This window comes from Klebsiella quasipneumoniae subsp. quasipneumoniae, from assembly GCF_020525925.1.
Taxonomy (GTDB): domain Bacteria; phylum Pseudomonadota; class Gammaproteobacteria; order Enterobacterales; family Enterobacteriaceae; genus Klebsiella; species Klebsiella quasipneumoniae.
The window spans coordinates 3,335,405-3,450,747 of sequence record NZ_CP084876.1; the positions used below are offsets into that span (position 1 = coordinate 3,335,405).

The window sequence follows — 115,343 nt, forward strand, 5'->3', positions numbered from 1 at the left end:
CACGCCGACTATAACTTCTGCTTTGGCAAAGGGGTCAACACGCCAACGGCCTTCGCGCCGACCGCGGCGCGCATGATGCAGGCGGCGGAAAAAACCGGCCGTGACGTAGGCTCCTATGTGCTGTTCATGGTGATCGCTGACGAAACCGACGAAGCGGCGCGCGCCAAATGGGAGCACTACAAAGCGGGCGCCGATGAAGAAGCGCTGGCGTGGCTCACCGAGCAGAGTCAGAAAGACACCCGCTCCGGCAGCGATACCAACGTGCGCCAGATGGCCGACCCCACCTCGGCGGTCAATATCAACATGGGCACCCTTGTCGGATCCTATGCCAGCGTCGCCCGTATGCTTGATGAAGTCGCGAGCGTGCCCGGCACCGACGGCGTGCTGCTGACCTTTGATGATTTTCTTGCCGGCATCGACGCCTTTGGCGAACGCATTCAGCCGCTGATGCGCTGCCGGGACCATATTGCTCCTGTTACCCGTGAGGTGGCCTGATGATTACCCTTCCCGCTCGCCCGGAATCCCTGACCTTCGCGCCGCAGCAGAGCGCGCTGATTGTTGTCGACATGCAGAACGCCTACGCCAGCCTCGGCGGTTATCTGGATCTCGCCGGATTTGACGTCTCCGCCACCCGGCCGGTTATCGACAATATTAATACCGCCGTCGCCGCCGCCCGCGCCGCGGGCATGCTGATTATCTGGTTCCAGAACGGCTGGGATGACCAGTATGTTGAAGCCGGCGGCCCGGGCTCGCCGAACTACCATAAGTCCAACGCGCTGAAAACGATGCGTCAGCGCCCGGAACTGCAGGGCAAGCTGCTGGCGAAAGGCGGCTGGGATTATCAGCTGGTGGACGAGCTGACGCCGCAGGAAGGCGACATCGTGTTGCCGAAACCGCGCTACAGCGGCTTCTTTAACACTCCGCTCGACAGCATTTTGCGCAGCCGCGGCATCCGTCATCTGGTGTTCACCGGGATCGCCACCAACGTCTGCGTCGAATCGACGCTGCGCGATGGTTTCTTCCTCGAATACTTCGGCGTGGTGCTGGAGGATGCTACCCATCAGGCCGGACCGGCCTTCGCCCAGCAGGCGGCGCTGTTCAATATAGAAACCTTTTTCGGCTGGGTCAGCGACGTCGAGAGCTTCTGCCGCGCGCTGTCCCCTGCCACCCCGCTGTCTTTAGCCCAGGAGAAACGTTATGCCTAAACAGGTGATTATTCCGCCAGGCACCACCACGCCGATTGCCCCCTTTGTTCCGGGGACGCTCGCCGATGGCGTGATCTACGTCTCCGGCACTCTGCCGTTTGATAAGCAAAACAATGTGGTGCACATCGGCGACCCAAAGGCGCAAACCCGCCACGTGCTGGAGACCATCAAGTGCGTTATCGAAACGGCGGGCGGGAGTATGGCGGATGTGACTTTCAACAGCATCTTTATCACCGACTGGACAAATTACGCCGCGATTAACGAGGTTTACGCCGAGTTCTTCCCCGGCGATAAACCCGCGCGCTTCTGCATTCAGTGCGGGCTGGTGAAGCCTGATGCGCTGGTGGAAATCGCCAGCGTCGCCCATATCGGAACCCCGACATGATGAGGCTCAATATTGCTCCGGCCCCATGGCCCGGCGCGCCGGTGGTGGTCCTCAGCGCAGGTCTGGGCGGCGGCGGCGGCTACTGGCTGGCGCAGCGCGCGGCGCTGGAGGAACAGTATCAGCTGGTAAGTTATGACCATAATGGGACCGGGGAGAACGCCGGTCCGCTGCCCGCCGACTACAGCATGGCGACGATGGCCGGGGAGCTGTTCAGCGCTCTGCAGGCGGCGGGGATCGCCCGCTTCGCGCTGGTGGGCCACGCGCTGGGGGCGCTGATTGGCCTGCAGCTGGCGCTCGATCGCCCCGAGGCGGTGAGCGCCCTGGTGCTGGTCAACGGCTGGCTGTCGCTGTCGCCGCACACCCGCCGCTGCTTCCTGGTGCGCGAGCGTCTGCTGCATGCCGGCGGCGCGCAGGCGTGGGTCGAAGCGCAGCCGCTGTTTCTCTACCCGGCGGAATGGATGGCCGCGCGCCTGCCGCGCCTCGAAGCCGAAGATGCGCTTGCCATCAGCCATTTTCAGGGCAAGGAGAACCTGCTGAAGCGGCTGCAGGCCCTGAAGCAGGCTGATTTTTCCCGTCGCGCGGCGGCCATCGCCTGCCCGACGCTGATGGTTAGCGCCGCTGACGACCTGCTGGTCCCGGCCTCCTGCTCCCGCGTGCTGCAGACGGCGATCCCCGGCAGCCAGCGCGTGGAAATGCCGTGGGGCGGGCATGCCTGCAACGTCACCGACGCCGATACCTTTAATACCATTTTACGCGACGGGCTGGCCGCTATGCTGCCGGTCGCCAGGGAGACCCGATGAACGACGCGATAAACCAGACGGCCTGCGAGACGCTGTTTACCCAGGCCCGGACCCACAACGGCTGGCTGGATAAGCCAGTGAGCGATGCGCAGCTGCAGGCAGTCTGGGACCTGATGAAAATGGGGCCGACTTCCGCCAACTGTTCGCCGGCGCGCATCGTGTTCGTGCGCAGCGCGGAAGGCAAAGAGAAGCTCCGCCCGACGCTCTCCAGCGGCAATCTGCAGAAAACCATGCAGGCGCCGGTGACCGCCATCGTGGCGTGGGACAGCGCCTTTTACGACCGGCTACCGACCCTGTTTCCCCACGGCGATGCCCGCAGCTGGTTCACCTCCAGCCCGCAGCTGGCGGAAGAGACGGCGTTTCGCAATAGCTCCCTGCAGGCGGCGTATCTGATTTTCGCCTGCCGGGCGCTGGGACTCGACACCGGGCCGATGTCCGGTTTCGATCGGGAAAAAGTCGATGCAGCGTTTTTCGCCGACAACGGCTGGAAAAGCAACCTGCTGGTGAACATCGGCTATGGCGACCCCGGCAAACTGTATGGCCGCCTGCCGCGTCTGTCCTTTGATGAAGCCTGCCTGCTGGCATAAGGAGTTGGCGATGAAGTTAGCGGACAAAGAGAGTTTTCGTGACGCCATGGCCCGCGTCGGCGCCGCGGTTAACATTATTACCACCGATGGCCCGGCGGGCCGGGCGGGCTTTACCGCCAGCGCGGTCTGCAGCGTGACCGACACCCCGCCGACCCTGTTGGTCTGTCTGAACCGCTCAGCCTCCGTGTGGCCGGTGTTCAGCGAACACCACACGCTGTGCGTCAATACCCTGGCGGCGGGACAGGAGGCGCTGTCAACGCTGTTTGGCGGTAAAACGGCGATGGACGAGCGCTTTGCCGCCGCCGACTGGCAGACCGGCGCCACCGGCTGCCCGCGGCTGGAGGCGGCGCTGGTCAGCTTTGACTGCCGCATCGACCAGCGCGTCAGCGTCGGCACGCACGACATTCTGTTTTGTCACGTCGTGGCCATTACCCGTCACCCGGAACCCCGGGGTCTGATGTGGTTTGACCGCGGCTATCACACGCTTATGCGACCCGCTTGTTAACCTTTAACCCGGGATATCATCATGGCACTCTTCGATTTTCCTCGCTGGAAGCTGACCTCCCCCGCCGCCGAATCCGGCGTTGTCGCGCCCGATGAACGCTTATCGGCCGGGCAAACGCTGGTGATGGGCGTGCAGCACGCCGTTGCGATGTTCGGCGCGACGGTGCTGATGCCGTTGTTGATGGGGCTCGACCCAAACCTGTCCATACTGATGTCGGGGGTCGGCACCCTGCTGTTCTTTGTCGTCACCGGCGGACGGGTGCCGAGCTATCTCGGCTCCAGCGCCGCCTTTGTCGGGGTGGTGATCGCCATTACCGGCTTTAACGGCCGGGGACTCAACCCTCACCTCAGCGTCGCCCTTGGCGGGATCATCGCCTGCGGGCTGGTCTATACCCTGATCGGTCTGGTGGTGATGAAGATCGGCACCCGCTGGATCGAGCGCCTGATGCCGCCGGTGGTGACCGGGGCGGTGGTGATGGCTATCGGCCTGAACCTGGCGCCGATTGCCGTGCGCAGCGTCTCCGCCAGCGCCTTCGACAGCTGGATGGCGGTGTTAACCGTGCTCTGTATCGGCATAGTCGCGGTATTTACCCGCGGGATGCTGCAGCGTCTGCTGATCCTGGTCGGCCTGATCGTCGCCTGCGCGCTGTACGCCCTGCTGGCTAACGGCTTTGGCCTCGGCAAACCGCTGGACTTCTCTCCCCTCACCCAGGCGGCGTGGTTCGGGCTGCCGCACTTTACCACCCCATCCTTTAACGGCCAGGCGATGATGTTGATTGCCCCGGTCGCGGTGATCCTGGTGGCCGAGAACCTCGGCCACCTGAAGGCCGTCGCCGGGATGACCGGGCGCAATATGGATCCGTACATGGGGCGCGCCTTCGTCGGCGATGGTCTGGCGACCATGCTCTCCGGCTCGGTCGGCGGCAGCGGGGTCACGACCTATGCGGAGAACATCGGCGTCATGGCGGTGACCAAGGTCTACTCGACGCTGGTGTTTGTCGCCGCGGCGCTGATTGCCATGCTGCTGGGCTTCTCGCCGAAATTCGGCGCATTAATCCACACCATTCCCGGGCCGGTGATCGGCGGCGCCTCGATCGTGGTCTTTGGCCTGATCGCCGTCGCCGGGGCGCGGATCTGGGTGCAAAACCGCGTCGACCTCAGCCAGAACAGCAATCTGATCATGGTGTCTGTGACCCTGGTGCTGGGCGCCGGCGATTTCGCGCTGTCGCTGGGCGGCTTTACGCTGGGCGGGATTGGTACCGCCACCTTCGGGGCGATCCTGCTGCACGCGCTGCTTCATCGCGGGACGCGTGAGGCGAAGGAGGCTAGGGTAACGCCGGTTTAAGCCACATTAGCGCGGCGTTGGCGCAGGGAGCGGGTGGGCCGGATAAGGCATTTATACCGCCATCCGGCCTGCCGGGAACGTCTCAGCGATGTTGAGGCCGTCAGCACCGGCAGTTTCAGCAACAATGGTGAATAAATTAACGACAGGTCGTATGAACGTAGGCCGGGTAAGGCGCAGCCGCCACCCGGCGAAATAACGGTACAACCGAATATTTCCCTGCTCGCGCTGCGCTTAGCAGGGCTACAACTTCTATGTTAATGCCGGGCAGATGGCGCTCCCGGTTAATTTTCTGCGTTATGTCTGGCTTGGCGCAGGGAGCGCACAGGGGGCGGCCAGTCGCCGCCGCCCCCTGTACCCCCGGGCTCCGGCCAGCAAAATCGCCGCTACGCGGTCCCTTCGACTTATCCCTGCAGGCTTCGGGTCGGGCCGAGGCAGCGTCCGTGCAAAACACGGCCCTCAGCCCGCATCCATGCGGGCTGCCCCGGCCTTCCGTGAACGTCTCAGCGATTTTGAGGCCGTCAGCACCGGCAGTTTCAGCAACAATGGTGAATAAATTAACGGCAGGTCGTACGAACGTAGGCCGGGTAAGGCGCAACCGCCATCCGGCATAAAAGCGACGCCGTGCCTGATGCCATCGCCCGGCGGCGCTGCGCTTGCGCGGGCCTGGGTGATGTGTGCCTGTAGGCCGGATAAGGCAGTTATGCCGCCATCCGGCATCGCCACGGGTACTGAGCCTGACCTCACGGCGGCGCTGCGCTGGCGTGGGCCGACTGACCGTCAGGGCTGGATAATTTGATACGGTTATCGGTTTGCAACGGTTTCGCCCCGGCAAAACGGTTGTTCTGTGTTATTTCCGGGCAGATGGCGCTCCCGATAGGTCTTCTGCGTTATGCCTCTCCTGGCGCAGGGAGCGCACAGGGGGCGGCCAGTCGCCGCCGCCCCCTGTACCCCCGGGCTCCGGCCAGCAAAATCGCCACTGCGTGGTCCCTTCGACTTATCCCTGCAGGCTTCGGGTCGGGCCGAGGCAGCGTCCGTGCAAAACACGGCCCTCAGCCCGCATCCATGCGGGCTGCCCCGGCCTTCCGGGAACGTCTCAGCGATTTTGAGGCCGCCAACAACGGCAGTTTCAGCAGCCCCTACGCCAGCGGTGAGTTGGGGTTGTAGGCCGGGTAAGGCGCAGCCGCCACCCGGTATAAACGCAACTCCGTGCCTGATTCCATCGCCCGGCGGCGCCGTTGCTTGCCGGGCCTACAGACAATCAGAGCCGGACGAGTAGGCCAGCCAGGATAAGCGCCGCTGTAGGATCAGAAGCGTAAAATTACGGCTCGCGACGATCGGCCAGATCCGGGAGCGGTTGCGCATCGTTATTCGTTGACATCTGCGGCGGCGGTTTGCGCTTCCACTTCAGCTCGCTCACCAGCACGCCCGCGAGGATAAAGACGCAGCCGAGGAGGGCCAGCAGCGGCAGACGCTCACCGGCCAACCGGCCAAAAATACCGGCCCACACCGGTTCGCCGGTATAGATCAGCGTGGCCCGCGTCGGCGAGACGCTGCGCTGCGCCCAGTTCATGGTCACCTGAATGATCGCGCTGAAAATGCCCAGCCCCAGCGCCACGCCGAGCAGCGCCGGCGTCAACGGCGGCACTGACTCACCGGCCGGCTTCATGGCGGCGAAAGCCACCAGCGACGCGGTCGCCAGCTGCACCACCGTCACCCGCCGAACATCCACTTTCCCGGCCCAGGCGCTGATAAGGATAATCTCCGCGGCAATCGCCAGCGCGCTCGCCAGCGTGATCATCTCCCCCACGCCAAGCGCCAGCAGATTGTTTTCCGGCCCGGCCAGCAGGATCAAACCGATAAAGGCCAGCACAATCCCCACGCAGGACATCACCCCCGGCATACGACCCAGGCACAGCCACTGCAGCAGCGGCACCAGCGGCACATACATCGCCGTGATAAAGGCAGACTTACTGCTGGAGATCGACTGCAGTCCCCAGGTCTGCAGCCCATACCCCAGCGCAATCGCCACGCCAATCGCCACCCCCGCCTTCACCTCCAGCCATGTCATACCGCGCAGGGTGCGCAGCGAGAGCAGACCCACCGCCAGCGCGGCGGTCGCGAAACGCAGGCCGACAAAAAACAGCGGCCCGCTGAGGCTGACCGCATACTGCACGGCAAGGAAGGTCCCTCCCCAGAACATGGTGATCATGATAAGGAGCGCTTCCTGGCGGCTAACGGAGAATTTTAACGAAGACATAAAACAGCCATGACGATTAACGGGCGACCAGTGTGCAATCGGCCCGGCGGGAGCGCAACCTCCGACAGTTAAAAAAAAACCGCCGGCTGATGCCGGCGGCGAGGGCGATGCGGTTGGGTCGGGGAGATTAACACCGCATCAAAGAGAACAGTGCGAGTCGCGCGTTAACTCTCACGACTACCGTGACTGTTTTTACCCCCTTTTTTACCAGCCTCTGAGGCGCGCTGAGGGTCATTTTTAAAATTCCCCCCGCTATGCTGGCCACCTTTACGTCCTGCTTCTGATGCTCTTTCACGGTCTTCAGCAAAGTTGCCAGAACCGCCACGATGGTTTGCCATTACTGACCTCCATTAGGTTAGACATCATAGTGCATTACGCGGGAGCGGCGACGCCGCTGTCCTGCCGCGTATCTATAAGGTTAGTGAATGACTGCCGCTGACGATGGCAAATGTCACATTCAGAAACAAAGCCTGGCGAAAAAAATCCCCTCGCGCCGCGTGATGGCGCTAACCTCCTCTGCTGACGAAGAAAAAATAGTTAGCGAAAATGTATCCTGATGCTACATCCTCGCCGCACCGGCCAGAATGGCGGAGGCATCGCTTCCCGCTTCTCCGCCGCTCAGGCCGCGCTGCGCAAGGAAAAGTAAATAATGCTTTGTCATTTTGTTATAAATCAAATAAATGCCCGTTGGATTTGCACTCTTCGGCAGAGGCTTTATCTTTAAAGGTACCAGCTATTTGGCTGGCTTATAATGCAACCGAGGAGTGATGGAAATGGCTAAAATTCTGGTGCTTTATTATTCCATGTATGGACACATTGAAACCATGGCTCATGCCGTCGCCGATGGGGCGAACCGGGTGGACGGCGTTGAGGTGGTTGTGAAGCGTGTGCCGGAAACCATGCAGGCAGAAGCGTTTGCCAAAGCAGGCGGTAAAACGCAAAACGCGCCTGTCGCTACGCCGCAGGAACTGGCTGAGTATGACGCCATCATCTTTGGTACCCCGACTCGTTTCGGCAATATGTCCGGACAAATGCGCACCTTCCTCGATCAGACCGGCGGCCTGTGGGCATCCGGCGCGCTGTATGGCAAGATCGCCAGCGTATTCAGCTCAACCGGCACCGGCGGCGGCCAGGAACAAACCATTACCTCCACCTGGACGACGCTGGCCCACCACGGCATGATCATCGTGCCGATCGGCTACGGCGCCCAGGAGCTGTTCGATATCTCCCAGGTCCGCGGCGGGACGCCTTATGGCGCAACCACTATTGCCGGCGGCGACGGCTCGCGTCAGCCAAGCGAGGAAGAGTTAGCCATCGCCCGCTATCAGGGTGAACATGTCGCCAAACTGGCCGTTAAACTGCACGGCTAATCTTCCGCAGGAGGAGCACTATGCCAACTCAAGAAGCAAAAGCACATCGCGTCGGCGAATGGGCAAGTTTACGTAACACCTCGCCGGAGATCGCCGAGGCGATTTTCGAAGTCGCCCACTATGATGAAAAACTGGCGGAGCAAATCTGGGAGGAAGGCAGCGACGAAGTGCTGGCGCTGGCCTTTGCCAAAACCGATAAAGATGCGCTGTTCTGGGGTGAACAGACGATTGAGCGTAAAAACGTCTAGGACGTTTATCCCTGCCGAGTCTCACCCTAACCTGCTAAAAAACCCGGATTGCTCCGGGTTTTTTCGTTATTTCGCCGCCTCGTTGATCACCTTTTTAAAGGTCTCCAGCGGACAGAAACCCTGGTCATCGACCGGGCAGCCGTTAAGCGCCAGCGTGACCCGCTGCGGCGGGGTCTGCAACGTCAATGGGTCGGCATTACGCAGCTGCTCGGTGCTCTGGTAGACATACTCAATCTTCATCAGATCGCGGTTGCTGCCGCTGTCGTGCCAGCGTTGAAACAGCAGTTTGCCGCCGATAGGCGTGCGCTCATACTGGCCGGGCAGTTGATAGGGCTTAAAGTCCAGCGCCGTCAGCAGCGAGGCAATATTCGAGTCGTGTCCCACCAGCAGCGTGACTTTCGCCTTGCTGGCCCCCTCGCCCACCAGCGCGTTATCGATATAGTTGACCAGCGGCTTGGCCACGTTTTGCGCCACCGCCACCGAAGTAAACAGACTATCCTGATAGCCGTTTTTCAGCTTCGACAGCACCTGCCACTGCTTATCGCTGGTGATCTCCCCCCACGCCACCTGGTCTTTGGGGAAGCCTTCATAATATTGCAGGGTGAAGGCGTCCACCAGCGAGTTGCCCACCTTCAGCGGCCCGGACACCCCCGGCTCCTGCTGATAACCGGCGCTAAAGGTATCTTTACCCTCGCTCAGGGAACAGACCTGCTTCTCTTTGCAGGAGGGCGAGTTGCGGTAATCGATCATCGTCTCCAGCAGCTTGTAACTCTCGGTCAACTGCATCCCCTGGCGCTCTTTTTCCATCGCCTGCAGCGCTTTCTCACGAAACGCCGGGGAGTCGTCGGTGATAACCGGGTTGAAGGTCGGGTCCATGGTGCCCATCTGCGGCTGATGATGCACCGCAATGCCGCAGCCCGGGAACGCGCCGGTGATAAAGAACTGCGCGGTGGCGACGGTGCGCTGCAGGCTGTTAGCGTAGGCGTAAACAGCGTTTTCCGGCGGGCACTCGCCGCTGGTCACCAGCTTCTGCTGCGCCAGCCATTCGCGCATATAGTGGCCCATATACACCTCCAGCACGCCACCCTTGGTGGTCAGCTGGCCGCCCGGCACATCCCATTGCGGCCAGGCTTTGGCGGTGGACTGCTCCAGCACGCTACCGTTATTGGCCAGCGGCGCGCGCAGGTTGTGACGACTCATGATCAGCACCTGCTGCAGCTGATACCCCTCCGGGGCGGCCGTGTCCTGCGCCAGAGCGCCGGCGGATAACATGACCGCGCCGGCTACGGCGGCGGCGAGTAGACGTTTTTTCATCCCTTCATCCTTAGTCATTTATTATCATCGGGTTAATTGTGACGGATTTATGCCATTTTTCCTGGCATTCGCTCGCAAACTTAGACCGCCGCCGAAAATTTCCTCTGCCGACCAAATAGTTTTATAATGAAACAACTAACCCGGAGGCTTTCGTGAAACGTACCCGTCTTGAAAACAGCTGCTGTCCTGTCGCCCGCTCCCTCGACGTTATCGGTGACTGGTGGTCGCTGCTTATCGTCCGCGATGCCCTGCGCGGGGCGTGCCGTTTTAGTGAATTCCAGAAAAACCTCGGCATTGCCAAAAATATGCTCGCCGGACGCCTGAAAATGCTGGTGGATGAAGGCATCCTGCGTCTGCAGCCGGCCTCCGACGGCAGCGCCTGGCAGGAGTACGTCCTGACGGATAAGGGCCGCGCCCTGCAGACCGTGCTGGTCGCCCTTTCCCAGTGGGCGGATGACTATCTGTTCGATCCTGACGAACCGGCAACCCGGCTTATTGACCGCCAGCAGCGCCAGCCCCTGCGTAAACTGGTCCTGCAGGCGGCGGATGGCCGTGAGCTGGCCCCAGCGGATATCACCATCGCCGTTCCGCTGAACGACTAATCGCTGCCCGCGGCAGGCAAAAATAAAAAAAGCCCGGCAAAATGGTTGCATTATTAAACCAAGTATCTCATCCTGAATTTGGTTTAATAATGCAACCTTTTAAGAGGCAATACTCATGTCCCAGTCATCGCACACTGCTTTTATCACCGGCGCTTCCTCAGGTATCGGCGCGATCTATGCCGAACGACTCGCCGCTCGCGGCTACGATCTGATCCTCGCCGCCCGCCGTGAAGATCGGCTGCAGGCGCTCGCCGGGCAGCTGCAGGCGCGCTACGCCATCCGGGCCAGCATCGTCAAGGCCGACCTGAGCGAGGAGCAAGGCATTGAAGCCGTGGAGCAGCGTCTGCAGCACGATCCCGCCATTGACCTGTTCATCAACAACGCCGGCACGGCAAAAATGGCGGGCTTTCTCGCCAGTACGCCGCGCGAGCACCAGGCGATTCATACGCTCAACACCACCGCGCTCCTGCGCCTGAGCTATGCCGCGCTGGCCGCTTTTGCTCCCCGGGGCCGCGGAACGCTGATCAATATTGCCTCTATTCTTGCGCTGCATACGCTGCCGGGCAGCGCGGTCTACAGCGCCAGCAAAGCCTGGGTGTTGAGCTTTACCCGTGGCCTGCAGGATGAGTTTGCCGACAGCGGCGTGCGTATTCAGGCGGTATTGCCGGCGGCGACCGCCACCGATCTGTGGCCGACCTCCGGCGTGGCGCTGGACGCCCTGCCCACCGGTACGGTCATGACCACCGAGGATCTGGTTGACGCCGCCCTCAGAGGACTGGAGATGGGGGAAAAGGTCACCTTACCGCCCGTGCATGACCTGGGATTGTGGGAGGCTTTCGAGCAGACGCGACTGGCGCTGTTTACCAGCGCGCGAACCGGGCAACCAGCGCCGCGATATCGCTAACTCACTCCGGCAGTGGAACCGCCGCCAGGGTACAGATCGCCTCGTGCTCACCGCCGCGGCGATCGGTGATCACCACCTTATCGCCCGCTTTTTTACCTTCACACGGTTTCAGGACCTGCTCCACGATCCGCTCGCGGATCGCCTGACGTTCATTTTCAGCCTGACTGGCGAAGGCCGTCAGCGCCAGCGCCACGCCCAGCAGGCTGAGGGTTTTCTTATACATGTCTTGCTCTCAGATCATTCTAATTCGCGGTCAGCGTAACCCGCTGCTGGCCGCACTTCTGTAAAATCACTTAACGGAGTGTTACGCCCTTTCAGCTGAAACCCAGACTGTCACATTCCTGCGGGAAATATTTTATCACAACCCCTGCGGCGGATATTCCCGCGATGAGGCGTCATCTTTCAGACATATCCCGATGTTATCTTCAACTGAGCCCTGTATCTTTTTCCCTTTCTAAACAGAATTTTAGGTTGGTCTATGTCGGGTCTTATTCTCTTTATCGTCGCGGTGGCGCTGCTGGGCGTCGCCATCTACAGTCTGGTGTCGTACCTCAAAGAACGGCGCGCCAGTCAGTTACCTGTCCATAAAAAGAAGAAATAATACCTTCCGTTCTCCGCCGTTTTCTGCTGATTTCTTTACCATCCTGTACTGTCCCTTACCGATGCCATAACAAAGGCAGGACTGCGGGCCTGCCTTTGTTCGGTTTCTGCGTCAGGCTCTAGGACTCCCAGGCCTGCTCCGCCTTGGCGGCATCGAACTGCGGCGGCGGTTTACGGAAGCGTCGGGTCAGATAAGCCAGATACACCAGACCAAGCGCCGCCCACACCAGACCGAGCGTCAGGGAAGTGGCCTCGAGGTTGATCCACAGCACCCCTACCGTCAACGCCCCGACCATCGGCAGCAGCAGATAGTGCAGTCGATCCTTCCAGGTTTTGTTGTACCCTTTGCGCCGCCAGAAGTGGTTGAACACCGACAGGTTAACGAAGGTGAAGGCCACCAGCGCGCCGAAGTTAATCAACGCGGTGGCGGTCACCAGGTCGAAGAACAGCGCCGACAGCGCGACAATACCCACCATAATCACGTTCAACGCCGGGGTGCGCCATTTCGGATGCACATAGCCGAAAATGCGCTCCGGGAAGACGTTATCGCGGCCCATCACGTACAGCAGCCGGGAGACGCTGGCATGGGACGCCAGGCCGGACGCCAGGGTGTTAACAAAGGTGGTGCAGAGGAAAATTGACTGGAACAGCTTGCCGCCCACGTACAACGCAATCTCCGGCAGCGCGGCGTCCGGGTCTTTAAAGCGATGAATATCCGGGAAAAACAGCTGCATAAAGAACGACGCGACGATGAAAATAATGCCGCCGTACATCGCGGTGAGAAAAATCGCCTTCGGGATCACCCGTGCGGCGTCAGGCGTCTCTTCCGACAGCGTGGTCACCGCGTCGAAGCCGAGAAACGAAAAGCAGACGATGGTCGCCCCGGTAATAATCGGGATCAGATGCGCATTCTGGCTGATAAACGGCTGCAGCGACCAGACGGTCCCTACCCCCTCGCCTTTGTGCAGCCCCTGGACCACCAGAATGACAAACACCACCATAATCGAGATCTGCACCAGCACGAACAGGGTGTTGAAGTTGGCCACCAGGTTAACGCTTTTCAGGTTCGCGGCGGTCAGAATGGCGACAAAGGTCACCACCCACACCCATGGCGGCACTTCCGGGAACAGCGCCGAGAGATAGATCTTCGCCAGCAGGACGTTGATCATCGGCAGGAACAGATAATCCAGCAGCGACGACCAGCCGACCATAAAACCGACGTGCGGACTGATGGATTTTTGCGCGTAGGTGTAGGCAGAGCCGGCTTCCGGGAACTGGCGCACCAGTTTGCCGTAGCTGATGGCGGTGAACAGCACGCCAGCCAGCGCCAGCAAATACGACGCCGGGACGTGGCCGTTGCTGATGCCGGAGACAATGCCGAAGGTATCAAACACCGTCATCGGCGTCAGATAGGCGAGCCCCATCATCACCACTTGCCAGAGTTTGAGGGATTTACGCAGACGCGGTCTGCCCGCCTGAGCGGCGTTATGCGCAGGAAGATTAATTGCCATCGACCATTCCCCCCTTGCGGATAACAGTTTGCGGGCACAACGTTCGCGTGACAAACCTGCTTAGCAAGGGGGTAAGGCATAAATAAAAGGGTAAGACGGACCGGTGAGCGGTTGCTGGCTGGCATCCAATGCGGCCTGAGCGGCCTCCCTCTCCCTGCGGATATTTGAACATCTGCATCATCTCATTTCCTCGTCACACACTGTGTCGTTAACTGAAGCCCCGTTGCCGCCTGCGCTCCTTAACGCGACATCCGGGAAATGGCTGGGCTCCCAGCAAAAAGGACGACCAGGCTCCGCTCAGGCCGTATGATGCTACTCATGACTCAACTCATGCGCCCCTCGCGGGGCGACCATCAGGCGTTTTTCAACATCCACTCAATTTCAGTTTCTGTGATAAGACGCTCAAACTGCAATAATTCATCATGCTTGCAGGCATGGAAAACGTGGCAGAAACGCTCGCCGAGACGCTCACGCAGGTGATCGTTCTGCATAAACTCCCACAGCGCGTCGCTCTGACGGATCGGGAACGGCAGCCCTTCTTGTTCCAGGCCGTTACCTTCCACCTCTTCCTGCAAAGGCAGCTGAGGGTTATCCAGCCCGTGCAGGATACCGGCGAAAATCGCCGCCATCACCAGATACGGGTTGGCGTCCGCTCCCGCCACGCGATACTCCACGCGGTGGTTCTGCCGTTCTCCGCACGGGATCCGCAGCGCCACGGTACGGTTGTTATGGCCCCAGGAAGCCTGCGTCGGGACATACATCCCCGGCTGGAAGCGGCGATACGAGTTCACGTTCGGCGCCAGCAGCGCCATCGAGGCCGGCATCAGATCGATCATCCCGGCCAGCGCGCGTTTGAGCAGCGCGGAGTCTTCCCCGTCGCCGTCCACCAGCACGTTTTCCCCTTTATTGTTCAGCATGCTGATGTGGATATGCATCCCGCTGCCCGCATGCTCTTCATAAGGCTTGGCCATAAAAGTGGCGTGCATCTTATGCTTCTCCGCCATTAAACGCACGAGACGTTTTAACGCCAGCGCATCATCGCAGGCATCCAGCACGTTATCGGTATGGTGGAGATTGATTTCAAACTGGCCCGGCGAGGCTTCGGCCACCGCGCCGTCGGCGGGGATCAGCTGCAGTTTCGCCAGCTCGTCGATGTCGTTGAGCACGTCGGCAAAGTGGTTCAGGTTATCGACCGAGTAGACCTGGCTCTGGGTGTTGCGATCGTCGGTGCCCGGCGCGCACGGCGGCTGCAGGTAGCCTTCGGCATCGCGTTTGCGGTCCAGTAAATAGAACTCCAGCTCTACCGCTACCACGGGGAACAGCCCGCGCTGGCGCAGCTGCTGCCAGAGGCGGTTGAGTACGTTCCGCGGCTCAACGTCAAAGGGAGCGCCATCTTCATCAACCATAGTCAGCTGTACCTGGGCTATCGACTGCGGATCGGCCGCTGAAGGCGTTAAGGTACCGGGCACCGGGATGCAGCTGCGATCCGGCTCGCCCATCTCCTGGCCCAGACCGGCCTCTTCCACGACGTTGCCGAGAATATCCATCGCAAACACCGAGGCCGGAAAATAACAGCCTTTCTCCAGCTTGCTCAGGCCGGCAACGGGGATGCGCTTGCCGCGGAAGCAGCCGTTCAGATCAGTGAGGAGGACATCGACATATTGGGTATCAGGGTAGGTTTCGAGGTAGCGCTTCACTTCTTTCGCGAACGCGCTGACCCGTCTCTCTTCCGTTTGCTGAACAAAATTCTCAACTTCTACGATATTGGTTTCCATGATTCACCGCCGTTGGTTTGGTTTCGGTCCTGCACTCAGGCCGTTAAATATAATGTCCACCCCATCGACTGTGTATGCAAATAAATTGTTTGTCAAATGTTAAATTAAGTTTGCAAAGGGCTATTTCCACTGCTAGATTGAGAAAATATTGAACGATATGGCCGTTAAACCCGCTATAGCGGTCATAATTTAGTCCACTTTGTGAGGGCGATCATGGAAAATATAATGTACAAGCCAGTTATTGGCGTCGTGATGTGTAGAAACAGGCTTAAGGGTCACCAGACCCAGACCTTGCAAGAAAAGTACCTGAATGCAATTGTTAACGCCGGCGGACTGCCGATCGCCCTGCCGCATGCGCTGGCGGAGCCGGAGCTGCTGAACGCGTTAGTCGATAAACTGGACGGGATATACCTGCCAGGCAGCCCCAGTAACGTGCAGCCGCACCTTTATGGTGAAAACGGCGATGAGCCTGACGCCGACCCCGGGCGTGATCTTCTGAGCATGGCGCTGATTAACGCCGCACTCGAAAGGCGCATCCCCATTTTCGCCATCTGTCGTGGACTGCAGGAACTGGTTGTCGCCACCGGTGGGACTCTGTATCGTCGTCTGTTCGAGCAGCCTGAGCTGCTGGAGCATCGCGAAGATCCTGAACTGCCCGTCGAGCAGCAGTATGCCCCGTCCCATCAGGTTGAGGTTCAGGAAGGAGGATTGCTGTCGCAATTGATACCGGGCTGCAACACGTTTTGGGTAAACTCGCTACACGGACAAGGGGCAAAAACCCTGAGTCCGCAGCTGCGCGTGGAGGCGCGAGCGCCGGATGGACTGGTGGAAGCGGTCAGCGTGAACGATCACCCTTTCGCGCTGGGCGTACAGTGGCATCCTGAATGGAACAGTAGCGAATACGCCCTGTCGCGTATGTTGTTTGATGGTTTTATCACCGCCTGTCAGGGCCATCATGCTGAAAAGCGGCGGCGCTGACCACTACCGTTAAGGAAATGCAAATATGAGCGATGACGGACTGGCGCCAGGGAAACGTCTGTCAGAGATCCGCCAACAGCTGGGTCTCTCGCAGCGTCGTGCCGCCGAACTGTCTGGGTTAACACATAGTGCCATCAGCACCATAGAGCAGGACAAAGTCAGTCCCGCCATCAGTACGCTGCAAAAGCTGCTGAAAGTCTATGGGCTGTCGCTCTCGGAATTCTTTTCTGAACCCGAAAAGCCGGACGAACCCCAGGTGGTCATTAATCAGGATGACCTTATCGAAATGGGCAGTCAGGGCGTTTCCATGAAGCTGGTTCATAACGGAAATCCGAACCGTACGCTGGCGATGATTTTTGAAACTTACCAGCCTGGAACCACGACCGGGGAGAGGATTAAGCATCAGGGTGAGGAGATAGGCACCATACTGGAGGGGGAGATCGTGCTGACCATTAACGGTCAGTCGTACCACCTGGTGGCTGGACAGAGCTATGCCATTAACACCGGCATCCCGCACAGCTTCAGCAACACCTCGGCAGGCATCTGCCGCATCATCAGTGCCCACACCCCCACCACATTCTGAATAGTTAGCCTGAACGAGGTTCAGGCTTTCTTCAGACCTGCGACGGCGGAAATTTTATTTTCGTCGCCGCGAAAAACTCGCCGTCATAACGTTTGTGCCGGAAGGGAATCCTATTTCCTGCTGGCCCTGAAATAATTAACGCCGTGAATGGCGACTCGTCCCTGAATTATTCGGCATGCAGACAACCTGCCGAAATTTAGGGCAATAAAACGGTATTCAACTCCGGGGATTCACGATGCCCTGCGCCTGGCGCAGCGCCCCCGTGCAGCCTGAAAACGCCGAAATGATTAATTTGCCGATAATGTTTTTAAGGAGTCATGATGAATTTTCAGCACCTGGCTTACTGGCAGGAAAAAGCGAAAAGCCTGGCCATTGAAACACGATTATTTATTAACGGCGAATATTGCGCCGCGGTCGATAATACCACCTTTGAAACCATTGACCCTGCCGCGCAGCAAACATTAGCCCATGTCGCCCGCGGCAAAAAAGCCGACGTCGAGCTGGCGGTGAAGGCCGCGCGCCGGGTCTTTGATAACGGCGACTGGTCACAGGCCGCCCCCGCGCAGCGTAAAGCGGTTCTCACACGCTTCGCCGATCTGATGGAGGCCCACCGCGAAGAGCTGGCGCTTCTGGAAACGCTGGATACCGGCAAACCGATTCGCCACAGCCTGCGCGACGATATTCCCGGCGCCGCCCGCGCCATCCGCTGGTATGCCGAAGCGCTGGATAAAGTCTATGGCGAAGTGGCCCCCACCGGCAGCAACGAGCTGGCGATGATCGTCCGCGAACCGATTGGCGTCATCGCCGCGGTGGTGCCATGGAACTTCCCGCTGCTGCTGGCCTGCTGGAAGCTCGGTCCGGCGTTGGCGGCAGGCAACAGCGTGATCCTTAAGCCGTCGGAAAAATCGCCGCTCACCGCCCTGCGCCTCGCCGGGCTGGCGAAAGAGGCTGGCCTGCCGGACGGCGTGCTGAACGTGGTCAGCGGCTTTGGTCACGAGGCCGGACAGGCGCTCGCCCTGCATCCTGACGTGGAGGTCATTACTTTTACCGGCTCCACCCGCACCGGCAAGCAGCTGCTGAAAGACGCCGGCGACAGCAATATGAAGCGCGTGTGGCTGGAAGCGGGCGGCAAGAGCGCCAACATCGTCTTCGCCGACTGCCCGGATCTGCAAAAAGCGGTCAGCGCCACCGCCGGCGGCATCTTCTACAACCAGGGCCAGGTGTGCATCGCCGGCACCCGCCTGCTGCTGGAGGAGAGCATCGCCGACGAGTTCCTGGCGCGACTGAAAACCGAAGCGCAACACTGGCAGCCGGGCAACCCACTCGACCCAAACACCACCATGGGCATGCTGATTGACAACACCCATGCCGACAGCGTGCACAGTTTTATTCGCGGCGGCGAAAGTAAAAGCACGCTGTTCCTCGATGGGCGGAAAAATCCATGGCCAGCCGCCGTCGGCCCGACCATTTTCATTGACGTCGACCCGGCTTCCACCCTCAGCCGGGAAGAGATCTTCGGCCCGGTGCTGGTGGTGACGCGATTCAAAAGCGAAGACGAGGCGCTGCGGCTTGCCAACGACAGCGACTACGGCCTCGGCGCCGCGGTATGGACTCGCGATCTCTCACGCGCCCACCGCATGAGCCGCCGCCTGAAGGCCGGTTCGGTCTTCGTCAACAACTATAACGATGGTGATATGACCGTCCCCTTCGGCGGTTACAAACAGAGCGGCAACGGGCGCGATAAGTCGCTGCACGCCCTGGAAAAATTCACCGAACTGAAAACCATCTGGATTGCCCTGGAGTCTTAATCATGACCGAACATACCACCAGCTATTACGCCGCCAGCGCCAACAAATATGAACCCTTTCCGACGCTGGACGAATCGATAAGCTGCGACGTCTGCGTCGTCGGCGGCGGCTACACCGGCCTCTCCTCTGCCCTGCATCTTGCCGAAATGGGCTACGACGTGGTGGTGCTGGAAGGGGCGCGCATCGGCTTCGGCGCCAGCGGCCGCAACGGCGGTCAGCTGGTTAACTCCTACAGCCGCGATATCGACGTGATTGAAAAAAACTACGGCCCGGATGCGGCGAAAATGCTCGGCAGCATGATGTTCGAAGGCGGCGATATTATCCGCGAACGCATCCAGCGCTATCAGATCCAGTGCGATTACCGACCGGGCGGCCTGTTCGTGGCGATGAACCATAAACAGCTGGAGACGCTGGAAGAACAGAAAGCCAACTGGGAGCGCTACGGCAACACGCAGCTGGAGCTGCTGGACAGAGAGGCGATTCGTCGCGAAGTGGACAGCGACCGCTACGTCGGCGCCCTGCTCGACCACAGCGGCGGCCATATTCACCCGCTCAACCTCGCCATCGGCGAAGCGGACGCTATTCGCCTGAACGGCGGCCGGGTGTATGAGCAGTCGCCGGTCACCCGCATCCAGCACACCAGCCCGGCAGTGGTCAGCACCGCCCGCGGCCAGGTCACTGCCCGCTATGTGATCGTCGCCGGCAACGCCTATCTCGGTGACAAACTGGAGCCGGAGCTGGCGAAGCGCAGCATGCCGTGCGGCACCCAGGTGGTCACCACCGCGCCGCTGTCGGAGGAGGTCGCCCGCTCGCTGATCCCGAAAAACTACTGTGTGGAAGACTGTAACTACCTGCTGGACTACTACCGTCTGACCGGCGATAACCGCCTGCTGTACGGCGGCGGCGTGGTCTACGGCGCCCGCGACCCGGACGATGTGGAGCGGCTGATTATGCCAAAGCTGCTGAAAACCTTCCCACAGCTGCAGGGGGTGAAGATTGACTACCGCTGGACGGGCAACTTCCTGCTGACCTTGTCGCGGATGCCGCAGTTTGGTCGCCTGGATAGCAACATCTACTACATGCAGGGCTACAGCGGGCATGGGGTCACCTGTACCCACCTCGCCGGACGATTGATTTCGGAACTGCTGCGCGGCGACGCCGAACGTTTCGACGCCTTTGCCAAACTGCCGCACTACCCGTTCCCGGGCGGCCGCAGCCTGCGTATCCCCTTTACCGCGATGGGCGCCGCCTACTACAGCCTGCGCGACCGCCTTGGGGTTTAATCGTCTTTGCCGACGGCCCTGGCCGTCGGCTCATGCTGCGGATAGTGTTGCTGGAAATAGTGGCGCAGAAACTCCACGGTGGTGCGAATTTTAGCCGACGTCGCCAGGCGGGAGACGTAAACCGCCCAGACGTTGGCCGGTTGCCAGTAGTCCGGCAGCACCTGCACCAGATGCCCGCTGGCGATATTCTCCCTGACGTCCCACCACGAACGGAGCGCAATCCCCTGCCCGTCCAGACACCACTGATGAACAATTTCGCCATGGTTGGACGACAGCGGCCCGGTCACTTTGATGGCGTGCTGGCCCTCTTTGCTATGCAGCTGCCAGACGCCGAACGGATGATCCCGCTCTTTAATCACCAGGCACGGCAGAGCCGCCAGATCGCTCAGCTGTTTCGGCGGCGCATGGCGGGCGAGGAACTGCGGCGACGCGCAGAGTACGCGGTGATTGCGCGCCAGCTGGCGGGCAATCAGATTCGGCGCGATATCGTCGCCGAGGCGAATATCGAGATCCACCCCTTCATTGACTAAATCCACCAGTCGGTCCTGAACATCAAAACGCAGCTCCAGCTGCGGGTACTGAAGCGCCAGCGCCGACAGCGCGGGGGCCACCACCCGGCGACCAAAGCCGAAGCTGCTGATAATCCGCAGCGTTCCCTGCGGCACCTGACGCACGTCGGAGAGCTCGTCCATCATCTCATCGACATCCTGCAGAATGCGCTGCGCCCACTCGTAGATCCGCTCTCCCTCTTCGGTAATGGTGACCCGGCGGGTGGTCCGGTGCAGCAACATCACATTCAGGGTTTGCTCCAGCAGCGAAACCCGCTTGCTGACAAAAGCCGGCGATACGCCCAGCTCCTCAGCGGCGGCGGCAAACCCGGCCCGGCGGGCGACCAGCATAAAAACGCGTAAATCATTCAGCAGCGGCAGATTATTCATGATCTGTGTTTTATGTTTCACCAGTTAGCGTGATTAATTATGAATCAGTCAATTATAGGATAAGCAGGTGGTCAAACATCATCGCTAAAAAGTGAGAACCGGAATGAAAAAAACCTGTCGTATTGCCGCCATCCCGGGTGACGGAATTGGCAAAGAAGTCCTGCCTGAAGGGATCCGCGTACTGAAAGCCGCCGCGCAGCGGTGGGATCTGGCGCTGAGCTTCGAGCAGATGGAGTGGGCAAGCTGCGAATATTATGCTCATCACGGTAAGATGATGCCGGACGACTGGCGCGAGCAGTTACAGGGGTTCGACGCCATCTACTTTGGCGCCGTCGGCTGGCCGGATACCGTCCCGGATCATATCTCGCTGTGGGGGTCGCTGCTGAAGTTCCGCCGCGAGTTCGATCAGTACGTCAACCTGCGCCCGGTGCGCCTGTTCCCCGGCGTCCCCTGCCCGCTGGCGGGGAAAAAGGCTGGCGATATCGATTTCTACGTGGTGCGCGAGAACACCGAAGGCGAATATTCCGCTCTGGGCGGGCGTGCCAATGAAGGTACCGAGCATGAAGTGGTGATTCAGGAGTCGATCTTTACCCGCCGGGGCGTTGACCGTATCCTGCGCTACGCCTTCGAGCTGGCGCAAAGCCGCCCGCGCAAAACGCTGACCTCGGCGACGAAATCCAACGGGCTGGCCATCAGCATGCCCTACTGGGATGAGCGGGTGGAGGAGATGGCCAAAAACTATCCCGAGATCCGCTGGGACAAGCAGCATATCGATATTCTCTGCGCCCGCTTCGTGCTGCAGCCGGAGCGGTTTGACGTGGTCGTCGGCTCCAATCTGTTCGGTGATATTCTCTCCGATCTTGGCCCGGCCTGCACCGGTACCATTGGTATTGCGCCATCGGCCAATCTCAACCCGGAGCGCACCTTCCCGTCGCTGTTCGAGCCGGTCCACGGTTCAGCGCCGGATATCTACGGTAAAAATATCGCCAATCCGATCGCCACCATATGGGCCGGGGCGATGATGCTTGATTTTCTCGGGAACGGCGATGCGCGCTATCACGCTGCGCACAACGGCATCCTGGCGGCAATTGAGCAGACGATCGCCAGTGGGCCGAAGACGCCGGATATGCAGGGCTCTGCCTCCACCCAACAGGTAGGAGACGCGGTTTGCCTGGCTGTGCTGAGTGAAGTCGTTCCAATGACGGCCAGGAAAACCAGCTCGAGTAGCGACCATTGATGCGAGGCACACTAGAGATACTCAACGCGTTGAGGTAACCGCTAAATCACCAGTGGGATAATCAATCCGTAGCCCCAGCGCTGCCGACAGGCAGTATGCATGATGGCGCAACACTTGTTGGGCTGCACCGCCGGGGCTCACATCAATGACCCCACTCTCATCAAACAAGGTCAACGCGTAAGCTATTGAACCACTGAGATCAAAAACCGGCGCGCTCACGGAACTCAATCCTGGCGCAGGAACATTTTGCTTGAAGTCGCACCCGGCCTGACGAACAGCCTCTAACTTCGCAAAGAATGCCGCCATAGCCGTTTTCGGCGCCGCACGGTGCTCACGTCGCCAATACTCCGCCTCCCATGCCTCGCGAACGATCTCCTCTGGCATCCAGGCGGAAAATACCTGACCAATGGAGGTCTGCTCCAGCGACATCACCGACCCGATTCGAATTTCCGGATATACGCTATAACGACTCTCTTCAACGCGCACGACCGTTGGTCCCATGTTCCCCCAAACGCTCAGGGCAGCACTATGTCCGCATTCCAGGTTTAAGATCTTCAACGTATGTTCAGCGGTATCGTAAGGACGGTGTAAATGCAGAGCCAGCATTCCTAACTGCTGTGACAGTTCGCCGGGCAGATAAAGCCCTCGTGCATCATCCTTTGTCACCAGTCCACTACGTACCAGGCTTATAAGATACGGGAAAGCCCGTGCCGGACTCATACCTACAGCCTGGGCAATCTTTTTTAGCGGCACACCACCCTGTTGGCCTGTGAGGAACTCTAACATCAAGGCGGCAGTTTCAACCGACTGCACTCCACGCGAGTTCTTATCATTATCAACGTGATTCATAAGCGATCTCATTGCATGAAAGGGAGGCGGCGAGCGCTTGAAGAGCATTGCTCACCATCGTTAAGCGCTCACCTATCAAATCATGAGCGGCCGCAAACGCGCTGATCGTCAGGGTAAGCGAGTTGTCAGCCGCAAACACCGGGACAGCAAGGCTGGTAATTGATGCCAACGGATAAGACTGTGCAATCGATATTTTGTCTCTCCTGATGGCGGCCAATTGTTGCTGAAAAGCCGGGGAGAGATAATCATCCAGCTTATCGCGCGTAAACATCTGCTGGTTAATTACCTCGGTACACTGTTCGCGATCGTGATAAGCGGCGAAAAGTTTTCCTGTCGCTGTCTGGGTCAGAGAAAGTACGCTTCCCAGGCGAAAACCAATATTCATCACTGCACCATGCTCACGATAGTCAATGACCAGCGGGCCAAAACGTCCCCACACAGAAAGAAACATATTGACGTTTAAACGCTGTCCCAACGCTGCAATATGAGCAATAGCCTCTTCCACTACCGACTGGCTATGTAGGGCTGCGACGCCTAAACGGAGGGCTAGTGCCCCTGGTTCAAATTTCTGACTTTGTGGGTCACGCTTAAGCAGACCCACGCGCGTCATGCTTACCAGATAGTTATGAATTTGCGCAGAAGTTGTCCCTGCCCGCTCAGCTATTTCGCTGAGCGTTAAGGGACGGGAATGGTCCACCAGTACTCGTAAAATTTGCCCGGCGATTTCCACGCTCTGGATCCCACGCGATTCTGATTTCATAGCACTTACCGCTGATGTCAGGTTGTTATGAAGCGGTACTTTATCTTGGGCATCAGGTGCTAACAATATGTTTTGGGATGCTTCACTCACCAGCCTCAACGCAACGGTAATCCATCAGCTCACCAGATATCCTCCGTCTACAGGCAATATCACACCGGTCACATAGCTGGCAGCAGACGAAGCGAGAAAAGTCGCAGGGCCAATAAGTTCATCAGGTTGCGCGGCACGCTTCATCGGCACGTGCTGCAAAAAACGCTGCATAACCTCTTCATTATCCCTTGTACTTGCCGACATTTCTGTCGCGATCATTCCCGGAGCAATGGCGTTTACACGTATATTATCCGTCGCCAGTTCCGCAGCAAGCGTCCGGGTTAACTGCGCCAGCGCGCCTTTAGAGATGGCATAGGTGGGTGAGGTTGGTGCGGCGACAAAGGACTGGATAGAAGCAATATTAATAATATTTCCACGCCGTCTTTTTAAGGCAGGTAAAAATGCACGGGTCATATTAAAAGGACCATGAACATTCACGGCGAGCGTGACGGCAAAGGCCTCGTAAACAGATGCCGATGCAAAGGGGATCCGCTTCAACAGTCCTGCATTATTGATTAATACATCGATATCCCCTACCTCCTCAGCAAGCTGCAGACATCCTTCGATCTGGCTAACGTCAAGCCGGTACGCACTGGCTAATCGCCCTTCTGCTCTAAATGTATCTGCTAAACGCTGCACACCTTTGTCATCGACATCGACCAATATGACTTCTGCCCCAGCATCCGACATCCCGCGCGCTAAGGCGGCGCCATTACCTTTTGCCGCCCCGGTGATGAGTATTTTCTTACCGCTTAAATCAAATAATGGTGCAATTTGCATAATCGTGTTCTTCAACAAGAGTAATAACCCATCCTTCCGGATGCGTGAAAGAGCGCATCCGGAGGCAAGAAAAATAGTTAAAGCATCAGGATGCTTTTTTTATCGTCTCGGAGACTGAAGGGGTGCTGCAGTGAGCCAAATACTGACCCACGGCATATCCGAAAGTTAATGCCGGTCCCAGGGTAATACCTGCCCCCGGGTAATTACCGCCCATGATGCTAGTGGCATCGTTACCAATGGCGAACAGGCCGCGGATGGGCTTCTTCTGCTGATCCAGAACACGGTTATCCGCATCAACCGGGATACCGTTGTAGGTCCCGATATCACCAGGTAAAACCTTCACCGCATAAAAAGGCCCGCGCTCAATGGTATTGATGCAAGGATTAGGATTATGCAAAGCATCGCCCTGATAACGGTTATAGGCTTTTGAACCTTTACCAAAGATCGGATCCTGACCGTAGGCGGCATAACGGTTATATTCCTCCACCGTCGCCTTAAACTGTGCCACCTCAATGCCCGCTTTTTCCGCCAATGCTTCCAGCGTGCGCCCTTCAAGGAGATAGCCGGAGGTCAAATGGCGTTTCAACGGTAGCGGAAATGGCGCGACACATCCCAGCCCGTAGCGTCTGAGAGTTCGGCGATCGCAAACTAACCAGGCACAAACTTCACTTTTAGCATCCCTAACGTTGATCATTGCCTGCACGAAATCATGATAGGAGTTGGCTTCGTTAGTGAAACGGCGTCCCTGACGAGTCACCGCGATAACGCCAGGCTTTGCCCGATCAATAAAGTGTGGCATCACTCCCTGACCGCCGTCCGGTCGTCGGGTTAACGATATCGGTGCCCATGCGGCGGCGTTTGGCAAATGGCTATCGACTCTCCCACCGATATTTTCAAACATATTCAGGCTGTCGCCGGTATTGGTTTCGGCTGTCGGGCTCCAGTGTTCCTTCCCGGTTGGCGTATGGGGATAGTGTTCGCTTCGTCTCTTAATATCATGAGAAAAACCGCCGGCGGCCAGCACCACACCGCGCGATGCGTAGACCGTATATAACGATCCTTCTTTTTCTACCTTTGCGCCAATGACCGCCCCCTCTTTAAGGATCAACTCCCTGACGGGTGAATTCAGCCAGAGCGGCACATTCTTATCAAAGACCGATTTAGCTAATCTGCCCATCAGAGCATTACCGTTGGTTAAGGTCATGCCTCGTCCACAGGTCAACGTTTGCCAAAAATGTTTAGTTAAACGCTTCGTGGCGTAGATGGCGGACTCCAGCGAACGCGTCGCTTTCATAAAGTGGCGAATATCGTTGCCCGACCCAATCATCATGCCAAACACTGTCAATTCAGGTAGCGGAGGTTCCAATTGGGCCAAATGTTTCCCCAACTGACGAGCATCGAACGGCTTCGCCACCATGGAGCGTCCTCCCTGCGCTGCCCCGGGAGCTTCAGCATGGTAATCAGGGAAAGTGAGAGGCATTTCAAATTTGACTGCGGTATCCTGGCTAAAGAAGGCGGCGGCTTGCGGGCCATGACGCAAGAATGCATCCACTCGTTCTTCGTTATAGCTGGCACCCCCTTCATGCTTTAAGTAACGCTTCACCGACTCAATTGAATCAAGATGGCCCCAGGCTTTAGCCTGATCGCTGCCCGGGATCCATACCCACCCACCAGATCGGGCAGCAGTGCCACCGAAACGCGCTGCTTTTTCCACAATCAGTACATTCAGCCCCTGATGTGCCGCACTTACTGCCGCTGACATACCTGCCGCACCGCTACCGACCACCAGTACGTCGCAGTGAAACTCTTGCTCTTTAGTCATCGAATCCCCCTTTGTTTCTCGCCCACCCCGGACGGTCAATATGGATTTTCTTCGCAGGCAAACTAACGCTGAATTACATAATGATCAAACAATTTGTTATTGTGTAATTATAAATTTGCGATCGATGTTACAAAAATGTATAAAAAAACCACACCTTTCGGTGTGGTCTGAGGTAAGTGAGAGAGGAGTGACGGGGAATGAAATCACAGCAAAATTCATTGCAAATAAAATGGGCAGTGCAAAAAAAACGATAAAAAACCCTAAAGTTCAGTAGCTTAAATCTCAAGCTCACGCTGGAGCAACGTTGCGATAGCCTCGCTGCTCTCAGCGGATACCAGCGCCTGGCGGAACTCGGCGTGCATAATGCGCCGCGCCAGACGCGAGAAGATGCGCATATGCTGGTCGCCCGCCGAATGCTTGTTTAGCGTCAGCATAATCACAAACTGCGCTTCTTCATCACCCCACTTCACCGGCTGCGCCAGGCGGGCGACGCTAATGGTCGACTGCTCAATATGCTCGGATTTACTGTGCGGAATGGCAAAGCTGAAGCCCAGCCCGGTGGAGAACACCGCCTCGCGGGCCCAGAGATCGGCCTCCAGCTTGCGTGGATAGCGGCAGCGCCCGGCCAGCAGCAGGTTATCCGTCATCCCCTTCAGCACCTCCTCCTTGCTGCGCCAGTCACTGTTGAGGGTGATGCACTGGCGGCTAATCAACGGCACATCCTGCTGGCGCATGCGGAACTGGGCCAACAGATGCTCCACTTCCAGCGAGGTACGGCACTGCATCGCCTGATTCAGCAGCTGACGGCAGGCGCGGCTGTCCAGCTGCGCCAGACGCGCTTTGGTCGCCGGGATCGTCGGCGCGCTCATGCTCAGTTCATCCAGGCCGAGGCCGACCAGCAGCGGCAGCACCGAACCTTTGGCCCCCAGCTCGCCGCACAGGCCGATCCATTTCCCCTGCCGGTGCGCCGCCTGCACGGCATAGTCCAGCGCACGCAGGAAGGCCGGGTTGAGACTGTTGTAATGGCGCGTCACTTTCGCGTTACCGCGGTCGACCGCCAGCAGATATTGCGTTAAGTCATTGCTGCCGATGCTAAAGAAGTCCACCTCTTCGCAGCACTGATCGATGATGAACATCACCGACGGCACCTCCAGCATGATGCCCATCGGGATTTTTTCATCAAACGGGATCTGTTCGACGCGCAGCGACTGTTTGGCCTCCGCCAACCGCTCTTTCACCCACAGGATCTCTTCCATTGAGGAAATCATCGGGATCATGATCTTCAGCGAGCCGTGCGCCGAAGCGCGTAGAATCGCCCGCAGCTGAGTATGAAACAGCGCCTGGTACTCTTCATAGATGCGCACCGCGCGGTAGCCGAGGAAAGGGTTATTTTCCGCCGGAATGTTGAGGTAGGCCACCGGCTTATCACCGCCGATATCCATAGTCCGCACGATAATGCTGCGCCCGGCGGCAGGCTCCAGCGCCTGGCAGAAAATGTTGTAGAGTTCGTCTTCCGATGGCGCTCCGGGCCGGTCCATATAGAGCATCTCCGTGCGGAACAGGCCAACCGACTGCGCGCCGTTGTTGAAGGCCGCCACCGCCTCTACCGAATGGGCGATGTTCGCCGCGATCTCGACGCGGATACCGTCTTCCGTCTGCCCCGCCTTATCCAGCCATACCTGCTGCTGTTGCTGGATCTGCGCCTGAACCCACGACTCCTGCTGATAGTAGCGCGCCACCGCCGGACTCAGGTCGACCACCAGCAGCCCGGCGTTGCCGTCGATCTGCACCTGAGTATCCTCCCAGGGCAACAGTGCGTCGAGGTCAACCCCCACCAGGGTCGGGATATTGAATGAGCGGGCAAGGATCACGGTGTGCGACGTAGTGCCGCCGCTGCGCAGCAGCAGCCCTTTGAGATGCGTTTTATCCAGTTCGAGGAACTGGCTGGGGGTGAGTTCGTCGGCAAGGCAAATGGCGGCTTCCCGCAGTTGACCCGGCGCCGGGAAACGGGCTTCGCCGTAGATATGCTGCAACAGCTGGAAGCAGACATCGCGCACATCCAGCACTCGCTCCTGCAGATAGCTGCTGCCGGAATCGCGGAACTGGGCGCAGAAGTGGTCGCTGGTGGCGACGATCGCCTGGGCGCAGCTGAGACCGGTGAGGATCCCGCCGAGCAGATGCTGGCGCAGCGAGGCATCCGTCGCCAGCGAACGGTGAGCTTCCAGTATCGCGCTGGCGGTACCGTCATTGTCCAGCAGCCGCAGTTCGATATCTTTCACCAGCAGGCGCAGGCCGTTATCCAGTGCCGCCTGCTCCTGTTCAGGACTGCTGGCGACGGGCAGTGCGCCAAGCTCGTGCAAATCGCGGGATTTTAGATGGATGAGTCTGCCCCCCGCGCTGCCGGCGCAGACCGGACTGGCATGGAACAGCGTCGGGTTCAGACGTGAGAGTGACTCCGGCACCGGCTGGACGTCCAGCGCTTGTGCCGTAGGCAGCGGCGCGTCGCAGTGAGGAAATTCATCACGCAGAAAGGCCGTTAACGCGGCGTAAGCCCCGGCTTCATCTTCGCCGCTGATAAGCAGCTGGCAGGTGTCGCCCTTCAGGGTGTTCGTGCCGATGACCGCCAACGCGCTTTTGGCATTGCCACCGGTATCGCAGCGCAGGTTCCGCCACTCAATTGCCGATGAAAAACGGTTACACAGCGTTTCGACCAGACTGGCCGGACGCGCATGCACGCCGTTGGGCAAATCACATGTAAATTCAATGACCAGAGCCATCGCCTTCCTCCTGAGTAATCCATTAATTCCCCAAAAGGTAATGAAAGATGGTCAAGTGGACTAGGTGACAAAACTGGCAATTACTGGACTATTGTACACACGATACTTTTTTATGCCCGCCATCACAATTCCACCCTTTTAGCGCTCACTCCTCCTGTCATCACTAAGATTTGAGGTGGATCGCAATTCTTTTCTAACCTTACAAATATCCAGTAAATGCACTTTTTCTCTACTGTTTTATGCGGCGCCCTTTTTCTAATGTTGAGCCATCAATACTGTCACGGGCCCTACAGCGCTCAGGAGCAAGCAATGAACGAACTGGTGCAAATACTAAAAAATACTCGCCAGCATCTGATGACCGGCGTGTCACATATGATCCCCTTCGTGGTCTCCGGCGGGATCCTGCTGGCGGTGTCCGTCATGTTGTATGGCAAAGGTGCGGTTCCGGATGCCGCCACCGATCCCAACCTGAAGAAACTGTTTGATATTGGCGTCGCCGGCCTGACGCTGATGGTCCCTTTTCTCGCCGCCTACATTGGCTACTCCATCGCCGACCGCGCCGCGCTGGCCCCCTGCGCCATCGGCGCCTGGGTAGGTAACAGCTTCGGCGCCGGCTTCTTTGGCGCGTTGATCGCTGGGATGATCGGCGGTCTGGTGGTCTATTACCTGAAAAAAATACCGGTCCACAAGGTGCTGCGCTCGGTGATGCCGATATTCATTATTCCCATCATCGGCACCTTTATTACTGCCGGGATCATGATGTGGGGGCTCGGCGAACCGGTAGGCGCGCTCACGGCAAACCTGACCAACTGGCTGCAGGGCATGCGCGAAGGCAGCATCGTGGTGCTGGCCATCATTATGGGCCTGATGCTGGCGTTTGATATGGGCGGCCCGGTGAACAAAGTGGCCTACGCCTTCATGCTGATCTGCGTTTCACAGGGGGTCTACAGCGTAGTGGCTATCGCCGCCGTCGGCATCGCCGTACCGCCGCTGGGGATGGGACTGGCGACGCTGATCGGCCGCAAATATTTCACCGCCGAAGAGAGGGAAACCGGCAAAGCGGCGCTGGTGATGGGCTGCGTCGGGGTCACCGAAGGGGCGATTCCCTTTGCCGCTGCCGACCCGCTGCGCGTTATTCCGGCCAATATGATTGGCGCGGCCAGCGGCTGCGTCACCGCGGCGCTGTTGGGCGCCCAGTGTTACGCCGGCTGGGGCGGGCTCATCGTGCTGCCGGTGGTCCAGGGCAAACTCGGCTTTATCGCCGCGCTGCTGGTCGGCGCCTGCGTCAGCGCCGCCTGCGTCATTGTGCTGAAAGCGCTGGCTAAAAAGAAATCGTCTGACGCCAAAGCCGACGACGAATTAGACCTTGATTTTGAAATTAACTAACAGACTGGAAGGAACAGATTATGACCCACATTATCGCTGTCACCGCCTGCCCGTCGGGTGTGGCTCACACCTATATGGCCGCCGAATCGTTAGAAAGCGCCGCTAAGGCCAAAGGCTGGCAGGTCAAAGTTGAAACCCAGGGTTCTATCGGCATTGAAAACGAGCTGACCGCGGAAGAGATCGCCGCCGCCGATATGGTCATTCTGACCAAAGATATCGGTATCAAATTCGAAGAGCGTTTTGCCGGGAAAACTATCGTACGCGTCAATATCAGCGATGCGGTCAAACGCGCCGACGCCATCATGAACAAGATAGACAGCCACCTTTCCCAACGAGCCTGAAGCCTTAAAAGGGGCGCCCGCGCGCCCTTCGCCACAACATGGAGTTTGTCATGACGAATCGTACTCAACGCCTGAAAGCCAGCCTGTTCGCCCAACCGCGCGAAATATCACTTGAACGCGCCCTGCTCTATACCGCCAGCCATCGGCAAACGGAGGGCGAGCCGGTGATTATTCGCCGGGCGAAGGCCACCGCCTGGATCCTCGATAAGGTAGACATTTCGATTCGTGATGATGAACTGATTGCCGGCAACCGTACCATCAAACCGCGGGCCGGCATTATGTCGCCGGAGATGGATCCCTACTGGCTGCTTAACGAGCTCGACACCTTCCCGACCCGACCGCAGGACCGCTTCGCGATAAGCGAAGAAGATAAGCGCGTCTATCGGGAAACGCTGTTCCCCTACTGGGAAAAGCGCTCAATGAAAGATTTCATCAACGGCCAGATGACCGACGAGGTCAAAGCCGCCGTCAGCACCCAAATATTCAGCGTGAACCAGACCGATAAAGGCCAGGGCCATATCATTATCGACTATCCGCACCTGTTGAATAATGGCCTGGACGCGCTGGTTGCGGAGATGCAATCACACTGCGCCCGGCAGCCTGATAACCCTTTTTATCAGGCGGTATTGATCCTGCTGGAGGCCTCTCAGCGCCATATTCTGCGCTACGCCGCGCTGGCCGAGGAGATGGCTGGACACTGTCAGGATCCGCAGCGTCAGCGGGAGCTGTTAACCATCGCCGCGATTTCGCGCCACAATGCGCAGCACCGGCCAACGGACTTCCCCCAGGCCTGCCAGCTGTTCTGGTATATGAACATCATTCTGCAGTACGAATCCAATGCCAGCTCCATTTCGCTCGGCCGTTTTGACCAGTACATGCTGCCGTTTTATCAGGCGTCGCTGAATCAAGGACAGGATCCGGCGTCGCTCAAGGAGTTGCTGGAGTCGCTTTGGGTAAAATGCAACGACATCGTCCTGCTGCGCTCCTCCAGTAGCGCACGCTATTTCGCCGGTTTTCCCACCGGGTATACCGCCCTGCTCGGTGGGCTAACGGAAACCGGGCGCAGCGCGGTCAACGTGCTGTCATTTTTATGCCTCGATGCCTATCAAAACGTGCAATTGCCGCAGCCGAATCTTGGCGTGCGGGTGAACGAGCTGATTGACCGCCCGTTCCTGCGTAAAACCGCCGAAACCATCCGCTTGGGCACCGGCATTCCACAGATTTTCAACGACGAGGTGGTGGTCCCCGCCTTCCTCAATCGCGGCGTGTCGCTGGAAGACGCCCGCGACTACGCGGTGGTCGGCTGCGTCGAGTTGTCGATCCCCGGCCGCACCTACGGCCTGCATGATATCGCCATGTTCAACCTGCTGAAGGTCATGGAACTTGTCCTGCAGGAAAATGAAGGACAACCGGAGGTCAGCTGGGAAGGGCTTATCCGCCAGATGCGCGACAAAATTCGCTATTACATCAAGCTGATGGTCGAGGGCAGCAATATCTGCGATATCGGCCATCGCGACTGGGCGCCAGTGCCTCTCCTCTCCTCGTTCATTAAAGATTGCGTGCAGCACGGTAAAGACATCACCGCCGGCGGAGCGCGCTATAACTTCTCCGGCGTCCAGGGCATCGGGATCGCCAACCTGAGCGATTCGCTTTATGCCCTGAAGGGGATGGTCTTTGACCAGCAGCGCCTTAGCTTTGACCAACTGATGGCGGTACTGAAAGCCAACTTCCAGACGCCAGAGGGAGAGAAAATCCGCGCCCGGTTGATCAACCGTTTTGAAAAATACGGCAACGATATCGACGACGTCGATAATATCAGCGCCGATCTGCTGCGCTTTTACTGCAAAGAGGTGGAACAATATCTGAATCCGCGCGGCGGGCGTTTTACGCCCGGCTCCTATACCGTCTCGGCGCACGTGCCGCTGGGCTCGGTGGTGGGGGCTACCCCGGACGGGCGGCTGGCTGGCGAACAGTTAGCGGACGGCGGCCTGTCGCCAATGGTCGGCCAGGATGCCCAGGGGCCGACGGCGGTGCTGAAATCAGTCAGCAAGCTGGATAACTATCTGCTGTCGAACGGTACGCTGCTCAACGTTAAATTCACCCCGGCGACGCTGGCCGGCGACGGCGGGCTAAACAAGCTGGCAGACTTTTTACAGGCTTTCTGCAAGCTCAAGCTGCAGCATATTCAGTTTAACGTGGTCAATGCCGACACCCTGCGTGAAGCGCAGCAACGGCCGCAGGACTTTGCCGGCCTGGTGGTGCGCGTCGCGGGCTACAGCGCCTTCTTTGTTGAGCTGTCAAAGGAGATTCAGGATGACATTATCCGCCGCACCGCGCATCAGCTGTGAGGTGATGGAGACGCGCGCCGACCGGGCGCGCATTTTTAATCTGCAGCGCTACTCCCTCAACGATGGCCAGGGGATCCGCACGGTGGTCTTTTTCAAAGGCTGCCCCCACACCTGCCCGTGGTGCGCCAACCCGGAGTCAATGTCACCCAGGATCCAGACCCTGCGCCGACAGAGTAAATGCCTGGGTTGCGCCCGCTGCCAGCAGGATGTCGCCGAGTGTCCCTCCGGGGCATGGGAGCAGATCGGTCGCGACATGACGCTGGATAACCTCTTTCAGGAGGTGCTGAAGGATGAAGTCTTCTTCCGCGCCTCCGGCGGCGGTGTCACCCTCTCCGGCGGTGAAGTGCTCATGCAGGCCGAATTTGCCGCCCGCTTTCTCCAGCGCCTGCGCCAGTGGGGGATCCGCACCGCCATCGAAACCGCTGGCGACGGGCCCTTCAACCGTTTTTTACCGGGGGCTGAAGCCTGCGACGAGGTGTTATTTGATTTTAAAATCATGGAACCTGAGCGGGCATTGTCGCTACTGCGAATCAATCAGCCGCGGGTACTGGATAATTTTCGCCAGCTGGCGGCTAGAGAGATCAACCTCATCCCACGCGTGCCGCTGATCCCGGGCTATACCATGAGCGTCGATAATTTTCGCCAGATTCTGAACTTTCTCGCACCTTTTAATCTTACAGAATTGCACCTGCTGCCATTTCATCAATACGGCGAGCCCAAATACCGTCTGCTGGGCAAACCCTGGGCGCTGGCCAGGGTGAAAGCGCCTGACGAAGCGGACATTCAACCTTATCGGGTAATGGCCGAAGCGGCCGGATTCCACGTCACTATCGGCGGTTAACGCCAGGAGGATGTTATGGACTTCAATATTATCGCCGTCACCGCCTGCGTCAGCGGAGTGGCGCACACCTATATGGCTGCCGAACGGCTGGAAAAGGTCGGTCATCATGAAAAATGGCATCTTAAGGTGGAAACTCAGGGCGCGCTCGGCGTTGAAAATCGCATTACCGCAGAAGATATCGCCCGCGCCGAAGTGGTGCTGCTGGTGACGGATATCGAAATTGACGACGCCCAGCGCTTTCGCGGCCTGCGGACGATTAAAACCAGCATCAAGAGCTTCCTGCTGCAGCCGCAGCAGATCGTCGAGGCCGTGAAAAGCATCATGAAAAAGCCGGTCGTCTATGTTGAACTTCCCTGACCGGCGACGGGCCTTACTCTACATCCAGCAACCACTTTTGCGCTGGCGTCAGGCGGCTGGCCGTCTCGGGCGTCAGCCAGCGCCGCTGGTCCTGCTGCGGCGTATCCGCGCGATCGATGTATAACCCATGCAGCACCCGTCGTCTGCTGCCCTCACGATTACGCGTGCCGCCGTGCCAGGCGTGAGCGTTGTAAATCATCACGCTCCCGGCCGGCGCAGCAAACACGATTTCATCAGGGTGGGCCTGCTCCGGGTCGGCCAGTACCTCTTCCGGGAGCTCAGGACGCAGGTGGGTACCGGGGATAATCCGCGGCGCGCCGTTGGCGGCGCTCAAATCGTCTATCGCCCAGATGGTATTCACCAGGTGGACTTTGGGAAAATCCGGGCGCGGCTTTTTCCAGTCGGCGTGCAGCGGCTGGTGGCCGCCGTTATATAACGCCTCGCGCGCGTTCAGGCTGGAGACTTTAAAATCGCCGTTGAAGATATAGCGGCAGGCGGAGAGGATCAGCGGATGAGCCCAGACTTTCTCCCAGATAACCCCCTTATTCACCAGGTTGGCGATCCGCGTCGCGGTCGCTTCCTGATGATGTTCCATCGCCAGATTGTCGCCTTCGCGCTCGACCAGGGTATCAATTAGCCGTCGCATTTCGCTCAGCCACTGGGCGTCAACGACATTATGCACAACGGTGTAGCCGAGGGTGTCGAGCTCGTGTTTCATTTGCGCGCTGAGCGCCAGGCTGGCGCCTAACGCATCGAGAAAGCTAGCTGATGATGAGTTCATGTTGCGTTCCTTTTTAACGTTCCGATAACACAAACAAACTCTACTGGTCCATCCGCGGCATGACAGGAGGCGAACGCTACGAAAAACTGGACATACGTACGCGAGCCAACAAAGTGTGATGGGCGTCAACAATCACGTTTTCGGCGATGCCTGTGCTGTAGCTGACCGGGAATCCACCGCGCAAAATGGCTTAACAAACGCTGCCGGGGAGAAAAAAATAGATTATCATCAACAGGATAATGCGCATGCTGAGGGCAAAGAATGATTGAAGATCTGCCGGATATACTGCATCGGTTAATCGGTCAAAAAGATCGCTTACAGGTGAGATTTCCTGAGCCGGATATCTCCGTGCCTGCCCTTGCCTTCAACGTACCGTTTCCACGTCTGGAAATTGTGCTGGAGGGTCAGCTTAATGAACAGGGGCTGCCGCTAGCCGCTTCGACGTTAACCGCGCTGCAGGTACTCTACGTGCAGGCGGGAAAGTGGACGCTGCCGCAGTGGACCGGCCCGGCCACTACCCTGAGTATCCTGTTTGGCCGGCAGAAACTGGGATTCAGTATTCAGCGCTGGGACGGGAAAAGCCTGCACACGGAGAAGCAAAGCGTTGCCCGCCTCGGGCCGCGCGTGGGCTCTTACCTGCTGCTGAGCCTGAATGAAGTCAGCCTGCAGCCCGATCCACTGACCGCCCGGCTGGTGGTCGCCGCGCTACTGAGCCACTGTCGCGAACAGCTGGTTGGGCTGGAAATGCGCGTCAGTCGCAGCCGGGATCTGTTTCTTGCCGTTCAGGACTATCTCGAGGAAAATCTGAGCCTGCCGCTGACGCGGGAATCAGTGGCCAGACGTTTTCACATCACGCCCAACTATCTTTCGCATATTTTCCAGAAATCAGGCTCGGTGGGATTTAACGAATATCTGACCCGGGTGCGTCTTGAAAAGGCAAAACAGCTGCTGCGCGGCTATGACCTGAAGGTGAAAGAGATCGCCCATAACTGCGGCTTTGTCGACAGCAACTATTTTTGCCGGGTCTTCAAACGCTACACCGAGCGTTCGCCGTCAGAGTATCGGCGACACTGCCGCAGCGCACAGCAGGCCTAACCTGCCGTGTCGGAATATTACGCCCACTCCACGCGCCCGCGCCCGTTGTGCTTGGCCTTGTACAACGCCTCGTCGACTTTGCGGATAAACGTCTCCTGAGCTTCGCCCGGCCGCCAGGTTCCAACGCCAATGCTGATCGACAGCGGTGTTTGATGATTGATCAGGATGGTGCGGGCATTGTCGAGGATCGCCTGCGCCAGATCGTGCAGCTCAGGCTCCGACAGGCCATCGACGATAATGGCAAACTCTTCCCCACCGATACGCGCCGGCAGGACCTGCTCGCTGGTCAGTTTCGCCAGCTGTTTCCCCAGGGAAAATAACACTTCATCCCCCACCAGGTGGCCCCAGGTATCGTTGATTTTCTTAAAAAAATCGATATCCAGGATCATGAGCCCCAACGCATGTCCGGACTTTTCGCGAATGGTATCGATAAAAAAGCGGCGGTTGGGCAACTGAGTGAGCTCATCTTTTAGGGATTGCGAGCGCGCGTCAACGTACAGCAGGTTGATGCGCTCAATAATTTTGTAGACGCCCACCACGGTCAGCAGCATCCCGGAGAGGCGCAGCAGATCTTCGCAGTAGTAGCCCATCCAGCGCGGCTGAACCACCATCTCATCCATCACATCGAACGTGCCGCCGGCAATCCACAGCAGCAGCCCATAGCGCACCCAGTTGACGGCAATATGGCTCATCCGCACCTTCGCTGAGCTCCACAGCATAAACACCAGAAACAGCAGCGCCAGCAAATCGATATAGAGCCCGGGGTTGGCCAGGATTTCTCGCCACGTGCCGATGGGCGGCGACACCAGCGCACAGCCGACAGCGACGGCGACGATAACCAGCAGCGCAGGCAGTAGCGTACCCCGCGCCAAAGCGGACGGAATGGGGCGTTTCGCAGGAATAAGGCATTCAGGCATAGCGATGTCTCATGGTAACCACAGGGCCGATCGCGGGACAGGATAGCAGTTAAGCGCAGCGGGACGAATGAAAAAGCGACGCGCCGACAAAACGGCGGTGAGGTAGACTGACCCCGCGGAATTGTTCCAACGTACTACCACTCCATGGCGACGAGGTCAGTGGCGCGGATACTATCGGCTAAATCCCTCAGCTGATTAGCTTTCCGTGCGGCGCCACCGATAACCGGCGGCGCCTGCTCAGAGATTAGCCGCTGAACACTCGCGCCTTGCCGCTGACCGTCAGTCGTACCGTCGCGCCGGGCTGCCACGCCGGCTGGCTTACGGTTCGCAGGACAATCGGCCGATCGTGCCCGGACATCGACAGCGTCAGCGTGGAGAGCTGGCCGGAGAAATCAACATCGCGGATGGTGGCGGTACTTTCCTGCGGCCCGCTCACGCTGACGCTCAGCTGTTCCGGACGCAACATCACCTTACCTTCACCAGCAGGATGTCCTGCATCTGTCGCCAGGTCGCCCAGCGCGCAGCTGGCCCGCCCGGGGCTCAGCCGTGCGGGGAGGATCAGGGCATCGCCGAGAAACAGCGCCGTCTCTTCATCCACCGGCTGCGCGTAAACCGCCAGCGGGGTCCCCACCTGGGCGAAACGCCCCTGGCGCATCACCGCCACCTGTGTGGCGAACGACAGCGCTTCGGTCTGGTCATGGGTCACCAGAATCGAGGCAATGCCGGTCTCCGCCAGCAGATCGGCGGTCGCTTTGCGCGTGCTGGCGCGCAGGCCGGTGTCCAAGGCAGAAAAGGGTTCATCGAGCAGCATCAGCGCCGGCTGCTGGGCCAGGGCGCGAGCCAGAGCAACACGCTGCTGCTGGCCCCCGGAGATCTCATGCGGCCAGTGGCGCGCCAGGCTGTGGTCGAGGGCGACCATCTCCATCAGCGCGCCCACCCGGCGACGTTTTTCCTCGCGGCTGGCGTCCAGACCCCAGGCGATATTGTCCGCCACATTGAGGTGAGGAAACAGCGCCCCCTCCTGCGGAACGTAGCCGATCCGTCGCTGGTGGGCAGGAACAAACACGCCCTCGGCAAACAGCGGCGCGCCGTGCATCACGATCCGCCCGCTGTCGGGCGTTTCGAAACCGGCGAGAATGCGCAGCAGCGTGGTTTTTCCTGAACCCGACGGACCCACTATAGCCGTCCGGCTACCCGGCGCCACCTGAAGATGAATATTATCGAGGACCTGCGCGTCGGCGAAGGATTTCGAAACAGAAGACAATTCCAGCATGTTACAACCCTGCCATTTTTTTCGACTGCATATAGAGAACCGCCGTCAGCGGCAGCGAAATGACGATCATCAACAGCGCGTAGGGCGCCGCCGCCACGTAGTCGATCTCGCTGGTTAACGCCCAGAATCCGGTCGACAACGTGCGGGTGCCTAACGGCGAGAGCAGCAGCGTGGCAGTCAGCTCATTGCTGACGCCGAGGAACACCAGCGCGGCGCCGGCGGCCGCCCCCGGGGCGGCAAGCCGCATGGTGATACTCCACAGGGCGCGGGCCGGGCTGCGTCCGAGACTGCGGGCGACGTTTTCCAGCTCCACCGGCGCCTGGGCGATACCGGCGCGCAGGTTAATCAGCGCCCGCGGCATAAACATCAGCAAATAGGCCAGAAACAGCGTCACTTCTGTCTGGTACACCGGACGGGCATAGTGGATGGTGACGGTGACCAGCGCCAGCGCGGTCACGATGCCGGGCAGCGAGCTGGTGATGTAATTACACCCCTCCAGCAGGCGGAACAGCGGACGCGGATAGCGCACGCCGAGCCAGGCGATGGGGATCGCGCAGACCGTCGTCAGCAGCGCCCCGCCCGCCCCCAGCAGCAGCGTTTGACGCAGGGAATGCCACAGATCGGCATGCAGCCAGTTGTCGATACCGCCCAGCCACAGCCAGCGTCCCAGGACCAGCAACGGCACCCCCATCGCCAGCAACACCAGCAACAGAAGCAGCAGCTGCGCGCCGAAAGCGGCCCCTTTACCCAGCACCAGGCGCTTCTGCTCGCGCGCCGCCCCGGCGCCGATACGCGCATAGCGCGCTTTACCGCGCGAAGCGCTCTCCAGCAGCAGGATCGCCAGACAGCACAGAGCCAGCACGCCCGCCAGCATATTGGCGGCCGGACCGCTGAAGGTCGACTGGAACTGATCGTAAATGGCGGTAGTGAAAGTATCGAAGCGGATCATCACATACAGACCATATTCCGCCAGCAGATGCAGGGCCACCAGCAGCGCACCGCCGCAGATAGCCAGCCGCAGCTGCGGGAGGACTACCCGAAAGAACACTTTCCACGGCGGAGTGCCCAGCGATGCGGCGACATCTTCAAGCGTGGGATCGAGTCGGCGCAGCACGGCCGCCACTGGCATATAGATAAACGGATAGTAGGCCAGCACGGAAAGAAACACCCCGGCGCCCAGGCCATGCAGCGAGGGCGCAGCGCTGACCCACGCGTAGCTCTGAACAAAGGCTGGAATGGCCAGCGGGGCCACCGCCAGCGCCGACCACAGCTGCCGCCCGGCCAGCGCGGTACGTTCCGTCAGCCAGGCCAGCGTCACGCCAAGCACAATGCTGATGGGGACCGCCAGCACCGTCAGCCACAGGGTATTGCTGAGCAGCTCGCCTACCCGCGGGCGAAAGACCAGCGCTTTGATTGTCGGCCAGCCGGTATCGAATCCGACCGCCACCACAAACCCTAACGGCAACAGCGCCAGCAATGAAAACAGGAGCGCTAAGGCAACCATCGGAAATGCAGGACGCCTGCGCTCGGGCAGGCGTCCTGTTTTCTTTCCGAGCGACAGACTCAGAACAGACATAGCAACATCACTTCCTCAGGATCAGAGCAGGCCAGCCTGCGTCATCAGTTCAATGACCTTTTTACTGTTCAGCGAGGAAGGTTCTACCTTCGGGGCGTCCAGATCTTTCAGCGGGGTCAGTTTCGGGTTAGAGGCCGCGTCTACCCCCACCGCATATTCGAAGGCGTTATTGGTGCGCAGCGCATCCTGTCCCTGCTTACCGGTGATCCATTTAATAAAGGCCTGCGCCTGCGCTTTATGTTTGCTGGAGGCCAGCACGCCGCCGCCGGAAATGCTGACGAAGGCCCCAGGATCCTGATGTTTGAAGTAATACAGTTGGGTGTTTTTGCTGTTCTCGCCGGTTTTTGACTGGTCAACGAAGCGATAGTAATGGTAGATCACCCCGCCGTCGATCTGCCCGGCGTTGACCGCTTTCATCACCGTGCTGTTGCCTTTATAGGCGACAAAGTTGGTTTTCATCGCCTTCAACCAGTCGAGGGTCGCCTGCTCGCCCTTCAGCGCCAGCATCGCGCTGACGATAGCCTGGAAATCCGCCCCCGATGGCGAAGCCGCCCAGCGGCCCTTCCACTCCGGTTTTGCCAGATCCATCAGCGAGTGCGGCAGCTGCGCCTCGCTGATTTTCGCCGGGTTATAGACGAAGACGGTGCTGCGCGCGGCGATGCCGATCCAGCGACCGTGCTGAGGGCGGTACTGCGCCGGAACCTGCTGCAGGGTCGCCGCATCCAGCGGGGCGAAAAGTTTGGCATTATCAACCAGCACCATCGACGGCGAGTTCTCGGTCAGAAACACATCGGCTGGCGACGCGGCGCCTTCCTGAACCAGCTGATTACCCAGCTCGCTGTCATCACCATTGCGCAGCGTGACTTTAATACCGGTCTCTTTCGTAAATCCATCCACCCACGACTTCACCAGATTTTCGTGTTGGGCGTTGTAGACCACAATCCCGTCCTGACCGTCAGCCGCCATCCCTTGCGGCGCCAGAAACAGAGAAGCGGCAACCAGCGCTGCCGTGCGGAGGGGCGATAAGCGAGATTTCATGAACGCATCCTTAATGAAATAGGGCAATTAATGGTAAATAGCCTGAGCGGAGAGGATTAAATCACAGCAAAAAAAGAATGATAATGAAAACAATTATCATAAACTTAAAAAAGCAAAAAATAGCGCCGGTCTGTTATTAGGGATTAGAAAATGCTTAAAACCATCCGTTCCCGAAATTTAGATTAAGAAAACATTAAGCTGCGATTATTTTATTGCCTTCGTGACAGAGCAGCCGCCTCTGCACGTTATCTGCGGTCTTTGCCGGCGGGTATTGTGATACTGATCATGTTTTTAATATGCGCCGTCATCACGAAAGATATCCCCCTTCTACGATCATTAAAAAGCCTTTACCGTCAGAGGGATGGTTAACTTTATGCACACTCACCCTGGCACGCACGATAAATGAAAGAGATAAAGCGGCGAAACGCATGGATTGCCTTTTCCCTCGCGCTGGTGGTATTTCTGGCTGGCGTGTTCGTCATTAACTGGCAACTGTGGCATTCCGACCAGGCCGCCCATGTCGCCGCCGCCCGCCAGGCGGCGACGAAAATCGCCGTTATTCTGGATGAGGCCCGCACAGCAACGGTGACGGCGATGAACGTTAGCCGCAGCGGGTGCTCGGAACAGGGTCAGTTTCAGCTCGGAACGGAGGCCGCCCTGCAGCCGCATCTGCGCACCATTATGCTGATAAAAGAGGGCCAGGTGTGGTGCTCGTCCCTGCCCGGCAACCGGGTCCTGACGCTCAGCCCTGTTTCTTTATCTGACGAACCTCTGATGCTGCTCCCGGCCAGAATGATGATCAATAAGCGTCCGGTGCTGATCTATCAGACGCACTCAGCGCAGATCCGGGTGATTGTCACTATCAGCGACGTCCATCTGCGCGATGCGCTATATAGCGATTCGGATAGCAATGGGCTGGCCCTATGGGTTCAGGATCAAATGATTACCAGGCATGGCGATGTCCAGCCACAGGCTGCTGATCCAAGCCGGAGCGTTTTTACCTCGCCGGCCTATCCGTTTCGCATTGCCTATCCCGAGTCATCTTTTTTAAGCCCCGGCCGCCTGGTGAATAATGGCGCCGGTTTGCTGATTTTTATTTTCTCTGTTTCGCTGCTGTTTTATTTTCTGATGCGTAAATTTCTCAATGTTTACACCTCTGAAGAAGAAAAGTTGCGCTACGCCATCGCCCAGGGCTATATCGTTCCCTACTACCAGCCTTTGGTGAACGGGAAAACCGGTGAGATATACGGTGTGGAAATACTGGCACGCTGGCAAAACACCACCACGCCCTCGCGTTCACCTGCTGAATTTATACCGCTGGCCGAGCGTACCGGCTTAATTATTCCGCTGACCCGCAGCCTGATGGCGCAGGTAACCGCCCAGATGAGACCGCTCTTTAATAAACTACCGGATGGGTTTCATATCGGCCTCAACATCAGCGCGTCGCATATTAACTCGCCGACGTTTATCGATGATTGTCTGCACTTTCGGCGCGGCTTTGAGGGTAAAGCGGTAAAGCTGATGCTGGAGATCACCGAGCAGGAACCGCTGTTACTCAATGGGGCGGTGGTCGACAAGCTCAACAGGTTACACAACTGCGGGTTTTCCATCGCGCTGGACGACTTTGGTACCGGCTATTCCGGGCTTTCCTATCTGCACGAACTGGTGTTTGATTACATTAAAATCGATCAGAGCTTTGTCGGTCGCGTGACCGGAGAGACGCCGTCAAGCAAGCTGCTGGACTGCGTGATAGAGATGGCCCGAACGCTTTCACTGCGCATCATTGCCGAGGGCGTTGAAACCCAGGCCCAGCTGGATTACCTCAATCGCCAGAATATTCCTCTGCTGCAGGGCTACTTCTTCTGGAAGCCGATGCCCTACGTCGCGCTGGTGATGCTCCTGCTGAGTAAACCGAAGGCTCGGATTATCGAAGAATAAACGGGCGGTCAGTAACCCGGCGGCAATCCTGCCCTGTACAAACCTCATCCCTGAGCAAACAGGTTCAGCGCCTCCTGACGGTTCTCTTTAATAGAAAAGATACGATCCAAACGGGTAAGCTTGAACAGGTTCTGGATCGTCCCGTTGAGCGAACACAGCACCAGCTCTCCCTGCCCACTGACGCTCTTGAGTATGGATACCAGGGCGCCCAGGCAACTGCTGTCGATAAACTCGACATGGCTCAGATCCAGCAGTACGTTTTTCGTCTCCCCGTCGATGGCCTCGAGGACCTGCTGCTTAAACGCCGAGACAACGGAAGCATCCAGTCGACGCACCAGGGGCACGATAATTTTGACGCCCTGCTCAGTATGTAATTCAACGTTCATCTTTATCCTCAATGTTGGCTGACACCTGTCAACGCGACTCAGTTCTGTTTGGCGTGTGCTTTTTTAGCGGGTGATGCCCCAGATATCCCTGGCGTAGCCGCGGATGGTTCTGTCGCTGGAAAACTCCCCCATCCGGCAAATGTTGAGCAAGGCCCGGCGGTGCCAGCGATCCGGTTGTTCAAAATCAGCCATCGCCTGCTGTTGCACCTGACAATAACTGTCGAAATCCAGCAGATGGCAGTAATGATCGGCCCCCGTCAGCATCTGATGCAGCGGCGCAAACCGTTCGCGATCGGCGGTAAACTGCCCGGACACCAGGCTATCGACCACTCGCGCGATAGCCGGATTCTGATGATAGAACGCAAGGTGATGCCCGAGGCGTCGGCTCTCTTCAATCTCTTCCGCCACCGCGCCAAACAGATAAAAATTATCGATCCCCACTGCCTCGCGGATTTCGATATTCGCCCCATCATAGGTGCCGATAGTTAACGCGCCGTTCATGGCAAACTTCATATTGCTGGTGCCGGACGCCTCGGTCCCGGCGGTGGAAATTTGCTCAGAGAGATCCGTGGCGGGAATAATTTTTTCCGCCAGCGAGACTTTATAATCTTCGAGGAAAACCACTTTAAGCTGCCCGGCGACCTGCGGGTCACTGTTAATTTTTCGGGCAACGGTATTAATCAACTGAATAATCAGCTTCGCCATCCGGTAGCCCGGCGCCGCTTTACCCGCAAACAAATGGACCTTAGGCGCAATCGTTCTCCCTGCCTCTTTGATATCCAGGTACAGCGCGATCACGTGAAGAATATTGAGTAACTGTCGTTTGTATTCGTGAATACGTTTGACCTGACAGTCAAACATGGCCAGCGGATCCAGCGGGATGCCGTAGCGTTGCGCCACCAGCTGGCTGAGCGCGGTTTTGTTAGCAAATTTTATGGCCCGGATATTGTCAATAACGGCCGGATCGTCCACCAGGTTTTCCAGACGGGAGAGCTGGGGTAAATCGGTTGGCCACCCCTCCCCCAATTGTTGTTGCAAAAACTCTGCCAGCCCAGGGTTAGCCTGCTGCACCCAACGACGCGGTGTGACGCCGTTGGTCTGATTAATGAATTTCTCCGGGGTGATAAAATAGAAATCAGGCACCAGCTGTTTTTTGACCAATTCTGAGTGCAGCCACGCCACCCCATTCACGCGATGGCTACCGACAATGGCCAGATTAGCCATGCGGATTTGCTTATCATGATGTTCGTCAATTAAAGACAGCGAAGATAACAGATGATTTTTATCCGGCCAGCGCCGGGCCACCGCTTCGAGAAAACGGTGGTTAATCTCAAATATAATCTGCAAATGACGCGGCAGAAGTTTCTCAAACAACGACACAGGCCAGGTCTCCAGCGCTTCCGGCATCAGCGTATGATTGGTGTAGGCGCAGGTATTTTGCGTTATCTCCCACGCCTGCTCCCAGGGCAGTCGGTATTCGTCCACGAGGATCCGCATCAGCTCCACCACCGCCAATGCCGGATGGGTGTCATTAAGCTGAATAGCCACATGCTGCGCCAGCAAAGTAATGTCGTCATTAACCTCAGCGTAGTCACGAAATATATCCCGCAGCGTACAGGCCACCAGAAAATATTCTTGGGTCAGCCGCAGCTCTTTTCCGGTCAGCACCTCATCGGAAGGATAGAGTATTTTTGAAATATTCTCCGAGGCGATTTTTTCACTCACCGCCTTGATATAATCGCCGCGATTAAAAATATGGATATTAAAGGAGTCAGAGGCTACCGCGCTGTAGAGACGCAGCTTGTTGGTGGTCGTATCCCGGTAGCCGGAAACAAAATAGTCATGGGGAATACCAACGATAGTTTTCCAGCCGAGCCACATCGGGTTGTAATTACCTTCTATATCTTCGCTATGCTCGATATACCCCCCCAGCGGGATCAGAATGTGCTGGGCGTGATGCTCCACCAGCCATGGGGAATGCATGGAGTGCCAGTCATCAGGATGTTCGATCTGCTGATCGTTTTGAAATGACTGGCGAAAAAGGCCATATTCGTATTTGATGCCATGCCCGGACGCTGCAATGTCAAGGGTAGCCATCGAGTCGATAAAGCAAGCGGCTAAGCGCCCTAACCCGCCGTTACCCAGCGCGGCGTCAGGCTCCTCGTCAAGGAGGCGTTCAAGATCAAACCCCAGGTCATTGACCACCTGGCGCATCTCCGACAGTAAATTCATATTCACCAGGTTATTACGCAGCGACTGGCCGAGTAAAAACTCCATCGACAGGTAGTAAACTCGCTTTTTTCGCGCTCCGCGCTGCCGCGCCTGGCTCGACAGAAAATGGTCCTGCTGAAAATGACGAATGGCCAGCGCCACCGCGTTAAAAATATCGCCTTGCGTGGCTTTATTTAAGCTGACACACAGCGTGTATTTTAATTGCTGTTCAACCAACGCCCGTAATTCTTTGATATCTTGCGGATTAATGACAGGCATGCTGACCTCACTGGTTTCTTTTCTGCGTAAAACCGTGGCAGGTAAATCATCATTTTTCCAAGTATAGACGAAGTTTTTTTGCGGAAAGTTTTTTATTCCTGAGCATCAATTCGCTTATATCGTGCTTCGGAACAATTAACATTCCTCCTTTTAAACGGATTGGTGGTTTTATTTTCGCCAGCTGATTACGCTGCGGCACTGACAGAGCCAACGAGGTTTCGCATGGCGGGTTTGCGAAGTCGGGAGGTCAGGATGAAGTGCGGTGGGGATGGTCAAAGGGAAAAGCAAAAAGGGGTTACCTTTCGGTAACCCCTTCTTTTATATGGCGGAAGCGCAGAGATTCGAACTCTGGAACCCTTTCGGGTCGCCGGTTTTCAAGACCGGTGCCTTCAACCGCTCGGCCACACTTCCGGTGTGAGGCGCACTATAAACACCTCGGCGGATGCTGTAAAGCACCATTTTGTTCAACTGCCTTAAAAACAAACAAATCTGTGTTATTCGTCTGAATTTCAGGCAGTTCGCACAGAAAATCAGCGCCCATCGCCGCTCGCGGACGGCAGTTTCTTTATATACATATCTTTGGTGTAGTAGTATCCCAGTTTGTCCGGCGTGAAGCCGCCCACCCAGGGCTTCACTAAATGGGTACGCACATAGTGATAGACCGGAATGGCGGGAACATCCTGCGCCAGCAGATCTTCCGCCTGCTGATAGTATTTGCCGCGGGTCGCCACGTCGGTGGCTTTCGCCGCGTTGTGCAGCGCCTCATCGTAAGCCGGGTTGCTGTACTGACTGGTGTTCTCGCTATCCCCGGTGCGGAAGGTATTGAGGAAGGAGGCGGCATCGTCGTAGTCGGCAATCCACGCGTAGCGGACGGCGTCAAAATTATGCGTATGCATCGTATCCAGCATCGTCTTCCACTCCTGGTTCTGCAGCTTCACCTCGACGCCGAGGTTTTTCTTCCACATAGAGCTGGCGGCGATGGCGATGCGCTGATGTGACTCGTAGGTGTTATATAGCAGGGTAAAGACCAGTGGGTGCCGCTCATCGTACCCTGCCTGCGCCAGCAGTTTTTTCGCCTCGGCAATCCGCTTCTCGCGCGGCCAGCTGGCATAGTCCGGGTTGTGTAGCGTCACGCCGCCAATATCCGGCTGACTGATCACCCAGGCCGGGCGCTGGCCCTGGCCGAGTACTTTTCCGGCAATGATATCTTTATCAAGCGCCATATTCAGCGCCCGACGCACGCGCGCGTCGTTAAACGGCGGCCGGGTGGTATTGAACTCGTAGTAATAGGTCGCCAACTGTGGCGAAACGTCCAGCTGGTCGCCCATGGTTTTCTGCAACTGCGCAAACTGATTGATCGGCACCGTGTAAACAATATCGATCTCCCCCGCTTTGTAGCGATTGACATCGGCGGCCTCGGAAGAGACTGGCAGGTAAGTGACTTTATTGATAACCGTGTGCGCATTGTCCCAGTACTTCACATTACGTTCAGCCACCAGCCGTTCATTCACCACCCATTGGGTCAGCTTATAGGGCCCGCTGGTGACGATATGCTCTGGCCGGGTCCATTTATCGGCAAAACGCTCCACCAGCACTTTGTCGATCGGCACCAGCGCGGGGTGCGCCAGCATCGCCAGGAAGGCAGCATTCGGCTGAGTCAGGGTGACCTGCAGCGTGGTGTCGTTTAGGGCTTTCACCCCCAGCGTCTCGGGGCCCTTTTGCCCCAGGGCAATCTCTCGGGCGTTGGTGATATGCATATTGCCGGGGTAGCTTGCATAGGGGGAGGCGGTGGCCGGCGAGACCAGCCGTTGCCAGCTCCAGACGATATCCTGCGCCGTGATAGCCGTGCCGTCGGACCAGGTCAGACCGGGACGTAAATGGAAGGTCCACAGCTGGTTGTCCTTGTTTTCCCAGCGTTCCGCCAGCCGGGGCTCGACCACCCCCGCAGGCGATACGCTGACCAGACCTTCGAAGAGATCGCTAATAATATTATTTTCAACGTCGCTCTCGACTTTGTGCGGATCGAGCGAGGCTGGTTCACTGCCGTTATTTCTGACCAGCTTCTGCTTTTCCGCCAGCTGGGTGCCCGGCGGCACCTGCGCCGCCTGCGCCCCGCCGATCATTGCTATCATACTGACTGCCAGCAGCGTTCGCGTGATGTGATTGTTTTGATGTAATGTCATTTCCCTTTGCCTTTAACGTACGGAGTTATTCCCCCTTCCACACTTAGTCGCAGAATTTCAATAAAGCAATATTTTTCAGTAACCTATAAGATTTCGATCGGCTCACCGAAGCGAAACGCGAAAACATATCGCTTTTTCCAATCCATGTAGAATTTTATGCTAGTCAAAAGCGGCAAAAGCTAAGTAAAGATGGGTAAAAGCATTAGGGCTTCACGCTTGTTTTTCTTATTCTTTATACCTAATTACATCTGTCATAAGAGAGTGACTCATGGATCGCATAATTACATCATCGCGTGACCGTTCCTCGCTGCTCAGCACGCACAAGGTTCTGCGTAACACCTACTTCCTGCTCAGCCTGACGCTGGCGTTTTCCGCCATCACCGCTACCGCCAGCACGGTGCTGATGCTTCCTTCCCCGGGGCTGATTTTAACCCTCGTGGGGATGTACGGTCTGATGTTCCTGACCTATAAAACGGCGAATAAGCCCACCGGGATTATTTCCGCCTTCGCCTTCACCGGGTTCCTCGGCTATATCCTTGGACCGATGCTGAACGCGTACCTTTCTGCCGGCATGGGCGATTTGATCGGCCTGGCGCTGGGCGGTACGGCGCTGGTCTTCTTCTGCTGCTCGGCCTACGTGCTGACGACGCGCAAAGATATGTCTTTCCTCGGCGGAATGCTGATGGCCGGCGTGGTAGTGGTGCTGATTGGTATGGTCGCTAACCTGTTCCTGCAGCTGCCGGCGCTGCACCTGGCGATTAGCGCGGTGTTCATCCTGATCTCTTCGGGCGCCATCCTGTTCGAGACCAGCAACATCATCCGCGGTGGTGAAACCAACTACATTCGCGCCACGGTCAGCCTGTATGTCTCGCTGTACAACATCTTTGTCAGCCTGCTGAGCATCCTGGGCTTCGCCAGCCGGGACTAACCGTTCCCCTGCTAACAAAGGCCTCGCTTATGCGGGGCCTTTTTTTTTGCTACACTGCGGCCAGTTTCAGGCGGTATGTGAAAAATTATGTTTATTTTTGAAGGCAACGAAATTGAGACGGATAGCGAAGGCTATCTGAAAGATACCACCCAGTGGAGCGAGGCGATGGCCGACGTCATCGCCGCGCAGGAAGGGATAACGCTCGCCGTTGAGCACTGGGAAGTGGTGCGCTTTGTGCGCGAGTTTTACCTTGAATTCAACACCTCGCCAGCGATCCGCATGCTGGTAAAGGCGATGGCCAACAAGTTTGGCGAAGAGAAAGGCAACAGCCGCTATCTCTATCGCCTGTTTCCGAAAGGCCCCGCCAAACAAGCGACCAAAATCGCCGGTCTGCCCAAGCCGGTGAAGTGCATCTAATAGAGGATCGCGAACTTGTCCCAGCTGCGGGTGGGTTGATGGGGTTCAGTCAACACTCGGTCAACCCGCGCGCTGCGCGGCCCACCGGCTTTCAGCCAGGCGATGAGTTTCTCCACCTGCTCCGCCTCGCCGCAGGCAAGCACTTCCACGCCGCCGTCGTCCAGATTACGGGCATAGCCGGTCAATCCCAGCTGCAGCGCTTCCCGCTGTGTCGAATACCGAAACCCTACGCCCTGAACTGAACCGTAAACCCATGCCATCGTGCAGATACTGGCCATCATCGTCTCCTTTTCGCTCACCCTTTACGCTGAGGATAGCAAATTCATTCAGCGTACGTGCTTTGGCAGTAAACCATAGTGCTGACGGAAGCGCGCGGTAAAGCGCGATCCCGACTGATATCCGCTGTTCTGCGCAATTTCCCCGATGGGCCGCGAAGTGGTCTGCAGCTGCCCCAGGGCATGGGCCATCCGCACCTCCTCGACAATCTGGCGAAAACTCTGCGATTCCTGCTGCAGCCGACGGCGCAGCGTGGACTCGCCGAGAAAGAGCATTTTCGCCACCCGCGACACGCTCCACGCTTGCGCTGGCGACAGCATGACCAGTTGTCGAACCTGCGCCGACAGATCCTGCTGCCGCTCGACGAGCAGCGGGCCGGCATAACCCGCCTCGTGCAAGGCCAGCAGCAGGCCCATGGTCTGATGCTGCTGCAGAGAGGGGGACAAGCCTTCCCGCACCGCCTGCAGAACGCTTTGCCACATAAACGCCAGCTCAGTCGTCACCGGGGCGCAGAGCGAGGTCAGACGCCCGGGCGGTGGTTCACTGACATAGCGGGTCTTGAACGCCGTCAACAGCTCGGGCGTCAGCGACAGCAGATCGGAGCAAAAGAGGCCATTCTCCGGCTGGTTAATCACCTCCAGCTCAACGTCTGCCGGCAAAACAATCAGCTGTTGCGGGGTCGCCAGCACCCGGCTCTCCCCTTGCACAATCACCTTGCTGCCGCGCTTTACCCGACAGAGCGCCGGGGCGAACAGACGCACCCGATGCAGCCTGCATAGCCGTCGGGTGGTGATCTCCGCGGCGGTCAGGGCATTATGCTGAAAATGAATACTCTCCATCCGACCACCCTTTTATTTTAGCGCCCGGCCGTCGCCGTCAACTGGGCGCTGGCGAGAGCATGGCTGTGTAACAGATACCCGACCAGCGCCCCGCTGGCATCGGCATTCACCGGCAACGTGGGGATATCCAGCGCCCACACCGTAAAACGGTAGCGATGCGGTTTATCTCCCGCCGGCGGGCAGGCGCCGCCGAAGCCGGCATAGCCAAAATCGTTGCGGCCCTGTACCGCTCCGCCCGGCAGTGTAGCGCTGTTTTTATCTCCCGCGCCAGCGGGCAGAGAAGAGACGCTGCTGGCAATGTTGACTAACGTCCAGTGCCACCAGCCGCTGCCGGTAGGCGCATCAGGATCCCGGACGGTGACCGCGAAGCTGCGCGTGCCTGCCGGGGCGTTTTTCCATGTCAGCTGTGGAGAGACATTGCCTCCTGTGCAGCCGAAACCGGTAAACCAGTGCTTCTGGGCCAGCGGCTGCCCGTCACGCATATCATTGCTGCTCACGCTAAACGGCGCGGCCATCGCGCCACTGCTCACTGCCGCAACCATCGCCACAACTATCCGCATACCTGTTTTCATCGTCTTCTCCTCCTGGGGGTGAGAAGACAGAGTATGAAACGCCGCGCAAAGTGAATGTGCTGAAGCGCCTGCATTTTGTGCCGAAACGCTCAACCGCGCCTGGCGGGGGAAAGATGCTTGTATGCGCCAGGTGTGCTAATCTACGCGCCATTTTTCGGTGCCGACATTCCCGTTGCTTAAAGGTAGCTCCATGACAGATTCCCTATTCCCCCGCTTAGTGTTAGCCAAAGGACGCGAGAAATCCCTGCTGCGTCGCCATCCGTGGATTTTCTCCGGCGGCGTCGCCCGCATGGAAGGTAAAGCCCGCAGCGGTGAAACCATCGATATCGTCGACCATCAGGGAAAATGGCTGGCCCGCGGCGCTTATTCGCCGTCGTCGCAGATCCGCGCCCGCGTGTGGACCTTCGATCGCAACGAAGCCATTGATAACGCCTTCTTTGAACGCCGCCTGCAGCAGGCGCAAACCTGGCGTGCCTGGCTGGCCGAGCGCGATGGCCTCGACAGCTACCGTCTGATCGCCGGCGAGTCCGATGGGCTGCCGGGCGTGACAATCGACCGCTTTGGCAACTTTTTCGTACTGCAGCTCCTCAGCGCAGGCGCCGAATACCAGCGCGCCGCCATCATCAGCGCCCTGCAGAGCCTGTTCCCGGACTGCGCCATTTACGATCGCAGCGATGTCGCGGTGCGTAAAAAAGAGGGGCTGGAGCTGGCCCAGGGGCCGGTAGTGGGCGAACTGCCGCCAGCGCTGCTGCCGATCGCTGAGCATGGCATGAAGCTGTTGGTCGATATCCAGGGCGGGCACAAAACCGGCTATTACCTCGACCAGCGCGACAGTCGCCTGGCGACCCGTCGCTACGTGGCGGACAAACGGGTGCTGAACTGCTTCTCTTATACCGGCGGCTTTGCGGTGTCGGCGCTGATGGGCGGCTGCCGCCAGGTCACCAGCGTGGATACCTCGCAGGAAGCGCTCGACGTTGCGCGCCAGAACGTGGAGCTCAACGGACTGGATCTGTCCAAAGCGGAGTTTGTGCGCGACGACGTGTTCAAACTGTTGCGTAAATACCGCGATCAAGGGGAGAAATTCGACGTCATCGTGATGGATCCGCCGAAATTCGTAGAAAATAAAAGCCAGTTGATGGGCGCCTGCCGTGGCTATAAAGACATCAATATGCTGGCGATCCAGCTGCTGAACCCCGGCGGCGTGCTGCTGACCTTCTCCTGCTCCGGCCTGATGACCACCGATTTATTTCAGAAAATCATCGCGGATTCAGCAATTGATGCCGGACGTGATGTACAATTTATAGAACAGTTCCGTCAGGCTGCCGACCATCCGGTGATCGCAACCTATCCGGAAGGGCTGTATCTGAAGGGGTTTGCCTGTCGCGTCATGTAACTTGAAAAACGAAACATGAGCCTCATATAGGGAGTATTCATGTTTCCCAGGAGGTGCCTATGATAGCCAGCAAATTCGGTATCGGCCAACAGGTCCGTCATACGCTCTTGGGCTACCTGGGCGTCATCGTCGATGTCGATCCCGAGTACTCGCTCGCGGAACCGGAAGAGGATGAAATTGCCGCCAATGACGAACTGCGCGCGGCCCCCTGGTACCATGTAGTGATGGAAGATGATGATGGCCAACCCATCCACACCTATCTGGCAGAAGCGCAGCTGAGCAGCGAACCCCGCGACGAACATCCGGAGCAGCCGTCCCTCGACGAGCTGGCCAAAACAATTCGTCAGCAGTTGCAGGCGCCCAGGTTGCGTAACTAGCCTACCCGCGCCGCCCTCAGGGCGGCGTTTTGCTTTATAGCCTATTTTTTCGCCCCAACCACGGCGGCCAGCGTCTGACAAATCGTCTCATTAAACTCGGGGCTGCGCTGCTGCGCTTCTGACCAGCGGGTATTCGCCAGGTTTAACTGCCGCGACTGTACCTCGCTCCCCTGCGCCAGCTGATTAAAAAACGGCGTTAACATCGCCCCCCCTTTCACTTGCTGTGCTATCAAGACCGGCGAACCATCGCTGTAACGGAAACGCTGTGCTGCTGCGGGGATAGTGATATTAGAAAAGTGCGCTTGCGCAAAGCTTGCCCAGTAATTCGCGGCGTTATAACCGCGTGTAAAATTACTTTCGCAATCAGGAAGCGGAAAGCGCGGCCGGGTATTTTTCTCCGGGGCTTTAAAGCTGTTCTCCATCCACCGCGCCATGCCCTCCAGATACCATGTTTGTTTAAAGACGGCATAGCCATACTGATAAAGATGGAAAAATTCATGAGCAGGGGTAATGTTACGCGCCGGTTCCAGCGCGGCATTCAATACAAACTTTAAACCGCAAGGCAGTTGCCTGCCGTCATTCATGGTTTCTGCCGCCACGCGATCGAAAGCCAGACCATTCCCCTTCGGCAGTTGCAATACATAGACATTGATTTGTCTGGCCTGAGCATAAATCTTTTGCTGTAACGGAAAGCGAAGGCCAAGCACATGGGAATAAAGATATTTGGCGGCCTGCAGCTGCACAGCAATATCTTTAATACTATCAGGGACGCCACTGCCTGAACTGTCGTACTGATATTTGAGCGCGTCGCGCCCTTGCAGGCTATAAAAAATATGGAAATCATCTTCAACATATTCTTTTTCGAGGCGATGTTTAAGCAATATCGAACCTTTGACGCAGCGGGATTCCTGCACCATTTCATTAGCCACTGCGGAAGGCAAACAAAAGGCCGCGAAAAGATATATGGCGCAGCATGCCGCTCCTGTTCTGCTATATCGCAAGGTACCGCCTCTCCGGATGTAGTCCGCCCCAGCGAATTCATTTTACCAGGGCGGAAACGTTTTCACACGACACGTTGTTTGAGTGAAACCACGTTGACCGGCTTCTCCTCCTGCCCCTTCATTCGCTGCTCATTTTGCTGTAACCAGTTCTCCCAGCGCCCGGCTATCGCGCTGGCGTAATAACGGCGTGCATTGCGGATGGCGGCGGCCTGCATCTCTTTTTGTAACGCCTTATCGGAGATGACCTGAACTAATGCCGCGGCCAGCGCCTCTTCGTCGCCGTAAGGTACGAGGATCCCGGCCTGACGATCCTGCAGAATATCGCGCGGCCCATATTTTATAGCAAAGCTAATTAACGGCGTGCCATAGACCATTGCCTCGACCGCCGACAGGGATTGCCCCTCCTGATTTGAGCAGAGTACCGTACAGCAAGCGCGGCGATGGACAGCAGCAATATCCGAGGTAAATCCATTGATTTTTATGACCTCTTCTAATCCCCACGCCTTAACCTGCTCGCTGAGTTTACGGCGAAGCGGACCGACGCCATAAGTGTGTAGCCGCGCATCAGGGCATTGCGCCACTACTTTACGGAACGCGTTAAAAAGCATCAGATGCTGTTTTTCTTCAGAGTAACGCGCCAGATAGATGACTGTTTCCGAGGGTTCCTTTTGCGGGTCAGCCGGAATTTTGCTGTCATCCATATGATTGGGGATGACCACCAGGCGATCGCCGGGGATCCCCTCCTGCTGTAAATCCTGCCATTGTTCGTCGGTAAGTACGATTAACCGATCCACCCGTTGCGGTTGTTCCAGTAAATGACGGTATGAAGCTTTTATCCCGCCGTTTAGCATCTGATGATGAGAGTGGATGACTGCGCTAACCGTGCAGTTCATCCGCTGTGCCGGTTGCGAGCAGACGAACGCTTTCCAGGCTTTATTTTTATCGACGATAAAATGCCAGCTGCCCGCTGCGGGCAGCATCATTTCCAGCATCCAGGAAAAAAACGCCTCCTGTTGGCTGAAGGATTTTATTTCTCCACCGGGTAGCGCGAGATCCATGCGGGCTATCTGCAGGTTCGCTTTCTTCACGTCAAAATATTTACGCAGCAAAACGTTTCCCGCGCTATCGACGTAATCCTCCACCAGTTGCCCCTGCGGGCGTAATTGATAGTTATTTTTACCGACCGTCGCCTCTGCTTTTGGCGCTACAGCCTGACGAAGTTCGATCTCCCCTTTAAGCACAGGTAGGGGAATGATTTTCCCGCTCTTCAGACACGACACCAAAGCATGGTACAAATTGTAAACCGGGACCGCTTCCGGCAGCGCTCCCCGCGCCTTCAATGCTTTTACCGTCTCATTGAGTTCGGGATCCCACATCGCGGTAATAAGCCAGGGAACAGTCTGTAAATGTTCTACAAACAGCCTTGCTCGCCGGGAAGCCGCTACCTCAATACCATTACCCACGTCGCGCAGATTCTCTAACAAAAAAATAGTCGTTCCCCGAGGTGCGGGCGGCGCCGCGATTGGCGATTGCTGACGTGTGTTGGCAGCCTGATAATACTTTTGATAAGCAATATAACCAGACAGATAGTGCTCTACATCATCAATCCGCACGCGGTAGCTATGGTGTCGAATGAAGAAGCTGTTGACAATACGAGCAGGATTTTTAAAAAACATCGCCAGTTCCGGCCAGAAGAAACCATCCAGCAGGTAACGCGCCCGCGACTCCAGCGCCTGATAAAACTTCTCTTTATCAAAGTTGTCGAGCAAATGGCGCTGTTCGGACGAGGCATCCAGACGCGCAATCATTTCCGCCGCCGCCATCATTAATTCCAGTAACGTCGGATAGGTTGTTACGCGTTGCAGCACGAAATCCAGATGATCGCGCACGTTATCCAGCCCGAAACGGAAATAACGCTCTTCCGGGCGGTAACGCGTCAATTCGTTAACACAGTAGCTCAACCAGTGATCGTGATGCTGCCAGTGTTTTTGTCGAATAAAGTATTCAAATGCTTTCTCCACCATGGACAGCCACTGCGGCGCCTGCGTCAAACGATACAAACGCATTAAGGCAAATGCCGCCTCGCCGTCGTAATAGATTATGCGATGTTTGGCTTTCAATGAGAGATCGTTGCTGTTAAGAACATGAACAAACTCACCGCTTTGCGCATCCTGCATAAAGGCAATGCCGGTGGCCAGTTGCGACAACAAGTCCAGATATTGTCGGTCACCCGTCGTTTCGGTATATTTTACCAGCGCCAGAATACTGACCGCATTCCCGCCAAGCTTAATTTCATTTTCGACATCGCAAAGAAACGCGGCCTGTCGCCCATCGGCAAGCGTACGAACGGCAATAAGATTGTTGACCAGGTAACCAATCGCCCGATCGATTGCCTGACGCAGGTGCGGCTGCCTGGTGGCTTCCCATCCTTCAATCAACGAATAGGTTGAGCTGGCATGGCGCAGAGCATTATAGGAACGTACCGGGCGGTCAAAGCAGGGAAACCAACCGTAATAATAGAGCCCATCTTTTTTAACCTGGCGAGCCAGATAGTCGCTCCCCTTTTTAATCACCTCGGGCAGATAGTTTTTTTGCCATTCATCATCGATAACCCGGTAGCCGGAACTGCGGCCGCTATGTTCAATGAGTTTGGCACCGCTACGATCGCAAAACACCGATCGCGTTTTAAAACGCCATAATATCTGCTGAGGCTCGCTCGGCCAGTTCAAACTACATTTAAACCGCCGTTGACCATAATTTTCCAGATTGATGTCATTTGGCGCCGCTACGCCATTGTCGCCATCATAAAGTAACGCATTCGCCGCAATTTCCTGTTCAAGGATCGCTTGCGTAAATTGGGTATCAAAAGAGATCCCGAAGCGGAAGTAATTGCGTTTAGTGATATTGAGTTTCTTTTGCAGATTTTCCCAGGTGAGTTTTTCTACGCTATCGACAATGTCAATTCGTAACCATTGCGGTTCATTATCCTGCTTTTTACGCCACTCCTGCAGCGCTCTGGCGCCGGTTAACCAGGCTTGATCAAAACTGGCGGCGGTCGATACCTGGACATGCGCGCGCTGCTTTCCGTCACTGACGCTAAAAAAGATGACCCATCCAGGATAATCGGCAGGCAATGCGGTCGTTTTTAATGGCTTGCACTGAAAGCAAGCCTGTTGTAATAAATCGCTTAATGCCATCTCAAATCTCCATACGTTGAAAATTTCACCAAACATACAGCCAGCTAGTGGGTGTTACCTTTCTCTCAGTGCTTCTTTCGCCCTGTTAAATGGTTTCACCAGATAATCCATTACGGTCTTTTCACCGGTTTTAATATCAACCGTGGCGATCATTCCCGGGCCAATTAAAAAACGCTTGCCGCGTTTATTTTCCAGATAGTTATGATCGGTTCGGATAAATACCCGATAGTAGTAGACGTCAGGTTTTGCCTCATCCTGGATCGTGTCCGGAGAGATAGTTTCGACAACACCATTGAGGGCGCCATAGATGGCATAATCATAGGCGGTAATTTTCACCAGTGCCTTCTGATCGGGATGAATAAATGCAATATCCCGCGGCGAAATACGCGCTTCGATCAATAACCGACCATCGATGGGTACAATATCCATCAGCTCACCGTTTGGCGCGATAACGCCGCCGATGGTATTCACTTTGATATTTTTGACGATCCCCTGCACCGGCGAGCGCACGGTCAGCCGAGCCACTGAATCTGCCCGGCCTTTAATCACTTCGGCAAGGCTGGCGACATCCGCGTTAGCTTTCGACAACTGCTCGCGGGCATCAACATAGTAGCGAGTGTTAAGGTCAATTTTCTTTAATTCAATATCGGCGGCCTGCTGACGCAAACGGAGTACTTCGACGTTACTGGCCGCACCGGTCTTAGCCAGCTTTTCATTTATCGCCAGCTCGCTATTTACCAGAGACAACGACTGCTCCAGTTGCCGCATAGACTTCGTTAATTGCTCCCTGCGGCTGTGATAGAGGCGAGTTTCTTCCGCCAGCAGCCCCGGCCAGGCCTTCAGCGATGGCGGAAAAATCAGCGGTTGGTTATTAACCTCTGCGGTCAGGCGAATGCTCGCGGCTAATGACGCGCGATATTTGGCCTGACTCTCGCCAACATTGGATTCACTGCGGGTGGGATCCAATCGTGCGACCACCTGACCTGCGGCGACCCGGCTGCCTTCGCGAACGTGCAACTCAGTTAAGATCCCGCCGTCCAGCGTTTGCAACACCTGCTCGCGCGAGCTGGGGATCACTTTTCCGGTTCCGGTGGATACTTCATCGAGCGTCGCGAACCACGCCCATACGCCTGTGACAACCAACAGCAGTGCCAGTAAAGCGATCAGGCGTCGCGAATTAACCAGTTCAGCCTCATCACGCTCGTTATCAGCCATCGCGGCAACCGGATCCGGTTCCTGTACTCGCGAGAAAATTGCAGTACTGGGTTTATTCATATGTTCACCACCTGAGCGCGCGCTTTTTCCTGCTCAAATACTGTCGCCTTCGGTTTATCCAGCGCTAACTGACCATCCTGAATAACCAGAATACGATCAACGATATTGAGCACTGCTGCTTTATGAGTGGCGATGATTAACGTGCGCTCTCCGGCCCAGCGCGCCAGTTGCTCGACGAACGCTTTTTCTGTTCGTTCATCAAAAAATGAGGTGGGTTCATCCAGCAAAATAATATTAGGGTCGCGAATGAGCGAGCGCGCCAGCAACAGGGACTGCCGCTGTCCGCCGGAGAGCCCGAGTCCCCCTTCCATCACCACATGTTCAAGACCCATAGGCAGTTTGTTGACGAACTCCAGCGCACCACACAGTTCAAGCACTTTCACCAGTTCATCATCGCTCGCCATTGGCCGCCCCAGCGTCAGATTCTCCCTTAATGTTCCATGAAACAGCCGCGCCTCCTGAGTCAGTAGCGTGGCGTTACGGCGAATGTCTGCAAGATCGATCTGTGGCAGCGAAAGATCGTCAAGCCGAAGTTCGCCTGACGCCAGCTCGACATTGCCCATCATCGCCTGCAATAGCGTCGATTTTCCGGCGCCTATGCGCCCAAGAACGGCTATTTTTTCTCCGGCTTTAATAGAAAGTTGTTTAATTCGCAGCGGTGCGGGACCATTGTCTTTGCCGTAACGAAACTCGGCGTTACGGAATTCATAATTGCCGTGCAGAACCGCTCGGTGGACCCGCGGTTCATCCAGCCCGCCCTCTACCGGCAGCGCCATTAAATTATCCAGGCTTGCTTTCGCGACTTTCACCTGCTGCCAGCGAGCCAGTACGCCGCAGAGGGCCGTCATCGGAGCAACCATTCGGCTGGACAGCATCGATGCCGCCACCATGGCGCCAGTCGTGATGTCGCCATTAATAACCAGTGGCGCCCCTACCGCTACGACGGTGGCATACAACAGGTTCTGAATCGACATGCCCCAGCTCACCAGGCCATGAGTGACTTTGCGGGTTTTCACTCCCGATTCGGCAGTAATTGCCACATAGCTGTTCCATTGCTGCAGGAAACGGCTTTCTGCCTGCATCATTTTGATATCCGGCAACCCCTGAATGCTTTCCACTAAAATGGCGTTGCGTAGCATGCTTTCATGCTGATTTTTGTTCGCCAGCTCGGCCAGTTTTTTCTGCAGTACCAATCCCGGCAATAGCATCAGAATAGTCGCAACAGGCGCAATCCAGCTCAGCCATGGCGAGACGATAAATAACACAAGCTGGAAAAGCAGGAAAAAAGGCAAATCGGCAATGACCGTCATCATGGTCGAGGTCATCATTTCCCGTACCTGTTCAAGCTCGCGAATTTGGGAAATAAAGCTGCCTGTCGAGCGTGGAACCGCCGTATTTTTCAGCCGCAATGCGTGACCAAACACGCGATCGGAGATACGGATATCTCCACGTTTGCCTAACAGATCCGTGACGTGTCCACGGGTAATTTTCAGCATGAAGTTGAACAGGGCGGCAATTAATACACCGCTGAACAAGACATATAAAGTGGGATAAGATTGAGCAGGGATCACCCGGTCATATACCTGCATAGAAAACAGGATGCCGGCTAATGCCAAAATATTAATCGCCAGCGATGCCAGCATGACATGCAAATAGGGACGCCAATCTTTTAAAACGATTTTACGCAGCCAGTCTGGCTGAAAGCGAGAGAGATAGCTTTCAGTTCTAATATCTTTCTCCGGCGAGGCCGGACGAAAAGCCACGGTGAATTCAATCTCATCTAATAAGGCGTCAAGCGGGCAGTGGCTTAGTAAAGTCAGCTCTTTGACAAAACGGATCCCGACGGAATTATGCAGATCGAAGCTTTCAATAATGCCAATCTGACCATCTTTGAGCTGTACCACAAGCGGCAGACGCCAGGCCGACATTTTCCGGTCATTGCCATTCAGAAACTGGCAATGCAATCCGGCATGGCGGCAGAGATGTTTAAGCGCATCAGGCAGCGTTTTTTGCGTCGCCCACTCCGCCGCGGCATGGAGCGTACCCGGCGAGTAACTTTGCCGATAATGGCTGGCGACAAAAGCCATAGCGTTAGCCCAATCCTGCAAATGGGGAATATCGCTGCGCTGGTGTTGTTCGCTCATGGTCGAATCTCCACACCCTGAATTCTTTGGTTATCCAGAGCAAAAACGGCGCGCATTTTCCCCGTACTGAACAGACAGTCCAGTTCCAGATTTCGCAGTTGCGCTTCAGTTAATACCTGATTGAATTGCGCCTGATAAATTTCCTGATCGACATTGAGCAGGTCGAGTAACGGACGCGTGCCAAGCTGTAAATATTGATCCTGATACAGAGCGCGAGTTTGTTCGCCAAGTAATTGCTGGCGGCGCTGGATGGCGATAGATTGTTTCAGATTTACCGCCTCGTCGCGGGAGGCGCTTAACTTCTGGCTGGCATCGAGTTGCGCGTTTCTGATCCCGGCATTAGCCGCAGATAACGTTTGCTGCGCCGCTTCGCGGGAAGCGGTGAGTGCTCCGCCCTGATAGATCGGCATTTCAACTTTTACCCATGCCGAATACTGAGTTTTATTTAACACCGCGCTGTTGGCGTAATTATCATTGAGGTAATGCGTTACCTGAGGTTCCAGCGAGATAGTTGGCAACATTTGCGCGGTGGCATTATCTAACTGCGCCTGCGCCTGCGTAGCCTGCGCCAAAGCCGCGAGCACCGCTGGTACGGTTCGGTAATCGATTTTACTTACGCCACAGGCAGCATCCATCGCCTGCGGTACGCTTTCGGTTACGGAGGTAATACTCCCGAGACCAAGATAAGTCGCCAGCGTTGCCTTCCAGCGCTCCAGCGCCGCCTGATATTGAATAAGCGTTGCCTGCGCGCCCTCTACGCGGGTATCCGTCTGCACCACATCTGAAAGCGATGTTGCGCCGGCGTCGTTGCGCTGGCGAATAAGATCGCCAATATGTTTTAACGAATCCACCTGGGCCTGAGCTATTTTCACCAGCTTTTGATAGCCCTGCATCTGTACCACTGCACCCGCGGTATCATGAGCCACTTGATCGATATTAAGCATGACCATCGCCTGCTGTTGGGCAACAGCGGCATCCGCCGCTCTGACCGAGCTGGAGACTTTGCCAAAGTCGTACAGCATTTGCGAAACAGAAACCACTAATGAAGGGGAATATCCTGAATCAGAGTAGGTATTACTATAACCATTATTCATACCCGCATTGACCTGCGGATAATATTTGGCTTTCGCTACATCAACTTTTTGCACCTGCTCCTGGAGCTTACTCACCTGTTGAGTGATAGCTGGATGCCAGTTGACTGCTGATTTTACCGCCGTGGCAATATCCACTGGACCAGCCAGATGACTTTCAGGATTGATAAGATCTTCGCTATATCCGGCAATCTGCTGACTATCGTTTAATCTCTGGGTACTGATAGTGGTGGGCGGAAAGGAAAGCTCCTCTGCCTCAACCGTTAATACCATGCTTATTGACAGGAAAATAGTGCTGCACCTGTAAACGTTGACCATCCCTTTTTTTTGAAATAGACGCATAAAATTACCTTTCAGAAAGCACACTGAAAATATGGATATACTCTTTCCGCATCATTCCTTTTATTTAACAATAACCCGTCGTTCTCGGGTTTGTTTTTTCTTTCTCCTTTTTTGGCAAAAGCCATAACGGCAGCACATCCCTGTGCCACCATTCCCATCGACATATTTAGTTCGAATTGTTGGTATCAATCAGCTCATCGAGCGAATTGATATGGACCCCCTGTAGCGTAATCAACGTCGCAGGTTGATGAGTGGTTCCACCGTTACCATCGCGATCAATAGACACCACGGTATTTCCGCCAACATAACTCAGAGTAATATAGTCACCCAGCGTATCGCTGGAACCATTCCAGCCGACCAGCAGCGCCGAAATATCGATATGGTCTCCCTGCGCGACTGAGAAATCGCTCCAGGTATCGCTACCATTGCCTCCGGTGTCGTCATCCGCCAGCAGGTTGTAAACCAGCGTATCGGCCCCCACTCCCATGCTGAAGGTATCATCGTAAGCGGTACTGTGAACGCTATCGTCATTGACGCTGCCGGCGATCTGCGGATGCAGATCGATGGTCAGGTTCGCCGTCGAACTGCCGCCATCACTACTGATAAGGGTATAGGTAAACGTCTCCTTAGCCGTTATGGCGTCGGTATTGACACCATTGTTCAACTGATAGGTGTAACCTCCTTCCCCATTAATGGTCAGGATCCCATATTCACCATACAGCACCGCATTTCCGTTAGAGGCGCTGGTCCCCGTATCGTTAGTTACTGTGCCATCCGAATGGAAGGTCCAGTTGGTCACGACGCCCAGATTATTTTCGCCACTTATCGTAAAGCCGCTATGCAGCGAACCAAGCGTATCCGGTGTGCCATTCGCATCGGAACCGTCGAGAATATTGCCTGCCACGGATTGCGCGACCGTCAGATGCGCATCGGTATGGATCTCGGTTCCTGTCACGCTCGCTGACAGGCTGTAGGTCATCGCCGGGCCAGCCTGCATCGTATGACTAATACTCAGCGTATAATCACCTGCCGCCAGTTGTACCGGGTTGCTGCCGTTGACCAGGTTTAGCGTCGCGGTAGCCGAATCCGCCCCCGGGCTCAAGAGGGTACCGTTGAGGGCCATCTCCAGAGGCCCCGTCCACACCGTGACATCTGTCGTGACTCCGCCAACGGTCACATGATGGATTAACGTGACCGTTCCGGAAAGATCGCCATTCAGTAGTGAAAGGCCACTGGTTCGGTTACCACTCAGGTTGAGAGTGATAGACGCCCCATCCACCTCCCGGCCTTCCGCGATGGTAAAGTTCTGGCTTGTTACTTTCACCGCCGAGGTCGCGCCAGTCTGTACCGCAGCGTTCGTCACCGCAAGATTACTGACGCTTTGCGTCCAGGTGGCCGCTTGCATTGCCGTCGGCGCCGACAGGGAAACGATATCATCTATCGCCACCGCCGGTGTCGATTCAATATTCATCGTCAACGTAGTCGATGAAGTCTGACCCAACGCATCTTCTATCGTATAGGTGAAGACATCGCTTTGACCGGCGCCCGTTGTACCATTGGCATGATAGCTATAACTACCGTCCGCCTTGATGAACAGCGTTCCCCAGGTGCCATTTATAGTGACGCCCTCAGGGGTGACGGTTTCTATCTGCGAACCAAACTGGACGCTGCTTACGGTAATCCCGTTTCCGGTATCGCCGACATCACCATCGCTATCAGTATGCAGAACATTACCCGTCACATATTTGGCCGAATCAGTCACCTCCATACTAATACTGGTGCCCAAATTGAGATTCAGAATCGAGCCGATCACCCCTCCTGTGGTGGGTGACGAAATAACGACCATATAGTTACCGGCGCCAATTCGTTCGAACTCACCTCCCCCCGCATACTCAAGGCTTAATCCAAGGAGACCAGTCGGCGTTGCTGTAATTCCATCCTTAATGACCCCGACAATCTGGTTCGTATCGGTATTGACCAGAATAAGATCCAGGGTGACAGCGCCAAGCGCGATGCTAAGGGCGGTAGACCCTGAAACGCCTAACGTCACATCCTGTTCAGTCCCCTCGGCCACGGTAAACTTAAAGCCATTAGTCGGAAGCGCGACATTCACGGTATTCAGTAACGACAGGCCCGCCACCTGAACGACATTGCCCCCTTGAATATCAAGATTATCCTCGACATTGCCGACGTAATAAGCCTGCGTATCAGGATTGGCCTGGGCGGTTTCGATCTCCTGACCAATATTAATGGTCAGGGTCGTGGTGGATTGCAGTCCATTACCATCCGTAATGGTGTAGGTAAATACATCTGCATTACCTGCTGACCCCGCCTTACCTGATGCCTGATAGCTATAGCTGCCGTCAGCGTTAATAGTCAGGACACCGTAAGCACCGGTTACCGATATTGTGCCGCCATCCACGGAGACAGTCTCGCCTGCGGCAGTGGTGGCTGTTACCGACGTTACCGTAAGATCGGTACCGCTATCGGCCATATCGCCGTTGTCGGATCCCTCCAGTACGTTGCCTGTAACGGTACTTCCGCTATAACCGAGCGAGTCTGTTACCGTTGCCTCAACGAAGGTGGCAACGCCTGCCCCTGCCAGCGTGTTGATCAGGCTCACCAGCACCCCATCAGAATTGGGTGAGGATATCGCCAGCGCATAGTTACCAGCAGGCAGATTCTCAAAGGAAGCGGTGCCGCTATAGACCAACCCACCAAGCAAGGTTGCGCTAATACTCACGCTCCCCGGGTCGATAGCAACAACGCGTCCCGTAGCGATATCAATCACCGACAGATCGGCTGTCAGCGTATTTCCCGCCCCCAGCAGATTGACTATCGACGTTAACAGTCCTGCTGTTGAAAGCAGAGAAACGCCACTGACATCAACCGTCATATCTTCTGTCGTGTTGTTATCCACGTTGAAGCGGAAACTACTGCCAGACAACAGCGACACATTAATCGTGCTCAACAGCGAGACACCAACCAGTTGCGAGAGATTGCCTTCAGTGCCATTAAGGTTGCCGTACTGCTGAATAATCTCAGAACTATTAGTATCAGGTATTGCCTCAACGGAATCGGAGTCGCTGTCGGAGTCAGAATCGCTATCCGAGTCGGAGTCACTGTCAGAGTCTGAATCGCTGTCCGAATCGGAGTCGCTGTCAGAGTCGGAATCGCTGTCAGAATCCGAATCGCTGTCAGAGTCCGAGTCACTGTCGGAATCCGAGTCGCTGTCAGAATCGGAGTCGCTGTCGGAGTCCGAGTCGCTGTCCGAATCCGAGTCGCTGTCCGAATCCGAGTCGCTGTCGGAATCCGAGTCGCTGTCGGAATCCGAGTCGCTGTCGGAATCCGAGTCACTGTCCGAATCCGAGTCGCTGTCCGAATCCGAGTCGCTGTCCGAATCCGAGTCGCTGTCGGAATCCGAATCGCTGTCGGAATCCGAGTCGCTGTCCGAGTCGGAGTCGCTGTCCGAGTCGGAGTCGCTGTCGGAGTCAGAATCCGAATCGGAGTCGCTGTCGGAATCAGAGTCACTGTCCGAGTCCGCATCGCTGTCGGAGTCCGAGTCGCTGTCAGAATCCGAGTCACTGTCAGAGTCAGAATCGCTGTCAGAGTCGGAGTCGCTGTCCGAGTCCGAATCACTGTCAGAATCAGAGTCGCTGTCGGAATCCGAGTCGCTGTCCGAATCCGAATCGCTGTCGGAATCCGAGTCGCTGTCCGAGTCGGAGTCGCTGTCCGAGTCGGAGTCGCTGTCGGAGTCAGAATCCGAATCGGAGTCGCTGTCGGAATCAGAGTCACTGTCCGAGTCCGCATCGCTGTCGGAGTCCGAGTCGCTGTCAGAATCCGAGTCACTGTCAGAGTCAGAATCGCTGTCAGAGTCGGAGTCGCTGTCTGAATCAGAATCACTGTCAGAATCAGAGTCGCTGTCGGAATCCGAGTCGCTGTCAGAGTCCGAGTCGCTATCAGAGTCAGAGTCGCTGTCGGAATCGGAGTCGCTGTCGGAATCCGAGTCACTGTCAGAGTCCGAGTCGCTGTCAGAATCCGAGTCACTGTCAGAGTCGGAATCGCTGTCAGAATCGGAGTCGCTGTCAGAGTCCGAGTCGCTGTCGGAGTCAGAATCGCTGTCAGAGTCCGAGTCGGAGTCAGAATCCGAGTCGCTGTCGGAATCCGCATCGCTGTCAGAGTCGGAGTCGGAGTCGGAGTCGGAGTCGCTGTCGGAGTCAGAATCGCTATCCGAGTCCGCATCGCTGTCAGAGTCGGAGTCGCTGTCTGAATCAGAATCACTGTCAGAATCAGAGTCGCTGTCAGAGTCGGAGTCGCTGTCGGAATCCGAGTCACTGTCCGAGTCCGAGTCGCTGTCGGAGTCGGAGTCACTGTCCGCATCAGCATCTGACTCACCGGTATCGCTTCCTGCCACAATATTAATTGTCAGCGTGGCCGTCGCCATATCACCATTCTCATCCACTATCGTGTAGGTAAAGACATCAGCCTGGCCAACAGCGTCCGCATCGCCAGTCGCCTTATAGGTATAGCTGCCGTCCGCATGGATCGTCAGCTGGCCGTAAAGACCGTTGATCACAACGCCTTCAGACGTCACATCAAGCGGCGTGGTCTGCACGCTGGAGGCGATTTTGCTTACCGTAATGCCATCCCCGGTGTCTGCGACATCACCGCCTGCATCTGCAGTCAGCACGTTGCCGGCAATTGCCGTCGAGGTGTACTGCGTAGAGTCTGTGATCGTCGCCTGCGCAACCGACAGCAGATTGGCTGAAGCCAGTTCATCAACCACTGCGGCCAGCGCGCCGGAAGCCTGTGGTGAAGAAACCACCACCGCGTAGTTCCCTGCCGGCAGGTCGCTGAAGGTCGCGCTGCCGGAGTAAACCAGATTGAGCAGCGCCAGAGATGGCGTCAGGCTCACGGCATCCGGAATAATCTGCACCACCTCACCGGTGTCGGTATTCACTATCGACAGATCGGCGGTGATAGATGAAGCACCTCCCACCAGTTGTCCCACCAGTGCCAGTACCGACTGCAGACTCAGCAACGTTGAACCGGTAACAGCTATCGTCACGTCCTCAGTGGTTCCTTCACTAACCGAGAACTTCGTTGAGTTTGCCGCCAGCAGGGAGACATCCACCGTATTGAGTAAGGAGACGCCGAGCAGCTGGCTTGCGGTTCCGGTCACGTTGTTAAGATTGCCCTCTACGGTATCGATAGCCGCGGTATGGGTATCATCATTTGCCTGCGGTTCGGTATCCGAATCCGAGTCGCTGTCCGAGTCGGAGTCAGAATCGGAGTCGCTGTCAGAATCCGAGTCACTGTCAGAGTCGGAGTCGCTGTCAGAATCCGAGTCGGAGTCGCTGTCAGAGTCAGAGTCGCTGTCAGAATCGGAGTCACTGTCAGAGTCCGAGTCGCTGTCGGAGTCGGAGTCGGAGTCACTGTCGGAATCCGAGTCGCTGTCCGAGTCCGAATCACTGTCGGAATCGGAGTCGCTGTCCGAGTCTGAATCGCTGTCGGAATCCGAGTCGCTGTCGGAGTCGGAATCCGAGTCGCTGTCAGAATCCGAATCGCTGTCGGAGTCAGAGTCGGAGTCAGAATCCGAGTCGCTGTCAGAATCGGAGTCACTGTCAGAGTCAGAATCGCTATCCGAGTCAGAATCACTGTCGGAATCTGAGTCGGAGTCGCTGTCTGAATCCGCATCGCTGTCGGAGTCCGAATCGCTGTCAGAGTCAGAATCGCTATCGGAATCTGAATCGCTGTCTGAGTCCGAATCGCTGTCTGAATCGGAGTCACTGTCGGAATCGGAGTCGCTGTCGGAGTCCGAGTCGCTGTCGGAATCCGAATCGCTATCCGAGTCAGAATCACTGTCGGAGTCAGAGTCAGAGTCGCTGTCAGAATCCGCATCGCTGTCTGAATCGGAGTCGCTGTCAGAGTCCGAATCACTGTCAGAGTCCGAATCGCTGTCCGAGTCCGCATCGCTGTCCGAATCGGAGTCACTGTCAGAGTCCGAGTCGCTGTCGGAGTCAGAATCGGAGTCGCTGTCGGAATCCGAGTCGCTGTCAGAGTCCGAATCGCTGTCAGAATCCGAGTCACTGTCAGAATCCGAGTCGCTGTCTGAATCGGAGTCGCTGTCTGAGTCGGAGTCACTGTCAGAATCGGAGTCGCTGTCGGAGTCTGAATCGCTGTCGGAATCCGAGTCGCTGTCGGAGTCGGAATCGCTGTCGGAATCCGAGTCACTGTCAGAGTCCGAATCACTGTCGGAATCGGAGTCGCTGTCCGAGTCGGAGTCGCTGTCGGAGTCCGAGTCGCTGTCGGAATCAGAGTCACTGTCGGAATCAGAGTCACTATCTGAATCGGAGTCGGAGTCGGAGTCGCTGTCGGAGTCCGAGTCACTGTCGGAGTCCGAGTCGCTGTCGGAATCCGAGTCGCTGTCGGAATCCGAGTCGCTGTCAGAATCGGAGTCACTGTCTGAATCCGCATCGCTGTCAGAGTCTGAATCGCTGTCGGAGTCAGAATCCGAGTCGGAGTCTGAGTCGCTGTCGGAGTCAGAATCGGAGTCGCTGTCGGAGTCGGAGTCACTGTCAGAGTCCGAATCGCTGTCAGAATCGGAGTCGCTGTCGGAGTCAGAATCCGAGTCGGAGTCTGAATCGCTGTCAGAATCGGAATCCGAGTCGGAGTCCGAGTCACTGTCAGAATCCGAATCGCTGTCAGAGTCCGAGTCACTGTCGGAATCCGAGTCGCTGTCTGAATCGGAGTCACTGTCAGAGTCAGAATCGCTGTCGGAATCCGAGTCACTGTCGGAATCCGAGTCGCTGTCAGAATCGGAGTCGCTGTCGGAGTCCGAGTCGCTGTCCGAGTCCGAATCGCTGTCGGAGTCCGAGTCGCTGTCAGAGTCGGAGTCGCTGTCAGAGTCCGAGTCGCTGTCCGAATCCGAGTCACTGTCTGAATCCGAATCGCTGTCAGAGTCCGAGTCGCTGTCCGAATCCGAGTCACTGTCTGAATCCGAATCGCTGTCAGAGTCCGAGTCGCTGTCAGAATCCGAATCGCTGTCTGAATCGGAGTCGCTATCGGAGTCAGAATCCGAGTCGGAGTCGCTGTCGGAATCCGAGTCGCTGTCTGAATCGGAGTCGCTGTCTGAATCGGAGTCGCTGTCGGAATCCGAGTCACTGTCAGAGTCCGAGTCGCTGTCGGAGTCAGAATCGCTGTCAGAGTCCGAGTCGGAGTCAGAATCCGAATCCGAGTCGCTGTCAGAGTCCGAATCACTGTCGGAATCGGAGTCACTGTCCGAGTCCGCATCGCTGTCGGAATCCGAGTCACTGTCAGAATCCGAATCACTGTCAGAATCCGAATCGCTGTCGGAATCCGAGTCACTGTCGGAATCCGAGTCGCTGTCGGAGTCAGAGTCACTGTCAGAATCGGAGTCGCTGTCTGAGTCCGAGTCGCTGTCGGAGTCCGAGTCGCTGTCGGAGTCAGAATCACTGTCAGAATCTGAGTCACTGTCCGAATCCGAGTCACTGTCAGAATCCGAATCACTGTCGGAATCTGAATCGCTGTCAGAGTCCGAGTCGCTGTCAGAATCCGCATCGCTGTCTGAATCGGAGTCGCTGTCCGAGTCGGAGTCAGAATCCGAATCGCTGTCTGAGTCGGAGTCACTGTCAGAGTCCGAATCCGAATCCGAGTCGCTGTCGGAGTCAGAATCGCTGTCGGAGTCACTGTCAGAGTCAGAATCCGAGTCGCTGTCAGAATCCGAATCGCTGTCGGAGTCAGAGTCGGAGTCAGAATCCGAGTCGCTGTCAGAGTCCGAGTCACTGTCTGAATCAGAGTCGCTGTCGGAGTCAGAGTCGGAGTCGGAATCCGAATCGCTGTCGGAATCCGAGTCGCTGTCTGAATCCGCATCGCTGTCGGAGTCCGAGTCGCTGTCCGAATCCGAATCGCTGTCTGAGTCGGAGTCGGAGTCGGAATCCGAATCGCTGTCGGAATCCGAGTCGCTGTCTGAATCCGCATCGCTGTCGGAGTCCGAGTCGCTGTCCGAATCCGAATCGCTGTCTGAGTCGGAGTCGCTGTCGGAATCCGCATCGCTGTCGGAATCCGCATCGCTGTCGGAATCCGAATCACTGTCAGAATCCGAGTCGCTGTCGGAGTCGGAGTCAGAGTCGGAATCGCTGTCTGAATCGGAGTCGCTGTCTGAATCGGAGTCGCTGTCGGAATCCGAGTCACTGTCAGAGTCACTGTCCGAGTCAGAATCGGAGTCACTGTCAGAATCAGAGTCACTGTCCGAGTCCGCATCGCTGTCGGAGTCAGAATCCGAATCCGAGTCGCTGTCGGAATCCGAGTCACTGTCAGAGTCAGAATCGCTGTCAGAGTCAGAATCCGAATCACTATCAGCATCGGAGTCTGTATCATCAATGTTAGAATGAGATGAGTGATCTTTATCAGATGATCCCGCAATCATCGCGCCCACCCCCAGCAGTGCCGCCCCAGCCATTACCCATGGAGCAATGCTATCACCAGAACTGCCAGCAACTAGTAATCCTGAAATATCGCTGATGAGAGAATAATGGGCATCGCTGGTTCCTGCCCCTTCAAGCCACCACAGAGCCCCACTATCGTCATCCTGTAAAACTAAATCGCTATGATGCCCACTGGCATCATTAACAAAAAAGTTTTTCAGCGTAAGCGTACTGCCATCGTTTATCTTCAGAACAAGATCATTACCTTGCCTCGAGAACGAACTGATGTCCTCTCGCTTAATATGCAACACGACAACTGACTGCGTGTTCAAGTTAACTTGATTACCATCGATGGTGTATTTCACACCTGTGTCTTTTGCTGTGATATTTATATTTTTCATCAGGACGCACCCTTGGGATGAAGACGCAGTCAGAGGTTTTGAGATAATTCTTACTTATGCATCTTATTAGATATACCAGAAACCACGGGGCCGCAAGGATGTTAAGAAACAAAACTGAAATACATTGAAACAAAACAACTGATTGATAAATAAGACAATAAAACAGAGAATCACACTTCTATACTCTTTTATTTTTCATGCCAGGTTTTCATTTCATTAAGAACTCGTTTGGCAAAAAAAAATTATACTTCCTGGCTTCGTCATATCTTTCTATCGTTTTTTTTCATCGTTCACCTCAAAAAATGAGACCTTTGTCACGGAATTGCAATATTCAAATCACCTCCATTTTTTAATAATTAAAATAATTACCGCATTAATAACCTTAATTAAAACATGCCTTAAAAAAATGAAAAAATTCGAGTCTGAGTGTTTTTTTATTATTCCACATAATTAGCATGGCTATCTGTGATTAATAAAGACATTATATTCCACAAGGTTATTTCCACTCTATAAATTTTCAAATGAACAACGAAACGTTTCGCTAAGAAAACATAAATAATGCGAATTTTATTTATTAGAGAAGGATAAAAAAACCCGCTAATGCGGGTTATTTTTACTTAGCCAGCCCCAGTCGCGGTAGCTCAATGGCCGGACAACGATCCATCACCACCTTTAACCCGGCTTCTCGGGCCAGCACCGCGGCCTGTTCATTGATCACCCCCAGCTGCAGCCACAGCGTTTTCGCGCCGATAGCAATCGCCTCCTGCGCCACGCCCCATGCCGCTTCTGAATTACGGAAGACATCAACCATGTCGACCTTTTCCGGAACATCGGCAAGCGTTCCATAGCCCTGCTGCCCCAACAGCGTCTTGCCTGCCACCTTCGGCGAAACCGGGATAACGTGATACCCCTGATCCAGCAGATACTTCATGACCCGGTAGCTAGGACGGTCAGGTTTGTCGCTGGCGCCGACCAGCGCAATCGTCCGTGTCGAGGTCAGGATTTCGGCAATATCGTTCTCTTTCATGGTTTCCTCCTGCTATTTCACCTAAGTGTATGCTAATCCGCAGCAGGGGGCCATCCAGGCTAACCCGCAGATTCAGCAAAATTTTCATCCCTGATGCTTGCAGCGACAGCCACATTCAGTAATCTGTCAGCAGGTCAAAATGCGGAATGAAAATATGGAACTGACAACACGTACCCTGCCTGCGCAAAAACATATCGCGCTGGTGGCTCACGATCACTGTAAAGATATGCTGATGAAATGGGTTGCTCGCCATCAGGCGCTGCTGGCACAACATGTTTTGTACGCCACCGGCACTACCGGCAACCTGGTCTCCCGGGCTACCGGGCTGGAGGTCAATGCCATGCTGAGCGGCCCGATGGGCGGCGACCAGCAGGTGGGTGCCCTCATTTCAGAAGGGAAAATCGACGTGCTGATCTTCTTCTGGGATCCGCTGAACGCCGTTCCCCACGACCCGGATGTCAAAGCCTTGCTGCGTCTGGCCACGGTCTGGAACATTCCGGTCGCCACTAACGTCTCCACCGCTGACTTTATTATCCAGTCGCCGCACTTCGCTCAACCGCTCGATATTCTGATCCCGGATTATCCGCGATATCTTGCCGAGCGCCTGAAATAATCGAACCGCGATCACGGCTTTCTGGCCACAGGCACATCCAGCGCCTGCAGGATCTCGACAAACGGCGACGGTTGCGCCTTGTTAAATAACAGCCACACCCGGTGACGGGCGCGGGTTATGGCCACGTAAAGCAGTCGACGTTCCTCCGCATCCGGAAAATCTTCCGGTTGCGGCAGGAGCGCCTCCTCTATGATCGACTCGCGCGCTGGGGCCGGAAACGCATCCACTCCCTCCTGCAGTCCCAGCACAATGACATAGTCGGCCTGCTGACCTTTGCTGGCGTGAATAGTCATAAAATCAAGCTGGAGGTGCGGCCAGCGCGTCGCCGCTTGATCAAGCGCCTCGGGTTTCAGATGATGGTAGCGGGCAAGCAGCAGGATCCGCTGCTCGGGCTTAACGTAACCGCTCAATTTATCCAGAAGATCGTCCAGCTTATCGTCGGCTAACAGAGTGACGGCCTTTTTATCTCCCGCGGTCAGGCTGTTCAGCGGTTTGCTTAACTGATGCGGATTCTGCTGGATAAAACCATTGGCTATTTCGCCGATACGCCCGTTAAAGCGATAGGTGGTATCCAGCGCACAGCAGTCGCCTTCGCCAAAGTAGTGGTTGAACGCGGTGGTCAGGGAGAGCTGCGCCCCGCTGAACCGGTAAATCGCCTGCCAGTCATCGCCAACGGCAAAGAGCGTGGTTTGGCTATTTTGCCGGCGTAACGCGGCCAGCAGCGAGGCTCGCTGCGGCGAAATATCCTGAAATTCATCCACCAGAATGTGTTTCCACGGGCTAACGAAGCGGCCTTTATCGAGAATATTGACCGCCTGATGGATCAGACCGGAAAAATCGACCGCATTCTCCGCCTTCAGCGCCGCCTTCCACTCTTTCAGCAGGGGCGACATCAACTTCACCCGTTTACTGAACAGATCGCGTACCGCATCCGGCGCGCCGGCGATCATCTCTGCCTGGGAGCCGCCGTGCATGCGCATCAGGCTGACCCAGCGGTCAAGCCGGCTGGCCATCCGCCGCTGCACCTTTTTATCCTGCCAGAAGTCTCCCTCCGGCAGTTGCCAGCCCATCTCCTCTTCCAGCCACAGGCGCCAGCCTTTCGCCTGCGCTTTTTTCTCCTGGCACTGCTTTTGCCAGCTTTTCAGCAGCAATGCATGGCGGGCCGCAGTATCGCTTTCCAGCTTACTGATGGTGGGCACTTTTTTGCTGCCCTGCTGGATAATATGCAGCGCCAGCGAGTGGAAGGTGCGGGCGGTAATATCGTCTGATGCCAGACGCTCGCGGATCCGCTCATCCATTTCCTGCGCCGCCTGGCGGCCGAATGCCAGCAGCAGAATTTGCTCTGCCGCCGCTTCTCCCCGCGCCAGCAGCCAGCCCGCTCGAGCCACCAGCACCGAGGTTTTACCACTGCCCGCTCCCGCCAGCACCAGCAGGGAGCGCTCGCCGTTCACCACCGCTCGCGCCTGCGACGGATTGAGCGGGGAGGATTCCACGCCGTCAAAAAAGCCGCGATACTGTTCCAGCATCGCCTCGGTAAAGGCCTGGTTATGGGCCTGACGCGCCGCTTCAATATCCCCTAACCAGCGCTGACATTCCCGCCACAGCTCCCGGCAGTTATCAAAGGCGTCAAGCCGGCTGGTGGGCATCGGCAGCCCGGTTAACGCATGGCGAATATTATCCTGAACATCCGCCACCTGCTGACGCGTCAGCCACTTACCTTCTGCCCGGGTGCGTTCGATAGCTGTAAGCTGCTGCTTCAGCACCCCGGCGGCGATATCGCTCATTTCCGTGCTCCACTGCTGCCAGAGCGTGTGTAAATGGTGATAAAAGCGCTGCGTTTCGCTCCATTCGGTACCGTGCAAACGCACGACTTTATCGTCCGGCAGCACAAACTCCAGTTCGCCCCAGACCAGACCGCGCTTACAATGCACTGACAATAACTGATTGAAAGGGATAAGATACTCATGACGATCGCCGGAAACCTTTACCCCGGCATTCAGTAACTGCACCCTGTCATAAGGATGCTGAGCCATGCGTTTGCCCAATGTTGTCGCTTTAAGTTCCATATAATGTCGATTTTCAATCAGGGTGGATTGTTTTTCAGTTTAACCGCCCCGGACCAGGTGCTCCAGCGCAAAAAAACGTTACAATTGTCAGGTCTTATTATCCACAGGGCAAAACCGAGGCTTTATGCGTACCATTCTGAATATTTTGAACTTTATCCTTGGCGGTTTCGCCACCACTTTAGGCTGGCTGCTCGCCACCCTGGTCAGCATTATGCTGATCGTCACGCTGCCGCTGACTCGTTCCTGCTGGGAAATCACTCGCCTTTCGTTATTTCCTTATGGTAACGAGGCGATTCATGTTGATGAGCTCGAGCCAGGTCGCCAAAACAGCCTGCTGAACGCCGGCGGCACCATCCTGAACATTCTGTGGTTCATTTTTTTCGGCTGGTGGTTGTGCCTGATGCATATTTTCAGCGGCATCGCCCAATGCCTGACTATCATTGGCATCCCGGTGGGGATCGCTAATTTTAAAATCGCCGCCATCGCCCTCTGGCCGGTGGGTCGCCGGGTCGTCTCTGTGGAAACCGCGCGCGCCGCGCGCGAAGCCAATGCGCGTCGTCGCTTTCAGTAACCGAACGGAACACGGACATGATTAGCCCCCTGCTACGCCGCTACACCTGGAACAGCGCCTGGCTTTATAACGTACGCATTTTTATTGCGCTCTGCGGCACGACGTTGTTTCCCTGGTGGATCGGCGAAGTCAAACTGACCATCCCCCTCACCCTCGGCGTCGTGGCCGCGGCGCTGACCGACCTTGATGACCGTCTGGCGGGCCGTCTGCGCAACCTCGCCATTACTCTGGTTTGCTTTTTTATCGCCTCCGCCTCCGTGGAGCTGCTGTTTCCGTGGCCGCCGCTGTTTGCCCTTGGTCTGACCGTGTCTACCATCGGCTTTATTTTGCTTGGCGGCCTCGGACAGCGCTATGCGACCATTGCCTTCGGCGCCCTGCTTATCGCCATCTACACCATGCTCGGCGTCACGCTGTACGATCACTGGTATCTGCAGCCGTTGTTCCTGCTGGCGGGAGCCGTGTGGTACAACCTGCTGACGTTGTCCGGCCATCTGCTTTTTCCAATTCGTCCACTGCAGGACAACCTGGCGCGTAGCTATGAGCAACTGGCCCGCTATCTGGAGCTCAAATCCCGGCTGTTTGATCCAGACCTTGAGGATGAGAGCCAGGCGCCGCTGTACGATCTGGCCCTCGCCAACGGCCAACTGGTGGCGACCCTTAACCAAACCAAGGTCTCACTGTTGACCCGACTACGAGGCGACCGGGGACAGCGTGGTACTCGTCGTACGCTGCAGTATTACTTTGTGGCCCAGGATATTCATGAACGCGCCAGCTCATCGCATATTCAGTACCAGACCCTGCGCGACCAGTTCCGCTACAGCGATGTGATGTTCCGTTTCCAGCGCATGCTTTCGATGCAGGCGCAGGCCTGCCAGAAACTCTCGCGGGCGATTCTGCTGCGCGAACCCTATCAACATGATGCCCATTTCGAACGGGCGTTTATGCATCTCGATGCGGCACTTGAGCGCGTACGCGCCAGCGGCGCATCCGATGAGCAGCTCAACGCCCTTGGCTATTTACTCAATAACCTGCGCGCCATTGATGCTCAGCTGGCCACGATTGAATCGGTGCAAACCACCGCGCCCGCCGGGAGTAATACAGAGACGCTGCTGGCCGACGACAGGCTAGGCGGACTGAACGATATCTGGCTGCGCCTGCAGCGCAATATGTCGCCAGAGTCAGCCCTCTTTCGCCACGCGGTGCGTATGTCGCTGGTGCTCTGCGCCGGCTATGCCTTTATCCAGTTTACCGGGCTTCAGCACGGCTACTGGATCCTGCTGACCAGTTTGTTCGTCTGTCAGCCGAACTATAACGCCACCCGCCATCGCCTGGCGTTGCGGATCATCGGCACGCTGGTCGGGGTGGCGATCGGCCTGCCGGTCCTCCTGCTGGTACCGTCGGTTGAAGGGCAGCTGCTGCTGATCGTCCTCACCGGCGTGCTGTTCTTCGCCTTTCGTAACGTGCAGTACGCCCATGCCACCATGTTTATTACGCTGCTGGTGCTGCTGTGCTTTAACCTGCTTGGCGAAGGTTTTGAAGTCGCGCTGCCGCGCATCATTGATACGCTGATCGGCTGCGCCATCGCCTGGGCGGCGGTCAGCTTCATCTGGCCGGACTGGAAATTCCGCAACCTGCCGCGGGCGCTGGACCGGGCGCTAAACGCGAACTGCCGTTATCTGGATGCCATCCTGGAGCAGTACCACCAGGGGCGCGACAACCGGCTGGCCTACCGTGTCGCACGCCGTGACGCCTACAACCGCGATGCGGAGCTGGCTTCCGTCGTCTCGAACTTGTCGACGGAACCACGGGCGGATGCCGCCCAGCGTGAGACCGCCTTTCGCCTGCTGTGCCTCAATCATACCTTCACCAGCTACATTTCCGCTCTCGGCGCGCATCGGGAAAAACTGTCCACGCCGGACATCCTCGCCCTGCTCGATGATGCGGTCTGCTATGTCGATGATGCCCTGCATCATACCCCAGCGGATGAACAGCGAGTGCAGAAGGCGTTGACCAGCTTGCAAAGCCGGATCCACCATCTGGAGCCTCGCGCGGACAGTAAAGAGCCCCTGGTGTTACAGCAGATTGGCCTGCTGCTGGCGCTGTTGCCTGAAATCTGCCGCCTGCAGCAGCGGGTACACGCTCAAACGGAATAACCGTTGTCCATTAGCGCGCAGACGCCCATTCCAGAAGCTCCTGACGCCGTGGCGTCGGGAGCGCGGCGGCATGAACGCCAACGATAGCCCCCTCCAGCGCCAGCAAGACGTTGTGCGATAGAGAAGCATTGTTCTCGCGCAGCTTTAGCCAGGCCTGGCGGGCGCCCACCTCCCGTAGTGCTAACACGTCTGGAATGCCCGAGTGAATCAGCTGCAATTCCATATGAAAGCTGATATTGGGTAAATCCTTCAGGCGTCCCGACGACCGGCGGCGATATTTTTCACGCTGGGCGCTCTGCCACGACATCAGCGACAAGCGGAAAAGCTGTTTCTCATCGCGCCACAAGGCATCGTCGATTTGATAATACTTTAGCGGCACGATGCGCCCGTGTCGGCGCAGCATCAATAAAGGATTATGGTGTTCTACCCGATAGGCAGCGCTCTGCTCGCAGGCCTTTAGATAAATATTCTCCTCTGCCACCATCGCAAACACGGTATCTTCGATAGCCAGGCTGTAGCCGCCAAACAGAGGGCGAGAGTGAAGTTGACCCAGCGGAGAGACGCAGGCCTGAAATTGCGGGAGCCGCGGACATACGAGTTTTCTCATGATCATTCCTTTGTGAATCATGTAATTAAACTTAAGTTGTTAACGGATCCGCTAAGGGAAAACATAAGGGACTTCCCTGACAGCAGCAAGATGATTTTTGCCTGCTTTTCCACCAGAACGCGGTTTTGCGAGACGCTTTCAGAAAATTGCAGCTGTTGCTGCAACTGGCAGACAGGAGAAAAAGGATTAGTCGGTGTTAAGGATGGTGTTGCGAGTAGCCGCAAACCTGTACCGTCAGGATGGCTGAAAGCGATTAAATTTCCACCAGCAAAATGACAAATTGCGGTTGATCTTTTCCCCTGGTGGATATACTGTATATGCATACAGTAACTACAGGCGGGATAGACTATGTTTACTTCAGCTCATGCAAACCGTTCAGCACAGGCCTCTGCTCCGGCAGCCCACTACGCTCATCGTTCTGGCGAACAGGCCGCCAATGGGCTGATCAGTGAAATTGTCTATCGTGAAGATCAACCCATGATGACACAGTTGTTGTTGCTACCTTTATTACAGCAGTTGGGTCAACAGTCTCGCTGGCAGCTGTGGCTTACGCCGCAGCAAAAGCTTAGCCGCGAGTGGGTTCAGTCCGCCGGTCTGCCGCTGTCTAAGGTCATGCAAATTAGCCAGCTCTCCCCCAGTCACACTTTAGACTCGATGATCCGCGCCCTGCGTACCGGTAACTATAGTGTGGTTATCTGCTGGCTTGCGGAGGAGTTAACCGCTGACGAACATGAGCGTCTGGTGCATGCAGCCCAGGAAGGCTGCGCGATGGGATTCATCATGCGCCCGGTCCGAAATCAGGGCACGCTCGGCAGACAACTCAGCGGGCTAAAAATTCACTCAAATTTGTATCATTGAGTGAAATTAGGATTATTCCTGGAATTTTTTTTACCGGTAGTAATGGCACAGCGTTTTTTAAGGTCTTTTTCGCGGAATGCCTGCCACACGGGCATTTGTGCCTTTTTTTCGTGTACGAAAATCAACCATATTTGTTAAATATTGTGTACACAACCCTTTTTTTTCATATGCCTGACAGAGTTCACACTTGTAAGTTTCGAACTAAGTTGTAGACTTTACATCGCCAGGGGTGATCGGCTTACGCTGCATGTATCAGCATAGTTAACAACAAGTCACGCCCCCGGTGAAGGATTTAACCGTGAGGTCTTTTGTAACTTCATGGCGAATTTTGGATGATAATGAGGCGCAAAAAATGAAAAAGACAGCTATCGCGATTGCAGTGGCACTGGCTGGCTTCGCTACCGTAGCGCAGGCCGCTCCGAAAGATAACACCTGGTATGCAGGTGGTAAACTGGGTTGGTCCCAGTATCACGACACCGGTTTCTACGGTAACGGTTTCCAGGGCAACAATGGTCCGACCCGTAACGATCAGCTCGGTGCTGGTGCGTTCGGTGGTTACCAGGTTAACCCGTACCTCGGTTTCGAAATGGGTTACGACTGGCTGGGCCGTATGGCATATAAAGGCAGCGTTGACAACGGTGCTTTCAAAGCTCAGGGCGTTCAGCTGACCGCTAAACTGGGTTACCCGATCACTGACGATCTGGACATCTACACCCGTCTGGGCGGCATGGTTTGGCGCGCTGACTCCAAAGGCAACTACGCTTCTACCGGCGTTTCCCGTAGCGAACACGACACTGGCGTTTCCCCAGTATTTGCTGGCGGCGTAGAGTGGGCTGTTACTCGTGACATCGCTACCCGTCTGGAATACCAGTGGGTTAACAACATCGGCGACGCGGGCACTGTGGGTACCCGTCCTGATAACGGCATGCTGAGCCTGGGCGTTTCCTACCGTTTCGGTCAGGAAGATGCTGCACCGGTTGTAGCTCCGGCTCCGGCTCCGGCTCCGGAAGTGGCGACCAAGCACTTCACCCTGAAGTCTGACGTACTGTTCAACTTCAACAAAGCAACCCTGAAACCGGAAGGTCAGCAGGCTCTGGATCAGCTGTACACCCAGCTGAGCAACATGGATCCGAAAGACGGTTCCGCTGTTGTTCTGGGCTACACCGACCGCATCGGTTCCGAAGCTTACAACCAGCAGCTGTCTGAGAAACGTGCTCAGTCCGTTGTTGACTACCTGGTTGCTAAAGGCATCCCGGCTGGCAAAATCTCCGCTCGCGGCATGGGTGAATCCAACCCGGTTACTGGCAACACCTGTGACAACGTGAAAGCTCGCGCTGCCCTGATCGACTGCCTGGCTCCGGATCGTCGTGTAGAGATCGAAGTTAAAGGCTACAAAGAAGTTGTAACTCAGCCTGCGGCTTAAGTTACAACTGATGAAAAAACCCGCTTCGGCGGGTTTTTTTATGTCTTCTCGCTCGCTTTAGCGGCTAAAGACTGAAGGCCGTTAGAGGCGGATAATAGCCTGTGTGGAGCGACCTGCGCCTTAGTCACCACTGAACGGGCAGCCCGCTACTCCTTACCTAACAGAACCTGCAGATCGTGCTTCAGGCTCGACATTTTGCTGGCATACTTCTCTTTATGCTCAGCATCCTCAATCAGCTGGACGATGGTTTCGGACAAGGTTTTCCCTCGCCTCTGCGCCAGACCGGCAAGGCGCTGCCAGACGACAAACTCAAGGTCGATCGACTTCTTACGCGTATGCTGATGCTCGGCGTTAAAATGGCGTTTCCGTCGCGCACGGATGGTCTGTTTCATGCGGTTCATCAGCGCCGGATTCATATGCTGCTCAATCCAGGCATGCACCAGCACAGGTTCATTCTCGAGCGTCAGCAAGTCATCTACCGCAGCTTGCGCAGCGCTGGCCTCAATGTAGCGGGTAATCAGCTCACCTTCCCGGTGCTTCTTTACCAGATATTTCCATTTCCAGCCGCTTTCAAGATTTTCCAGTTGTTGATATTTCATTGCGATCTCAATGTGACCGTGTAACTCATTTCAGGATATCAGTTTTTTCCTGATGTGCTGAATATAAATCATTATTCGTGAGGTGTATGGCCGGGTAATCATCGGGGTAGCCATAATCCTCCGTGTGCTCAGACGCGGCATCAGGTATAATTGCGCGCTTTACATCTAACTAAAAAACAGCGACTTTGACCATTACGAAACTGACCCGAACCGACCTTGCGCCTGATCTGGAACCTTACCAGGCGCTGTTTGCTCAAGCTGAACTCTCTCATCCGGCCCCCTCCCTCTCGGGCGATCTGCAGCCGCGGTTGTTCTATGCGCTTGAGCAACTGCTGTACACCCCGGCAGTCTCCTCCTTCATTTTGGTGAAAGCCCCTGAGGAGCCGGAATATCTGCAATGGCTGGCGGCTGAAACTCGCACGCTGCACGAGCCTGCCGCACCGCTTCACGGAGTTCGCTATGAGGTTAACGGCGCTCACGTGACGCTCACGCCGGCGCAACGCGCTGAAGATAATTTTGCCAGTACCGCTCCGGTCGTGGCGGCCGATTGGCTGGAGGCGGAACAGCTGTTTGGCTGCGTACGCCAGTTTAACGGTGAAATCACACTCCAGCCAGGCCTGGTCCATCAGGCCAACGGCGGCGTGCTGGTGCTCTCACTACGCGCACTACTGGCGCAACCGCTGCTGTGGATGCGTCTGAAAAATATGGTGACCCGTCAGCGCTTTGACTGGCTCTCCATTGATGAATCACGGCCGCTGCCGGTCAGCATCCCTTCCATGCCGCTGAGCCTGAAAGTCATGCTGGTGGGCGAACGCGAATCGCTGGCCGATTTCCAGGAAATGGAGCCAGAGCTCTCTGCCCAGGCTATCTATAGTGAGTATGAAGACACCCTGCAGTTTGCGGACGCCGATACGCTGAAGGCCTGGTGCCAGTGGGTATGGCAGAATGCGCAGCAGCTGGAGCTACCGGGCCCGGCGAGCGATGCCTGGCCACTGCTGATCGATGAAGGGACGCGCTACACCGGCGACCAGGAGACCCTGCCGCTCAGCCCGCTATGGATAGCCCGCCAGCTGCGTGAGTCTGCCGCCTTCTGCGAAGGCGAAGAGATTACCGGCGAAGCGATGCAGACGATGCTGGCGCGCCGGGAGTGGCGTGAAGGCTACCTGGCGGAGCGTATGCAGGATGAAATCCTGCAGGAACAGATCCTGATTGAAACCGAAGGCGAATGCGTCGGGCAGATCAACGCCCTCTCAGTCATTGAATTCCCCGGTCATCCACGCGCCTTCGGCGAACCTTCGCGCATCAGCTGCGTCGTGCACATTGGCGACGGCGAGTTTATCGACGTCGAACGCAAAGCCGAGCTGGGCGGCAACATCCATGCGAAAGGCATGATGATCATGCAGGCTTTTCTGATGTCCGAGCTGGAGCTGGAGCAACAACTCCCCTTCTCCGCTTCGCTGACCTTTGAACAGTCCTACAGTGAAGTGGATGGCGACAGCGCCTCCATGGCGGAACTCTGCGCCTTAATCAGCGCGCTGGCCAACGTGCCGATTAATCAGAGCATCGCGATCACCGGCTCCGTCGACCAGTTTGGTCGTGTGCAGCCGGTCGGCGGACTGAATGAAAAAATTGAAGGTTTCTTCACAATCTGTCAGCAGCGCGGCCTCACCGGAAAACAGGGCGTGATTATCCCTGCCGCCAACGTTCGCCACCTTAGTCTGACCCACGAGCTGCGTCAGGCCGTTGCCGACAATCAGTTTGCTATCTGGGCAATAGACGATATCACCGAAGCGCTGCCGATGTTGACCCAGCTGATGTGGGACGGTGAAGGACAGACGCTGCGACAAACCATTCAGGAGCGGATAGCGCAGGCGACCCAGCAGGAGACTCGCCATCGTTTTCCGTGGCCGCTACGCTGGTTAGGTGGGACAAGTTCTAACTGATCGGACTTGTTCAGCTTACACGTGTTAGCTATCCTGCGTCCCGAACTTAAAATAAGGCTTACTGAAAACATGGTAGATAAACGCGAATCCTATACAAAAGAAGATCTTCTTGCCTCTGGTCGTGGTGAACTGTTCGGCGCGAAAGGCCCGCAGTTGCCGGCGCCAAACATGCTGATGATGGACCGCGTCATCAAAATGACCGAAACCGGTGGTAACTACGACAAAGGTTATGTTGAGGCCGAACTCGACATCAACCCGGACCTGTGGTTCTTCGGTTGCCACTTTATCGGCGATCCGGTGATGCCGGGCTGCCTGGGCCTGGATGCCATGTGGCAGCTGGTAGGTTTCTATCTCGGCTGGCTCGGCGGCGAAGGCAAAGGCCGTGCGTTGGGCGTTGGCGAAGTGAAATTCACGGGGCAGGTTCTGCCGACCGCGAAAAAAGTGACCTACCGCATCCACTTCAAACGCATCGTTAACCGTCGTCTGATTATGGGCCTTGCGGATGGAGAAGTGCTGGTTGACGATCGTCTGATCTACACCGCAAGCGATCTGAAAGTGGGTCTGTTCCAGGATACTTCCGCTTTCTGATAACGTTCAGCAGCGATTAAAAGGCGAAGCCCCCGCTATGCGGAGGCTTCTTTTTTAAAGAGACAGTGTCAGGCCGTTAGTACCCTGTCCTCCATGGCTTCTCGCCAGCCTCCCAGCCACCATGAGCGTTGATTCAAGCTCTGGTATGGACACATTTCTTTCGATCTTCCTGCGATACCCGCCTGATATCCGCGTTGATGTGCCCGTTCCAGGCGATCTCGTTTTTGTCTCTTCATGCCTCGTTTCCCTCATTCTTTGATCTGGTGGAAAAGAAAACAGTGGTCGCAAATTGTGCAGCCACGGGTTACGAATACCGCGAAATGAAGGCGACGTCAATGCGCAAAATTCACGCCATTGTCATATTTGTGACCTATATAAGAGTTCATTTTTTGTTCACCTGGCACACCGGCCGGTAACGAACTGACTTGACAAAAAAAAGCCGCGCGGCTCAGATGAACCGCGCGGCAGATCAGCGTGATGAATTTTACTTATGGCAGACGGTTAAGCTCGCTGGCAATGGCTGCCGCCTCCTGGCTCCACGCCTGCGCCAGGGTCTTGACCATCGCATCATATCCATCCTGATCCTGCTTAAGCACGATGTTAAACGGGCGCTTGATCAGCTGCCCCTGATGCTTCAGCAGCCACTCACCGCTGACGATAACCCGCCCGTCGTAGCGTCCGTGAAAGCCGTTGACCGCGACGTTGAGCGTATCCTGTTCGCTACCCAGCGGCTGGGATGACACTACCCAGCCCGGCAGCTGTTGGCTCAGGTTCGCCACCAGCGTAGTGCGCAGCTGCTGGTCCAGCGGGCTGGCCCACAGATTATTATTGGCGATCACATACTGTACGTCGGTGGTCTGGTAGACCACCCCGTTACCCGCCAGATAATCCGGGATGCTGACCTGCTCAACCCACAGCAGACGTGCCCCCTGGCTGGCGGCGCGCTGTGCGCCGCCCTGCGCCACCGGCAGCTGGTAATACGTTTTGCTTTCGCCGCCGCTACTGCATGCCGTCAGCACGCATACGGTTGCCGCGAGTAACCATTTTTTCATTATTTCGCTCCCTTCGGCTGTGGGTCTTTTTTATCCTTCGCCTCAAATACCAGCGCATTGCTCTTATCATTGAGCGTTTTCAGGACCGGCTGCAGCTCGCGCAGCACCTGATCCAGACGCTGCATATCGGCCACCATCTTATTGTAGGCCGCGGAGCCCGGCTGGAAGCCCTGCATGCTGCGGTTCAGCTCGCGCAGCGTCGTCTGCATATCGGCAGGCAACTGCTGCATCGACTGGCTGGAGGTGATCTTATTCAGACTATCCAGCGTGGTCTGCACGTGCTGCATGGTCTTCTCGCTCTGCGCCAGGGTGCTCGTCGCCTGCTCCAGCAACGGATTGAGCGGCAGGTTATTAATCTTATCCAGCGCATCCATCAGACGCTGCTGGATCTGCGCCAGACCACCGCTGATGGTCGGGATAATCGGATAGCCGTTAAACTCCTGCATTTTCCCGCGCGGCGGCGCCTTCGGATAGAAGTCGAGATCGATATACAGCGCGCCGGTCACCAGATTGCCGGTTTTCAGCGAGCCGCGCAGTCCGCGGTTGATCAGATCGTCAATGTGGGCGCGAATATTCGGATCGCCGCCCAGCTGGTTAATCAGACGTTGCGGTTCAACCCGCACTTCCACCGGAATGCGATAGTCGTCGTTCAAACGCTGCTTCAGACCGGGGATGAAGAATGGCACTTTGCCGACGGTTCCCAGACGGATGCCGCGGAACTCCACCGGCGCGCCGGGCTGCAGGCCGCGAACTGAGTCTTTGAAGAACATCACATAGTCAATATGTTCGGTAAAGACCGAATCCTGGATGCTCTTCTGATCGTCAAACAGATGGTATTCCGTTTTATTCGCCACCGGCTCGCCGAGATCCAGTCCTTCCGGAATATCGAAGCTCACGCCGCCGCCAAACAGCGTCGACAGCGAGCCCATCTCGACGCGCATCCCCGCCGAGGTCAAATCGACAGCGATCCCACTGTCTTTCCAGAAGCGGACATTGGTGGTTACCAGGCGGTCATTGGGCGCATTGATGAACAACTGATAAGTGATACGACGTTTCTGGGTGTCGAAGGTGCTGGTTTCCACCGACCCCACGCGATAGCCGCGGAACAGCACCGGATCGCCCGGCGACAGCTGGCCCGCCTTGCTGCTCTCCAGCAGAATACGGATCCCCTTGGCGTCCGGCGAGGCCAGCGGCGGAGAATCAAGCAGCGGATACTGCTCCGGCACCGTACCTTTCGACCCCGGCTGCAGTTCAATATAGGCCCCGGACAATAATGTTCCCAGGCCACTGATCCCCTCGCGCCCTACCTGCGGTTTAACCACCCAGAAGACGGAATCGTTGTGCAGTAATTTCTGCATCCCGGAATTGAGGCGGGCTTTGATTTCCACGTGGGTTAAATCGTCGGTCAGCGTGGCGCTCTCCACCACCCCAACGTCCACGCTACGGCTCTTGATACGGGTTTTTCCCCCTTCAATCCCCTCCGCATTCGTGGTGATCAGCGTGACCTCAGGTCCCTGATGGCTGTAATGATAAAACAGGATCCACGCCCCGATCAGCGCAGTGACGATAGGGAAGATCCACACCGGTGACCAGTTCTTCACCTTCTGCACTTTCGCTTCTCCGCTCTTATTTTCCATGTTGTTGTCTTTCCTCATGGCTTGAATCTGGCTCACGATCCCACAGTAAACGGGGATCAAACGTCATGGCTGAAAACATGGTCATCACCACCACCAGCGCAAACATAACCGCGCCGATGGCGGGATAGATATTCATCAACCCTCCCATGCGCACCAGCGCAGAGAGTACGGCGATGACAAAAACATCAATCATTGACCAGCGGCCAACAAATTCCACCACTTCATAGATCAGATGCATGCGTTCCGAATCGCGCGCACCGTTGCCATTGGCATTCCAGCACAGCCAGGCGATAGCGATCATCTTTAGCGTCGGCACCATAATACTGGCAATAAAAATCACCAGCGCCACCGGATAAGACCCCTCGCTCCACAGTAAAATTACCCCGGCCATGATGGTTGACGGCATTTTATCGCCCAGCAGATCGGTGATCATGATCGGCATAATATTGGCGGGGAGATAGAGGATAAATGAGGTCACCAGCAGGGCCAGCGTCCACTGCAGGCTGTTTTTACGCCGCGCCGTTCCTTTACTATGACAGCGCGGGCAGACCGTCTGGTCGACGGGTAACACCGCCGTGCAGCAGGCGCAGGAGCGCAGCCCCTGGCGGATGCCGGCCACTCCGACCTTCAGCGGTTGGCTAATGGCTGGCATGGGGGCAATATCATCCCACAGCCAGCGGCGGTCGACGCACTGGAAAGTGCGTAACTGCAGCAGACAAAACATGCACCACGGAACAAAGCTCAGACCGATACCGATATCGCCATAGGCCATCAGCTTAACGAAGCTCACCAGCACGCCGGCAAGAAAGATCTCCGCCATTCCCCACGTCTTCAGGTGAAACAGAATTCGCGCCAGAAACGCTTTCAGGCCAGCGGGCATCCTGACCCGATTGACCAACAGCAGAATGGTGACCAGGCAAAAGGCCGGTACCAGTTGCACAAAGAGTAAAAAGAAGGTGCCGAGGCTGGCGTAATCCTCGGTAAATAACACATTGGGAATTTCCAACAGCTCTATTTCGCTGCTGATCCCGCCCACTTTCATGTAGATAAATGGAAACAGGTTGGCCAACAGCAGCATAAACAGCGCGACCAACGCGTAAGCCGTGGGACGCTGGCGAGGCGCGTCCCACGTGGTGGTTAACGTTGTACCGCAGCGCGGGCAAGCGGCTTTCTGGCGATGCTCCAGCTGCGGCAAAGCCACCAGCAAATCACATTGGGGACATAAAATATGTCGCGCAGCATGATGATGATCGCACATGACAACTCCTCGGCTCAGGCGCCGTTCTTTAATCCTTCGAGATATTCCCAGCGTTCAAAGGCTGCTTCCAGCGCCTGTTCCGCTTCGGCCAGCTTTGCCAGCACCTGCTGCGTGCGATCGTGCGGTTGTCCAAAGAAGTCGGGATCGGCAACCTGTTCCTGCAGCGTCTGCAGTTCGGCCTCGAGAGCTTCCAGCTTCTGCGGCAGCTGTTCCAGCTCGCGCTGCAGGTTATAGCTTAGTTTGTTCCCACCGCGTTTGACAGTTTCTGCTTTTGGCTGAGCGACTTCCATCGTTTTTTTCGCTGCCGGCTGCTTCTGCGCCAACGACTGGGCCTGCTGGCCGCGGGCATCGTGATAGCCGCCGATGTACTGGCCGATGCGACCGCCGCCTTCGAAGATCCAGCATTCGGTTACGGTGTTATCCACGAACTGACGATCGTGGCTTACCAGCATCACGGTGCCCTGATAGCCATCGATCAGCTCTTCCAGCAGCTCCAGCGTTTCGACATCCAGGTCGTTTGTCGGTTCATCGAGAATCAATAAGTTGCTGGGTTTCAGGAACAGCCGCGCCAGCAGCAGGCGGTTACGTTCCCCACCGGAGAGCGCGCGCACCGGGGTCATCGCCCGTTTTGGATGGAACAGGAAGTCCTGCAGGTAGCCCAGCACATGGCGCGGCTTACCGTTAACCATCACCTCTTGCTTACCTTCCGCGAGGTTATCCATCACCGTCCGATCCGGATCCAGCTCTGCGCGGTGCTGGTCGAAGTAGGCGACTTCCAGTTTAGTACCGACGTGGATCCGCCCGCTGTCGGCCTGCAGCTGGCCAAGCATCAGCTTCAGCAGCGTGGTTTTCCCACAGCCGTTGGGGCCAATCAGGGCAATCTTGTCGCCACGCTGGATCTGCGCGGAGAAATCTTTCACCAGCACTTTGCCATCAACCTGGTAGTTGACGTTCTCCATTTCGAACACGATTTTGCCGGAGCGCGAAGCCTCTTCAACCTGCATTCTGGCACTGCCCATCACTTCCCGGCGCTCTCCGCGCTCGCGACGCATCGCCTTCAGGGCGCGAACGCGGCCTTCGTTACGCGTGCGGCGCGCTTTGATCCCCTGGCGGATCCATACCTCTTCCTGGGCCAGCTTGCGGTCGAATTCCGCATTCTGCAGCTCTTCAACCCGCAGGGCTTCCTCTTTATCCAGCAGATACTGATCGTAATCGCCCGGGTAGGTCACCAGCTTGCCGCGATCGAGGTCGACGATGCGCGTCGCCATATTGCGGATAAAGGAGCGGTCGTGCGAAATAAAGATAATGGTGCCTTTAAAGGTTTTGAGGAACCCTTCCAGCCAGTCGATGGTTTCGATATCCAGGTGGTTGGTGGGTTCATCGAGCAGCAGCACGCGCGGCCCGCTGACCAGCGCGCGGCCCAGCGCCGCTTTACGCAGCCAGCCACCGGACAGGGATGCCAGCTGCGCGTTGGCGTCGAGACCAAGCTGCTCAATCACTTCGTTAATGCGGCTGTCCAGCTGCCACAGCCCCAGGTTATCGAGCTGCTCCTGCAGGCGCGCCAGTTCATTTAAATTTTTGTCACTCGGATCGGTCATGACCTGATGCGACACGTCATGATAGGCCTTCAGGTAGGCCGCCTGCTCGGCGATGCCTTCCGCGACAAAATCGTACACCGTACCGGCGACATTGCGCGGCGGATCCTGCTGCAGACGCGCCACAATCAGATCCTGTTCATAAATAATGCGCCCGTCATCCAGCCCCTGCTCGCGGTTGAGGATCTTCATCAGGGTCGATTTACCGGCGCCGTTGCGTCCGACGAGGCAGACGCGTTCGTTATCTTCGATATGCAGCTCGGCATTATCCAGCAGCGGCGCATCGCTGAAGGAAAGCCAGGCGCCGTGCATACTAATCAGTGACATTCTTTATTCCTTTCAGGCTGCGGTAATCAGCCAGCAGTTGTGGATCTGACGGTTGCGGGCAAAATCCTGCGACAGCGTTTTTTGCGAAATCTCTTGCGCCTTCAGGCCAAGCGCCGCCAGCCCGTCATGATCCATACGGAAACCGCGTTTGTTATTCGAGAACATAATGGTGCCGCCTTTACGCAGCAGACGTTTCAGATCGGTCATCAGGCGAATGTGATCGCGCTGGACGTCGAAAGCATCTTCCATTCGTTTGGAGTTGGAGAAGGTCGGCGGATCGATAAAGATCAGATCGAACTGCTCGGTGCTCTCCCGCAGCCAGCCCAGCACGTCCGCCTGCATCAGGCGATGCGCGCGGCCGGTCAGGCCATTGAGACGCAGGTTGCGTTCCGCCCATTCCAGGTAGGTGCGCGACATATCCACCGTGGTGGTGGAGCGCGCGCCGCCGAGACCGGCGTGGACGCTGGCGCTGCCGGTATAGGAGAACAGGTTCAGGAAGTCCTTGCCTTTGCTCATCTGGCCGAGCATACGGCGGGCGATACGGTGGTCGAGGAACAGACCGGTATCCAGGTAGTCGGTGAGGTTGACCCACAGGCGCGCGTTGTACTCCTGCACCTCGATAAAGTCGCCCTTCTCCGCCATCTTCTGGTACTGGTTTTTCCCCTTCTGCCGCTCGCGGGTCTTCAGCACCAGCTTGTTAGGCGCCATGTCCAGTACGGCGATGGTCGCGGCGATAATATCGAACAGGCGCTGGCGCGCTTTGTGCGCATCGACGGTTTTCGGCGGGGCATATTCCTGGACCACCACCCAGTCGGCGTAGCGGTCGATGGCCACGTTGTATTCCGGCAGGTCAGCATCGTACAGGCGATAGCATTCAATGCCTTCCTGACGGGCCCATTTTTCAAACTTCTTCAGGTTCTTACGCAGACGGTTAGCAAAATCTTCCGCCAGCATCGCCGGCTTGCCGCCTTCGCTCTCCGCCAGGTGATAATTCTTCTGTACGCAGTCCAGCGGGCCGTTCTTGGCTTTAAACTGTTTGTCGGCGCGCAGCTGCAGGCAGCTTAACAGCTCCGGCGAGGCGCTGAACACCGACAGGTTCCAGCCGCCAAACTGACTTTTCATGATCCGGCCCAGCAGGCTGTGCAGGGCAATCAGCGCCGGCTCGCTTTCCAGACGCTCGCCGTACGGCGGGTTGCTGATCACGGTGCCGTACGGGCCTTTCGGTAGCGGATTATTCAGCTGGGCGACGTCTTTGACTTCAAAATCGATCAGCTCGCCGATGCCGGCCCGACGGGCGTTGCGACGGGCGCGGTCAATGACGCGTTCGTCGACATCAGAGCCATAGAAGCGTGACCCATATGCCGCCAGCCCCTGACGGGCGCGCGTTTGCGCTTCCGCTTTCACTTCTTTCCAGATGGCGTCGTCGTGCTGCGCCCAGCCGCCAAAGCCCCAGTGGCCGCGGTGCAGACCCGGCGCGCGGTCGGTCGCCAGCATCGCCGCCTCAATCAGCAGGGTACCGGAGCCGCACATCGGATCGAGGAGCGGGGTGCCCGGCACCCAGCCGGAGCGCATCACGATCGCCGCCGCGAGGTTTTCTTTGATCGGCGCCATACCGGTGCCATCGCGGTAGCCGCGCAGGTGCAGGCCTTCGCCGCTCAGATCCAGCGAGATGTGCGCCGTCTCTTTGTTCAGCCAGACGTTGATCCGCAGATCGGGCGACTCACGATCGACGTTCGGGCGCGGCAGGTTCTTACGGGTGAAGCTGTCGACAATGGCGTCTTTGACCTTCAGCGCACCGTACTGGCTGTTGCGGATCTCCTCATTGAGGCCGCTAAAATGCACCGCGAAGGTGGCGCCAGGGTTGAACATCTCCGTCCACGGAATGGCCTGTACGCCGAGGTACAGATCCAGATCGCTGTATACGCGACACTCGCCCAGCGGCAGCATGATGCGCGAAGCCAGCCGGCTCCACATCAGGCTTTGATACAGCAGGCGCGTATCCCCCTGAAAATGGACCCCGCCCTGGACTACCTGGCAGTCCGTCGCGCCAAGCCCTTCCAGTTCAGTTTTTAACAGCTCTTCCAGCCCACGAGCCGTACTGGCAAACAGAGAATTCATATCGTCACTTTTACTTAAAGAAAATTGGTGCGCATTATAGCCAATATGTGCCCTATGTCATAAAGTTATAGGCTTATTTTTGGAACCCGGAGGCAGCGTATGGTAACGCTCTCGCGTCTTTTTATTCATCCCGTTAAATCCATGCGCGGCATGGGCCTGACCCACGCCTTTGCCGATATCAGCGGCCTGGCCTTCGATCGCCTGTTTATGGTCACCGAAACCGACGGCACCTTTATTACCGCCCGTCAGTTTCCGCAAATGGTGAAATTTATTCCGGCGCCGCTGCATGATGGCCTTCACCTGACCGCACCGGACGGCAGCAGCGCCGTGGTGCGTTTTAACGATTTCGCCCCTCAGGCCGAGCCGACAGAAGTCTGGGGCAACCATTTTACCGCCCTTATCGCGCCCGCCGCCGTTAATCAGTGGCTCAGCGGCTTTTTCAATCGCGATGTCCAGCTGCGCTGGCTGGGGCCACAGTTAACCCGCCGGGTGAAGCGCCACGATGCGGTACCGCTCTCCTTCGCCGACGGCTACCCTTACCTGCTGGCTAACGAGGCCTCGCTGCGCGACCTGCAGCAGCGCTGCCCGGCAAGCGTAAGCATAGAACAGTTTCGCCCTAATCTCGTGGTCACCGGCGCGGCGGCCTGGGATGAAGACAGCTGGAAAGTGATCCGCGTCGGCGAGGTGGTATTTGACGTCGCCAAGCCGTGCAGCCGCTGCATTTTTACCACCGTCAGTCCGGAGCGCGGGCAGAAGCATCCCAGCGGAGAGCCGCTGGAAACCTTAAAGCGCTTCCGCACCGCGCAGGATAATGGCGATGTCGACTTTGGTCAGAACCTGATAGCCCGTAACAGCGGCGTGATCCGGGTGGGGGATGAAGTGGAAATCCTCGCCCGCGGCCCGGCGAAAGCCTACGGCGCCGGCGAAAGCGACGATACCCCGGCTCCCGAGGCGCAGCAGCAGGCCACGGTTGCCATTGAATGGCAGGGTCAACAATTTACCGGCAATAACCAGCAGGTGCTGCTGGAACAACTGGAGCAACAGGGCATTCGCGTACCCTACTCGTGTCGGGCGGGGATCTGCGGCAGCTGCCGCATCCGTCTTGAAGAGGGGGAAGTGAGTCCGTTAAAGAAAAATGCGGTCGCCGGAGATGGCACCATTCTCGCCTGCAGCTGCGTGCCGAAAACGGCCCTGCGCCTGGCGCCTTAAACCGCCTGCCCCAGGCTGTAGCTGACCGCGCTTTGCGCCGGCTGCAGCCTGTCGTTCATGATTTTAATCACATCGCCCAGCTGCATAACGCGGCCGGCAAGCGTGAGACCCGGCTGGGCCAGCAGACAAAGCGCGGCGTTATCGCCCGGCTCCACCACCAGCAAATTGACCTGCTCCCCGGTATCGCTCAGCCAGACGCAGGCCGCGTCGCCGCCGCTCGGCTGCCAGTGATGGGGATGGGCGACGAAGTGCCAGCTTTTCGGCATCTGCGGTTTGAGAAAACGGATCGCGGTTAATGCGTTGAGGACTAATTCCGCCCGCTGCTCTTTCGACAACTCGAAATCGCGGCATTTTTCTTCAAAGGAGAAATAGAGCGCGGCGTCATCGACGCAGAATCCCGATGGGGCAAAAGCGTCCGGGGTCAGCATGCGCCGGGCGAAGCGCGAGCGAAATAACATGCCATTGGCCAGATCGAGCATCATGCGGTCGTGCTCTTCATCGTAATACCAACGCCAGTTATCGTCAGGTTTAATCCGCATTTTTCCCCCTGTCCCCTTTCATACGCCTCTGCAAAGTTGTTGCGACTTGCCGCAGAATATTTTCTAAAATTAAGAAAAGTCTAAAATGTTTAAATAAGCAACAGTGAGGGAATATAAAACAACCAGGGCCGGAAATAAAGCCCTGGGTGGGATTCAGAGGAGGAAAAGATTAGATGTGGGTAACAATTTCTTTAATCAGCGGCGGACCTTTAAAAATAAATCCGGAATAGATCTGCACCAGCGATGCTCCGGCGGCCATTTTTTCCCGCGCGGCAATCACGGAATCAATACCGCCCACGCCAATGATAGGCAAGCGGCCATTGAGCTCAGCAGAGAGCATACGGATAATTTCGGTACTTTTTAATTGTAATGGACGACCGCTAAGTCCGCCGGTCTCATCGCAATGTTTCATTCCCTGAACCAGAGAACGATCGAGGGTGGTATTGGTGGCAATCACGCCATCAATATTATGACGCACGAGGCTATCGGCAACCTGGATCAATTCCTCAGGCAAAAGATCCGGCGCGATCTTCACGGCGACCGGAACATATTTTTGATGCTTCTGCTGCAGCTCAAGCTGCTTATTTTTAATACCGGAGAGTAAATCATCGAGCGCTTCGCCGTATTGCAGCGTGCGCAGCCCCGGGGTATTCGGCGAGGAGATATTAATGGCGATATAGCCGGCGTAGGGATAGACTTTTTCCATACAAATCAGGTAATCATCTTTCCCGTGCTCAACCGGCGTGTCTTTATTTTTGCCGATATTGATGCCCAGCACGCCGTCAAAATGCGCCTTTTTCACGTTCTCAACCAGGTTATCGACGCCATGGTTATTAAAGCCCATGCGGTTGATCAACCCCTCGGCATCCACCAGACGGAAGATCCTTGGCTTATCGTTGCCCGGTTGCGGACGCGGCGTCACGGTGCCGATCTCAATGGATCCAAAACCCATCGCGCCCAGCGCGTCAATGCATTCCCCGTTTTTATCCAGCCCGGCCGCCAGACCCAGCGGGTTTTTAAAGGTCAGCCCCATGCAGGTGACAGGCCTGGCCGGCACCTTCTGGCGAACCAGTATTTCCAGCGGCGTCCCGGTGACACGGCGTAATTGTTGAAAGGTAACTTCATGAGCGCGCTCAGGATCGAGCTGAAAAAGGGCTTTACGAACGAAGGGGTAGTACATGAACTCTCCTGGATTCCCGGTGTGCAAACCGGGGGCGTATTATGTGCGATCTGTTGCGGAAAGGGAATTGACCTGCGACAAAAAATCCCCCATCAGCGCAAACGATTACCTCCCCGCGCGCCGTTATGCGCTTTTCGGCTATCTAACGGTGGATAAATCATTTAGGGAAAGAATGGCCCTCTGTCACACTCACTAGAAATGTTATCAATTATAGATAAATGCAAACATTTAGTTATAAGGAGAGAGAGATGCGCGTCATTACGCTTGCGGGCAGCCCGCGTTACCCTTCCCGTTCCAGCGCCCTGCTGGAATACGCCAGAGAGACGCTCACCGCCGCCGATATCGAAGTCTGCCACTGGCATCTGCAGAACTTTGCCCCGGAAGACCTCCTGTACGCTCGCTTTGACAACCCGGCGCTGCAGACGCTCAATGAGCAGCTGGCCGGGGCTGACGGACTGATCATCGCCACGCCGGTGTATAAAGCCTCGTTTTCCGGCGCCCTGAAAACGCTGCTCGACCTGCTTCCAGAGCGGGCGCTGGAGGGCAAAATCGTGCTGCCGCTGGCCACCGGCGGCACCATCGCCCACATGCTGGCGGTGGACTACGCCCTGAAGCCGGTGCTGAATGCCCTCAAGGCTCAGGAGATCCTCCATGGCGTCTTCGCTGACGACAGCCAGGTGACCGATTACCAGCACAAGCCGCAGTTTACCCCGAACCTGCAGCGGCGCCTCGATGAAGCCCTGGAGACCTTCTGGCAGGCGCTGCATCGCCCCAGCAGCCGCGCCCCGTCGTTAACGTCTCTGCGTGGGGTGGAACATGCTTAATCCTCTCCGCGCTCTGACCCTCGGCGGGCTGCTGCTGTTCTCCGCCCTGGGCCATGCCGCCCCGGCGGCGCCTGACGCCCTGCGCATCGGCTATCAGAAAGGCAGCGTCAGCATGGTGCTGGCGAAAAGCCATCAGCTGCTGGAGCAGCGCTACCCGCAAACCCATATTTCGTGGATTGAATTTCCGGCCGGTCCGCAGATGCTGGAGGCGCTGAACGTCGGCAGCATCGATATTGGCAGCACTGGCGACATTCCGCCTATCTTTGCGCAGGCGGCCGGCGCCGATCTGGTGTATATCGGTTCGGAACCGCCAAAGCCCAAAGCGGAAGTGATTCTGGTGGCGCAGGGCAGCCCGATTCATAACGTGGCTGAGCTAAAAGGGAAAAAGGTCGCTTTTCAGAAAGGCTCCAGCTCCCACAATCTGCTGCTGCGCGCCCTGCAGCTCGCAGGTTTGAAGTTTAGCGACATTCAGCCGGTCTATCTCGCCCCCGCCGATGCGCGCGCCGCCTTCCAGCAGGGCAATGTCGACGCCTGGGCGATCTGGGATCCGTATTACTCCGCCGCGCTGCTGCAGGGAGGCGCCCGGGTGCTGACCGACGGAACCGACCTGAAACAGACGGGATCCTTCTATCTCGCTTCCCGCCCTTACGCTGAACGCAATGGCGCCTTTATTGAGGGCGTACTCGATACCTTTACCCAGGCCGATGCCCTGACCCATAGCCAGCGTGCGCAAAGCATTACGCTGCTGGCAAAAACGATGGGATTACCGGAAGCGGTGATCGCCAGCTACCTGGACCATCGTCCCCCCACCTCGGTGACCCCGGTGAGCGCTGAAACCGCCGCTCGCCAGCAGCAGACGGCCGACCTGTTCTATGAGAACAAGCTGGTGCCGAAAAAAGTTGATATCCGGGCCCGCATCTGGCAGCCCGCCGCCGCACAAGGAGCGAAATCATGAGTCTGAATATGTTCTGGTTTTTACCGACCCATGGTGATGGTCGTTATCTGGGTACCGAAGAGGGAGCCCGTCCGGTCGATTACGGCTATCTGCAGCAAATCGCGCAGACGGCGGATCGGCTGGGATTCACCGGCGTACTGATCCCGACCGGGCGCTCATGTGAAGATGCCTGGCTGGTTGCGGCCTCGATGATCCCGGTAACGCAGCGGCTGAAATTTCTTGTCGCCCTGAGGCCAAGCGTGGTGTCGCCGACGGTGGCCGCGCGCCAGGCGGCGACCCTGGACCGACTGTCGAACGGCCGGGCGCTGTTCAATCTGGTCACCGGCAGCGATCCCGCCGAGCTGGCAGGCGACGGTGTCTTCCTCGACCACACCGAGCGCTATGAGGCCTCGGCTGAATTTACCCATATCTGGCGCAAGCTGATGGAGGGGGAGACTGTCACCTTTAACGGCAAGCATCAGCGCGTTCGCGACGCCAAACTGCTGTTCCCGCCGCTCCAGCAGCCGCGTCCGCCGCTCTATTTCGGCGGATCGTCTGAGGTAGCGCAGGATCTGGCCGCTGAGCAGGTCGATCTCTATCTTACCTGGGGCGAACCGCCAGCCCAGGTGGCAGAGAAGATAGCTCAGGTGCGGGAGAAAGCCGCCCGACACGGTCGCCGGGTGCGTTTTGGCATCCGCCTGCACGTGATTGTGCGGGAAACCAATGAGGAAGCCTGGCAGGCGGCGGACAGCCTTATCTCCCATCTGGATGATGAGACTATCGCCCGCGCCCAGGCGGCCTTCGCCAGAACCGACTCCGTCGGCCAGCAGCGGATGGCGGCGCTGCACAACGGTCGACGCGATAAGCTGGAAATCAGCCCCAACCTGTGGGCTGGCGTCGGTTTGGCGCGCGGCGGCGCCGGAACCGCGTTGGTGGGCGATGCCGCTACCGTTGCCGAAAGGATCAATGAATACGCCGCGCTGGGTATCGATAGCTTTATCTTCTCCGGCTATCCGCATCTGGAAGAGGCGTATCGGGTCGGCGAGCTGCTGTTCCCGCTGCTCGACGTCGCGGTGCCATCTGTTCCGCAGCCGCACAACCTGCGTCTGCAGGGGGAAGCCGTCGCCAACGAGTTTATCCCGCGTAAAGTGGCGCAGAGCTGAGGAGGCACTGATGGCAAAATCAACCCATCCCCTGTTATTACGCCTCGCCCCCTGGCTGCTGCCGGTGGGAACGGTCATTGTCTGGCAGCTGGCGTCGTCCGTCGGCTGGCTGTCGACGCGGGTGCTGCCCTCGCCGGAGGGCGTTTTGAAAGCGTTCTGGACGCTCTCGGCCAGCGGTGAGCTGTGGCAGCATCTGGCCATTAGCTCGTGGCGGGCGCTGGTCGGCTTCGCCATCGGCGGCTCCATTGGACTGGTGCTCGGCCTGATCAGCGGTCTGTCACGCTGGGGCGAGCGCCTGCTGGACACGTCGATCCAGATGCTGCGCAATGTGCCGCACCTGGCGCTGATCCCACTGGTGATCTTGTGGTTCGGCATCGATGAGACCGCCAAGATCTTCCTCGTATCGCTGGGCACCCTGTTTCCGATCTATATCAATACCTGGCACGGGATCCGCAATATCGACCGTGGGCTGGTGGAGATGGCGCGCAGCTATGGTTTATCCGGCTTTGCTCTTTTCCGTCACGTGATTTTACCCGGCGCCCTGCCCTCGATTATGGTCGGCGTGCGTTTTGCACTCGGTCTGATGTGGCTGACGCTTATTGTCGCCGAAACCATCTCGGCGAACGCCGGTATCGGCTACCTGGCGATGAATGCGCGTGAATTTCTGCAAACCGACGTGGTGGTGGTCGCCATCATTCTTTACGCCATTCTTGGCAAACTGGCCGACGTCAGCGCCCAGCTGCTGGAGCGGCTCTGGCTGCGCTGGAACCCGGCGTATCATCTTCAGGAGGCTAACGCATGAACACTGCCCGTCTGAACCCAGGTATCCCGCTGCTGCTGAACGGGGTGACTAAACGCTATGGCGACAACACCATTCTTAACGAGCTGGATCTGCATATCCCCAGCGGCCAGTTTGTGGCGGTGGTGGGCCGCAGCGGCGGCGGCAAAAGCACCCTGCTGCGCCTGCTGGCGGGCCTGGAAAAGCCGAATGCCGGCGAGCTGCTGGCAGGCGCGACGCCGCTGGCGGCGATCCAGGACGACACCCGGATGATGTTTCAGGATGCGCGCCTGCTGCCGTGGAAAACGGTGATTGATAACGTGGGGCTGGGGTTAAAAGGCGCCTGGCGCGACGCCGCCCTGCAGGCGTTGGCCAGCGTCGGACTCGAGAGCCGCGCGCAGGAGTGGCCGGCGGCGCTGTCGGGCGGGCAGAAGCAGCGCGTTGCGCTGGCCCGCGCGCTGATCCATCGCCCGCGCCTGCTGCTGCTGGACGAGCCGCTGGGGGCGCTGGACGCCCTCACCCGTCTGGAGATGCAGGAGCTGATCGTCTCCCTGTGGCAGGAGCATGGCTTTACGGTCCTGCTGGTGACCCACGACGTCAGCGAAGCCGTGGCGATGGCCGACCGGGTGCTGTTGATTGAAGAGAAGAAGATCGGTCTCGATTTGAACGTGGATATTCCGCGACCGCGGCGCACCGGTTCGGCGAAGCTGGCCGAGCTGGAGGCGGAGGTGCTGGATCGGGTGATGAAACGCGGCAAGAGCGAGAGCGCACCGCGTTTGTTTAGTCATGGCTAACTAACGTCCCCGGCCCGCGCTTCGCTCGGCCGGGCTACCAAATCGCACAGCGCTGTAGCCCCGGTAAGCGAGAGCGCAACCGGGGATTTTGCCACCGTTACGCCAGCGCCTTACTGATTTTCTCGTACAGATCGCCTGAGAGATCCTTCAGCCCCTTCAGCTGCTCCAGCGCGGCGCGCATCAGCGCCTGGCGTTTCTCATCATAACGCTTCAGACGAATCAACGGCTCAATCAGTCGCGAGGCGACCTGCGGGTTGCGCTGGTTAAGCTCGGTCAGCATCTCCACCAGGAACTGGTAGCCGCTACCGTCTTCAGCATGGAACGCCGCCGGGTTGCTGCTGGCGAAAGCGCCGATGAGCGACCGCACGCGGTTCGGGTTGCTCATGCTGAACGAACGATGGTTCAGCAGACCGCGTACCGTTTCGACCACATTGGCCGCCGGACTGGTGGACTGCAGGATAAACCACTTGTCCATCACCAGGCCGTCCTGATGCCATTTGTCGTCATACTCCTGCATCAGCGCATCGCGGCACGGCAGCTCAGCGGCAACCGCCGCCGACAGCGCGGCCAGCGCGTCGGTCATGTTATCCGCCTGGTGATACTGCGCCGCCACCAGCTTATCGCCCAGCGTCGGCTCTGCGAACGCCAGATAGCGCAGGCAGGTATTGCGCAGGGCTCGCTTACCGATATCGGCGTGCTCCACCCGGTAGCTGTCGAGCTTATTGGCGTTATATACCGCGAGGAATTCGTCCGCCAGCTCGTTCGCCAGGGTGCGGGTGAGCGCCTCGCGCACGGTGGCGATGGCGATAGGATCGATAATGGCGAACATCTCGGCGATTTCGTTGGCCGACGGCAGGGTTAAGATCTCGGCGGCCAGCGCCGGGTCAATCTTCTCGTCGAGCAGAATCGCGCGGAAGGCGTCCGCCACGTGCACCGGCAGCGACAGCGGCTGTCCCTGCTGATGACGGTTGACGTTCAGCTTGATGTAGGTCGCCAGCAGACTCTGCGCCGCATCCCAGCGCGAGAAATCATTCCGCGCATGGCGCATCAGGAAGGTCAGCTGCTGATCGCTCCACTTGTATTCCAGTTTCACCGGTGCTGAAAACTCGCACAGCAGGGCCGGGACCGGCTGGAAATAGACATTATCAAAGACGAAGGTCTGCTCAGCCTGAGTCACATTAAGCACCGGGTGCAGCGGATGACCGCCCTTCTGCAGGGGGATCACCTTACCTTCGTTATCGTACAGCTCGATGGCAAACGGAATATGCAGCGGCTGTTTCTCAGCCTGCTCGGCGGTCGGCGGCGTGCGCTGGCTGATGGTCAGCGTATACTGCTCGGTTTCCGGGTTATAGTCGTCGTGGACGGTGACAATCGGCGTACCGGACTGGCTGTACCAGCGGCGGAAGTGCGACAGGTCGACGTTAGAAGCATCTTCCATCGCCTGGACGAAATCGTCGCAGGTGGCGGCGCTGCCGTCATGACGTTCGAAATATAGCTGCATCCCTTTCTGGAAGTTTTCTTCACCCAGCAGCGTGTGCAGCATGCGGATCACTTCGGCACCCTTTTCATAGACCGTCAGGGTATAGAAGTTATTCATCTCGATAACCATATCCGGGCGGATCGGGTGCGCCATCGGGCTGGCGTCTTCGGCAAACTGCAGCCCGCGCATGGTGCGCACGTTGTTAATGCGGTTCACCGCCCGCGAGCCGAGGTCGGAACTGAACTCCTGATCGCGGAACACGGTCAGCCCCTCTTTCAGGCTGAGCTGGAACCAGTCGCGACAGGTGACGCGGTTGCCGGTCCAGTTATGGAAATACTCATGGCCAATCACCCGCTCGATATCGAGGTAGTCTTTATCGGTGGCAGTGTCGGTGCGGGCCAGGACATATTTGGAGTTAAAGACGTTCAGCCCTTTGTTTTCCATCGCTCCCATATTGAAGAAGTCGACGGCGACAATCATATAGATGTCGAGGTCGTACTCGAGGCCAAAGCGCTCCTCATCCCATTTCATGGAGTTTTTCAGCGAGGTCATCGCCCACGGCGCGCGGTCGAGGTTACCGCGATCGACGTACAATTCCAGCGCCACTTCACGCCCGGAGCGGGTGGTAAAAGTGTCGCGCAGGACGTCGAAATCACCGGCCACCAGCGCAAACAGGTAGCACGGCTTCGGGAAGGGATCCTGCCACTGTACCCAGTGACGACCGTTCTCCAGTTCCCCTTCCGCCATCCGGTTGCCGTTGGAGAGCAGGAACGGATATTTGGCTTTATCGGCGATAATTTTGGTGGTAAAGCGCGCCAGCACATCCGGACGGTCCAGGTACCAGGTGATATGGCGGAAACCTTCCGCTTCACACTGGGTGCACAGCGCTTCGCCTGACTGATACAGACCTTCCAGCGCGGTGTTCGCCGCCGGGCTGATCTCATTGACGATGGTCAGGGTGAAATGCTCCGGCAAGCCGCCGATCACCAGCTGATTGTTTTCTTCTTTATAGTCGCTCCACGGCTGGCCGTTCACTTGCAGAGCAATCAGGGTCAGATCTTCGCCGTCCAGGCGCAATGGCACATCAGACGCAGCCGCATGGCGGGAGACCTTGCTCTCGGCCGTAACAACGGTTTTTGCGGCATCCAGGTCAAAGGTCAAATCGATATCGCTAATCAGATACTCCGGCGCACGATAGTCGTGGCGGTATTTGGCTTGGGGCTGTTGTGTCATAAAAAACCTTTAGCATCTTCGGTAAAGTGTCGTCCCAGTCTATTCCTGTTGTGTCAATCGCGCTATGCAGAATCTTCATCTTTTCAACGTGAAACACGAAAATCGCTACATTTTGTTAACACTCGTGGCACGAATTGCCCTCGACCCGACGCAAAGCTTGTGGTGTGATCCATGTTCAATATATTAAACTAGGCCTCGCAAATGACCGTCAGCGTCGCCATCGCTCGCCATCGCGGGACAGAGCCGGGTAATAAAGGTATACTCCGCCTCCTTTTTCCGCGTTGGTTTCGATGGAACGCTCCAGTGAGAGGATGCTACTGCGCACCATGACACAATTCACTTCTCCTGTACTGCATTCGCTGCTTGATACGGATGCCTACAAGCTGCACATGCAGCAGGCTGTCTTCCACCGCTACGGCGATGTACATGTGGCGGCGGAGTTTCGCTGCCGTGGAGACGACCTGCTCGGCATTTATGCCGACGCGATCCGCGAGCAGGTGGAGTCCATGCGCGACCTGAGGCTGCGGGATGATGAATATCGCTGGCTGTCCACCCTTCCCTTTTTTCGCCAGGATTACCTCGACTGGCTGCGCGATTTTCGCTATGACCCGCGCCAGGTCACGGTCGCCAATGACAACGGCAAGCTGAACATTCGCCTCACCGGCCCGTGGCGGGAAGCCATCATGTGGGAAGTCCCCCTGCTGGCGGTGATAAGCGAGCTGGTCCATCGCTACCGTTCACCCGAGATGGGCGTTGAACAAGCGCTAAACGCGCTGGAGCATAAGCTAGGCGACTTCGCCACCATGACCGCTGACCTCGATATGAGCGCCTTCCGCCTGATGGATTTCGGCACCCGCCGTCGTTTTTCACGCGATGTACAGGAAGCCATTGTGCAACGCCTGCAGCAGGAGCCTTGGTTTGTCGGCACCAGCAACTACGATCTGGCGCGCCGTCTGAACTTAACCCCGATGGGCACCCAGGCCCATGAGTGGTTCCAGGCCCACCAGCAGATCAGCCCGAACCTGGCCAGCAGCCAGCGGGCGGCCCTCGCCGCCTGGCTGGAAGAGTATCCTGACCAGCTGGGCATCGCGCTGACCGACTGCATCACCATGGATGCGTTCCTGCGCGATTTCGGTCCGGAGTTCGCCACCCGCTATCAGGGTTTGCGCCACGACTCCGGCGACCCGGTGGAATGGGGTGAAAAAGCCATCGCCCATTACCAGAAGCTGGGCATCGATCCGCTGAGCAAAGTGCTGGTCTTCTCCGATAATCTCGACCTGGCGAAAGCCGTCGACCTGTATCGCCACTTCGCCTCGCGGGTGAAGCTGAGCTTTGGTATTGGTACCCGTTTAACCTGCGATCTGCCGCAGGTTAAACCGCTCAATATCGTGATTAAGCTGGTGGAATGTAACGGCAAACCGGTGGCGAAACTCTCCGACAGCCCGGGGAAAACCATCTGCCACGATAAGGCCTTCGTCCGTGCCCTGCGCGAGGCGTTTGACCTGCCGCCGATTAAAAAGGCAAGCTAAAAAACATGGCCCGACGGCATTCTGCTATCGGGCCAATCAATATCACTCCTGCGGCAGACGGGTTCTGACGACCTCGGCAAAATACTCCGCGCCAGTTAGCAATATCTCATCATTAAAGTCGTAGCAGGCATTATGCAACGGTGTATTGCCCTGAGCATCTGAACCATCGCCGTTGCCTAAAAAGATGAAACAGCCGGGGATTTTTTGCAGAAAAGCGCCAAAATCCTCCGAAATCATCATCTGTGCGACGTTGCCGTCCACCTTCTCAGCCCCTACCACGTTAATCGCAGCGGTGACCGCCACATCAACGCATTTCTGCCAGTTCACCGTTGGCGCAAATTCATGGGTATAGCTGAACTGGCACCTAGCACCGTGCATCGCGCAAATTGCTTCGCTAATGGTACGCATTCGTTCTTCGAGCAGCATCTGCACCTCCGGTACAAAGCTGCGCGTATCCCCTTTGATTTCAACATGCGTCGGAATCGCATTGCGGATGCCATCGGTGTGCAGTTCAGTACAGGAAATGACCGCTGGCACGTTCGGATCAACATTTCGCGAAACAATTGTCTGCAAAGCCAGGATGATTTCCGCCGCAATTACCAGCGGATCTTTCGCCATATGCGGCCGCGCCGCATGCGCTCCCTGCCCTTGAATACGAATAATAAAGTTATCTTCACTGGCCATAATGCCACCGACTCGCGTGGCGATAGTCCCGGCTTTCATACCCGGCATATTATGCAGACCGTAGATTTCCTCAATGCCAAAGCGTTCAATAACGCCATCGTCCATCATCGCTCTGGCGCCATAGCCAGGCTCCTCAGCAGGCTGAAAAACAAAGATGACCGTGCCGTTAAAATTCTGCCGCTGCAATAGCAACTGCGCCGCGCCCAATGCAATGCAGGTATGACCATCATGCCCGCAGCCGTGCATCCGATCGGCGGTCATGGAGCGGTAAGACCGGTCTCCCTGTTCGGTCAATTGAATGGCATCAATATCGGCACGAATAGCGATAACGCCCTTGCCGTCGCCGCATTTCAATCTCCCCACTACCCCGGTTTTGCCAATATCGCGGTGTACCTCAATGCCCATGGCCTCGAGCTTTTCGGCAATAAACCGTGAAGTATTCTGCTCTTCGAAGGCGCTTTCCGGATGGGCATGCAAATAGTGACGCCAGGCGATAAGCTGCTGCTTTAACTGTTGCTGATTCATTCTCTGCTCCTGTAAACATTAGTCCATACGCTGGGCGCGCTGTAAAACCACCTGCAGCAGCACATTGGCGCCAGCAATCAGGTCTTTGGCCGCACTGTGTTCTTTGACGTTGTGACTGATGCCATCAACGCAGGGGACAAAAATCATCCCGGCGGGACATACCGACGCCATAAATTGTGCATCGTGTCCAGCGCCGCTTGGCAAACGTCGGTAACTGAGCGCCTGACGCTCCGCCTCGGCTTCCACCGCATTGACGATCTCATCGGCAAAAATGACCGGTTCAAAGCGCACCAGTGAGCGGCTGGTTATCTCCACGCCCTCTTCCTGCGACGTTTTTGCGACAAATTCTGCCAGTTGCTGCTCCGCCAGACATAAGATCGCATTATCGGTATTGCGAAGATCCACTGACATAACGACATGGTTGGGAATGACGTTGATCAGATTTGGCTTCACGCTGAAATGCCCAACGGTAGCTACCTGATCACCACCAAGGCTTAGTGCCAGCTCACGGGCAAAAACAGCGATTTTCGCAGCCGCCAGCCCGGCATCGCGTCTCATGGACATTGGGGTAGTACCCGCATGATTCGATACGCCTCTCAGGGTAAATTCCTGCCACGAAATACCCTGTACGCCGGTAACAACGCCAATATCAATTTGCTCTTTATCAAGAATCGGTCCCTGTTCGATATGCAGCTCAACGTAGCTATCTACCGCCATATCTCCCGGCTGACGTTCGCCCTTATAACCAATGTTACGCAGCGCTTCATCGAGCGTGATACCGTCGAGATCTTTTGCCGCGAGCGCCTGCGCCAACGGATACTCGCCGGCAAACACCACGCTGCCCATCATATCGGGCTGAAATCGCACCCCCTCCTCGTTAGTAAAGAAGGTTACCGCCAACGGTCGTCGGGGGCGGATCCCGGCATCCTGGAGGGTGGCAATCACCTCAAGGCCGGCCATAACGCCGTAGTTGCCATCGTATAACCCACCGGTAGCGACGGTATCGATATGTGACCCCATCATCACCATCGGCAACGTCTCCTCGCCGTGATAAACACCGGTGACATTACCGATAGCATCAATAGACACACTCAGGCCCAGGGCCTTCATGCGGGCTACAACAAAGTCCCTGCCGGCTTTATCTTCGGCCGTCGCTGCCAGGCGGCATACGCCGCCGCCTTCCAGCGCACCATATTCGCCAAGCGCATACAGGGAATCGATAAGCCGTTGGCCGTTAATCTGCAGAAAATGACTCATAAAACATCTCGCTAGTGATGGTGGTTATTGGAACATGCCGTAAAAAATGGCAGAGACGGTGATAAGCCCGATCAGGGTGACGAAAACGTTGCTCGCTTTACCGCGCCAGGGGGCAAGCACCGGTAATTTATGAATGGCGTACATAGGCAACAGCAGAAGAATTGCCGCCCCGGTGGGACCGCTGATGCATTCGATAATACCGAGGATACTGGGGTTCTTGTACGCGGCGAACCAGCAGGTAAACACCATAAACACCAGGATGACCGCGTCGACGAGGCGAATGCCAGGTTTTTTCCCGCGTGCGGCGGCGGCCTCCAGAATCAGGTCGCGCAGCGATTCATAGGCGCCGATGTAGTGGCCAAGAAATGATTTAGTAATAGCGACAAAGGCGATAATCGGCGATAGCCAGGCAATAATCGGTGTATCGTACTGATTGGCCAGATAGGACAAAATCGACAGATTCTGGGCTTTGGCTTCCGCCAGTTGCTGCGGCGACAGGCTTAACACGCAGCTGAGAACAAAAAACAGCACCACCACCGTCATGAGCAGGATACCGTAGCGCTGGATCTGCGCGCATTTCCCCTCAGCGAACGCCAGACCGTAACGCTGCTTCTGGCGCACCACCATCGGCGAAATGATGGGATAGTGGTTAAACGACATCACCAGTACCGGGAAGGTCATCCAGAGGGATAACATGATCCCCTGCCCATCGCCTGTGGCGCTGAAGCTTGCGGTTTGCAAAATTGCGCCGTTCCAGTGCGGAATCAGAAAAAGTGCCATAAAAATAAGCGAGATAATAAAGGGATAAACCAGGGTGCTCATCACCCGCATTATCAAACGCTGTCCAAAACGGACGATAAACATCAGCCCGAGGATCAGAACGATGGCCACCAGCGACCGGGGAGGCTCGGCCATTGCCAACTGGTGGGTGATAAAGCTCTGCGCGGTGTTGGTGATTGCCACCGCATACATAATCAGAATGGTATAGACGGCGAAGAAATAGATGACGGTAAACACTTTTCCCGCCAGCGCGCCAAAATGCTCGCCAATAACATCGGTAATACTACTTTCCGGCGTATTGGAAGAGTAAATGAATCTCGCCAGACCGCGGTGAGCCAGATAAGTAATAGGAAAAGCGAGGACAAAAACAATCAGCAGCGGCCAGAAGCCGCCAATTCCGGCATTAATCGGCAGAAACAGCACCCCGGCGCCAATTGCGGTACCGAAAAGGCCAAGGACCCAAACGGTATCTTCGCTATGCCACTTTGCGGGATCGGAACATCCTTTATTGATAATTATATTTTCAGTATTCATCGGTCAGGTTCTCTCTGTGCATGACGCGAAAGCGCGTATGTTTTCGTTATGAGTCAGAACGCTTGTCACACCGAGGGCTCGTAGGGTAGGTAAGATGGCCCCCTTGTTATTGTCGATAGCGCTCAACCATTACGTCCAAACCAGACGATGTCTTCATAGACATCGGGTGATGTATCTCCTTCCGTGCTGATTAACAGAACCTGTGCATCGGCATTCAGGCGCAGAGATTCGGCAAGCTCGCGATACTCCGGCTGAGTCATCAGCGCGTAAAGCACGCCAGTGCCGATAGCGCCGGATTCCCCGGAGACAAAAGGTTCGTCAGTACCTGGTCGCGGAGCGGCCAGCAGGCGCATGCCATTGGCGGCCAGACAATCGTCGGCGGAAATAAAACAGGTGGCATGGTCGCGGAGCATTGGCCAGCTGGTGATATTAGGTTCACCACAGGCAAGCCCGGCCATCAGGGTTGACATATCCCCGCCGACGCTGTGCGGCAGTCCGTCATTAATGGTTGCCGAGCGATACAGGCAGTTCGCCTTGTGCGGCTCAACGATGATGATGGTGGGAGCCTGCTGCTGCATCTTTTCGATGAAATATCCCATGATGCTGCCGGCAAACGACCCGACACCGGCTTGTAAAAACAGATGCGTCGGCATCGGCGCCCCGCTTTCTACCAATTGCTGCCAGATTTCAACAGCGAGGGTCATATAGCCTTGCATGATCCATGTGGGGATCTGCTCGTAGCCCTGCCAGGCGGTATCCTGGAGTAATACCCATCCCTGCTCGCGCGCGGTTTTGGCCGCCATCCGAACTGTGTCGTCGTAGTTCAGTTCAGTAATCGTGCATTCGGCGCCATGCCGGCGAATATTCTGCGCGCGTACCGGTGAGGAGCCCTTTGGCATATACACCACCGCACGCAGCCCAAGCTGCTCAGCCGCCCACGCCACGCCACGTCCATGGTTACCGTCGGTAGCAGTCACAAATACGATGTCCTTGATACGCGCCTTAATCGCTGGTGAATTAAGCTCGGCAAAGCTCAACGTAGTAATATCTCGCTCAAGCAGAGCGGCGAGATATTTCCCCATCGCATAAGATCCGCCTAATCCTTTAAACGCATTCAAACCGAATCGCTGGGCTTCATCTTTTATATGGATCGACCCCAGGCCCAGCCGCTGGCTTAAAAATTCCAGCTTACGCAGCGGCGTGACCCGGTAATCAGGAAATTTTTGATGGAATGCCAGCACTTCGTTCCCCACGCTTTCATTGAGCAGACTCAAGTCTGCTCCCTGGCCATAGGGCTGCCGCCGGGCGTTGAGTTGAAATTTAATTGTGTCCACTATTCAGGCACCTCTATTTTCATATCGTCCTGCGACGATAACGTTATTTGCGACCATTCCGCCTAAACGACGGGTGCACGGATCCGTGCGGCCTGAGACAGGACGGTCGCTTTAAATTGGTTAAGTCAGAGTGTGAGAGGCTTTTTGTCGCGATATGCCGCTTTCCCACTGCCTGTGATGGTACACTGCGCCCGGCGGTTAATTGGCGCAAAGTTGCCCATCGCGCCGCAATTTTCACTCTGTTTTATCATTCTCACGCAACGACGTTGCATGAGTGAGATTGATCACAGGCTTGCAGGACGAGATATATGATGAAACTTGACGCATGGGATAAAAAAATTCTTACGCTCTTGCAGCGTAATAATCGCTTGTCGCAACGGGAGATCGCCGATCGGATCAGCCTGTCTCCTTCGGCAGTCAATCGGCGTATCGCTGCACTTGAGGATGCAGGGGTGATTAAAGGCAGTGTTAGCTTAGTGGACGCCAGTAAAGTGGGAAGACCCATCACCATTATGGTGCAGGTGACCATTGAGAATGAACGTCTCGATCTGCTTGAGGAGGATAAACAGCGTTTCGTAACCTGTCCGCAAGTGCAGCAGGTCTACTATGTCACTGGCGACTTCGATTTTCTGCTCGTGATCAACGTCCGTGATATGGCGGAATACGAAGCGCTAACCCGTGAACTCTTTTTTGCCTCGGGAAATATCAAGTCTTTCCGGACCATCGTGTCGATGCAAAATGCGAAGCAGGAAATGACGGTCATTATCGAGTAAGTCGTGTAAAAGTCGAAATGGGGAGCCAAAGAACGCCCCGGAGGTGTATTTATTTCCGAAATCCACCCTTCCCTGTGCGAAATCTACTTGTCTGATGGAAGATGACAGGTAACATAGATATCCCCCCGCTGTAGGGGGAAGAGACTTTTTTATTGGACTATATAGAGAGATTATTATGAGCGTTGTGCCTGTAGCCGACGTACTCCAGGGCCGCGTTGCCGTTGACAGCGAAGTCACGGTCCGCGGATGGGTGCGTACCCGCCGAGATTCAAAAGCTGGCTTTTCATTCCTCGCCGTCTATGACGGTTCCTGCTTTGATCCTGTACAGGCCGTTATTAATAATTCTCTGCCCAATTACAATCAGGAAGTGCTGCGTCTGACCACCGGTTGCTCGGTGATTGTCACCGGTAAAGTCGTGGCTTCCCAGGGCCAGGGTCAAAGCTTTGAGATCCAGGCGACCAACGTGGAAGTGACCGGCTGGGTGGAAGATCCGGACACCTACCCGATGGCGGCCAAGCGCCACAGCATCGAGTATCTGCGTGAGGTGGCCCACCTGCGTCCGCGCACCAACCTGATCGGCGCGGTTGCCCGCGTGCGTCACACTCTGGCGCAGGCGCTGCATCGCTTCTTTGATGAGCAGGGCTTCTTCTGGGTCTCCACCCCGCTGATTACTGCCTCCGATACCGAAGGCGCCGGCGAAATGTTCCGCGTGTCGACGCTGGATCTGGAAAACCTGCCGCGTAACGATCAGGGCAAAGTCGATTTCGACAAAGACTTCTTCGGTAAAGAGTCGTTCCTGACCGTTTCCGGCCAGCTGAACGGCGAGACCTATGCCTGCGCGCTGTCGAAGATTTACACCTTCGGCCCGACCTTCCGTGCGGAAAACTCCAACACCAGCCGCCACCTGGCGGAGTTCTGGATGCTGGAGCCGGAAGTGGCCTTCGCTAACCTGAACGATGTTGCCGGCCTGGCGGAAGCGATGCTCAAGTACGTCTTTAAAGCGGTACTGGAAGAGCGCGCGGACGACATGCAGTTCTTCGCCGAGCGCGTTGATAAAGACGCTATCGACCGTCTGCAGCGCTTTATCACCGCTGATTTTGCGCAGGTGGATTATACCGACGCCGTCACTATTCTGGAAAACTGCGGCAAGCAGTTCGAGAACCCGGTCTACTGGGGCGTGGATCTCTCCTCCGAGCACGAACGTTACCTGGCTGAAGAACACTTCAAAGCGCCGGTGGTAGTGAAAAACTATCCGAAAGATATTAAAGCCTTCTACATGCGCCTTAACGAAGACGGTAAAACCGTCGCGGCAATGGACGTCCTGGCACCGGGTATTGGCGAGATCATCGGCGGTTCCCAACGTGAAGAGCGCCTCGACGTGCTCGACGCGCGTATGGCCGAGATGGGTCTGAATAAAGAAGACTACTGGTGGTATCGCGACCTGCGCCGCTACGGCACCGTTCCACACTCCGGCTTTGGCCTGGGCTTCGAACGTCTGATCGCTTACGTGACCGGCGTGCAGAACGTCCGCGATGTCATCCCGTTCCCGCGGACCCCGCGCAACGCGACATTCTAAATTTTTCTGACATAAACCTGAAAGGCCAGCGCAAGCTGGCCTTTTTTTATGTCAATTACTGTTATCAAAATTCAACAAACTTAAACATCAAGGCCTCGGATTCACATTTATGTTACGCACTGTTTCGGTGCATCCGGGTGATGCAGATCGCACTTTATGTTCATAACGGAGCAAACCCTCTGATAAATTTGCTCATTTTTTAACCACACGCCGCACGTCTTGCCAAGACAAAGGCTGAATAAAAAGAAGACGAATTCAACACACAAAATGAGCAAATTTACGCTTATCCAAATTAATCATAAATAATTCATATAGATAGATATGGGAAGGCGATTTACCTCACCATGTGGAACGGAATTTTGATTAAGTTCACAAAGTTCCCATAAATACATATTTAGTTACATGTTTTTTCGTTTTGTTACTCATATAAGATATTAGTAGCATTTTCCGGCTAGCGAAACGTTGTCGCGGATGGAAAGATGCCTTCAGACACCAAACTCTCATCAATGGTTCTGTAAGTTTTTATTGACAGAACTTATTGACGGCAGTGGCACGTGTTGATATAAAAAATATTAATGAGGGTAATAAATAATGATGAAGCGCAATATTCTGGCAGTGGTGATCCCTGCCCTGCTGGTAGCCGGTGCAGCTAACGCTGCAGAAATCTATAACAAAAACGGCAACAAACTGGACTTCTACGGAAAAATGGTCGGCGAGCACGTCTGGACCACCAATGGCGACACCAGCAGCGACGATACCACCTACGCCCGTATCGGCCTGAAAGGCGAAACCCAGATCAACGATCAGCTGACCGGCTACGGTCAGTGGGAATACAACATGGACGCCTCCAATGTTGAAGGTTCCCAGCCGACGAAAACCCGTCTGGCGTTCGCAGGTCTGAAAGCGGGCGAGTATGGTTCATTCGACTACGGCCGTAACTACGGCGCGATCTACGACGTCGAAGCAGCAACCGATATGCTGGTTGAATGGGGTGGCGACGGTTGGAACTACACCGATAACTACATGACCGGCCGTACCAACGGCGTGGCAACCTACCGTAACTCTGACTTCTTCGGTCTGGTTGACGGCCTGAGCTTCGCGCTGCAGTACCAGGGTAAAAACGACCACGACCGTTCGATTCACAAGCAGAATGGCGACGGCTTCAGCACCGCGGCGACCTACGCGTTCGACAACGGTATCGCGCTGTCTGCTGGCTACTCCGGCTCCAACCGCAGCGTAGACCAGAAAGCTGACGGCAATGGCGACAAAGCCGAAGCCTGGGCAACCTCTGCAAAATATGACGCCAACAATGTCTACGCGGCCGTCATGTACTCCCAGACTTACAACATGACCCCGGAAAACCAGGGTAACTACTTCGCTGGCAAAACCCAGAACTTCGAAGCCGTTGTACAGTATCAGTTCGACTTCGGCCTGCGTCCGTCCATCGGCTACGTACAGACCAAAGGCAAAGACCTGCAGGCGCGCGGCGGCTTCTCCGGCGGCGATGCGGATCTGGTTAAATACGTCGAAGTGGGTACCTGGTACTACTTCAACAAGAACATGAACGTTTATGCGGCGTACAAGTTCAACCAACTGGACGACAACGCTTATACGCGTGAAGCTGGCGTAGCGACCGACGACCAGGCGGCCGTGGGTATCGTTTACCAGTTCTAATCTGCAGTACACCCCTTCGTGATATGCCTTCAGAGCAGGACTTCGGTCCTGCTTTTCTCTATTCCTGAGGCAAAGATCGTATCTTTCGAAAACCTTCGCGCTTTTTATCGCAAACGGTTGGCAATTCGTTGTTCTCCCGTTAACCTGATAGCGGATTTCCCTTCAGTAATCACAATGGAACCTCGTCATGTTTGAGAACATTACCGCCGCCCCAGCCGACCCGATTTTAGGTCTGGCCGATCTGTTTCGTGCCGATGACCGCCCTGAAAAGATTAACCTCGGAATTGGTGTTTACAAGGATGAAACCGGTAAAACACCCGTTCTGACCAGCGTCAAAAAAGCAGAGCAGTACCTGCTGGAAAATGAAACGACTAAAAACTATCTGGGCATCGATGGTATTCCTGAATTTGGTCGCTGCACCCAGGAGCTGCTGTTCGGTAAAGGCAATGCGATTATCGCCGATAAACGCGCCCGCACCGCGCAGACCCCGGGCGGTACCGGTGCGCTGCGCGTCGCCGCAGACTTCCTCGCCAAAAACACCGACGTGAAACGCGTGTGGGTAAGCAATCCAAGCTGGCCAAACCATAAGAGTGTGTTTACCTCCGCCGGGCTGGAAGTACGTGAATATGCCTACTACGATGCGGCTAACCACGCGCTGGACTTTGATGGTCTGCTGGCCAGCCTGAACGAAGCCCAGGCGGGCGACGTGGTACTGTTCCACGGCTGCTGCCACAACCCGACCGGTATCGATCCGACGCTCGAACAGTGGCAGACGCTGGCGCAGCTGTCGGTCGAGAAAGGCTGGCTGCCGCTGTTCGATTTCGCCTACCAGGGCTTCGCCCGCGGTCTGGAAGAAGATGCTGAAGGGTTGCGCGCCTTTGCTGCTCTGCATAAAGAGCTGCTGGTCGCCAGCTCCTACTCGAAAAACTTTGGCCTGTACAACGAGCGCGTCGGCGCCTGCACCCTGGTCGCCGCCGATCAGGAGACCGTAGACCGCGCGTTCAGCCAGATGAAGTCGGTGATCCGCGCTAACTACTCCAACCCGCCAGCGCACGGCGCGTCCGTGGTCGCGACCATCCTGAGCAACGATGCGCTGCGGGCAATCTGGGAGCAGGAGCTGACCGATATGCGCCAGCGCATCCAGCGTATGCGCCTGCTGTTCGTCAACACCCTGCAGGAGAAAGGCGCGAGCCGCGACTTCAGCTTTATCAGCAAGCAGAACGGTATGTTCTCGTTCAGCGGCCTGACTAAAGAGCAAGTGCTGCGTCTGCGTGAAGAGTTCGCCATCTATGCGGTCGCGTCCGGCCGTATCAACGTGGCCGGCATGACGCCTGACAACATGGCGCCGCTGTGTGAAGCCATCGTCGCCGTGCTGTAAGCGATATTATTAGCTATAAAGAAAAAGGCCGCGAATGCGGCCTTTTTTACGTTCGCGTCAGGTCGGTTACCAGACCGGCATCTCATCCTGCAGGAACGGGTTGTTGCGGCGTTCCTCACCCAGCGTCGACAGCGGACCATGGCCGGGAATAAAGGTCACGTCATCGCCCAGCGGCAACAGCTTATCCTTAATGGCCGCGATCAACTGTCCATGGTCGCCGCGTGGAAAATCACTGCGCCCCACCCCGCCTTTGAAAATCACATCTCCGGAAATGAGCAGTCGGGAAGCGTCATCAAAGAAGACCACGTGACCCGGCGTATGGCCCGGGCAGTGCAGTACCCGCAGCGCCACATTCCCCACATTAACCACATCGCCTTCATTGAGCCAGCGATCCGGACGCAGCGGCTGGCAATCCTCCAGGCCGAACATCCGGCTTTGCGCCGGTAATCCTTCCAGCCAGAACTCATCTTCTTTTTCCGGACCAATAACCGGTACGCCATAATGTTGCGCCAGTTCCGCAGCGGCGCCGACGTGATCGAGATGACCATGCGTCAGCAGGATCTGCATCAGCGTGACGCCAGCCTCCGCCACCACCGCTTTGATACGTTCAGCATCGCCGCCAGGGTCGACCAGCGCCGCCAGCCGGGTTTGTTCGCACCAGATAAGAGAACAGTTCTGCGCGAACGCGGTAACCGGAATAATACGATAGTTCATGACGCTCCTTTCGTTACCAGTGCCTTACGGGACCGGTATCAATATGCACAAAGTTACTACGTGGATAGTATCCTACACCACCTGCGCGCATAGATAACGCCGCTTTGCGAATATTGCTTAACGAAATACCTTCAATATGGAAATCCATTGCCTGCCCCTTGGTGTGATAGCTGTGTTTTGCTACACCACGGCTTCGTGCGCGAAGCTCATCATTGGTATCGAGGGAACGATAGCCAGAGATAAGCTGGACAGGTTTGTTGGTGCCAAGTAGTCCCTGCAACCGATAAAGATGATCGAACAGATTTGGATCGATGGACTTAATTTTATTCGCGCGGTAATCACGGAAAAAATGGTTAAGTCTTGCTAATTCATCCTGAATATAGCCTCTGCCATCGAAAAACTCCGCCTTGAGTGATTCACCAGTATGCAGGTTATTCAGCGTCAAAATACGCGGACGGGGGGTCGAGAGGGTGGCAAATGCCGGCGCAGGGAGAATGGCGGCAGCACCCAGCGCAGCACCACCCAACGCCAGCAATCTGCGGCGATTAGCGTCAAATTTGTCCATGATAATCAGGTCTACAGTCAATGAATCGTTATATACTTTTTCCGCTTTGCGCGATGTTGAACCTCAGCACGCCATCGCTCGCCAGAGCCGTGATGCTGCCCGGCAAAAGAGAGCGTTCGCGCTGACTGCGTCACGCATTGAGCGGAATGATATGTATATGCACTTCTGGCGCACGAAAGGCACCTTACCGGGCATTATTGCCAACGTCAAGGCAGCCTCACCCCAGGAAAATCGGGCGCTGCAGAGGAGCAGCACCCTTTTTTACCCAGTGCTAGGACAACAAAATCCATTGAACTACTTCATTTACCTGATTAATTGCTCAGCTTTCGTCAGAATTTGTGCGCTGGATCGCGCGGTGATATCGTAATTGTAAATATCTGTTCGATATTGTGTACGTCCATCAGCGTCCACAAACGCCGTTAAGTAATATAAATTCACCGGTATATTTTGCCGAATATTGACATAGCGCGTGTCCCCTTGCTTCAGGGC

Annotated in this window: 96 protein-coding genes, 1 tRNA gene and 2 pseudogenes (2 of these 99 running past the window's edge); 47 read left to right on the forward strand and 52 right to left on the reverse strand. The window is 56.6% G+C overall.

The window, feature by feature from the left end:
* The 7 genes in view from rutA to rutG are tightly spaced (at most 21 nt apart) and all read left to right on the forward strand, a layout consistent with a single transcriptional unit that may run on beyond the window.
* Window positions 1–495 carry the 3' portion of a pyrimidine utilization protein A gene (gene rutA / locus LGM20_RS16280; protein WP_004204507.1) on the forward strand. It extends 597 nt beyond the left edge of the window, so only the last 495 of its 1,092 coding nucleotides appear in the window; the start codon falls outside the window, past its left edge; it ends in the stop codon at window positions 493–495.
* Entirely contained in the window at window positions 495–1,205 is a 711-nt protein-coding gene (gene rutB, locus LGM20_RS16285; RefSeq protein ID WP_044522018.1) for a pyrimidine utilization protein B, read from the forward strand. Before rutA ends, rutB begins: the two co-directional genes overlap by 1 nt.
* A complete protein-coding gene (gene rutC / locus LGM20_RS16290; protein WP_032455320.1) occupies window positions 1,198–1,590 on the forward strand; it encodes a pyrimidine utilization protein C in 393 nt (130 codons plus the stop codon). Before rutB ends, rutC begins: the two co-directional genes overlap by 8 nt.
* A complete protein-coding gene (gene rutD, locus LGM20_RS16295; protein WP_044522016.1) occupies window positions 1,587–2,390 on the forward strand; it encodes a pyrimidine utilization protein D in 804 nt (267 codons plus the stop codon). Before rutC ends, rutD begins: the two co-directional genes overlap by 4 nt.
* Complete coding sequence (locus tag LGM20_RS16300; protein ID WP_017901103.1) at window positions 2,387–2,977, forward strand: malonic semialdehyde reductase; 591 nt, start codon at window positions 2,387–2,389, stop codon at window positions 2,975–2,977. Before rutD ends, LGM20_RS16300 begins: the two co-directional genes overlap by 4 nt.
* A gap of 10 nt (window positions 2,978–2,987) precedes the next feature.
* Entirely contained in the window at window positions 2,988–3,482 is a 495-nt protein-coding gene (rutF, locus tag LGM20_RS16305; protein WP_023289097.1) for an NADH-dependent FMN reductase RutF, read from the forward strand.
* Between the two features lie 21 nt (window positions 3,483–3,503).
* Window positions 3,504–4,826: a pyrimidine utilization transport protein G gene (gene rutG, locus LGM20_RS16310; protein ID WP_044522015.1), complete on the forward strand. Its 1,323-nt coding sequence runs from the start codon at window positions 3,504–3,506 to the stop codon at window positions 4,824–4,826.
* 1,318 nt (window positions 4,827–6,144) lie between these two features.
* On the opposite strand, the gene LGM20_RS16315 is transcribed toward rutG, so the two are convergent.
* Window positions 6,145–7,083: a DMT family transporter gene (locus tag LGM20_RS16315; RefSeq protein ID WP_044522006.1), complete on the reverse strand. Its 939-nt coding sequence runs from the start codon at window positions 7,081–7,083 to the stop codon at window positions 6,145–6,147.
* Window positions 7,084–7,247: 164 nt separating this feature from the next.
* Window positions 7,248–7,421: a con-10 family general stress protein gene (locus tag LGM20_RS16320; protein WP_002898708.1), complete on the reverse strand. Its 174-nt coding sequence runs from the start codon at window positions 7,419–7,421 to the stop codon at window positions 7,248–7,250.
* A 435-nt stretch (window positions 7,422–7,856) separates the two neighbouring features.
* On the opposite strand from LGM20_RS16320, the gene wrbA reads away from it, so the two are divergent.
* The gene (gene wrbA, locus LGM20_RS16325) at window positions 7,857–8,453 is read left to right on the forward strand and encodes an NAD(P)H:quinone oxidoreductase (protein ID WP_002898704.1); all 597 of its coding nucleotides are present in this window, start codon (window positions 7,857–7,859) and stop codon (window positions 8,451–8,453) included.
* Window positions 8,454–8,473: 20 nt separating this feature from the next.
* Entirely contained in the window at window positions 8,474–8,701 is a 228-nt protein-coding gene (locus tag LGM20_RS16330; protein ID WP_008805934.1) for a YccJ family protein, read from the forward strand.
* A 66-nt stretch (window positions 8,702–8,767) separates the two neighbouring features.
* On the opposite strand, the gene agp is transcribed toward LGM20_RS16330, so the two are convergent.
* A complete protein-coding gene (gene agp, locus LGM20_RS16335) occupies window positions 8,768–10,015 on the reverse strand; it encodes a bifunctional glucose-1-phosphatase/inositol phosphatase (protein ID WP_044522004.1) in 1,248 nt (415 codons plus the stop codon).
* Between the two features lie 152 nt (window positions 10,016–10,167).
* Here agp and LGM20_RS16340 point away from each other — a divergent pair, with 152 nt between their 5' ends.
* Window positions 10,168–10,617 (forward strand): winged helix-turn-helix transcriptional regulator, encoded by a 450-nt coding sequence (locus LGM20_RS16340; protein WP_023289093.1) that lies wholly within the window; start codon window positions 10,168–10,170, stop codon window positions 10,615–10,617.
* Window positions 10,618–10,732: 115 nt separating this feature from the next.
* A complete protein-coding gene (locus LGM20_RS16345) occupies window positions 10,733–11,521 on the forward strand; it encodes an SDR family NAD(P)-dependent oxidoreductase (RefSeq protein ID WP_044522002.1) in 789 nt (262 codons plus the stop codon).
* Between the two features lies 1 nt (window position 11,522).
* Here LGM20_RS16345 and LGM20_RS16350 read toward each other — a convergent pair whose 3' ends face one another.
* Entirely contained in the window at window positions 11,523–11,744 is a 222-nt protein-coding gene (locus tag LGM20_RS16350) for a hypothetical protein (RefSeq protein WP_023289090.1), read from the reverse strand.
* Window positions 11,745–11,999: 255 nt separating this feature from the next.
* Here LGM20_RS16350 and LGM20_RS16355 point away from each other — a divergent pair, with 255 nt between their 5' ends.
* Complete coding sequence (locus tag LGM20_RS16355) at window positions 12,000–12,122, forward strand: small membrane protein (RefSeq protein WP_002898600.1); 123 nt, start codon at window positions 12,000–12,002, stop codon at window positions 12,120–12,122.
* A gap of 118 nt (window positions 12,123–12,240) precedes the next feature.
* Here LGM20_RS16355 and LGM20_RS16360 read toward each other — a convergent pair whose 3' ends face one another.
* The 3 genes from LGM20_RS16360 to LGM20_RS16365 all read right to left on the reverse strand — a co-directional run bounded on the left by LGM20_RS16360 (window position 12,241) and on the right by LGM20_RS16365 (window position 15,407).
* Window positions 12,241–13,632: an APC family permease gene (locus LGM20_RS16360; RefSeq protein ID WP_044522001.1), complete on the reverse strand. Its 1,392-nt coding sequence runs from the start codon at window positions 13,630–13,632 to the stop codon at window positions 12,241–12,243.
* Window positions 13,622–13,813, reverse strand: coding sequence for a YmjE family protein (locus LGM20_RS26705; protein ID WP_071787205.1), 192 nt, complete (start codon window positions 13,811–13,813; stop codon window positions 13,622–13,624). The genes LGM20_RS16360 and LGM20_RS26705 overlap by 11 nt, the downstream gene beginning before the upstream one ends.
* A gap of 172 nt (window positions 13,814–13,985) precedes the next feature.
* Window positions 13,986–15,407, reverse strand: coding sequence for a glutamine synthetase family protein (locus LGM20_RS16365; protein ID WP_002898595.1), 1,422 nt, complete (start codon window positions 15,405–15,407; stop codon window positions 13,986–13,988).
* A gap of 225 nt (window positions 15,408–15,632) precedes the next feature.
* Here LGM20_RS16365 and puuD point away from each other — a divergent pair, with 225 nt between their 5' ends.
* The 4 genes from puuD to LGM20_RS16385 all read left to right on the forward strand — a co-directional run bounded on the left by puuD (window position 15,633) and on the right by LGM20_RS16385 (window position 20,059).
* The gene (gene puuD / locus LGM20_RS16370; protein WP_072199196.1) at window positions 15,633–16,385 is read left to right on the forward strand and encodes a gamma-glutamyl-gamma-aminobutyrate hydrolase; all 753 of its coding nucleotides are present in this window, start codon (window positions 15,633–15,635) and stop codon (window positions 16,383–16,385) included.
* A 25-nt stretch (window positions 16,386–16,410) separates the two neighbouring features.
* Window positions 16,411–16,968: an HTH-type transcriptional regulator PuuR gene (puuR, locus tag LGM20_RS16375; RefSeq protein ID WP_002898590.1), complete on the forward strand. Its 558-nt coding sequence runs from the start codon at window positions 16,411–16,413 to the stop codon at window positions 16,966–16,968.
* 320 nt (window positions 16,969–17,288) lie between these two features.
* Window positions 17,289–18,776 (forward strand): aldehyde dehydrogenase PuuC, encoded by a 1,488-nt coding sequence (gene puuC / locus LGM20_RS16380; protein WP_032455303.1) that lies wholly within the window; start codon window positions 17,289–17,291, stop codon window positions 18,774–18,776.
* Window positions 18,777–18,778: 2 nt separating this feature from the next.
* Window positions 18,779–20,059, forward strand: a complete 1,281-nt coding sequence (locus LGM20_RS16385) for an NAD(P)/FAD-dependent oxidoreductase (protein WP_023289085.1) — start codon at window positions 18,779–18,781, stop codon at window positions 20,057–20,059.
* Here LGM20_RS16385 and LGM20_RS16390 read toward each other — a convergent pair.
* Complete coding sequence (locus LGM20_RS16390) at window positions 20,056–21,018, reverse strand: LysR substrate-binding domain-containing protein (RefSeq protein ID WP_072096457.1); 963 nt, start codon at window positions 21,016–21,018, stop codon at window positions 20,056–20,058. The two genes, LGM20_RS16385 and LGM20_RS16390, sit on opposite strands and share 4 nt — an antisense overlap.
* 82 nt (window positions 21,019–21,100) lie before the next feature.
* On the opposite strand from LGM20_RS16390, the gene LGM20_RS16395 reads away from it, so the two are divergent.
* Window positions 21,101–22,234 carry a tartrate dehydrogenase gene (locus tag LGM20_RS16395; protein ID WP_044521999.1) on the forward strand — a complete coding sequence of 378 codons (1,134 nt, stop codon included), beginning with the start codon at window positions 21,101–21,103 and terminating at the stop codon, window positions 22,232–22,234.
* A gap of 21 nt (window positions 22,235–22,255) precedes the next feature.
* On the opposite strand, the gene LGM20_RS16400 is transcribed toward LGM20_RS16395, so the two are convergent.
* The 5 genes from LGM20_RS16400 to ptsP form a co-directional block, all read right to left on the reverse strand.
* Window positions 22,256–23,083: an IclR family transcriptional regulator gene (locus LGM20_RS16400; protein ID WP_023289082.1), complete on the reverse strand. Its 828-nt coding sequence runs from the start codon at window positions 23,081–23,083 to the stop codon at window positions 22,256–22,258.
* On the reverse strand, window positions 23,070–23,933 hold the full coding sequence (locus tag LGM20_RS16405) for an IclR family transcriptional regulator (protein ID WP_142375647.1): 864 nt from the start codon (window positions 23,931–23,933) through the stop codon (window positions 23,070–23,072). Before LGM20_RS16405 ends, LGM20_RS16400 begins: the two co-directional genes overlap by 14 nt.
* Before the next feature lie 24 nt (window positions 23,934–23,957).
* A complete protein-coding gene (locus tag LGM20_RS16410) occupies window positions 23,958–24,713 on the reverse strand; it encodes an SDR family NAD(P)-dependent oxidoreductase (RefSeq protein ID WP_023289080.1) in 756 nt (251 codons plus the stop codon).
* Window positions 24,714–24,798: 85 nt separating this feature from the next.
* Window positions 24,799–26,535, reverse strand: a complete 1,737-nt coding sequence (locus tag LGM20_RS16415) for an FAD-dependent oxidoreductase (protein WP_044521992.1) — start codon at window positions 26,533–26,535, stop codon at window positions 24,799–24,801.
* 275 nt (window positions 26,536–26,810) lie between these two features.
* Entirely contained in the window at window positions 26,811–29,312 is a 2,502-nt protein-coding gene (gene ptsP / locus LGM20_RS16420; protein WP_044521990.1) for a phosphoenolpyruvate--protein phosphotransferase, read from the reverse strand.
* 309 nt (window positions 29,313–29,621) lie between these two features.
* Between ptsP and LGM20_RS16425 the strand changes: the two genes are divergently transcribed.
* Genes LGM20_RS16425 through LGM20_RS16445 form a run of 5 tightly spaced genes read left to right on the forward strand, consistent with a single transcriptional unit; the run spans window position 29,622 to window position 34,585 of the window.
* Complete coding sequence (locus LGM20_RS16425; RefSeq protein WP_023289077.1) at window positions 29,622–30,698, forward strand: PTS fructose transporter subunit EIIC; 1,077 nt, start codon at window positions 29,622–29,624, stop codon at window positions 30,696–30,698.
* A gap of 20 nt (window positions 30,699–30,718) precedes the next feature.
* On the forward strand, window positions 30,719–31,039 hold the full coding sequence (locus tag LGM20_RS16430; protein ID WP_023289076.1) for a PTS fructose-like transporter subunit IIB: 321 nt from the start codon (window positions 30,719–30,721) through the stop codon (window positions 31,037–31,039).
* Between the two features lie 50 nt (window positions 31,040–31,089).
* Window positions 31,090–33,387, forward strand: a complete 2,298-nt coding sequence (locus LGM20_RS16435) for a formate C-acetyltransferase (protein ID WP_044521987.1) — start codon at window positions 31,090–31,092, stop codon at window positions 33,385–33,387.
* Window positions 33,353–34,228 (forward strand): [formate-C-acetyltransferase]-activating enzyme, encoded by an 876-nt coding sequence (locus tag LGM20_RS16440; protein ID WP_044521985.1) that lies wholly within the window; start codon window positions 33,353–33,355, stop codon window positions 34,226–34,228. Before LGM20_RS16435 ends, LGM20_RS16440 begins: the two co-directional genes overlap by 35 nt.
* Before the next feature lie 15 nt (window positions 34,229–34,243).
* Entirely contained in the window at window positions 34,244–34,585 is a 342-nt protein-coding gene (locus LGM20_RS16445) for a PTS fructose-like transporter subunit IIB (RefSeq protein WP_023289073.1), read from the forward strand.
* Between the two features lie 13 nt (window positions 34,586–34,598).
* Here LGM20_RS16445 and LGM20_RS16450 read toward each other — a convergent pair whose 3' ends face one another.
* Window positions 34,599–35,366, reverse strand: coding sequence for a phytanoyl-CoA dioxygenase family protein (locus LGM20_RS16450; RefSeq protein WP_023289072.1), 768 nt, complete (start codon window positions 35,364–35,366; stop codon window positions 34,599–34,601).
* A 261-nt stretch (window positions 35,367–35,627) separates the two neighbouring features.
* Here LGM20_RS16450 and LGM20_RS16455 point away from each other — a divergent pair, with 261 nt between their 5' ends.
* The gene (locus LGM20_RS16455; RefSeq protein ID WP_023289071.1) at window positions 35,628–36,461 is read left to right on the forward strand and encodes a helix-turn-helix transcriptional regulator; all 834 of its coding nucleotides are present in this window, start codon (window positions 35,628–35,630) and stop codon (window positions 36,459–36,461) included.
* A gap of 17 nt (window positions 36,462–36,478) precedes the next feature.
* Here the strand turns inward: LGM20_RS16455 and LGM20_RS16460 are convergent, their stop codons facing one another.
* The 4 genes from LGM20_RS16460 to LGM20_RS16475 all read right to left on the reverse strand — a co-directional run bounded on the left by LGM20_RS16460 (window position 36,479) and on the right by LGM20_RS16475 (window position 41,265).
* On the reverse strand, window positions 36,479–37,378 hold the full coding sequence (locus LGM20_RS16460; protein ID WP_044521982.1) for a GGDEF domain-containing protein: 900 nt from the start codon (window positions 37,376–37,378) through the stop codon (window positions 36,479–36,481).
* Window positions 37,379–37,622: 244 nt separating this feature from the next.
* Window positions 37,623–38,651, reverse strand: coding sequence for an ABC transporter ATP-binding protein (locus LGM20_RS16465; RefSeq protein WP_023289069.1), 1,029 nt, complete (start codon window positions 38,649–38,651; stop codon window positions 37,623–37,625).
* 1 nt (window position 38,652) lies between these two features.
* Window positions 38,653–40,227, reverse strand: coding sequence for an ABC transporter permease (locus LGM20_RS16470; RefSeq protein ID WP_044521979.1), 1,575 nt, complete (start codon window positions 40,225–40,227; stop codon window positions 38,653–38,655).
* Between the two features lie 21 nt (window positions 40,228–40,248).
* Window positions 40,249–41,265 carry an iron ABC transporter substrate-binding protein gene (locus tag LGM20_RS16475; RefSeq protein ID WP_032455292.1) on the reverse strand — a complete coding sequence of 339 codons (1,017 nt, stop codon included), beginning with the start codon at window positions 41,263–41,265 and terminating at the stop codon, window positions 40,249–40,251.
* A 402-nt stretch (window positions 41,266–41,667) separates the two neighbouring features.
* On the opposite strand from LGM20_RS16475, the pseudogene LGM20_RS16480 reads away from it, so the two are divergent.
* Together LGM20_RS16480 and LGM20_RS16485 are read left to right on the forward strand one after the other, a co-directional pair.
* Window positions 41,668–42,276, forward strand: a pseudogene (locus tag LGM20_RS16480) (CSS-motif domain-containing protein); the annotation flags it as partial.
* Window positions 42,277–42,489: 213 nt separating this feature from the next.
* Window positions 42,490–43,203, forward strand: a pseudogene (locus LGM20_RS16485) (EAL domain-containing protein); the annotation flags it as partial.
* 44 nt (window positions 43,204–43,247) lie between these two features.
* Here the strand turns inward: LGM20_RS16485 and LGM20_RS16490 are convergent.
* The 4 genes from LGM20_RS16490 to LGM20_RS16505 all read right to left on the reverse strand — a co-directional run bounded on the left by LGM20_RS16490 (window position 43,248) and on the right by LGM20_RS16505 (window position 48,262).
* Complete coding sequence (locus tag LGM20_RS16490; RefSeq protein WP_044521975.1) at window positions 43,248–43,589, reverse strand: STAS domain-containing protein; 342 nt, start codon at window positions 43,587–43,589, stop codon at window positions 43,248–43,250.
* A 63-nt stretch (window positions 43,590–43,652) separates the two neighbouring features.
* Window positions 43,653–46,079, reverse strand: a complete 2,427-nt coding sequence (locus LGM20_RS16495; protein ID WP_044521973.1) for a glycogen/starch/alpha-glucan phosphorylase — start codon at window positions 46,077–46,079, stop codon at window positions 43,653–43,655.
* Window positions 46,080–46,402: 323 nt separating this feature from the next.
* A tRNA-Ser gene (locus tag LGM20_RS16500) sits at window positions 46,403–46,490 on the reverse strand.
* Between the two features lie 119 nt (window positions 46,491–46,609).
* On the reverse strand, window positions 46,610–48,262 hold the full coding sequence (locus LGM20_RS16505; protein WP_044521972.1) for an ABC transporter substrate-binding protein: 1,653 nt from the start codon (window positions 48,260–48,262) through the stop codon (window positions 46,610–46,612).
* 268 nt (window positions 48,263–48,530) lie between these two features.
* Here LGM20_RS16505 and yccA point away from each other — a divergent pair, with 268 nt between their 5' ends.
* Window positions 48,531–49,190: an FtsH protease modulator YccA gene (yccA, locus tag LGM20_RS16510; protein WP_002898458.1), complete on the forward strand. Its 660-nt coding sequence runs from the start codon at window positions 48,531–48,533 to the stop codon at window positions 49,188–49,190.
* An 87-nt stretch (window positions 49,191–49,277) separates the two neighbouring features.
* Window positions 49,278–49,607 (forward strand): sulfurtransferase TusE, encoded by a 330-nt coding sequence (gene tusE / locus LGM20_RS16515; protein ID WP_004201447.1) that lies wholly within the window; start codon window positions 49,278–49,280, stop codon window positions 49,605–49,607.
* Here the strand turns inward: tusE and yccX are convergent.
* From yccX to LGM20_RS16530, 3 genes are read right to left on the reverse strand one after another with little or no spacing between them, the layout of a single operon-like run.
* Window positions 49,604–49,885: an acylphosphatase gene (yccX, locus tag LGM20_RS16520; RefSeq protein WP_004201446.1), complete on the reverse strand. Its 282-nt coding sequence runs from the start codon at window positions 49,883–49,885 to the stop codon at window positions 49,604–49,606. The genes tusE and yccX overlap by 4 nt on opposite strands.
* 48 nt (window positions 49,886–49,933) lie before the next feature.
* Window positions 49,934–50,722 (reverse strand): AraC family transcriptional regulator, encoded by a 789-nt coding sequence (locus LGM20_RS16525; RefSeq protein WP_023289061.1) that lies wholly within the window; start codon window positions 50,720–50,722, stop codon window positions 49,934–49,936.
* 17 nt (window positions 50,723–50,739) lie between these two features.
* Window positions 50,740–51,294 (reverse strand): YbhB/YbcL family Raf kinase inhibitor-like protein, encoded by a 555-nt coding sequence (locus tag LGM20_RS16530; protein ID WP_023289060.1) that lies wholly within the window; start codon window positions 51,292–51,294, stop codon window positions 50,740–50,742.
* A 190-nt stretch (window positions 51,295–51,484) separates the two neighbouring features.
* On the opposite strand from LGM20_RS16530, the gene rlmI reads away from it, so the two are divergent.
* Window positions 51,485–52,687 (forward strand): 23S rRNA (cytosine(1962)-C(5))-methyltransferase RlmI, encoded by a 1,203-nt coding sequence (gene rlmI, locus LGM20_RS16535; protein WP_023289059.1) that lies wholly within the window; start codon window positions 51,485–51,487, stop codon window positions 52,685–52,687.
* Window positions 52,688–52,746: 59 nt separating this feature from the next.
* Window positions 52,747–53,064, forward strand: a complete 318-nt coding sequence (gene hspQ, locus LGM20_RS16540; RefSeq protein ID WP_023289058.1) for a heat shock protein HspQ — start codon at window positions 52,747–52,749, stop codon at window positions 53,062–53,064.
* A 41-nt stretch (window positions 53,065–53,105) separates the two neighbouring features.
* Here the strand turns inward: hspQ and LGM20_RS16545 are convergent, their stop codons facing one another.
* From LGM20_RS16545 to LGM20_RS16575, 7 genes are all read right to left on the reverse strand, one after another.
* Entirely contained in the window at window positions 53,106–53,981 is an 876-nt protein-coding gene (locus LGM20_RS16545; RefSeq protein WP_044521969.1) for a peptidase, read from the reverse strand.
* Window positions 53,982–54,127: 146 nt separating this feature from the next.
* Window positions 54,128–57,262, reverse strand: coding sequence for a glycosyltransferase (locus tag LGM20_RS16550; protein ID WP_044521968.1), 3,135 nt, complete (start codon window positions 57,260–57,262; stop codon window positions 54,128–54,130).
* Window positions 57,263–57,316: 54 nt separating this feature from the next.
* Window positions 57,317–58,537: an HlyD family type I secretion periplasmic adaptor subunit gene (locus tag LGM20_RS16555; protein ID WP_044521967.1), complete on the reverse strand. Its 1,221-nt coding sequence runs from the start codon at window positions 58,535–58,537 to the stop codon at window positions 57,317–57,319.
* A complete protein-coding gene (locus LGM20_RS16560; protein ID WP_044521965.1) occupies window positions 58,534–60,681 on the reverse strand; it encodes a type I secretion system permease/ATPase in 2,148 nt (715 codons plus the stop codon). The genes LGM20_RS16555 and LGM20_RS16560 overlap by 4 nt, the downstream gene beginning before the upstream one ends.
* On the reverse strand, window positions 60,678–62,114 hold the full coding sequence (locus tag LGM20_RS16565; protein ID WP_044522009.1) for a TolC family outer membrane protein: 1,437 nt from the start codon (window positions 62,112–62,114) through the stop codon (window positions 60,678–60,680). Before LGM20_RS16565 ends, LGM20_RS16560 begins: the two co-directional genes overlap by 4 nt.
* A 166-nt stretch (window positions 62,115–62,280) precedes the next feature.
* On the reverse strand, window positions 62,281–70,962 hold the full coding sequence (locus LGM20_RS16570; protein WP_224222686.1) for a BapA/Bap/LapF family prefix-like domain-containing protein: 8,682 nt from the start codon (window positions 70,960–70,962) through the stop codon (window positions 62,281–62,283).
* 613 nt (window positions 70,963–71,575) lie between these two features.
* Window positions 71,576–71,989 (reverse strand): CoA-binding protein, encoded by a 414-nt coding sequence (locus LGM20_RS16575; RefSeq protein WP_044521947.1) that lies wholly within the window; start codon window positions 71,987–71,989, stop codon window positions 71,576–71,578.
* 154 nt (window positions 71,990–72,143) lie between these two features.
* Between LGM20_RS16575 and mgsA the strand changes: the two genes are divergently transcribed.
* Window positions 72,144–72,602 (forward strand): methylglyoxal synthase, encoded by a 459-nt coding sequence (gene mgsA / locus LGM20_RS16580; protein WP_004201439.1) that lies wholly within the window; start codon window positions 72,144–72,146, stop codon window positions 72,600–72,602.
* 11 nt (window positions 72,603–72,613) lie between these two features.
* Here mgsA and helD read toward each other — a convergent pair whose 3' ends face one another.
* Window positions 72,614–74,668 carry a DNA helicase IV gene (helD, locus tag LGM20_RS16585; RefSeq protein WP_044521945.1) on the reverse strand — a complete coding sequence of 685 codons (2,055 nt, stop codon included), beginning with the start codon at window positions 74,666–74,668 and terminating at the stop codon, window positions 72,614–72,616.
* A 124-nt stretch (window positions 74,669–74,792) separates the two neighbouring features.
* On the opposite strand from helD, the gene LGM20_RS16590 reads away from it, so the two are divergent.
* Together LGM20_RS16590 and yccS are read left to right on the forward strand one after the other, a co-directional pair.
* Window positions 74,793–75,239 (forward strand): YccF domain-containing protein, encoded by a 447-nt coding sequence (locus LGM20_RS16590; RefSeq protein ID WP_004201437.1) that lies wholly within the window; start codon window positions 74,793–74,795, stop codon window positions 75,237–75,239.
* 17 nt (window positions 75,240–75,256) lie between these two features.
* Complete coding sequence (yccS, locus tag LGM20_RS16595) at window positions 75,257–77,392, forward strand: YccS family putative transporter (protein ID WP_044521942.1); 2,136 nt, start codon at window positions 75,257–75,259, stop codon at window positions 77,390–77,392.
* A gap of 10 nt (window positions 77,393–77,402) precedes the next feature.
* On the opposite strand, the gene LGM20_RS16600 is transcribed toward yccS, so the two are convergent.
* Together LGM20_RS16600 and LGM20_RS16605 are read right to left on the reverse strand one after the other, a co-directional pair.
* A complete protein-coding gene (locus tag LGM20_RS16600; protein WP_044521939.1) occupies window positions 77,403–77,999 on the reverse strand; it encodes a TfoX/Sxy family DNA transformation protein in 597 nt (198 codons plus the stop codon).
* 17 nt (window positions 78,000–78,016) lie between these two features.
* Window positions 78,017–78,322 carry a hypothetical protein gene (locus tag LGM20_RS16605; RefSeq protein WP_158239089.1) on the reverse strand — a complete coding sequence of 102 codons (306 nt, stop codon included), beginning with the start codon at window positions 78,320–78,322 and terminating at the stop codon, window positions 78,017–78,019.
* Between the two features lie 25 nt (window positions 78,323–78,347).
* Between LGM20_RS16605 and sulA the strand changes: the two genes are divergently transcribed.
* Both sulA and ompA read left to right on the forward strand, forming a co-directional pair.
* On the forward strand, window positions 78,348–78,857 hold the full coding sequence (gene sulA, locus LGM20_RS16610) for an SOS-induced cell division inhibitor SulA (RefSeq protein WP_023289052.1): 510 nt from the start codon (window positions 78,348–78,350) through the stop codon (window positions 78,855–78,857).
* Between the two features lie 352 nt (window positions 78,858–79,209).
* A complete protein-coding gene (gene ompA / locus LGM20_RS16615; protein ID WP_044521956.1) occupies window positions 79,210–80,280 on the forward strand; it encodes a porin OmpA in 1,071 nt (356 codons plus the stop codon).
* A gap of 146 nt (window positions 80,281–80,426) precedes the next feature.
* On the opposite strand, the gene matP is transcribed toward ompA, so the two are convergent.
* Window positions 80,427–80,879 (reverse strand): macrodomain Ter protein MatP, encoded by a 453-nt coding sequence (gene matP / locus LGM20_RS16620; protein WP_002898404.1) that lies wholly within the window; start codon window positions 80,877–80,879, stop codon window positions 80,427–80,429.
* A 185-nt stretch (window positions 80,880–81,064) separates the two neighbouring features.
* Between matP and LGM20_RS16625 the strand changes: the two genes are divergently transcribed.
* Both LGM20_RS16625 and fabA read left to right on the forward strand, forming a co-directional pair.
* Window positions 81,065–82,822: an AAA family ATPase gene (locus tag LGM20_RS16625; RefSeq protein ID WP_044521938.1), complete on the forward strand. Its 1,758-nt coding sequence runs from the start codon at window positions 81,065–81,067 to the stop codon at window positions 82,820–82,822.
* Window positions 82,823–82,891: 69 nt separating this feature from the next.
* Complete coding sequence (fabA, locus tag LGM20_RS16630) at window positions 82,892–83,410, forward strand: bifunctional 3-hydroxydecanoyl-ACP dehydratase/trans-2-decenoyl-ACP isomerase (RefSeq protein ID WP_004201428.1); 519 nt, start codon at window positions 82,892–82,894, stop codon at window positions 83,408–83,410.
* Between the two features lie 68 nt (window positions 83,411–83,478).
* On the opposite strand, the gene rmf is transcribed toward fabA, so the two are convergent.
* The 6 genes from rmf to rlmKL all read right to left on the reverse strand — a co-directional run bounded on the left by rmf (window position 83,479) and on the right by rlmKL (window position 91,397).
* On the reverse strand, window positions 83,479–83,646 hold the full coding sequence (gene rmf, locus LGM20_RS16635) for a ribosome modulation factor (protein ID WP_002898396.1): 168 nt from the start codon (window positions 83,644–83,646) through the stop codon (window positions 83,479–83,481).
* A gap of 252 nt (window positions 83,647–83,898) precedes the next feature.
* Window positions 83,899–84,462, reverse strand: coding sequence for a membrane integrity-associated transporter subunit PqiC (pqiC, locus tag LGM20_RS16640; protein WP_032455285.1), 564 nt, complete (start codon window positions 84,460–84,462; stop codon window positions 83,899–83,901).
* Window positions 84,462–86,099: an intermembrane transport protein PqiB gene (gene pqiB, locus LGM20_RS16645; protein ID WP_032455284.1), complete on the reverse strand. Its 1,638-nt coding sequence runs from the start codon at window positions 86,097–86,099 to the stop codon at window positions 84,462–84,464. The genes pqiC and pqiB overlap by 1 nt, the downstream gene beginning before the upstream one ends.
* On the reverse strand, window positions 86,089–87,357 hold the full coding sequence (gene pqiA / locus LGM20_RS16650; protein ID WP_023289047.1) for a membrane integrity-associated transporter subunit PqiA: 1,269 nt from the start codon (window positions 87,355–87,357) through the stop codon (window positions 86,089–86,091). Before pqiA ends, pqiB begins: the two co-directional genes overlap by 11 nt.
* A gap of 14 nt (window positions 87,358–87,371) precedes the next feature.
* Window positions 87,372–89,279 (reverse strand): ABC transporter ATP-binding protein, encoded by a 1,908-nt coding sequence (locus tag LGM20_RS16655; RefSeq protein ID WP_023289046.1) that lies wholly within the window; start codon window positions 89,277–89,279, stop codon window positions 87,372–87,374.
* Window positions 89,280–89,291: 12 nt separating this feature from the next.
* On the reverse strand, window positions 89,292–91,397 hold the full coding sequence (gene rlmKL / locus LGM20_RS16660; protein ID WP_023289045.1) for a bifunctional 23S rRNA (guanine(2069)-N(7))-methyltransferase RlmK/23S rRNA (guanine(2445)-N(2))-methyltransferase RlmL: 2,106 nt from the start codon (window positions 91,395–91,397) through the stop codon (window positions 89,292–89,294).
* A gap of 99 nt (window positions 91,398–91,496) precedes the next feature.
* On the opposite strand from rlmKL, the gene LGM20_RS16665 reads away from it, so the two are divergent.
* Window positions 91,497–92,606: a YcbX family protein gene (locus LGM20_RS16665; protein ID WP_017899457.1), complete on the forward strand. Its 1,110-nt coding sequence runs from the start codon at window positions 91,497–91,499 to the stop codon at window positions 92,604–92,606.
* On the opposite strand, the gene zapC is transcribed toward LGM20_RS16665, so the two are convergent.
* Together zapC and pyrD are read right to left on the reverse strand one after the other, a co-directional pair.
* Complete coding sequence (gene zapC / locus LGM20_RS16670) at window positions 92,603–93,145, reverse strand: cell division protein ZapC (protein WP_023289043.1); 543 nt, start codon at window positions 93,143–93,145, stop codon at window positions 92,603–92,605. The two genes, LGM20_RS16665 and zapC, sit on opposite strands and share 4 nt — an antisense overlap.
* A 169-nt stretch (window positions 93,146–93,314) precedes the next feature.
* Window positions 93,315–94,325 (reverse strand): quinone-dependent dihydroorotate dehydrogenase, encoded by a 1,011-nt coding sequence (gene pyrD / locus LGM20_RS16675; protein ID WP_004201417.1) that lies wholly within the window; start codon window positions 94,323–94,325, stop codon window positions 93,315–93,317.
* A 248-nt stretch (window positions 94,326–94,573) separates the two neighbouring features.
* Here pyrD and ssuE point away from each other — a divergent pair, with 248 nt between their 5' ends.
* Genes ssuE through ssuB form a run of 5 tightly spaced genes read left to right on the forward strand, consistent with a single transcriptional unit; the run spans window position 94,574 to window position 98,818 of the window.
* A complete protein-coding gene (gene ssuE / locus LGM20_RS16680) occupies window positions 94,574–95,149 on the forward strand; it encodes an NADPH-dependent FMN reductase (protein ID WP_004201416.1) in 576 nt (191 codons plus the stop codon).
* Entirely contained in the window at window positions 95,142–96,104 is a 963-nt protein-coding gene (locus LGM20_RS16685) for a sulfonate ABC transporter substrate-binding protein (protein ID WP_023289042.1), read from the forward strand. The genes ssuE and LGM20_RS16685 overlap by 8 nt, the downstream gene beginning before the upstream one ends.
* Window positions 96,101–97,246, forward strand: coding sequence for an FMNH2-dependent alkanesulfonate monooxygenase (ssuD, locus tag LGM20_RS16690; protein ID WP_023289041.1), 1,146 nt, complete (start codon window positions 96,101–96,103; stop codon window positions 97,244–97,246). The genes LGM20_RS16685 and ssuD overlap by 4 nt, the downstream gene beginning before the upstream one ends.
* Window positions 97,247–97,256: 10 nt before the next feature.
* Entirely contained in the window at window positions 97,257–98,048 is a 792-nt protein-coding gene (gene ssuC, locus LGM20_RS16695; protein ID WP_004201413.1) for an aliphatic sulfonate ABC transporter permease SsuC, read from the forward strand.
* Entirely contained in the window at window positions 98,045–98,818 is a 774-nt protein-coding gene (gene ssuB, locus LGM20_RS16700; protein WP_023289039.1) for an aliphatic sulfonates ABC transporter ATP-binding protein, read from the forward strand. The genes ssuC and ssuB overlap by 4 nt, the downstream gene beginning before the upstream one ends.
* Window positions 98,819–98,915: 97 nt before the next feature.
* Here the strand turns inward: ssuB and pepN are convergent, their stop codons facing one another.
* Window positions 98,916–101,531: an aminopeptidase N gene (pepN, locus tag LGM20_RS16705; RefSeq protein WP_044521934.1), complete on the reverse strand. Its 2,616-nt coding sequence runs from the start codon at window positions 101,529–101,531 to the stop codon at window positions 98,916–98,918.
* Window positions 101,532–101,857: 326 nt separating this feature from the next.
* Here pepN and pncB point away from each other — a divergent pair, with 326 nt between their 5' ends.
* Entirely contained in the window at window positions 101,858–103,060 is a 1,203-nt protein-coding gene (pncB, locus tag LGM20_RS16710) for a nicotinate phosphoribosyltransferase (protein WP_032428717.1), read from the forward strand.
* A 42-nt stretch (window positions 103,061–103,102) separates the two neighbouring features.
* Here pncB and LGM20_RS16715 read toward each other — a convergent pair whose 3' ends face one another.
* From LGM20_RS16715 to dpaL, 4 genes are all read right to left on the reverse strand, one after another.
* A complete protein-coding gene (locus tag LGM20_RS16715; protein ID WP_044521930.1) occupies window positions 103,103–104,269 on the reverse strand; it encodes a M20 aminoacylase family protein in 1,167 nt (388 codons plus the stop codon).
* Between the two features lie 18 nt (window positions 104,270–104,287).
* Window positions 104,288–105,526, reverse strand: coding sequence for a Zn-dependent hydrolase (locus LGM20_RS16720; RefSeq protein ID WP_044521929.1), 1,239 nt, complete (start codon window positions 105,524–105,526; stop codon window positions 104,288–104,290).
* A gap of 24 nt (window positions 105,527–105,550) precedes the next feature.
* Window positions 105,551–106,840: an aromatic amino acid transport family protein gene (locus LGM20_RS16725; RefSeq protein ID WP_044521927.1), complete on the reverse strand. Its 1,290-nt coding sequence runs from the start codon at window positions 106,838–106,840 to the stop codon at window positions 105,551–105,553.
* A 122-nt stretch (window positions 106,841–106,962) separates the two neighbouring features.
* Window positions 106,963–108,114 (reverse strand): diaminopropionate ammonia-lyase, encoded by a 1,152-nt coding sequence (dpaL, locus tag LGM20_RS16730; RefSeq protein ID WP_044521925.1) that lies wholly within the window; start codon window positions 108,112–108,114, stop codon window positions 106,963–106,965.
* 371 nt (window positions 108,115–108,485) lie between these two features.
* On the opposite strand from dpaL, the gene LGM20_RS16735 reads away from it, so the two are divergent.
* The 4 genes from LGM20_RS16735 to aspC all read left to right on the forward strand — a co-directional run bounded on the left by LGM20_RS16735 (window position 108,486) and on the right by aspC (window position 113,575).
* Window positions 108,486–108,947 carry an Lrp/AsnC family transcriptional regulator gene (locus LGM20_RS16735; protein WP_002898209.1) on the forward strand — a complete coding sequence of 154 codons (462 nt, stop codon included), beginning with the start codon at window positions 108,486–108,488 and terminating at the stop codon, window positions 108,945–108,947.
* 175 nt (window positions 108,948–109,122) lie between these two features.
* A complete protein-coding gene (gene asnS, locus LGM20_RS16740) occupies window positions 109,123–110,523 on the forward strand; it encodes an asparagine--tRNA ligase (protein ID WP_017899452.1) in 1,401 nt (466 codons plus the stop codon).
* Window positions 110,524–111,114: 591 nt separating this feature from the next.
* Window positions 111,115–112,197: a porin OmpK35 gene (gene ompK35 / locus LGM20_RS16745; protein WP_004201406.1), complete on the forward strand. Its 1,083-nt coding sequence runs from the start codon at window positions 111,115–111,117 to the stop codon at window positions 112,195–112,197.
* 187 nt (window positions 112,198–112,384) lie between these two features.
* Complete coding sequence (gene aspC, locus LGM20_RS16750) at window positions 112,385–113,575, forward strand: aspartate transaminase (protein WP_023289032.1); 1,191 nt, start codon at window positions 112,385–112,387, stop codon at window positions 113,573–113,575.
* A 66-nt stretch (window positions 113,576–113,641) separates the two neighbouring features.
* Here the strand turns inward: aspC and LGM20_RS16755 are convergent, their stop codons facing one another.
* The 3 genes from LGM20_RS16755 to ldtD all read right to left on the reverse strand — a co-directional run.
* Window positions 113,642–114,289: an MBL fold metallo-hydrolase gene (locus LGM20_RS16755; RefSeq protein WP_023289031.1), complete on the reverse strand. Its 648-nt coding sequence runs from the start codon at window positions 114,287–114,289 to the stop codon at window positions 113,642–113,644.
* Window positions 114,290–114,302: 13 nt separating this feature from the next.
* Window positions 114,303–114,854, reverse strand: coding sequence for a YcbK family protein (locus LGM20_RS16760; RefSeq protein ID WP_004201403.1), 552 nt, complete (start codon window positions 114,852–114,854; stop codon window positions 114,303–114,305).
* A gap of 303 nt (window positions 114,855–115,157) precedes the next feature.
* Window positions 115,158–115,343, reverse strand: partial view of a L,D-transpeptidase gene (gene ldtD / locus LGM20_RS16765; protein WP_044521923.1) — the end only. The gene runs 1,605 nt beyond the window's last position; 186 of the gene's 1,791 nt are visible here — the last part of the coding sequence; the start codon falls outside the window, past its right edge — the gene reads right to left on this strand; it ends in the stop codon at window positions 115,158–115,160.

Bases quoted from the DNA above. Each gene is read 5' to 3' on its own strand.
- pncB (WP_032428717.1), top strand. From the start codon at position 101,858: ATGACACAATTCACTTCTCCTGTACTGCATTCGCTGCTTGATACGGAT.
- ompK35 (WP_004201406.1), top strand. From the start codon at position 111,115: ATGATGAAGCGCAATATTCTGGCAGTGGTGATCCCTGCCCTGCTGGTA.
- LGM20_RS16400 (WP_023289082.1), bottom strand. From the start codon at position 23,083: ATGAATCACGTTGATAATGATAAGAACTCGCGTGGAGTGCAGTCGGTT.
- LGM20_RS16445 (WP_023289073.1), top strand. From the start codon at position 34,244: ATGGACTTCAATATTATCGCCGTCACCGCCTGCGTCAGCGGAGTGGCG.
- LGM20_RS16430 (WP_023289076.1), top strand. From the start codon at position 30,719: ATGACCCACATTATCGCTGTCACCGCCTGCCCGTCGGGTGTGGCTCAC.
- LGM20_RS16555 (WP_044521967.1), bottom strand. From the start codon at position 58,537: ATGAATAAACCCAGTACTGCAATTTTCTCGCGAGTACAGGAACCGGAT.
- ompA (WP_044521956.1), top strand. From the start codon at position 79,210: ATGAAAAAGACAGCTATCGCGATTGCAGTGGCACTGGCTGGCTTCGCT.
- LGM20_RS16455 (WP_023289071.1), top strand. From the start codon at position 35,628: ATGATTGAAGATCTGCCGGATATACTGCATCGGTTAATCGGTCAAAAA.
- rutF (WP_023289097.1), top strand. From the start codon at position 2,988: ATGAAGTTAGCGGACAAAGAGAGTTTTCGTGACGCCATGGCCCGCGTC.
- ssuD (WP_023289041.1), top strand. From the start codon at position 96,101: ATGAGTCTGAATATGTTCTGGTTTTTACCGACCCATGGTGATGGTCGT.
- yccS (WP_044521942.1), top strand. From the start codon at position 75,257: ATGATTAGCCCCCTGCTACGCCGCTACACCTGGAACAGCGCCTGGCTT.
- LGM20_RS16735 (WP_002898209.1), top strand. From the start codon at position 108,486: ATGAAACTTGACGCATGGGATAAAAAAATTCTTACGCTCTTGCAGCGT.
- LGM20_RS26705 (WP_071787205.1), bottom strand. From the start codon at position 13,813: ATGATGCAGATGTTCAAATATCCGCAGGGAGAGGGAGGCCGCTCAGGC.
- matP (WP_002898404.1), bottom strand. From the start codon at position 80,879: ATGAAATATCAACAACTGGAAAATCTTGAAAGCGGCTGGAAATGGAAA.
- LGM20_RS16385 (WP_023289085.1), top strand. From the start codon at position 18,779: ATGACCGAACATACCACCAGCTATTACGCCGCCAGCGCCAACAAATAT.
- yccX (WP_004201446.1), bottom strand. From the start codon at position 49,885: ATGGCCAGTATCTGCACGATGGCATGGGTTTACGGTTCAGTTCAGGGC.
- LGM20_RS16460 (WP_044521982.1), bottom strand. From the start codon at position 37,378: ATGCCTGAATGCCTTATTCCTGCGAAACGCCCCATTCCGTCCGCTTTG.
- LGM20_RS16345 (WP_044522002.1), top strand. From the start codon at position 10,733: ATGTCCCAGTCATCGCACACTGCTTTTATCACCGGCGCTTCCTCAGGT.
- LGM20_RS16365 (WP_002898595.1), bottom strand. From the start codon at position 15,407: ATGGAAACCAATATCGTAGAAGTTGAGAATTTTGTTCAGCAAACGGAA.
- LGM20_RS16495 (WP_044521973.1), bottom strand. From the start codon at position 46,079: ATGCCTGTCATTAATCCGCAAGATATCAAAGAATTACGGGCGTTGGTT.
- LGM20_RS16470 (WP_044521979.1), bottom strand. From the start codon at position 40,227: ATGTCTGTTCTGAGTCTGTCGCTCGGAAAGAAAACAGGACGCCTGCCC.
- LGM20_RS16550 (WP_044521968.1), bottom strand. From the start codon at position 57,262: ATGGCATTAAGCGATTTATTACAACAGGCTTGCTTTCAGTGCAAGCCA.
- LGM20_RS16685 (WP_023289042.1), top strand. From the start codon at position 95,142: ATGCTTAATCCTCTCCGCGCTCTGACCCTCGGCGGGCTGCTGCTGTTC.
- LGM20_RS16440 (WP_044521985.1), top strand. From the start codon at position 33,353: ATGACATTATCCGCCGCACCGCGCATCAGCTGTGAGGTGATGGAGACG.
- LGM20_RS16755 (WP_023289031.1), bottom strand. From the start codon at position 114,289: ATGAACTATCGTATTATTCCGGTTACCGCGTTCGCGCAGAACTGTTCT.
- LGM20_RS16425 (WP_023289077.1), top strand. From the start codon at position 29,622: ATGAACGAACTGGTGCAAATACTAAAAAATACTCGCCAGCATCTGATG.
- pqiA (WP_023289047.1), bottom strand. From the start codon at position 87,357: ATGTGCGATCATCATCATGCTGCGCGACATATTTTATGTCCCCAATGT.
- ssuE (WP_004201416.1), top strand. From the start codon at position 94,574: ATGCGCGTCATTACGCTTGCGGGCAGCCCGCGTTACCCTTCCCGTTCC.
- puuR (WP_002898590.1), top strand. From the start codon at position 16,411: ATGAGCGATGACGGACTGGCGCCAGGGAAACGTCTGTCAGAGATCCGC.
- LGM20_RS16590 (WP_004201437.1), top strand. From the start codon at position 74,793: ATGCGTACCATTCTGAATATTTTGAACTTTATCCTTGGCGGTTTCGCC.
- LGM20_RS16505 (WP_044521972.1), bottom strand. From the start codon at position 48,262: ATGACATTACATCAAAACAATCACATCACGCGAACGCTGCTGGCAGTC.
- LGM20_RS16360 (WP_044522001.1), bottom strand. From the start codon at position 13,632: ATGGCAATTAATCTTCCTGCGCATAACGCCGCTCAGGCGGGCAGACCG.
- LGM20_RS16720 (WP_044521929.1), bottom strand. From the start codon at position 105,526: ATGAGTCATTTTCTGCAGATTAACGGCCAACGGCTTATCGATTCCCTG.
- LGM20_RS16465 (WP_023289069.1), bottom strand. From the start codon at position 38,651: ATGCTGGAATTGTCTTCTGTTTCGAAATCCTTCGCCGACGCGCAGGTC.
- LGM20_RS16490 (WP_044521975.1), bottom strand. From the start codon at position 43,589: ATGAACGTTGAATTACATACTGAGCAGGGCGTCAAAATTATCGTGCCC.
- aspC (WP_023289032.1), top strand. From the start codon at position 112,385: ATGTTTGAGAACATTACCGCCGCCCCAGCCGACCCGATTTTAGGTCTG.
- pqiC (WP_032455285.1), bottom strand. From the start codon at position 84,462: ATGAAAAAATGGTTACTCGCGGCAACCGTATGCGTGCTGACGGCATGC.
- agp (WP_044522004.1), bottom strand. From the start codon at position 10,015: ATGAAAAAACGTCTACTCGCCGCCGCCGTAGCCGGCGCGGTCATGTTA.
- LGM20_RS16725 (WP_044521927.1), bottom strand. From the start codon at position 106,840: ATGAATACTGAAAATATAATTATCAATAAAGGATGTTCCGATCCCGCA.
- LGM20_RS16330 (WP_008805934.1), top strand. From the start codon at position 8,474: ATGCCAACTCAAGAAGCAAAAGCACATCGCGTCGGCGAATGGGCAAGT.
- yccA (WP_002898458.1), top strand. From the start codon at position 48,531: ATGGATCGCATAATTACATCATCGCGTGACCGTTCCTCGCTGCTCAGC.
- ssuC (WP_004201413.1), top strand. From the start codon at position 97,257: ATGGCAAAATCAACCCATCCCCTGTTATTACGCCTCGCCCCCTGGCTG.
- LGM20_RS16570 (WP_224222686.1), bottom strand. From the start codon at position 70,962: ATGAAAAATATAAATATCACAGCAAAAGACACAGGTGTGAAATACACC.
- puuC (WP_032455303.1), top strand. From the start codon at position 17,289: ATGAATTTTCAGCACCTGGCTTACTGGCAGGAAAAAGCGAAAAGCCTG.
- rmf (WP_002898396.1), bottom strand. From the start codon at position 83,646: ATGAAGAGACAAAAACGAGATCGCCTGGAACGGGCACATCAACGCGGA.
- rlmI (WP_023289059.1), top strand. From the start codon at position 51,485: ATGACAGATTCCCTATTCCCCCGCTTAGTGTTAGCCAAAGGACGCGAG.
- tusE (WP_004201447.1), top strand. From the start codon at position 49,278: ATGTTTATTTTTGAAGGCAACGAAATTGAGACGGATAGCGAAGGCTAT.
- LGM20_RS16665 (WP_017899457.1), top strand. From the start codon at position 91,497: ATGGTAACGCTCTCGCGTCTTTTTATTCATCCCGTTAAATCCATGCGC.
- rutC (WP_032455320.1), top strand. From the start codon at position 1,198: ATGCCTAAACAGGTGATTATTCCGCCAGGCACCACCACGCCGATTGCC.
- LGM20_RS16450 (WP_023289072.1), bottom strand. From the start codon at position 35,366: ATGAACTCATCATCAGCTAGCTTTCTCGATGCGTTAGGCGCCAGCCTG.
- puuD (WP_072199196.1), top strand. From the start codon at position 15,633: ATGTACAAGCCAGTTATTGGCGTCGTGATGTGTAGAAACAGGCTTAAG.
- rutB (WP_044522018.1), top strand. From the start codon at position 495: ATGATTACCCTTCCCGCTCGCCCGGAATCCCTGACCTTCGCGCCGCAG.
- asnS (WP_017899452.1), top strand. From the start codon at position 109,123: ATGAGCGTTGTGCCTGTAGCCGACGTACTCCAGGGCCGCGTTGCCGTT.
- LGM20_RS16435 (WP_044521987.1), top strand. From the start codon at position 31,090: ATGACGAATCGTACTCAACGCCTGAAAGCCAGCCTGTTCGCCCAACCG.
- sulA (WP_023289052.1), top strand. From the start codon at position 78,348: ATGTTTACTTCAGCTCATGCAAACCGTTCAGCACAGGCCTCTGCTCCG.
- LGM20_RS16355 (WP_002898600.1), top strand. From the start codon at position 12,000: ATGTCGGGTCTTATTCTCTTTATCGTCGCGGTGGCGCTGCTGGGCGTC.
- LGM20_RS16600 (WP_044521939.1), bottom strand. From the start codon at position 77,999: ATGAGAAAACTCGTATGTCCGCGGCTCCCGCAATTTCAGGCCTGCGTC.
- LGM20_RS16320 (WP_002898708.1), bottom strand. From the start codon at position 7,421: ATGGCAAACCATCGTGGCGGTTCTGGCAACTTTGCTGAAGACCGTGAA.
- mgsA (WP_004201439.1), top strand. From the start codon at position 72,144: ATGGAACTGACAACACGTACCCTGCCTGCGCAAAAACATATCGCGCTG.
- LGM20_RS16475 (WP_032455292.1), bottom strand. From the start codon at position 41,265: ATGAAATCTCGCTTATCGCCCCTCCGCACGGCAGCGCTGGTTGCCGCT.
- rutD (WP_044522016.1), top strand. From the start codon at position 1,587: ATGATGAGGCTCAATATTGCTCCGGCCCCATGGCCCGGCGCGCCGGTG.
- pyrD (WP_004201417.1), bottom strand. From the start codon at position 94,325: ATGTACTACCCCTTCGTTCGTAAAGCCCTTTTTCAGCTCGATCCTGAG.
- fabA (WP_004201428.1), top strand. From the start codon at position 82,892: ATGGTAGATAAACGCGAATCCTATACAAAAGAAGATCTTCTTGCCTCT.
- pqiB (WP_032455284.1), bottom strand. From the start codon at position 86,099: ATGGAAAATAAGAGCGGAGAAGCGAAAGTGCAGAAGGTGAAGAACTGG.
- rutG (WP_044522015.1), top strand. From the start codon at position 3,504: ATGGCACTCTTCGATTTTCCTCGCTGGAAGCTGACCTCCCCCGCCGCC.
- helD (WP_044521945.1), bottom strand. From the start codon at position 74,668: ATGGAACTTAAAGCGACAACATTGGGCAAACGCATGGCTCAGCATCCT.
- LGM20_RS16715 (WP_044521930.1), bottom strand. From the start codon at position 104,269: ATGAATCAGCAACAGTTAAAGCAGCAGCTTATCGCCTGGCGTCACTAT.
- LGM20_RS16760 (WP_004201403.1), bottom strand. From the start codon at position 114,854: ATGGACAAATTTGACGCTAATCGCCGCAGATTGCTGGCGTTGGGTGGT.
- rlmKL (WP_023289045.1), bottom strand. From the start codon at position 91,397: ATGAATTCTCTGTTTGCCAGTACGGCTCGTGGGCTGGAAGAGCTGTTA.
- LGM20_RS16530 (WP_023289060.1), bottom strand. From the start codon at position 51,294: ATGAAAACAGGTATGCGGATAGTTGTGGCGATGGTTGCGGCAGTGAGC.
- LGM20_RS16565 (WP_044522009.1), bottom strand. From the start codon at position 62,114: ATGCGTCTATTTCAAAAAAAAGGGATGGTCAACGTTTACAGGTGCAGC.
- LGM20_RS16575 (WP_044521947.1), bottom strand. From the start codon at position 71,989: ATGAAAGAGAACGATATTGCCGAAATCCTGACCTCGACACGGACGATT.
- LGM20_RS16350 (WP_023289090.1), bottom strand. From the start codon at position 11,744: ATGTATAAGAAAACCCTCAGCCTGCTGGGCGTGGCGCTGGCGCTGACG.
- LGM20_RS16300 (WP_017901103.1), top strand. From the start codon at position 2,387: ATGAACGACGCGATAAACCAGACGGCCTGCGAGACGCTGTTTACCCAG.
- hspQ (WP_023289058.1), top strand. From the start codon at position 52,747: ATGATAGCCAGCAAATTCGGTATCGGCCAACAGGTCCGTCATACGCTC.
- LGM20_RS16560 (WP_044521965.1), bottom strand. From the start codon at position 60,681: ATGAGCGAACAACACCAGCGCAGCGATATTCCCCATTTGCAGGATTGG.
- LGM20_RS16315 (WP_044522006.1), bottom strand. From the start codon at position 7,083: ATGTCTTCGTTAAAATTCTCCGTTAGCCGCCAGGAAGCGCTCCTTATC.
- wrbA (WP_002898704.1), top strand. From the start codon at position 7,857: ATGGCTAAAATTCTGGTGCTTTATTATTCCATGTATGGACACATTGAA.
- pepN (WP_044521934.1), bottom strand. From the start codon at position 101,531: ATGACACAACAGCCCCAAGCCAAATACCGCCACGACTATCGTGCGCCG.
- LGM20_RS16655 (WP_023289046.1), bottom strand. From the start codon at position 89,279: ATGTCACTGATTAGTATGCACGGCGCCTGGCTTTCCTTCAGCGATGCG.
- LGM20_RS16415 (WP_044521992.1), bottom strand. From the start codon at position 26,535: ATGACTAAAGAGCAAGAGTTTCACTGCGACGTACTGGTGGTCGGTAGC.
- LGM20_RS16410 (WP_023289080.1), bottom strand. From the start codon at position 24,713: ATGCAAATTGCACCATTATTTGATTTAAGCGGTAAGAAAATACTCATC.
- ptsP (WP_044521990.1), bottom strand. From the start codon at position 29,312: ATGGCTCTGGTCATTGAATTTACATGTGATTTGCCCAACGGCGTGCAT.
- LGM20_RS16395 (WP_044521999.1), top strand. From the start codon at position 21,101: ATGAAAAAAACCTGTCGTATTGCCGCCATCCCGGGTGACGGAATTGGC.
- zapC (WP_023289043.1), bottom strand. From the start codon at position 93,145: ATGCGGATTAAACCTGACGATAACTGGCGTTGGTATTACGATGAAGAG.
- LGM20_RS16525 (WP_023289061.1), bottom strand. From the start codon at position 50,722: ATGGAGAGTATTCATTTTCAGCATAATGCCCTGACCGCCGCGGAGATC.
- LGM20_RS16605 (WP_158239089.1), bottom strand. From the start codon at position 78,322: ATGCATATACAGTATATCCACCAGGGGAAAAGATCAACCGCAATTTGT.
- LGM20_RS16545 (WP_044521969.1), bottom strand. From the start codon at position 53,981: ATGGTGCAGGAATCCCGCTGCGTCAAAGGTTCGATATTGCTTAAACAT.
- ssuB (WP_023289039.1), top strand. From the start codon at position 98,045: ATGAACACTGCCCGTCTGAACCCAGGTATCCCGCTGCTGCTGAACGGG.